The sequence below is a fragment of the Cellulomonas sp. FA1 genome, assembly GCF_000986825.1.
Taxonomy (GTDB): domain Bacteria; phylum Actinomycetota; class Actinomycetes; order Actinomycetales; family Cellulomonadaceae; genus Cellulomonas; species Cellulomonas iranensis.
Genome location: NZ_LBMY01000001.1, coordinates 3,276,381 through 3,391,723 on the forward strand (window position 1 = coordinate 3,276,381; position 115,343 = coordinate 3,391,723).

102 protein-coding genes, 3 tRNA genes and 1 pseudogene (2 of these 106 cut by a window edge) are annotated in these 115,343 nt (G+C 75.6%); 52 read left to right on the forward strand and 54 right to left on the reverse strand.

The features are described 5' to 3' along the window. The 6 genes from dnaK to GY42_RS14860 form a co-directional block, all read left to right on the forward strand. Positions 1-481, forward strand: partial view of a molecular chaperone DnaK gene (gene dnaK / locus GY42_RS14835; RefSeq protein WP_046529916.1) — the end only. It extends 1,379 nt beyond the left edge of the window; 481 of the gene's 1,860 nt are visible here — the last part of the coding sequence; the start codon falls outside the window, past its left edge; the stop codon is at positions 479-481. Beyond that, complete coding sequence (locus GY42_RS14840) at positions 478-1,113, forward strand: nucleotide exchange factor GrpE (RefSeq protein ID WP_046529917.1); 636 nt, start codon at positions 478-480, stop codon at positions 1,111-1,113. Before dnaK ends, GY42_RS14840 begins: the two co-directional genes overlap by 4 nt. 150 nt (positions 1,114-1,263) lie before the next feature. Further along, positions 1,264-2,250 (forward strand): DnaJ C-terminal domain-containing protein, encoded by a 987-nt coding sequence (locus GY42_RS14845; protein WP_046529918.1) that lies wholly within the window; start codon positions 1,264-1,266, stop codon positions 2,248-2,250. A gap of 43 nt (positions 2,251-2,293) precedes the next feature. Further along, positions 2,294-2,722, forward strand: coding sequence for a heat shock protein transcriptional repressor HspR (locus tag GY42_RS14850; protein ID WP_046529919.1), 429 nt, complete (start codon positions 2,294-2,296; stop codon positions 2,720-2,722). 219 nt (positions 2,723-2,941) lie between these two features. Further along, positions 2,942-3,907 carry an ATP-binding cassette domain-containing protein gene (locus tag GY42_RS14855; protein WP_046529920.1) on the forward strand — a complete coding sequence of 322 codons (966 nt, stop codon included), beginning with the start codon at positions 2,942-2,944 and terminating at the stop codon, positions 3,905-3,907. Continuing rightward, positions 3,904-4,734, forward strand: coding sequence for an ABC transporter permease (locus GY42_RS14860; RefSeq protein ID WP_046529921.1), 831 nt, complete (start codon positions 3,904-3,906; stop codon positions 4,732-4,734). The genes GY42_RS14855 and GY42_RS14860 overlap by 4 nt, the downstream gene beginning before the upstream one ends. Here the strand turns inward: GY42_RS14860 and GY42_RS14865 are convergent. Continuing rightward, complete coding sequence (locus GY42_RS14865; RefSeq protein WP_052748420.1) at positions 4,716-8,168, reverse strand: AfsR/SARP family transcriptional regulator; 3,453 nt, start codon at positions 8,166-8,168, stop codon at positions 4,716-4,718. The two genes, GY42_RS14860 and GY42_RS14865, sit on opposite strands and share 19 nt — an antisense overlap. A 152-nt stretch (positions 8,169-8,320) precedes the next feature. Here GY42_RS14865 and GY42_RS14870 point away from each other — a divergent pair, with 152 nt between their 5' ends. From GY42_RS14870 to GY42_RS14905, 9 genes are all read left to right on the forward strand, one after another. Beyond that, the gene (locus GY42_RS14870; protein WP_046529922.1) at positions 8,321-10,177 is read left to right on the forward strand and encodes an AAA family ATPase; all 1,857 of its coding nucleotides are present in this window, start codon (positions 8,321-8,323) and stop codon (positions 10,175-10,177) included. A gap of 130 nt (positions 10,178-10,307) precedes the next feature. Then, positions 10,308-10,529 carry a hypothetical protein gene (locus GY42_RS14875; RefSeq protein ID WP_046529923.1) on the forward strand — a complete coding sequence of 74 codons (222 nt, stop codon included), beginning with the start codon at positions 10,308-10,310 and terminating at the stop codon, positions 10,527-10,529. 409 nt (positions 10,530-10,938) lie between these two features. After that, a complete protein-coding gene (nrdH, locus tag GY42_RS14880; RefSeq protein ID WP_046529924.1) occupies positions 10,939-11,184 on the forward strand; it encodes a glutaredoxin-like protein NrdH in 246 nt (81 codons plus the stop codon). Positions 11,185-11,383: 199 nt separating this feature from the next. After that, entirely contained in the window at positions 11,384-11,800 is a 417-nt protein-coding gene (nrdI, locus tag GY42_RS14885; RefSeq protein ID WP_046529925.1) for a class Ib ribonucleoside-diphosphate reductase assembly flavoprotein NrdI, read from the forward strand. Then, on the forward strand, positions 11,770-13,917 hold the full coding sequence (nrdE, locus tag GY42_RS14890) for a class 1b ribonucleoside-diphosphate reductase subunit alpha (RefSeq protein ID WP_046529926.1): 2,148 nt from the start codon (positions 11,770-11,772) through the stop codon (positions 13,915-13,917). The genes nrdI and nrdE overlap by 31 nt, the downstream gene beginning before the upstream one ends. Before the next feature lie 49 nt (positions 13,918-13,966). After that, positions 13,967-14,947, forward strand: a complete 981-nt coding sequence (gene nrdF, locus GY42_RS14895) for a class 1b ribonucleoside-diphosphate reductase subunit beta (protein WP_046531059.1) — start codon at positions 13,967-13,969, stop codon at positions 14,945-14,947. Positions 14,948-15,114: 167 nt separating this feature from the next. Continuing rightward, complete coding sequence (locus tag GY42_RS20055) at positions 15,115-15,246, forward strand: hypothetical protein (protein ID WP_269082306.1); 132 nt, start codon at positions 15,115-15,117, stop codon at positions 15,244-15,246. Positions 15,247-15,306: 60 nt separating this feature from the next. Further along, positions 15,307-15,582 carry a type II toxin-antitoxin system Phd/YefM family antitoxin gene (locus tag GY42_RS14900; protein ID WP_046529927.1) on the forward strand — a complete coding sequence of 92 codons (276 nt, stop codon included), beginning with the start codon at positions 15,307-15,309 and terminating at the stop codon, positions 15,580-15,582. Then, positions 15,579-15,965: a PIN domain-containing protein gene (locus GY42_RS14905; protein WP_046529928.1), complete on the forward strand. Its 387-nt coding sequence runs from the start codon at positions 15,579-15,581 to the stop codon at positions 15,963-15,965. The genes GY42_RS14900 and GY42_RS14905 overlap by 4 nt, the downstream gene beginning before the upstream one ends. A 24-nt stretch (positions 15,966-15,989) precedes the next feature. Here the strand turns inward: GY42_RS14905 and GY42_RS14910 are convergent, their stop codons facing one another. The 3 genes from GY42_RS14910 to GY42_RS14920 all read right to left on the reverse strand — a co-directional run bounded on the left by GY42_RS14910 (position 15,990) and on the right by GY42_RS14920 (position 19,809). Beyond that, complete coding sequence (locus GY42_RS14910; protein ID WP_046529929.1) at positions 15,990-17,003, reverse strand: aminoglycoside phosphotransferase family protein; 1,014 nt, start codon at positions 17,001-17,003, stop codon at positions 15,990-15,992. A 94-nt stretch (positions 17,004-17,097) separates the two neighbouring features. Next, positions 17,098-19,239: an RNA polymerase recycling motor ATPase HelR gene (helR, locus tag GY42_RS14915; RefSeq protein WP_046529930.1), complete on the reverse strand. Its 2,142-nt coding sequence runs from the start codon at positions 19,237-19,239 to the stop codon at positions 17,098-17,100. A gap of 198 nt (positions 19,240-19,437) precedes the next feature. Beyond that, a complete protein-coding gene (locus GY42_RS14920) occupies positions 19,438-19,809 on the reverse strand; it encodes a carboxymuconolactone decarboxylase family protein (protein WP_046529931.1) in 372 nt (123 codons plus the stop codon). A gap of 376 nt (positions 19,810-20,185) precedes the next feature. On the opposite strand from GY42_RS14920, the gene GY42_RS14925 reads away from it, so the two are divergent. Then, positions 20,186-20,596, forward strand: coding sequence for a hypothetical protein (locus GY42_RS14925; RefSeq protein ID WP_046529932.1), 411 nt, complete (start codon positions 20,186-20,188; stop codon positions 20,594-20,596). Between the two features lie 43 nt (positions 20,597-20,639). Here GY42_RS14925 and GY42_RS14930 read toward each other — a convergent pair whose 3' ends face one another. Together GY42_RS14930 and GY42_RS14935 are read right to left on the reverse strand one after the other, a co-directional pair. Next, a complete protein-coding gene (locus GY42_RS14930; RefSeq protein ID WP_046531060.1) occupies positions 20,640-22,463 on the reverse strand; it encodes a family 43 glycosylhydrolase in 1,824 nt (607 codons plus the stop codon). After that, the gene (locus GY42_RS14935; RefSeq protein WP_046529933.1) at positions 22,460-24,166 is read right to left on the reverse strand and encodes a glycoside hydrolase family 27 protein; all 1,707 of its coding nucleotides are present in this window, start codon (positions 24,164-24,166) and stop codon (positions 22,460-22,462) included. The genes GY42_RS14930 and GY42_RS14935 overlap by 4 nt, the downstream gene beginning before the upstream one ends. 376 nt (positions 24,167-24,542) lie before the next feature. Between GY42_RS14935 and GY42_RS14940 the strand changes: the two genes are divergently transcribed. After that, positions 24,543-26,504, forward strand: a complete 1,962-nt coding sequence (locus GY42_RS14940) for a right-handed parallel beta-helix repeat-containing protein (protein WP_046529934.1) — start codon at positions 24,543-24,545, stop codon at positions 26,502-26,504. A gap of 133 nt (positions 26,505-26,637) precedes the next feature. Here GY42_RS14940 and GY42_RS14945 read toward each other — a convergent pair whose 3' ends face one another. The 4 genes from GY42_RS14945 to GY42_RS14960 form a co-directional block, all read right to left on the reverse strand. After that, positions 26,638-27,438 carry an anti-sigma factor gene (locus tag GY42_RS14945; RefSeq protein WP_236686809.1) on the reverse strand — a complete coding sequence of 267 codons (801 nt, stop codon included), beginning with the start codon at positions 27,436-27,438 and terminating at the stop codon, positions 26,638-26,640. A gap of 7 nt (positions 27,439-27,445) precedes the next feature. Next, the gene (locus GY42_RS14950) at positions 27,446-28,012 is read right to left on the reverse strand and encodes an RNA polymerase sigma factor (RefSeq protein ID WP_052748558.1); all 567 of its coding nucleotides are present in this window, start codon (positions 28,010-28,012) and stop codon (positions 27,446-27,448) included. 62 nt (positions 28,013-28,074) lie between these two features. Next, positions 28,075-28,716 (reverse strand): class F sortase, encoded by a 642-nt coding sequence (locus GY42_RS14955; protein ID WP_236686810.1) that lies wholly within the window; start codon positions 28,714-28,716, stop codon positions 28,075-28,077. A 112-nt stretch (positions 28,717-28,828) separates the two neighbouring features. Further along, a complete protein-coding gene (locus tag GY42_RS14960; RefSeq protein WP_046529936.1) occupies positions 28,829-29,677 on the reverse strand; it encodes a DUF4397 domain-containing protein in 849 nt (282 codons plus the stop codon). A gap of 329 nt (positions 29,678-30,006) precedes the next feature. Here GY42_RS14960 and GY42_RS14965 point away from each other — a divergent pair, with 329 nt between their 5' ends. Beyond that, on the forward strand, positions 30,007-30,303 hold the full coding sequence (locus tag GY42_RS14965) for a DUF1540 domain-containing protein (protein ID WP_046529937.1): 297 nt from the start codon (positions 30,007-30,009) through the stop codon (positions 30,301-30,303). 189 nt (positions 30,304-30,492) lie between these two features. Here the strand turns inward: GY42_RS14965 and GY42_RS14970 are convergent, their stop codons facing one another. Together GY42_RS14970 and GY42_RS14975 are read right to left on the reverse strand one after the other, a co-directional pair. Continuing rightward, on the reverse strand, positions 30,493-31,242 hold the full coding sequence (locus tag GY42_RS14970) for a phosphotransferase (protein WP_046529938.1): 750 nt from the start codon (positions 31,240-31,242) through the stop codon (positions 30,493-30,495). Between the two features lie 111 nt (positions 31,243-31,353). After that, positions 31,354-32,391, reverse strand: a complete 1,038-nt coding sequence (locus tag GY42_RS14975) for a GGDEF domain-containing protein (RefSeq protein ID WP_175578565.1) — start codon at positions 32,389-32,391, stop codon at positions 31,354-31,356. Between the two features lie 217 nt (positions 32,392-32,608). Between GY42_RS14975 and GY42_RS14980 the strand changes: the two genes are divergently transcribed. After that, positions 32,609-36,682 (forward strand): sigma-70 family RNA polymerase sigma factor, encoded by a 4,074-nt coding sequence (locus GY42_RS14980; RefSeq protein WP_046529939.1) that lies wholly within the window; start codon positions 32,609-32,611, stop codon positions 36,680-36,682. Positions 36,683-36,850: 168 nt separating this feature from the next. Here GY42_RS14980 and GY42_RS14985 read toward each other — a convergent pair whose 3' ends face one another. Next, entirely contained in the window at positions 36,851-37,183 is a 333-nt protein-coding gene (locus GY42_RS14985) for a hypothetical protein (RefSeq protein WP_046529940.1), read from the reverse strand. Positions 37,184-37,569: 386 nt separating this feature from the next. Next, positions 37,570-38,205, reverse strand: coding sequence for a uracil phosphoribosyltransferase (gene upp / locus GY42_RS14990; RefSeq protein WP_046529941.1), 636 nt, complete (start codon positions 38,203-38,205; stop codon positions 37,570-37,572). Between the two features lie 303 nt (positions 38,206-38,508). On the opposite strand from upp, the gene GY42_RS14995 reads away from it, so the two are divergent. Then, the gene (locus tag GY42_RS14995; RefSeq protein WP_046531064.1) at positions 38,509-38,931 is read left to right on the forward strand and encodes a nucleoside deaminase; all 423 of its coding nucleotides are present in this window, start codon (positions 38,509-38,511) and stop codon (positions 38,929-38,931) included. A 121-nt stretch (positions 38,932-39,052) separates the two neighbouring features. On the opposite strand, the gene GY42_RS15000 is transcribed toward GY42_RS14995, so the two are convergent. Continuing rightward, positions 39,053-39,922 (reverse strand): Sir2 family NAD-dependent protein deacetylase, encoded by an 870-nt coding sequence (locus GY42_RS15000; protein ID WP_046529942.1) that lies wholly within the window; start codon positions 39,920-39,922, stop codon positions 39,053-39,055. Positions 39,923-40,039: 117 nt separating this feature from the next. Here GY42_RS15000 and GY42_RS15005 point away from each other — a divergent pair. Beyond that, a tRNA-Ser gene (locus GY42_RS15005) sits at positions 40,040-40,129 on the forward strand. Positions 40,130-40,224: 95 nt separating this feature from the next. On the opposite strand, the gene GY42_RS15010 is transcribed toward GY42_RS15005, so the two are convergent. The 6 genes from GY42_RS15010 to GY42_RS15035 form a co-directional block, all read right to left on the reverse strand. Beyond that, complete coding sequence (locus GY42_RS15010) at positions 40,225-41,748, reverse strand: FAD-dependent oxidoreductase (RefSeq protein WP_052748421.1); 1,524 nt, start codon at positions 41,746-41,748, stop codon at positions 40,225-40,227. 100 nt (positions 41,749-41,848) lie between these two features. Then, the gene (locus GY42_RS15015; protein ID WP_046529943.1) at positions 41,849-43,147 is read right to left on the reverse strand and encodes an ABC transporter substrate-binding protein; all 1,299 of its coding nucleotides are present in this window, start codon (positions 43,145-43,147) and stop codon (positions 41,849-41,851) included. A gap of 86 nt (positions 43,148-43,233) precedes the next feature. Then, a complete protein-coding gene (locus GY42_RS15020; RefSeq protein WP_152667346.1) occupies positions 43,234-44,130 on the reverse strand; it encodes a carbohydrate ABC transporter permease in 897 nt (298 codons plus the stop codon). After that, complete coding sequence (locus tag GY42_RS15025) at positions 44,123-45,064, reverse strand: carbohydrate ABC transporter permease (protein WP_046531067.1); 942 nt, start codon at positions 45,062-45,064, stop codon at positions 44,123-44,125. Before GY42_RS15025 ends, GY42_RS15020 begins: the two co-directional genes overlap by 8 nt. Positions 45,065-45,085: 21 nt before the next feature. Further along, positions 45,086-45,952, reverse strand: coding sequence for a dihydrodipicolinate synthase family protein (locus GY42_RS15030; protein ID WP_052748424.1), 867 nt, complete (start codon positions 45,950-45,952; stop codon positions 45,086-45,088). Continuing rightward, positions 45,949-46,656, reverse strand: coding sequence for a GntR family transcriptional regulator (locus GY42_RS15035; RefSeq protein WP_046529944.1), 708 nt, complete (start codon positions 46,654-46,656; stop codon positions 45,949-45,951). Before GY42_RS15035 ends, GY42_RS15030 begins: the two co-directional genes overlap by 4 nt. Before the next feature lie 168 nt (positions 46,657-46,824). Between GY42_RS15035 and GY42_RS15040 the strand changes: the two genes are divergently transcribed. Both GY42_RS15040 and GY42_RS15045 read left to right on the forward strand, forming a co-directional pair. Continuing rightward, entirely contained in the window at positions 46,825-47,862 is a 1,038-nt protein-coding gene (locus GY42_RS15040; protein ID WP_046529945.1) for a LacI family DNA-binding transcriptional regulator, read from the forward strand. A 155-nt stretch (positions 47,863-48,017) separates the two neighbouring features. Continuing rightward, positions 48,018-49,655: a fucose isomerase gene (locus GY42_RS15045; protein WP_046529946.1), complete on the forward strand. Its 1,638-nt coding sequence runs from the start codon at positions 48,018-48,020 to the stop codon at positions 49,653-49,655. A 10-nt stretch (positions 49,656-49,665) separates the two neighbouring features. On the opposite strand, the gene GY42_RS15050 is transcribed toward GY42_RS15045, so the two are convergent. Beyond that, on the reverse strand, positions 49,666-50,658 hold the full coding sequence (locus GY42_RS15050; RefSeq protein ID WP_236686811.1) for a LacI family DNA-binding transcriptional regulator: 993 nt from the start codon (positions 50,656-50,658) through the stop codon (positions 49,666-49,668). A 121-nt stretch (positions 50,659-50,779) separates the two neighbouring features. Between GY42_RS15050 and GY42_RS15055 the strand changes: the two genes are divergently transcribed. From GY42_RS15055 to GY42_RS18375, 7 genes are all read left to right on the forward strand, one after another. After that, positions 50,780-52,003: a Gfo/Idh/MocA family protein gene (locus GY42_RS15055; protein WP_082131586.1), complete on the forward strand. Its 1,224-nt coding sequence runs from the start codon at positions 50,780-50,782 to the stop codon at positions 52,001-52,003. Continuing rightward, complete coding sequence (locus GY42_RS15060) at positions 52,000-52,692, forward strand: ThuA domain-containing protein (RefSeq protein WP_046529948.1); 693 nt, start codon at positions 52,000-52,002, stop codon at positions 52,690-52,692. Before GY42_RS15055 ends, GY42_RS15060 begins: the two co-directional genes overlap by 4 nt. Next, on the forward strand, positions 52,689-53,822 hold the full coding sequence (locus tag GY42_RS15065; RefSeq protein ID WP_046529949.1) for a Gfo/Idh/MocA family protein: 1,134 nt from the start codon (positions 52,689-52,691) through the stop codon (positions 53,820-53,822). The genes GY42_RS15060 and GY42_RS15065 overlap by 4 nt, the downstream gene beginning before the upstream one ends. A gap of 315 nt (positions 53,823-54,137) precedes the next feature. Beyond that, positions 54,138-55,814 (forward strand): ABC transporter substrate-binding protein, encoded by a 1,677-nt coding sequence (locus tag GY42_RS15070; protein WP_046529950.1) that lies wholly within the window; start codon positions 54,138-54,140, stop codon positions 55,812-55,814. An 83-nt stretch (positions 55,815-55,897) separates the two neighbouring features. Next, positions 55,898-56,926 carry an ABC transporter permease gene (locus tag GY42_RS15075; RefSeq protein WP_082131587.1) on the forward strand — a complete coding sequence of 343 codons (1,029 nt, stop codon included), beginning with the start codon at positions 55,898-55,900 and terminating at the stop codon, positions 56,924-56,926. Then, positions 56,920-57,855 (forward strand): carbohydrate ABC transporter permease, encoded by a 936-nt coding sequence (locus tag GY42_RS15080; protein WP_370297504.1) that lies wholly within the window; start codon positions 56,920-56,922, stop codon positions 57,853-57,855. The genes GY42_RS15075 and GY42_RS15080 overlap by 7 nt, the downstream gene beginning before the upstream one ends. A 226-nt stretch (positions 57,856-58,081) precedes the next feature. Beyond that, positions 58,082-62,434 (forward strand): Ig-like domain-containing protein, encoded by a 4,353-nt coding sequence (locus GY42_RS18375; RefSeq protein ID WP_152667347.1) that lies wholly within the window; start codon positions 58,082-58,084, stop codon positions 62,432-62,434. Positions 62,435-62,551: 117 nt separating this feature from the next. Here the strand turns inward: GY42_RS18375 and GY42_RS15090 are convergent, their stop codons facing one another. Further along, positions 62,552-63,547, reverse strand: a complete 996-nt coding sequence (locus GY42_RS15090; RefSeq protein WP_046529951.1) for a pirin family protein — start codon at positions 63,545-63,547, stop codon at positions 62,552-62,554. Between the two features lie 82 nt (positions 63,548-63,629). Here GY42_RS15090 and GY42_RS15095 point away from each other — a divergent pair, with 82 nt between their 5' ends. Continuing rightward, entirely contained in the window at positions 63,630-63,851 is a 222-nt protein-coding gene (locus tag GY42_RS15095) for an SCO4848 family membrane protein (RefSeq protein ID WP_046529952.1), read from the forward strand. On the opposite strand, the gene nrdG is transcribed toward GY42_RS15095, so the two are convergent. After that, on the reverse strand, positions 63,835-64,440 hold the full coding sequence (gene nrdG / locus GY42_RS15100) for an anaerobic ribonucleoside-triphosphate reductase activating protein (RefSeq protein WP_046529953.1): 606 nt from the start codon (positions 64,438-64,440) through the stop codon (positions 63,835-63,837). The genes GY42_RS15095 and nrdG overlap by 17 nt on opposite strands. 8 nt (positions 64,441-64,448) lie before the next feature. Further along, the gene (gene nrdD, locus GY42_RS15105; protein WP_236686812.1) at positions 64,449-66,734 is read right to left on the reverse strand and encodes an anaerobic ribonucleoside-triphosphate reductase; all 2,286 of its coding nucleotides are present in this window, start codon (positions 66,732-66,734) and stop codon (positions 64,449-64,451) included. Between the two features lie 397 nt (positions 66,735-67,131). Here nrdD and GY42_RS15110 point away from each other — a divergent pair, with 397 nt between their 5' ends. Beyond that, entirely contained in the window at positions 67,132-67,737 is a 606-nt protein-coding gene (locus GY42_RS15110; protein ID WP_046529954.1) for a dihydrofolate reductase family protein, read from the forward strand. Between the two features lie 267 nt (positions 67,738-68,004). Further along, positions 68,005-68,274: a hypothetical protein gene (locus GY42_RS15115; RefSeq protein WP_143320413.1), complete on the forward strand. Its 270-nt coding sequence runs from the start codon at positions 68,005-68,007 to the stop codon at positions 68,272-68,274. A gap of 453 nt (positions 68,275-68,727) precedes the next feature. Here GY42_RS15115 and GY42_RS15120 read toward each other — a convergent pair whose 3' ends face one another. The 3 genes from GY42_RS15120 to GY42_RS15130 are packed head-to-tail and all read right to left on the reverse strand — an operon-like array spanning position 68,728 to position 71,947. Continuing rightward, entirely contained in the window at positions 68,728-69,492 is a 765-nt protein-coding gene (locus GY42_RS15120) for a glycosyltransferase (protein WP_236686813.1), read from the reverse strand. Beyond that, positions 69,489-70,922 carry a PIG-L family deacetylase gene (locus GY42_RS15125; protein ID WP_052748426.1) on the reverse strand — a complete coding sequence of 478 codons (1,434 nt, stop codon included), beginning with the start codon at positions 70,920-70,922 and terminating at the stop codon, positions 69,489-69,491. The genes GY42_RS15120 and GY42_RS15125 overlap by 4 nt, the downstream gene beginning before the upstream one ends. Continuing rightward, positions 70,916-71,947 carry an acyl-CoA dehydrogenase gene (locus GY42_RS15130; protein ID WP_046529956.1) on the reverse strand — a complete coding sequence of 344 codons (1,032 nt, stop codon included), beginning with the start codon at positions 71,945-71,947 and terminating at the stop codon, positions 70,916-70,918. Before GY42_RS15130 ends, GY42_RS15125 begins: the two co-directional genes overlap by 7 nt. A 121-nt stretch (positions 71,948-72,068) precedes the next feature. Between GY42_RS15130 and GY42_RS15135 the strand changes: the two genes are divergently transcribed. After that, on the forward strand, positions 72,069-72,491 hold the full coding sequence (locus GY42_RS15135) for an NUDIX hydrolase (protein ID WP_046529957.1): 423 nt from the start codon (positions 72,069-72,071) through the stop codon (positions 72,489-72,491). A 71-nt stretch (positions 72,492-72,562) separates the two neighbouring features. On the opposite strand, the gene GY42_RS15140 is transcribed toward GY42_RS15135, so the two are convergent. Beyond that, positions 72,563-73,114: a TetR/AcrR family transcriptional regulator gene (locus tag GY42_RS15140; RefSeq protein WP_046529958.1), complete on the reverse strand. Its 552-nt coding sequence runs from the start codon at positions 73,112-73,114 to the stop codon at positions 72,563-72,565. A gap of 98 nt (positions 73,115-73,212) precedes the next feature. On the opposite strand from GY42_RS15140, the gene GY42_RS15145 reads away from it, so the two are divergent. The 4 genes from GY42_RS15145 to GY42_RS15160 all read left to right on the forward strand — a co-directional run bounded on the left by GY42_RS15145 (position 73,213) and on the right by GY42_RS15160 (position 76,699). Further along, positions 73,213-73,656: a DoxX family protein gene (locus tag GY42_RS15145; RefSeq protein WP_046529959.1), complete on the forward strand. Its 444-nt coding sequence runs from the start codon at positions 73,213-73,215 to the stop codon at positions 73,654-73,656. A 121-nt stretch (positions 73,657-73,777) separates the two neighbouring features. After that, positions 73,778-74,086: a hypothetical protein gene (locus GY42_RS15150; protein WP_046529960.1), complete on the forward strand. Its 309-nt coding sequence runs from the start codon at positions 73,778-73,780 to the stop codon at positions 74,084-74,086. 59 nt (positions 74,087-74,145) lie between these two features. Next, positions 74,146-75,228: a hypothetical protein gene (locus GY42_RS18380; RefSeq protein ID WP_052748427.1), complete on the forward strand. Its 1,083-nt coding sequence runs from the start codon at positions 74,146-74,148 to the stop codon at positions 75,226-75,228. A 193-nt stretch (positions 75,229-75,421) separates the two neighbouring features. Further along, positions 75,422-76,699, forward strand: a complete 1,278-nt coding sequence (locus GY42_RS15160; protein WP_370297509.1) for a threonine/serine ThrE exporter family protein — start codon at positions 75,422-75,424, stop codon at positions 76,697-76,699. A 10-nt stretch (positions 76,700-76,709) separates the two neighbouring features. Here GY42_RS15160 and GY42_RS15165 read toward each other — a convergent pair whose 3' ends face one another. Then, a complete protein-coding gene (locus GY42_RS15165) occupies positions 76,710-77,468 on the reverse strand; it encodes a TetR/AcrR family transcriptional regulator (RefSeq protein WP_160309426.1) in 759 nt (252 codons plus the stop codon). A gap of 266 nt (positions 77,469-77,734) precedes the next feature. On the opposite strand from GY42_RS15165, the gene GY42_RS15170 reads away from it, so the two are divergent. Both GY42_RS15170 and GY42_RS18385 read left to right on the forward strand, forming a co-directional pair. Continuing rightward, positions 77,735-77,827, forward strand: a tRNA-Ser gene (locus tag GY42_RS15170). 199 nt (positions 77,828-78,026) lie between these two features. Continuing rightward, a complete protein-coding gene (locus tag GY42_RS18385) occupies positions 78,027-78,755 on the forward strand; it encodes a M15 family metallopeptidase (protein ID WP_052748429.1) in 729 nt (242 codons plus the stop codon). Between the two features lie 45 nt (positions 78,756-78,800). On the opposite strand, the gene GY42_RS15180 is transcribed toward GY42_RS18385, so the two are convergent. From GY42_RS15180 to GY42_RS15205, 6 genes are all read right to left on the reverse strand, one after another. Then, a complete protein-coding gene (locus GY42_RS15180) occupies positions 78,801-79,307 on the reverse strand; it encodes a hypothetical protein (RefSeq protein WP_046529961.1) in 507 nt (168 codons plus the stop codon). Beyond that, positions 79,304-79,570 (reverse strand): helix-turn-helix transcriptional regulator, encoded by a 267-nt coding sequence (locus tag GY42_RS15185; protein ID WP_046531080.1) that lies wholly within the window; start codon positions 79,568-79,570, stop codon positions 79,304-79,306. Before GY42_RS15185 ends, GY42_RS15180 begins: the two co-directional genes overlap by 4 nt. Positions 79,571-79,630: 60 nt before the next feature. Further along, complete coding sequence (locus GY42_RS15190; RefSeq protein ID WP_052748430.1) at positions 79,631-80,716, reverse strand: 5'-3' exonuclease; 1,086 nt, start codon at positions 80,714-80,716, stop codon at positions 79,631-79,633. Positions 80,717-80,761: 45 nt separating this feature from the next. After that, positions 80,762-84,127 carry a hypothetical protein gene (locus GY42_RS15195; RefSeq protein WP_046529962.1) on the reverse strand — a complete coding sequence of 1,122 codons (3,366 nt, stop codon included), beginning with the start codon at positions 84,125-84,127 and terminating at the stop codon, positions 80,762-80,764. Beyond that, a complete protein-coding gene (locus tag GY42_RS15200) occupies positions 84,124-85,449 on the reverse strand; it encodes an SWIM zinc finger family protein (protein WP_046529963.1) in 1,326 nt (441 codons plus the stop codon). The genes GY42_RS15195 and GY42_RS15200 overlap by 4 nt, the downstream gene beginning before the upstream one ends. Positions 85,450-85,545: 96 nt before the next feature. Next, a complete protein-coding gene (locus tag GY42_RS15205; protein WP_046529964.1) occupies positions 85,546-86,121 on the reverse strand; it encodes a hypothetical protein in 576 nt (191 codons plus the stop codon). A gap of 367 nt (positions 86,122-86,488) precedes the next feature. On the opposite strand from GY42_RS15205, the gene GY42_RS15210 reads away from it, so the two are divergent. Together GY42_RS15210 and GY42_RS19510 are read left to right on the forward strand one after the other, a co-directional pair. Continuing rightward, positions 86,489-86,561 (forward strand) — tRNA-Arg (locus GY42_RS15210). Positions 86,562-86,807: 246 nt separating this feature from the next. After that, a complete protein-coding gene (locus GY42_RS19510) occupies positions 86,808-87,140 on the forward strand; it encodes a transcriptional regulator (protein ID WP_046529965.1) in 333 nt (110 codons plus the stop codon). 12 nt (positions 87,141-87,152) lie between these two features. Here GY42_RS19510 and GY42_RS15220 read toward each other — a convergent pair whose 3' ends face one another. From GY42_RS15220 to GY42_RS15255, 8 genes are all read right to left on the reverse strand, one after another. Then, positions 87,153-88,106, reverse strand: a complete 954-nt coding sequence (locus GY42_RS15220) for a hypothetical protein (protein WP_046529966.1) — start codon at positions 88,104-88,106, stop codon at positions 87,153-87,155. A 49-nt stretch (positions 88,107-88,155) separates the two neighbouring features. Continuing rightward, positions 88,156-89,058, reverse strand: a complete 903-nt coding sequence (locus GY42_RS15225; RefSeq protein WP_046529967.1) for a CPBP family intramembrane glutamic endopeptidase — start codon at positions 89,056-89,058, stop codon at positions 88,156-88,158. Positions 89,059-89,151: 93 nt separating this feature from the next. Further along, positions 89,152-89,817 (reverse strand): response regulator, encoded by a 666-nt coding sequence (locus tag GY42_RS15230; protein WP_046529968.1) that lies wholly within the window; start codon positions 89,815-89,817, stop codon positions 89,152-89,154. Next, positions 89,814-91,046 (reverse strand): sensor histidine kinase, encoded by a 1,233-nt coding sequence (locus tag GY42_RS15235; protein WP_152667349.1) that lies wholly within the window; start codon positions 91,044-91,046, stop codon positions 89,814-89,816. The genes GY42_RS15230 and GY42_RS15235 overlap by 4 nt, the downstream gene beginning before the upstream one ends. A 47-nt stretch (positions 91,047-91,093) precedes the next feature. Next, the gene (locus tag GY42_RS15240) at positions 91,094-92,191 is read right to left on the reverse strand and encodes an acyltransferase family protein (RefSeq protein ID WP_236686814.1); all 1,098 of its coding nucleotides are present in this window, start codon (positions 92,189-92,191) and stop codon (positions 91,094-91,096) included. Continuing rightward, the gene (locus tag GY42_RS15245) at positions 92,188-93,189 is read right to left on the reverse strand and encodes a D-alanine--D-alanine ligase family protein (RefSeq protein ID WP_046529969.1); all 1,002 of its coding nucleotides are present in this window, start codon (positions 93,187-93,189) and stop codon (positions 92,188-92,190) included. The genes GY42_RS15240 and GY42_RS15245 overlap by 4 nt, the downstream gene beginning before the upstream one ends. Further along, a complete protein-coding gene (gene alr / locus GY42_RS15250; protein ID WP_201775284.1) occupies positions 93,186-94,418 on the reverse strand; it encodes an alanine racemase in 1,233 nt (410 codons plus the stop codon). Before alr ends, GY42_RS15245 begins: the two co-directional genes overlap by 4 nt. After that, on the reverse strand, positions 94,415-95,056 hold the full coding sequence (locus GY42_RS15255; protein WP_046529970.1) for a M15 family metallopeptidase: 642 nt from the start codon (positions 95,054-95,056) through the stop codon (positions 94,415-94,417). Before GY42_RS15255 ends, alr begins: the two co-directional genes overlap by 4 nt. A gap of 360 nt (positions 95,057-95,416) precedes the next feature. On the opposite strand from GY42_RS15255, the gene GY42_RS15260 reads away from it, so the two are divergent. Continuing rightward, the gene (locus GY42_RS15260; RefSeq protein ID WP_082131589.1) at positions 95,417-96,757 is read left to right on the forward strand and encodes a lectin; all 1,341 of its coding nucleotides are present in this window, start codon (positions 95,417-95,419) and stop codon (positions 96,755-96,757) included. A 97-nt stretch (positions 96,758-96,854) separates the two neighbouring features. Here GY42_RS15260 and GY42_RS15265 read toward each other — a convergent pair whose 3' ends face one another. After that, positions 96,855-97,238, reverse strand: coding sequence for a hypothetical protein (locus GY42_RS15265; protein WP_046529971.1), 384 nt, complete (start codon positions 97,236-97,238; stop codon positions 96,855-96,857). A gap of 285 nt (positions 97,239-97,523) precedes the next feature. Here GY42_RS15265 and GY42_RS15270 point away from each other — a divergent pair, with 285 nt between their 5' ends. Beyond that, the gene (locus GY42_RS15270; RefSeq protein ID WP_046529972.1) at positions 97,524-98,252 is read left to right on the forward strand and encodes a GAF and ANTAR domain-containing protein; all 729 of its coding nucleotides are present in this window, start codon (positions 97,524-97,526) and stop codon (positions 98,250-98,252) included. Positions 98,253-98,285: 33 nt separating this feature from the next. On the opposite strand, the gene GY42_RS15275 is transcribed toward GY42_RS15270, so the two are convergent. The 5 genes from GY42_RS15275 to GY42_RS15295 all read right to left on the reverse strand — a co-directional run bounded on the left by GY42_RS15275 (position 98,286) and on the right by GY42_RS15295 (position 101,427). Continuing rightward, the gene (locus GY42_RS15275) at positions 98,286-98,930 is read right to left on the reverse strand and encodes a PAS and ANTAR domain-containing protein (protein ID WP_052748432.1); all 645 of its coding nucleotides are present in this window, start codon (positions 98,928-98,930) and stop codon (positions 98,286-98,288) included. Between the two features lie 154 nt (positions 98,931-99,084). After that, the gene (locus GY42_RS15280) at positions 99,085-99,336 is read right to left on the reverse strand and encodes a CDGSH iron-sulfur domain-containing protein (RefSeq protein WP_082131761.1); all 252 of its coding nucleotides are present in this window, start codon (positions 99,334-99,336) and stop codon (positions 99,085-99,087) included. After that, the gene (locus tag GY42_RS15285; RefSeq protein ID WP_082131590.1) at positions 99,333-100,403 is read right to left on the reverse strand and encodes an iron-containing redox enzyme family protein; all 1,071 of its coding nucleotides are present in this window, start codon (positions 100,401-100,403) and stop codon (positions 99,333-99,335) included. The genes GY42_RS15280 and GY42_RS15285 overlap by 4 nt, the downstream gene beginning before the upstream one ends. Positions 100,404-100,488: 85 nt before the next feature. Further along, positions 100,489-100,869 carry a hypothetical protein gene (locus GY42_RS15290; protein WP_046529975.1) on the reverse strand — a complete coding sequence of 127 codons (381 nt, stop codon included), beginning with the start codon at positions 100,867-100,869 and terminating at the stop codon, positions 100,489-100,491. A 105-nt stretch (positions 100,870-100,974) separates the two neighbouring features. Further along, complete coding sequence (locus tag GY42_RS15295; RefSeq protein WP_046529976.1) at positions 100,975-101,427, reverse strand: MarR family winged helix-turn-helix transcriptional regulator; 453 nt, start codon at positions 101,425-101,427, stop codon at positions 100,975-100,977. A 64-nt stretch (positions 101,428-101,491) separates the two neighbouring features. On the opposite strand from GY42_RS15295, the gene GY42_RS15300 reads away from it, so the two are divergent. The 6 genes and pseudogenes from GY42_RS15300 to GY42_RS15325 all read left to right on the forward strand — a co-directional run bounded on the left by GY42_RS15300 (position 101,492) and on the right by GY42_RS15325 (position 107,519). Beyond that, complete coding sequence (locus tag GY42_RS15300) at positions 101,492-101,860, forward strand: VOC family protein (protein WP_046529977.1); 369 nt, start codon at positions 101,492-101,494, stop codon at positions 101,858-101,860. A 149-nt stretch (positions 101,861-102,009) separates the two neighbouring features. Beyond that, a complete protein-coding gene (locus GY42_RS15305) occupies positions 102,010-103,683 on the forward strand; it encodes an FAD-dependent oxidoreductase (RefSeq protein WP_046531087.1) in 1,674 nt (557 codons plus the stop codon). After that, the gene (locus GY42_RS15310) at positions 103,680-105,203 is read left to right on the forward strand and encodes an ATP-binding protein (protein WP_236686815.1); all 1,524 of its coding nucleotides are present in this window, start codon (positions 103,680-103,682) and stop codon (positions 105,201-105,203) included. The genes GY42_RS15305 and GY42_RS15310 overlap by 4 nt, the downstream gene beginning before the upstream one ends. Further along, positions 105,200-105,546: pseudogene (locus GY42_RS15315) on the forward strand (UBP-type zinc finger domain-containing protein). The gene GY42_RS15310 and the pseudogene GY42_RS15315 overlap by 4 nt, the downstream one beginning before the upstream one ends. A 254-nt stretch (positions 105,547-105,800) precedes the next feature. Beyond that, positions 105,801-106,994: an iron-containing alcohol dehydrogenase gene (locus tag GY42_RS15320; protein WP_046529978.1), complete on the forward strand. Its 1,194-nt coding sequence runs from the start codon at positions 105,801-105,803 to the stop codon at positions 106,992-106,994. Between the two features lie 72 nt (positions 106,995-107,066). Beyond that, positions 107,067-107,519: a GatB/YqeY domain-containing protein gene (locus GY42_RS15325; RefSeq protein WP_046529979.1), complete on the forward strand. Its 453-nt coding sequence runs from the start codon at positions 107,067-107,069 to the stop codon at positions 107,517-107,519. 99 nt (positions 107,520-107,618) lie between these two features. On the opposite strand, the gene GY42_RS15330 is transcribed toward GY42_RS15325, so the two are convergent. After that, a complete protein-coding gene (locus tag GY42_RS15330) occupies positions 107,619-108,845 on the reverse strand; it encodes an MFS transporter (protein ID WP_236686816.1) in 1,227 nt (408 codons plus the stop codon). A 551-nt stretch (positions 108,846-109,396) separates the two neighbouring features. Here GY42_RS15330 and GY42_RS15335 point away from each other — a divergent pair. Together GY42_RS15335 and GY42_RS15340 are read left to right on the forward strand one after the other, a co-directional pair. Then, on the forward strand, positions 109,397-110,365 hold the full coding sequence (locus tag GY42_RS15335) for an ATP-binding cassette domain-containing protein (protein WP_046529980.1): 969 nt from the start codon (positions 109,397-109,399) through the stop codon (positions 110,363-110,365). Beyond that, a complete protein-coding gene (locus GY42_RS15340; protein WP_046529981.1) occupies positions 110,362-111,165 on the forward strand; it encodes an ABC transporter permease in 804 nt (267 codons plus the stop codon). The genes GY42_RS15335 and GY42_RS15340 overlap by 4 nt, the downstream gene beginning before the upstream one ends. 13 nt (positions 111,166-111,178) lie before the next feature. Here GY42_RS15340 and GY42_RS18390 read toward each other — a convergent pair whose 3' ends face one another. The 3 genes in view from GY42_RS18390 to lysX are tightly spaced (at most 49 nt apart) and all read right to left on the reverse strand, a layout consistent with a single transcriptional unit that may run on beyond the window. Next, on the reverse strand, positions 111,179-112,279 hold the full coding sequence (locus tag GY42_RS18390; RefSeq protein ID WP_052748433.1) for an alpha/beta hydrolase: 1,101 nt from the start codon (positions 112,277-112,279) through the stop codon (positions 111,179-111,181). 49 nt (positions 112,280-112,328) lie between these two features. Next, positions 112,329-113,189 carry a hypothetical protein gene (locus GY42_RS15350; protein WP_052748434.1) on the reverse strand — a complete coding sequence of 287 codons (861 nt, stop codon included), beginning with the start codon at positions 113,187-113,189 and terminating at the stop codon, positions 112,329-112,331. A 24-nt stretch (positions 113,190-113,213) separates the two neighbouring features. Continuing rightward, positions 113,214-115,343 carry the 3' portion of a bifunctional lysylphosphatidylglycerol synthetase/lysine--tRNA ligase LysX gene (gene lysX / locus GY42_RS15355; protein ID WP_082131591.1) on the reverse strand. 1,296 nt of this gene lie beyond the right edge of the window, so 2,130 of the gene's 3,426 nt are visible here — the last part of the coding sequence; its start codon lies off the right edge, out of view; it ends in the stop codon at positions 113,214-113,216.

Genomic DNA, 115,343 nt, shown 5'->3' on the forward strand with positions numbered 1-115,343 from the left:
CATCGTGCACGTGTCCGCCAAGGACCGCGGCACGGGCAAGGAGCAGTCGATGACGATCACCGGCGGCTCGGCCCTCCCCAAGGAGGACATCGACCGCATGGTCAAGGACGCCGAGGAGCACGCCGCCGAGGACAAGAAGCGCCGCGAGGAGGCCGAGACCCGCAACTCCGCGGAGCAGCTCGTCTACCAGACGGAGAAGCTGCTGGCCGACAACGGCGACAAGCTGTCCGACGACGTCAAGGGCGAGGTCTCCGGTGCGGTGACCGCCCTCAAGACGGCGCTCGAGGGCACCGACCTCGACGACGTCAAGGCAAAGCACTCGGCCCTGCTGACCGCGAGCCAGAAGATCGGCGAGGCGCTCTACGCCCAGCAGGACGCCCCCGCCGCCGACGCCCCCGCGGGTGACGCGGCCGGCCAGGCGGCGTCCGACGAGGACGTGGTCGACGCCGAGATCGTGGACGACGAGGACGACAAGAAGTGACCGACGACAAGCACCCCTCGGGGTCGGGCGCGCCCGACCCCGAGGAGGCCCCCCGTGTGACCGACAAGCGCCGCATCGACCCGGAGACCGGGCAGCTGCGCGAGCCGACCCCCGAGGAGGCGGTCCTGGCCGAGGCCGAGCAGGCCGCGGCCGCCGCCGAGGAGGAGGTCGTGCTCGAGGGTCTCGTCGAGGCGCAGAAGCTCGCCGCCGAGCGGCTCGACGACCTGCAGCGCGCCCAGGCGGCGCACTACAACCTCGAGCAGCAGTACAACGCGTACGTGAAGCGGTCCAAGGCCGAGGCCCTGGCCTCGCACGACCGCGGCGTCGCGGCGGTCGCCGAGGCGCTCATCCCGGTGCTCGACGACATCGAGCTGGCCCGCCAGCACGGCGACCTCACGGGGCCGTTCGCGTCGATCGCCGAGAAGCTCGAGGGCACGCTGCAGCGCTTCGGCGTCGAGCGCTACGGCGCCGCCGGCGAGCCGTTCGACCCCGAGGTGCACGAGGCGCTCATGCACGCGCACTCGGCCGACGTCACGGAGCCGACGGTGCAGCAGGTGCTGCAGCCCGGCTACCGCACGCCCGACCGGATCCTGCGCGCGGCGCGCGTCGCCGTGGTGGACCCCGAGGGCTGACGGCACCATCATCGTCACCACGCCCGGGGCGGCGGCCGGTCCGCCGGCCGCCGCCCCCGCAGCACCACGACGGAGCACCACCACGCACACCGCACGCACCACGCACCGACCGCCGCACGGCGGTCCGCAGCACGTCAGGAGGGAGGCGCCGTGACCGGCCAGGACTGGCTCGAGAAGGACTTCTACGCCGTGCTCGGCGTCCCCAAGGACGCCGACGCGGCCGCGATCAAGAAGGCGTACCGCAAGCTCGCGCGTCAGCTGCACCCCGACCAGAACCCCGGGGACGCGGCCGCCGAGGCGCGGTTCAAGGACATCGGCGAGGCGTACGCGGTCCTGTCGGACCCCGAGCAGCGCCAGCAGTACGACCAGCTGCGCGCCATGGCCGGCGGGGCCCGCTTCACCGCGGGCGGCCGCCCCGGGGCGGGCGGCGCGCAGGGCTTCGAGGACGTCTTCGGCGGCATGTTCGGCGGCGCCAACGGCCCCGGCGGTCGCGTCCGCTACTCCACCGGCGGCGGTGGCGGCGGCGGCTTCGAGGACATCCTCGGCGGCCTGTTCGGCGGCGGCGGGTTCGGCGCGCAGCGCGGCCCGCAGCCCGGCGTCGACCTCACCGCCACCACCACCCTGCCGTTCCGCACCGCGGCCGAGGGCTCGACGATCTCGCTGTCTGTCGAGGGCCGCACCGTCAACGCGCGCATCCCCGCGGGCGTGCGCGACGGGCAGAAGATCCGGCTGCGCGGCAAGGGCCGCCCCGGCGACCCGGGCGCGCCCGCCGGCGACCTCGTCATCACGGTGCACGTCGAGCCGCACCCCGTGTTCACGCTCGACGGCAGCAACCTGCGCGTCACCGTGCCCGTCGCGTTCGACGAGGCCGCGCTCGGCGCGACCATCGACGTCCCGACGCTCGATGGCTCGACCGTGCGCGTCAAGGTGCCCGCCGGCACGCCGTCGGGCCGCACGCTGCGCGTCAAGGGCAAGGGCGTCACGACGTCGTCCGGCACGGGCGACCTGCTGGTGACCGTGCAGGTCGTCGTGCCGCAGAAGCTGTCCGCCGCGGCCAAGGAGGCCGTGCAGGCGTTCGGCATCGCGACGTCCGGCGAGGACGTGCGCGCCGACCTCATGGCGCAGGCACGCCGCTGACCGCAGGAGACACCAGGGGGAGAGGAGCGAGGGGAGGAGGACGATGGACGAGGACGCCAAGGTCTACGTGATCTCGGTCGCCGCGCAGCTCGCCGGCATGCACCCGCAGACGCTGCGGCAGTACGACCGCCTCGGACTCGTCCAGCCCGCTCGCACGCGCGGCCGCGGCCGCCGGTACTCGATGCGCGACATCCAGGTGCTGCGCGAGGTGCAGCGGCTGTCGCAGGACGAGGGCGTGAACCTCGCGGGCATCAAGCGCATCCTCGAGCTCGAGGCCGAGGTGCGCGCCGCGCGCCGCCAGGTCGAGTTCCTGCGCACGCTCGTCGACCCCGGGCGCCGCGTGTTCCGCGCCGACCCCACGGGCAACGTCGTCGCCGACCGCCTCCACCCCCTCGCCGAGGCGGCCCCGAACCGTCGCACCGTGCGCTGGGCGCCCCGCCAGCTCACGCGCGGCCCGTCCCGCACCGACTGACCCTCCCGCGCCCCGCCGCGCGCCGCGCCGCCCCGCGCCGCCGCGCCGAGCGCCGTCCGTCGCCACCCAGTGCGGTCGAACGCCACCGAGTGCGCCACTCGTAGGTGGCGCACTCGGCGGCGTTCTACCCGCACTCGGCGAGCGGGCCGGGCCGGGCCGGCGGCGGCCGTGTCAGCGGCGTGTCGGCGCCGTGTCGGCGACCCCGCGCACGGTGGGGCCATGACCACAGACCTGGTGATCGAGGCCGAGGGCCTCACCAAGCGATTCGGGTCGACGCAGGCGCTCGCCGGTGTCGACCTCGTCGTGCCGCGCGGCACCGTGCACGGCGTGCTCGGGCCCAACGGCGCCGGCAAGACGACCGCCGTGCGCATCCTGTCCACCCTGCTCACGCCCGACACCGGCACGGCGCGCGTCAACGGGCTCGACGTCGTCCGCGACGCCGCGCGCGTGCGACGCAGCATCGGCCTGACCGGCCAGTACGCGTCCGTCGACGAGGACCTCACCGGCCGGCAGAACCTCGTGCTGTTCGGCACGCTGCTCGACCTGGGGCGCACCGGTGCCCGCGCCCGCGCCGCCGAGCTGCTCGCGTGGTTCGACCTGGCCGACGCCGCCGACCGTCCCGCCAAGACGTACTCGGGCGGGATGCGCCGCCGCCTCGACCTCGCGGCGTCGCTCGTCGGCCGGCCCGACGTGATCTTCCTCGACGAGCCCACGACGGGCCTCGACCCCGCCAAGCGCGAGGACATGTGGGACGTCGTGCGGCAGCTCGTGGCCGACGGCTCGACCGTGCTGCTCACGACGCAGTACCTCGAGGAGGCCGACGCGCTGGCCGACGAGATCACGGTCGTCGACCACGGGCGCGTCATCGCGCACGACACCCCCGACGGGCTCAAGCGCGTCGTCGGCGGGCAGACCCTCGAGGTGCGGCCCGCGGACCCCGCGCGACTCGCCGACACGGCCGCCGTGCTCGCGCACGTCACGACCGGCGCCCGCCCGGACGAGATCCGCAAGGGCGTGCTCGCCGTGCCCGTCGCGGACGACGCCGCGCTCACGGCGACGGTCGAGCGGCTGGCCGTCGCGGGCGTCGCCGTCACCGAGCTGTCCCTGCACCTGCCGAGCCTCGACGAGGTGTTCTTCACGCTGACCGGCCGCACCACCGCGGCCACCGAGGAGGTGGCCGCATGAGCGCCACGACCCTGACGCCCGCCCCCCGCACCGCCGGCCCCGACGCCGCCGCGGTGCCCCACCATCGGCCGTTCGCGCTGGTGCGCCACTCGGCGGCGCTCGCGAAGCGCTCGCTCATCAAGACGTGGCGCACGCCCGAGGCGCTGATCGACGTCACGCTGCAGCCGATCATCTTCCTGCTGATCTTCGTGACGATCTTCGGCAACGCGGTGGCCGGCAGCACGAGCAGCTACCTGCAGTTCCTGCTCCCCGGGATCCTCGCGCAGACCATCGCGCAGGGCGCCATCGCGATCGGCGTGAACCTCAACGTCGACATGGAGAAGGGCATCTTCGACCGCTTCAAGTCGCTGCCCGTGCCGCGCAGCGCCCCGCTCATCGGCGCCGTGGCGGGCGACGTGGTCCGGTACGTCATCGTCACCGTCGTGACGTTCGCGACCGGCTACGCGATGGGCTTCCGCATCGGCACCGACGTGTGGCACGCGCTCGCGGGCTGCCTCCTGGCGATCCTGTTCGCCGTGTGCCTGAGCTGGGTCTCGGTGTGGGTCGGCATGATGGTCCGCACGTCCGGCGCGGTGCAGGGGATCATGTTCCTCATCGTCATGCCGTTGAGCTTCGGCTCGAACGTCTTCGTGCAGACCGGTGACCTGCCGGGCTGGATGCAGGGGTTCGTCGACGTCAACCCGCTGACCCACCTGGTCGAGTCGATGCGCGGGCTGTTCCTCGGAGCGCCCCTGGGCGACCACGTGTGGTGGACGCTCGCCTGGTGCGTCGGGCTCGTCGCGGTGTTCATGCCGCTCGCGATGCGGGCCTACCGTCGCAAGGTCTGAGGCGACTCGGCGGCGGACGGCGCCGCGGCCGGCACCCAGGGAGCCGTGAGCTCCCGGAGGCGGGCCGCGGTCGCTGTCGCCGTCGCCCCGGCCAGTGCGCGCTCGCGGGCCGCGACGGCGTCGCCGTCGCCGAGCGCGCGCGCCAGGGCGGGGCTCGGCGCGCGCGGCAGCAGCATCCGTGCGCCCGCGCCGAGCCGCCGCCCGAGCGCCACCAGCTCGACGGCGGTCGCCGGGTCGCCCTCGGCGGCCGCGAGCTCGGCGCACGCGAGGCCGAACGTGCCCAGCACCGGCATGTCGGACGTCGCGCCGACGTCGTCGAACGCCTCCGCCAGCAGCACCCGCGCCCGTGCGAGGTGCGCCGCGCGGGCGTCGCCCGCCTCGGCGCTGGGGCCGTCGCCCGCGCCGGTCTGCGCACCTGCGACACCCGCGTCGGCCTCCGCACCCACGGCCCCCGCCCCCGCGACCTCGCCCGCGGCTCCCGCGTGCAGCACCACGGCCGCGAGCCGGAACAGCGCGCGCGCCTGCGGGGGCGCGACGAGCTCGGGCACGGCGGCGCGCACGGCGGCCTCGGCGTGCGCCACGGCCTCGGCGGTGCGGCCGCCCACCCACGCGACGTGCGCGAGCCCCACCGACGCCTGCGCCGCGAGGGTCGGCTCGGACTGCTCGGACCCGGCCGCGTCGGCGAGCCGCGCGAGCGCGTCGGCGTCGCCCGTGGTCGCGAGCTCGATGTCGAGCAGCAGCCGCGACGAGCGCGCGTCGAGCGTCGCGCCGACCCGCTCCAGGTGGTCGGCGCTGCGCGCGAGCCAGCGCGCGGTCTCGTCGTCGTCCTCGTCGGACGCCCACTGGCCGACGCCCTGCGCGGCGGTGCCCATGAGCCACTCGTCGCCGGCCTCCTCGAACGCGGCGTACGCGGCGCGCGCGTCGGCTTCCGAGCGGCAGCCGTCGCCCGCGTTCTCGTCGACCGCGCCGCGCAGGAACAGCCCGATGCCGCGCACGTACGGGTCGTCGTGGCCGACGAGCGCCTCGATCGCCCCGCGTGGCGGGACGGGGTTCGTGAAGAGCGCCGGCAGCACGCCGACGAGCGCGCGCATGCGCGGCGAGAGCGCGTCGGCGCGCTCGGCGGTGAGCCTCGTCGCGGCGCGCAGCGCGACGGCCGTCAGGCGCTGCGGCTCGACGACCGTGCTGGTCAGCGCCCCGAGCACCGTGACCGTCGCGGTCGCGTCGGGCGGCGGGAGCGGGCGCCCGGCGGCGTGGCCCCGCACGGCGCCCGAGCGCAGCCGTTCCGCGGGGTCGTGGACGTGCAGCACGCGCTCCGCCCAGGTGACGACCTCGAGGTGCGCGCCGCGCACCGACCACAGCCACCCGAGCGCCGCGAGCACCTCGACGGCCGCGGGCTCGTCGTCGGTGCGCAGCGCGTGCCGCAGCGCCTCGACCAGCAGGTCCTGGTCCCGCGTCAGGGCGTGCAGCGCGGCGACCTGCCCGGGTCCGACGAGGTCGGGCAGCAGGCCGCGCGCGAGCCGCGCGCCCCAGGCGACGAGACCGTGCACCGCGTCGGCGCGCCCGCCGGCCGCGTCGAGCCGAGCCTCGCCGTACTCCCGGACCGTCTCGAGCATGCGGTACCGCGGCCCGTCGGCCTGGTCGTCGAGCGCGAGCAGCGAGTGCTCGACGAGCGCCGCGAGCCCGCGCCGCACGTCGTCGACCCCCGCGACGGCGGCCGCCGCGTCGGCGCCGAACGGGCCCGGCAGCACCGCGACCCTCTCGAGCAGGTGCTGCTCGGCGGGGGCCAGCAGCGCGCGGCTCCAGTCGACCAGCGCCCACAGGCTCGCGTGCCGTTCGGGCAGGCCGCGCAGCGCGTCGTCGAGCAGCCCGAACCGGTCGTCGAGGCCCGCGAGCACGTCGGCGACCGGCATCGACCGCAGGCGCGCCGCCGCGAGCTCGAGCGCGAGCGGCAGGTGGTCGAGGCGCCGGCACAGCTCGCGCGCGACCGCGTCGTCCCACGCCAGGCCGGGCCGCGCCGCGTGCGCGCGGGCGTGCAGCAGCGCGACGGCGTCGTCCTCGGCGAGCGTGTCGATCCGGTGCACGACCTCGCCCACGAGGCCCAGCGGCGCCCGGCTCGTCGCGAGCACCGTGACGTCGTCGGGTGCGGCCTGCAGCAGGTCGGCCACAGTCTGCGCGGCGGCGTCGAGCACGTGCTCGCAGTTGTCGAGCACGAGCAGGCCCTCGAGGTCCTGGCCCGCGACGCGCAGCCGGTCGACGGGGTCGAGCGCGCGCCGCTCGGTGGTCACCTCGACGCCCGACGGCGCGAGGTCCGCGCCGCCGACGGCGTGCAGGACGGCGGGCAGCACCTCGTCGGGTGCGCGCAGGCCCGCGAGCTCGACGACGCGCACCGTGCGGCCCTCGGCCTCGGCGCGCGCGACCTCGGCGGCCAGCCGCGTCTTGCCGCTGCCGCCGGGTGCGACGAGCGTGACGACGGGCGCGGTGCGCAGCGCGGCCCGGACGGCGGCGACGTCGTCGTCGCGACCCAGCAGGGGGGTGGTGGCGCGGCGCCACGACGCCGGCAGGGCGACGCTACGGGGCGGGGCGGTGCGCGGCGTGCCGCCCGGGGCTGCGGGCGACGTCGTGGCGTCCGGTCCCGCGGACGGGTCGGTGGGCGACGCGACCCCGGCGGTCGTGCCGCTCGCGGCGCGGGCCGGGGTCGCCGACGGCGCCGTGCCGCCCGGTGCGGGGGTCGGGGGCGTGTCCGCCGGTGCGGGCCGCAGCTCGCCCCGCAGCAGCGCGAGGTGCGCGGCGGCGACGACGGGCGACGGGTCGGCGCCGTACCGGTCCGCGAGCTCGGCCCGCAGGTCCTCGACGAGCGCGAGGGCCTCGGCGTCGCGGCCCTGCGCCGCGAGCACGCGCACGAGCAGCGCGGCGGCCGGCTCGTCGGGCGGCACGCGCGCGGCGAGCAGCCGCAGGTCGGCGGTGTCGAGCGGACCGCCGCCCGCGAGCGCCGCCTCGGCCGCGGTGCGCGCGACCTCCGACAGCAGGCGCGCCGTGGTCGGGTCGGCGACGTCGGGCGCGGCGGGCAGCAGCGCGCGGGCGGCCGCGGCGGCGGCCCGCGCGTCGTCGGGGCGCCCGGCGGCCAGCGCGGCGGCCGCGGCGGCCGCGAGGTCGTGCGCGCGGGCGGTGTCGACCTCGAGGTCGTCGAGGGGCAGGCGGTACCCCCCGGTCGTGCCCTGCACGGGCAGCCCGGTGCGCCGCAGCCGTGACACGAGGGCCTGGACGGCACCCGTCGCGTCGGCGGGCGGCGCGTCCTGCCACACGGCGTCGACGAGCGCGGCGACGGACACGGCGCGCCCGCGCGCGTCGAGGAGCTCGCGCAGCAGCGTCGCGAGCCGCTCGCCGCGGACGGGGCGCCCGTCCACCGCGAGCTCGCCCAGCGTCGTGATCCGCACGGCCCCAGCATCCCGCATCCGCGCCGCTGGGCCGGACGGGTGACAGCGCGTCCCTGCCGTTGTCCGATTCGGACAATCCGGACGACGATGGGCGGACCACCGCGGCCGCGGCGGTCGCCTGCGCGGCCGTCGCCCGACGAAGGGGACCGCCCGTGACCGACGCACCCGCCGCCGCCCGTCCGCTTGCCGGCCACGACATCGCGGTCGACCGCGAGCGCGTGCGCCGCCGTCGCGTGGTCCGCCTGTGCCTCGTCGTGCTCGCGCTCGAGGCGTACGTGGTGTGGGCCGCGGTGACCGGGCGGCCGCTCGTGGTGCTGCCGTCGGTCGACCCGATGGTCGTCGCGCCCGTGCTGTTCTTCGTCGCGCTCATCGCGCTGCTCGTCGGCACGCAGGTGGGCGCGGGGCGCTCGCCGCACGTCACGTACCGACCCGAGCAGGTCGACGTGACGCTCGACGACGTGGTCGGCATCGACCCGATCGTCGACGACGTGCGCCGCTCGATCGACCTGTTCCAGACGCACCGGCGGTTCGCCGACCAGATGGGCGGCACGCCGCGCCGCGGCCTGCTGTTCGAGGGTCCGCCGGGGACGGGCAAGACGCTCACGGCCAAGGCGATGGCGGCCGAGGCGGGCGTGCCGTTCCTGTTCGTGTCGGCGACGAGCTTCCAGTCGATGTACTACGGCGCGACGGCCCGCAAGATCCGCACGTACTTCCGTGCGCTGCGCACCGCGGCCCGCAAGGAGGGCGGCGCGATCGGCTTCATCGAGGAGATCGACGCGATCGCGCTGCGCCGCGGCGGGCTGCTCGCGGCGGAGCCGACGGCCGCGTTCGTCGGGCTGCCGTCGCCGTCCGCGGTGCTCGCGGGGCAGGGCGCCGGGGTGGTGCGCAACGCGATGATCTCGGAGGGCACGGGTGGCGTCGTCAACGAGCTGCTGGTGCAGATGCAGTCGTTCGACGAGCCCGTGGGCGGCGACCGGCTGTACAACCGGCTCGTCGCGGCGGTGAACCTGCTGCTGCCCGCGCACCGGCAGCTCAAGCAGCGGCGCCCCACGCGTGCGCCGATCCTGCTGATCGCCGCGACCAACCGCGCCGACCACCTCGACCCGGCGCTGCTGCGCCCGGGCCGGTTCGACCGCCGTCTCACGTTCAACCCGCCGGACGCGCACGGGCGGCGCGCGCTCGTCGACCACTTCCTCGCGCGGCGCGCGCACCACGCCGAGCTCGACGAGCCCGCGACGCGGGACCGGCTCGCGGCCGCGACCAGCGGGTGGACGCCCGTGATGGTCGAGCACCTGCTCGACGAGGCGCTGGTCAACGCGCTGCGCCGCGGCGACGACGCGATGCGGTACGTCGACGTCGAGCAGGCGCGCATCACCGAGCTCGTCGGCATCGGCCACCCCGTGACGTACACGCGGACCGAGCGGACGCTCATCGCGACGCACGAGGCGGGTCACGCGGTGACCGCGTGGCTGGTCGCGCCCAACCGCACGCTCGAGGTGCTGACGATCGTCAAGCGCGGCTCGGCGCTGGGGCTGCTCGCGCACGGCGACTGCGAGGAGGTCTACACGCACACGAGCGGCGACCTGCGCGCGCTCGTGCAGATCGCGATGGGCGGCTGGGTCGCCGAGGAGCTGTTCTTCGGCCAGACGACGACGGGGCCGGCCTCCGACCTCGCGGCCGCGACGCGCACGGCCGCGCAGATGGTCGGCGCGGCGGGCATGGCGGGGTCGCTGGTGTCGTTCGCGGCCACCGACAAGGACCTGGTCTCGGCGGTGATCGCCGACCCGCGGGCGCGCGTGCAGCTCGAGGACGTGCTGGACAGCGCGCGGGCGACCGTGCGGCGGCTGCTCGCGAGCAACCGGGACCTCGTCGAGGCGCTGCGCGACGCGCTGCTCGACCGGCACGAGCTCGTGGGCGAGGAGATCACGTCGGTGCTGGAGAAGGCCGTCGCGCAGCGGCCCGACGGCGCGCGGCCCGAGCCGCCGGCGGAGCACCTGCGCATCGCGTGACCCGCGCGGGCGGCGCTCGTGGTCAGCCGCGTCGGCGGGGCCCTTGGTCCCCGTCCGAGCATCCACATCGTGAGACGATGGTGGGGCCGGAGACCCCGGCCGCATCGCCGTCACCCGCAGGAGCGTCCCCGTGTCCGCCGTCACCTACCACCGTCCCGCCGTCGCCCTCCCCGCCCGCGCACGTCTGCGCCACGTGGTCCACGCCGTGCGCTGGGCGCCCGCCCCGTACTTCGAGGGAACCGCACGTCAGCGCCTCGGCTACGTGGCCTACGTGCTGGGCTCGATGCTCGCCTGGACGGCCGTGAGCCTCGGCGTGCTGGCGCTCGTCGGGCGCGCGCTGGCCGCCGTCTGACCCTCGGCCCCGCGGCCTGCCGGCCGGGTGCGTGACGACGCGCACCCGGCCGTCGTCGTGCCCGGGGCCGGACATCCCGCGCAAAGGGTCTGTGGACGACCTGGGGACGGCGCGGCGCGCCCTGTGCACGGACGTGTGGGCGACCGCCTCCGGTGCCGCCCGGGCCGCGCATCGCTGCACGTCAGGGGGGCCGAGGGGTGTCCACAGGCGGGGGACGGGCGGGTCCCCAGGGTGAAGAACGACACACCTGTAACACAACACTTAGTGGTGGGTTGCGTTGTCAGACCCCAGGTGTAGTGTCTTCCCGGACGGCTCGCCCCGACTTGCTCGGGTGCCTCGACGGCACCCGCCCCCGGGTGTCTCGGCCGTCCAGGGGATACACGAACCACGAGCTCGGGGGAGCAGACGAATGACCATCACGGTGTACAGCAAGCCGGCCTGCGTGCAGTGCACGGCGACGTACCGCGCCCTCGACAAGCTCGGCCACGACTACACCGTGGTCGACATCTCCGAGGACGCCGACGCGCGCGACTACGTCATGTCGCTCGGCCACCTGCAGGCGCCGGTCGTCGTCGCCGGCGGTGAGAACTGGTCGGGCTACCGCCCCGACCGCATCAAGGCCCTGGCCGAGAAGCTGGCGACGCAGGTCGCCTGACCCACGGGTGGGCCGCGTCCCGCCCCGCACACGCCCCGGGTCGGCGCCGGCACCGACCGCTCCGACCCGGCGGGCACTCGAGAACACAGGCCGACCGGCATCCGCGGGTGCCGGTCGGCCTGCACCCGGCACCGGAGGCCGGGCCTCGGCATGCCCGGGGTCCGGTGCGGCACGCGACACGAGGAGGAGGGGGTCGACGGTGGCTGGCCTCGTCTACTTCTCCTCGGTCTCGGGCAACACCCACCGGTTCGTCCAGAAGCTCGGCCTGCCGGCGCAGCGCATCCCGCTGCGCGCGACCGACGAGCCCCTGCACGTGACCGAGCCGTACGTGCTCGTGCTGCCGACCTACGGCGGCGGCAACGAGGGCGGCGCGGTGCCCAAGCAGGTCATCCGGTTCCTCAACGACGAGACCAACCGGTCGCACGTCCGCGGCGTCATCGCCGCGGGGAACACGAACTTCAACGAGGCGTACTGCATCGCGGGCGACATCGTGGCGCTCAAGTGCCGCGTACCGCTGCTGTACCGCTTCGAGCTCATGGGAACCAACGAGGACGTCACGCGCGTGCGTGAGGGATTGGGGCAGTTTTGGCAGCGACGGTCGCAGATACCCGCGTAGAGTTGACGGGGCTGGACTACCACGCCCTGAACGCGATGCTCAACCTGTACGACGCCGACGGGAAGATCCAGTTCGACGCCGACCGGCAGGCCGCGCGCGAGTACTTCCTGCAGCACGTGAACCAGAACACGGTGTTCTTCCACGACCTCGACGAGAAGCTCGACTACCTCGTCGAGAACAAGTACTACGACCCGGCGGTGCTCGCGCAGTACGACCGCGCGTTCATCAAGTCGCTGTTCCAGTACGCGTACTCGAAGAAGTTCCGGTTCCAGACGTTCCTGGGCGCGTTCAAGTACTACACGTCGTACACGCTCAAGACGTTCGACGGCAAGCGGTACCTGGAGCGCTTCGAGGACCGCGTGTGCATGGTCGCGCTCGCGCTCGCCGAGGGCGACCAGGACTTCGCCATGAGCCTGGTCGACGAGATCGTGTCGGGGCGCTTCCAGCCCGCGACGCCCACGTTCCTCAACCTCGGCAAGGCGCAGCGCGGCGAGCCCGTGTCCTGCTTCCTGCTGCGCATCGAGGACAACATGGAGTCCATCGCGCGCGGCATCAACTCGGCGCTGCAGCTGTCGAAGCGCGGCGGCGGCGTGGCCCTGCTGCTGTCGAACATCCGCGAGCACGGCGCGCCCATCAAGCACATCGAGAACCAGAGCTCGGGCGTCATCCCCGTCATGAAGCTCCTCGAGGACTCGTTCAGCTACGCCAACCAGCTCGGCGCGCGCCAGGGCGCCGGCGCCGTGTACCTGCACGCGCACCACCCCGACATCTACCGGTTCCTCGACACCAAGCGCGAGAACGCGGACGAGAAGATCCGCATCAAGACGTTGTCGCTGGGCGTGGTCATCCCCGACATCACGTTCGAGCTCGCCAAGAAGAACGAGCCGATGTACCTCTTCTCGCCGTACGACGTCGAGCGCGTCTACGGTGTGCCGTTCGCCGACGTGAACGTCACCGAGAAGTACTACGAGATGGTCGACGACAAGCGCATCCGCAAGACGAAGATCAGCGCGCGCGAGTTCTTCCAGACCCTCGCCGAGATCCAGTTCGAGTCCGGGTACCCGTACGTCATGTTCGAGGACACGGTGAACCGGGCCAACCCGATCGAGGGCAAGATCACGCACTCGAACCTGTGCTCGGAGATCCTGCAGGTCTCGACGCCGTCGACGTTCAACGAGGACCTGTCGTACGCCGAGGTCGGCCGCGACATCTCCTGCAACCTCGGGTCGATGAACATCGCGCTGTCGATGGACTCGCCCGACCTGGGCAAGACCGTCGAGACCGCGATCCGCGCCCTGACGGCTGTCTCCGACCAGACGAGCATCGAGTCGGTGCCGTCGATCAAGAAGGCCAACGCCGGCGGGCACGCGATCGGCCTGGGGCAGATGAACCTGCACGGGTACCTGGCGCGCGAGCGGATCTTCTACGGCTCCGACGAGGGCCTCGACTTCACGAACATGTACTTCTACACGGTCGCGTACCACGCGATCCGTGCGTCGAACCTGCTCGCGCAGGAGCGCAAGGCGTCGTTCTACGGCTTCGAGCGCTCGACCTACGCGACGGGCGAGTACTTCACGAAGTACGTCGAGAAGGAGTGGAAGCCGCGCACCGAGCGCGTCGCCGCGCTGTTCGCCGACGCGGGCGTGCACATCCCCACGCAGGACGACTGGCGCGAGCTGGCCGCCCTGGTGGCCGAGCACGGCCTGTACAACCAGAACCTGCAGGCGGTCCCGCCGACCGGCTCGATCTCGTACATCAACCACTCGACGAGCTCGATCCACCCGATCGCGTCGAAGATCGAGATCCGCAAGGAGGGCAAGATCGGGCGCGTCTACTACCCGGCGCCCTTCATGACGAACGACAACCTGGAGTACTACCAGGACGCGTACGAGATCGGCTTCGAGAAGATCATCGACACGTACGCCGAGGCGACGCAGCACGTCGACCAGGGCCTGTCGCTCACGCTCTTCTTCAAGGACACCGCGACGACGCGTGACCTCAACCGCGCGCAGATCTACGCGTGGAAGAAGGGCATCAAGACGATCTACTACATCCGCCTGCGGCAGATGGCGCTCGAGGGCACCGAGGTCGAGGGCTGCGTCAGCTGCATGCTGTGACGCCCCGACACCGCGACGCCCTCCGACGAGACCAAGGACGAACGACATGATGAGCCCCACGGGCAAGCTGAAGCTGGTCGACCGCGTGTCGGCGATCAACTGGAACCGGCTCCAGGACGAGAAGGACCTCGAGGTCTGGGACCGCCTGGTCGGCAACTTCTGGCTGCCGGAGAAGGTGCCGGTCTCCAACGACATCCAGTCCTGGGCGACCCTCACCGACGCCGAGAAGCTCATGACGAGCCGCGTGTTCACCGGCCTCACGCTCCTGGACACCATCCAGGGCACGGTCGGCGCGGTCAGCCTCATCCCCGACGCGCTGACCCCGCACGAGGAGGCCGTCTACACGAACATCGCGTTCATGGAGTCGGTGCACGCCAAGTCGTACTCCTCGATCTTCTCGACGCTCATGTCGACCAAGGAGATCGACGAGGCGTTCCGCTGGTCGGAGGAGAACCCGAACCTGCAGCGCAAGGCCGAGATCGTCCTCAACTACTACCGGGGCGACGAGCCGCTCAAGCGCAAGGTCGCCTCGACGATGCTCGAGTCGTTCCTGTTCTACTCGGGCTTCTACGCGCCCATGTACTGGGCGTCGCGCGCCAAGCTCACCAACACGGCCGACCTGATCCGCCTCATCATCCGCGACGAGGCCGTGCACGGGTACTACATCGGCTACAAGTTCCAGAAGGGCCTCGAGCTGGTGTCCCCGGCCGAGCGCGCCGAGCTCAAGGACTACACGTTCGAGCTGCTCTTCGAGCTGTACGACAACGAGGTGGAGTACACGCAGGACCTGTACGACGAGCTCGGCCTCACCGAGGACGTCAAGAAGTTCCTGCGCTACAACGCCAACAAGGCGCTCATGAACCTCGGCTACGAGGCCCTGTTCCCGCGCGACGAGACGGACGTCAACCCGGCGATCCTCTCGGCGCTGAGCCCCAACGCCGACGAGAACCACGACTTCTTCTCGGGGTCGGGCTCGTCGTACGTCATCGGCAAGGCCGTCAACACCGAGGACGAGGACTGGGACTTCTGATCCGGTCCGGCACGGCGTGACCACGGCCCCGGCGGGTTCCCCGCCGGGGCCCTGGTCGTCCGCGGGTGTCCGCAGGCGCGGGGCAGGCCGAGGTGAGCCCGCCCGCGTGCGGGCCCGGGTCCCCGGTGCGAGGGTGGGGCGGACCCGCCGCGCACCCCGGAGGACCCATGAGCGAGCAGCACCCCGAGCCCGTCGACGGCACGCCGGACGTGTTCGAGCGCCTCACCGACCCGGACCCCGAGCCCACCGACGGCGAGGACAGCCGCCCGGACGACGCGGGCGACGCGGTCGTCCCCTGAGCGGCGGCGACCCCAAGGGGGGTGTAGACGTGCGTCTACACCGCGTCCTAGGCTGGACCCATGACCACGGTCGGGACCCGGGACCTCAAGCAGAACCCCCAGGCGGTCCTGCGCCAGGTCCTCGCCTCCGGTGAGCCGGTGGAGGTTACGAGTCATGGCCACCCGACCGGCGTCGCCCTCGTCCCCCTGGCCACGGGCCCGCGGCCGTGGGTGCGCGGGGCGGAGCTGGCGGCGATCACACCCCTGATGGACGACGCGGCGCAGCGGCTGCACGACGACCTGGCCGCGGTCGACCACGGCGACGCGCCGGCCGACCCCTGGGCGGCGGGCGCGTGATCCTCCTCGACACGAACGTGCTCGTCGACCTGCACCTCTACCGGCTCGACCCCGACGAGCAGTTCGCCGCGAGCATCCTGTCGCGCGCCGAGCTCGAGTTCGGAGTGCGTGCTGCCCGCACCGCGCACGACACGGCTGTGCGCACGGCGCGCCTCAACGAGCTCGACGCGCTGTTCGACTGGTTGCCGTTCGACGTCGCGTGCACGCGCTCGTACGGCGTGGTGGCGTCCACCGCACGGGCATCGGGAGCCAAGGTGCGCGGGAAGGACGCCCTCATCGCGGCCCAGGCCCACCGGCACGGCGCCACCGTCCTGACGGCGAACCTCGACGACTTCCTGCCGTTCGCGCACGTCGTCCAGGTCGCGGCCCCGGTCCGCCGCTGACGCGGTCGCGGTCGCCGGCGCGCGTCAGCCCAACGACGCCCGGAGCGTCTTCAGCTCGCGCTTGAGCTTCCTGCGCACGTACACCGCGGTGGCGACGGCCTCGGCGCCGCTGTAGCCGCGGGGCGCGGCCTCGATCGTCATGATCAGGTACAGGTAGGTGCGGTAGAGCGCGAGCCGCAGCCGTGCCCGGTCGTCGAGCACGAGCGGCTCGCCCGCGGCCTGCGCGTACCCGTCGAGGAAGTCGAAGTCCTTGGCGGGGTTCGCGAACAGCGCGGTCGACGCGAGCTCGGCCAGCGGGTCGCCCCAGAACGCGCGCTCGCCGTCGATGAGCGCCTCCAGGCGCGCGGTGCCGCTCGACCGTGCGACGAACACGTTGCCCGCCCACAGGTCGAAGTGCGTGAGCACGGGCACCTCGACGGTGTCGAGCTCGGGCGCGGCCGCCGCGACCCGCTCCGACAGCCCGACCGCCGAGCGCGGCAGGCGCACGCCGTACCGGTCGGCGTCGGCCAGCAGCGCGTCGACCATCGCCGCGAACGCCGCCGACCAGCGGTCGGCCGACAGCGCGCCGTCGGGCCGGTCGTACCCGAACCGCGTGCCCGTGACCGTGCGCAGCCGCGCGACCGCGCCGCCGAGCTCGCGCCGCACGGCGGCCGTCTGCTCGGGGCTCAGGTCGCGGCGCAGGTTGTGCAGCGGCGCCCCGTCGAGGTGCTGCAGCACCAGCACGTCGCGATCCACGTGCCGGCGGGTCAGGTCGACGCCCAGCACCTGCGGCACCGGCACGACGCCCGCCGCGCGGCGGAAGAAGTCGACCTCCGCAGGCATGAGGTCCTGCTCGTACGTGAGCAGCGGCGTGCCCGCGGGCGGCGCGACCTTGACGACCGCGCGCGACCCGTCCGCCAGCGTGACCGCGTACGCGGCGTTGAACATGCCGTCGGTCAGCGGCCGCACGTCCGCGACCGGTGACTCCGTGCCCAGGACCTCACGCACGAGCGTCTCGAGGGTGGGGCGGTCGACCTCGACCTTGGTGGCGCTGCGCATCGGGGGGAGTCCTCGCGTCGGTCCTGGGCCGGGGGGCGGCCACGTGTCCTCGTCACCCTAGCCAGCGTCACGGCCGCCCCCGGCACGCGGGTGCTCACGCCGCACCCAGCACCACGAGCTCGGACGTCGCGCGCGTCATCGCGACGTACCGGTCGACCGTCGCCGCGACGTCGTCGCCCCACGCGCCCGGGTCGACGAGCACGGCGAGGTCGAACTCCAGGCCCTTCGCGAGCGTCGGCGTGAGCGACCGCACGCGGTCCCGCTCGACGGTCGCGTCCGCCCCGATGACGCACGCGACGCCCGCGGTGTGCGCCGCGAGCCACGTGTCGAGCACCGCGTCGAGGTCCGCCACGGCTCCGTGCCGCACGGGCGTGCCGGTCGCGCGGATCGACGTCGGCACGTTCGCGTCCGGCACGGCCGCGCGGATCACGGGCTCGGCGGCGGCCATGACCTCGGCGGGCGTCCGGTAGTTGACCGTGAGCGTCGCGACGTCGACGTCCCGCAGGCCCACGCGCGTCAGCCGCTCGGTCCACGGCTCGACGAACCCCGCGCGCGCCTGCGCACGGTCGCCCACCACGGTGAACGACCGCGACGGGCACCGCGCGAGCAGCATCTGCCACTGCGCGTCGGTGAGCTCCTGCGCCTCGTCGACCACGACGTGCGCGAACGGCCCCGCGAGCCGGTCGGGCGCCGGCCGCTCGACCGTCTCGTGGTCGACGAGCGCCTCGCGCAGGTCGCCCTGCGCGAGCGACTTCATGAGTCCCAGCTCCGAGTCGTCGTTCGACGCGAGGTAGTCCACGACGTCCGCCATGTACTCGCGGTCGGCGGCCTCCGCGGCGTCCCGCTCGCGCGCGCGGCGCGGTGCCTCGGGGTCGCCCACGCGGCGGCGCGCGGCGTCGAGCAGCGGCAGGTCGGCGTCGGTCCACGCGTGCGGGTCGTCGCGCTGCAGCGCGCGCACCTCGTCCGGGGTCAGCCAGGGCGCGCACAGCCGCAGGTAGGCGGGCACCGACCACAGGTCGGCGACGACGTCCGGGCCGTCCAGCAGCGGCCAGTGCCGCCCGAACGTGCGCGTCAGCTCGCGGTCCCGGGTCAGCGCGCGGCGCAGCTCGGCGGTCGGCACGTCGGCGTCGTGCCGCTCGACCACGAGCGCGGCGAGCGTCTCCCACACCTGGTCGCGCGCCTCGTCGTGCGGCGTGCCCGGCTCGACCGACGCGAACGCGTCCGCCCAGTCGGCCGCGGTCAGCACGACGTCCGCCCACGGCGTCCCGACGACCAGGTCGGCCGTCGGCGGGCGCTCCGAGAACGCGACCGCGGGCTCGATCGCGCCGACCATCGCGACCGTCGACTTCAGCGCCGCGACGCGCGGGTCCGGCTCGGGCCGCGCGTCCGCGCCCTCGGGCACGAGGTCGCGCAGCGTGCACGTCACCACGCCGTCCTCGCCGAGGCTCGGCAGCACGTCCGCCACGTAGTCGAGGTACGGCCGGTGCGGGCCGACCACCAGCACGCCGCCGCGCCGCGCGAGGTGCGGGTCGGCGTGCAGCAGGTACGCCGCGCGGTGCAGCGCGACGACGGTCTTGCCGGTGCCCGGCCCGCCGTCGACCACGAGCGTGCCGCGCGCGTCGGCGCGGATCGCGGCGTCCTGGTCCGCCGCGATCGTCGTGAGCACGTCCCGCATGCGGTCCGAGCGGTCCTCGCCGAGGCTCGCGAGGAACGCCGACTGGTCGTCGGGCGCGACGCCGTCGGCGTGCGCGTCGGGCGTCAGCACCTCGTCCCAGTAGTCGACGACCCGCCCGCCCGACCAGCGGTACCGGCGCCGGCTCACCAGGCCGAGGGGGTGCGCGACCGTGGCCGCGAAGAACGGCGCCGCGAGCGGCGAGCGCCAGTCCATGAGCAGGCGCCTGCCGTCGACGTCGGTGAGGCCGATGCGCCCGACGTACGTGCGCGTGCCGTCGGCCGCGACCGTGCGCCCGAGGCAGACGTCGGGCCCGAACCGGCGCAGCAGCCGCACCCGCGCGGTGAGCCGGTGCACCTCCTGGTCGCGCTCGAGCGCGGCCGTGCCCGTGCGGGTCGGCGTGCGGCGCGCGGCGTCGAGGCGTGCGCTCGCGTCGGCGAGCTGCGCGCGCAGCGCGTCGGCCACCGCGGCGAGGTGCGCCGCGTCCTGCGCGACGAGCGCGGGGTCGGCCTTGGCGGACAGGGTCGCGGGCAGCGCGAAAGGGCTGGTCACGGGCGTGTTCACGGCATCGTCTCCGCAGGGTCGGCCGCTCCGCGCGCGGGTCGGGGCGCGGGCACGGGCGGACGATCCTGCGCCCTGCAGGGGGCCTTGCCGCAAGCCCCCCACCCGGACGTATGGTGGACGTGGCGGGGAGCTCGACGAGCACGGCACGGGTCGGTGCCGCAGCCGCCGGTCGTTGGGTCCCGGGCGGGTGTGCGGGCCTCAGGCGGGCGTGGGCTCCGTGGTTCCGTCGGGTCCCGTCGTGTCGTCCGACCGCGCGGCGTCGTCGCGCGCGGGGCACGCGGCCAGCACGTGCGGCAGCGCCGACGTCACGCGGTTGCCCGCCGCGGGCAGCCCGACGAGCACCGCCGACAGCACCTCGTCCCGGCTCGCGCCGAGCTCGAGCGCGCGCCGCGTGTGGAAGTCCAGCCCGGAGTGCAGGCCCGTCGCCGCGAGCACCGCCAGGTAGGCGAGCTCCTGCGTGCGCTGGTCGAGCGCGCTCGCGTCGCCGAGCTCGCCGACCGCGCGCACCCACACGCCGAACTGCTCGGGCGTCTCGCGCGCGAACGCCTGGAAAGCCTCGGACACGCTCATGACGCCGTCCCTCCGTGGTGCCGGGCGGCGTGCTGCCGGCCCGCTGCACCGCGAACGTACGACCGGCCGCCCGCAGCGGCGGCGGACGTAGGTCCCCGGCGACCGCGGCGTCACGTCGCGACGCGCGACGTCGTGTGGCCCCGCGGCTCCGACGAGGCCGGCGAGAGAGCACGCCGTCCGGGGCGCGGCCGATCGGGTGAGCTGCTCGCCCCGCGGCACACGACAGACCGCGGCCTCGCTAGCGTCTGCAGCACGGGGTGGAGGCGGTTCTGCGTGCCCGCGCCGCCCTGGCTCGACGGCGTCGAAGGGAGCGTGTGGTGCCACGTGCGCGAACCAGGACCGCCGCGCCGCCCACCCGGGCGCTGACCGCCCTCCCGTGACCGCGCACCCCGCCACCGCGACGACGTCCGGCCCGGCACGCCGCTACCTGTGGTGGCCGCTGCTGCTGTGCGCCGCATGGCTGGTCGCCGTCGCGGTCGGGATGCCCTGGCCGGCGGTCCTCTTGATGCCTCCGTGCGTCCTCACCCCCGCGCTGGTGGGGATGCGCGGCCCGTTCGTGCGCGGCTCGCTGGCGCAGACCCTTCGGATGTCCACGGCGTTGGTGCCGATGATCGTCGTTGCCACGTACAACCCGCAGTACGACCGGTTCGGGCTCAACCAGGGCCAACCCGGCGTGATCACGCCGGCCGAGTTCTGGTCGCACGTCGCCCGGGCCGAGATCGTCGCGCTCGTCGTCGTCGAGCTCCTGCTGTTCACCCTCGCGTCCGCCCGCCGCCGACGGGCCTGACGACGGGCGGACTTAGGGGCGTGCCGTCACGCCGGCCCCACGTTCACGACGCGCGGCTCCACTGGAACGTCGCGGCCGACGTGCACGTGCGCTGCTCGAGCGCCGCGCCGTCCGCGGTCGACGCGCCGACGACGCTGACGCACCGGCCGCTCGCCCGGTTGACGAGCTGGTCGTACCCGTCGCCCGTCGACCGCCAGGAGAACTGCTGGTTGGTGCGGCCGTGGCACGTGTACTGGATGAGCCGGGCGCCGTCGGCGGTCGACGCGCCGGTCACGTCGAGGCACTTGCCGCTGTGCACGGACCGCAGCGACACGTACCCGCCGCCGGCGTCCACCACCTGCCAGCGCTGCCACGGCTGCCCGTTGCTCGCCCACTGGCCGACCACCGCGGCGTCGTCGCGGTTGGGCTGCTGCACGTCCATGACCTTGCCGCTTGCGCGGTTGACGACCCGCACGTCACCGGCCCCGGGCGTGGGCGTCGGGGTGGGGGTCGGCGTCGTGCCCCCGCCGCGCGTGAACTGCCAGCTCCCCACGTTGAACAGCTCGCCGCTGCCGCCCGCGAACCGCAGCACGAGGTCGCGCGTGCCGGTCGCGCCGCTGACCGGGCACGTGACGGTCGTCCACGTCTGCCACCCGCCCGTGCCGGGCACCGTGCACGTGCCCACCACCGGCCCCGACGCGCCGTCGAGCCGCACCTCGATGCGTCCGCCGCTCGTGGCCGACGCGACGCGTGCGCTGAACGACGCCGCGCCGGACCCGAACGCGACGCCCTTGACGCGGACCCAGTCGCCGTCGCCGATGAACGCGAGGTTGAGGCCGCCCTCGGTCGCGCGCTCGGTCTCGACGCCGCTCGCCCAGGCCACGGTCTCGGCCTGCTGCGTGACGTACGGGTCGAGCGGCTCGATCTGCGGCGGTCCAGCGGTGGTCATGTTCATGAGCGGGATCGACCCGTCGGCGCCGTACGTGAACTGCTCGACCGCGACGGACCGCGTGAACCCGCCCCCGCCCGGCAGCGCGCCGTTGTGGTAGAAGAAGTACGACCTGCCGCGGTAGTCCACGACCCCCGGGTGGTTGGTGAAGCTGCTGCCCTGCTTCGGCATGACGGTGCCGCGGTACGTCCACGGGCCGGTGGGCCCGGGCGCCGTCGAGTAGCCGATGAACTCGCTGCAGCACTCGGCCGCGAACACGTTGTAGTAGGTGCCGTCGCGCTTGTAGACCCACGGCCCCTCCTCGTAGAGCGTGGGCCGGCTGGCGACGTTCCCCGGACGGGTGCCGAACCCGGCCGTCGTGAGCGGGATCCGGGTGGGGCTGCCGGAGTACGACACCATGTCGCGGTTGAGCTTGACGTACCAGAGGTTCGGGTTGCCCCAGTAGAGGTAGGCCTGCCCGTCGTCGTCGATCATCACGGTCGGGTCGATCTCGCCGTTGCCGACCAGGGGCCGGCCGATCGCGTCCCGGAACGGCCCCGTCGGGCTGTCCGAGACGCCGACGCCGATGACCATGCCGCCGCCGCGCTGCTTGACCGGCACGTAGAAGAAGAACTTCCCGTCGCGCTCGACGACCTGGCCGGCCCACGCGTCGGCCTCGGCCCACGCGAACGTCGCCAGCCCCATGGGGGAGCCGTGGTCGGTCCAGTTGGCCATGTCGGTCGTCGAGAAGACGCGCCAGTCCTTCATCGTGAAGTACGTCGAGCCGTCCTCGTCGTGGCTCGTGTAGACGTACAGGCGCCCGTCGTGGACGAGCGGCGCGGGGTCGGCCGTGTACATCGTCTGGACGATCGGGTTGTCGGCCGCCGCCGGTGACGTGAGGGCCACGGGCAGCAGCAGCGCGACCGCGGCCAGCGCCGCGACCCGCCAGCGGCGCGTCACCGCCGGCTCCACACCTGGTTGGCCGCGCCGGTGCACGTCCACAGCAGCACGCCCGTGCCGTTGGCGGTGAGGTTGCGGTCGACGTCGAGGCAGAGCCCCGACGCGACGCCGCGGATCGTGCCGTTCGCCTGCGTGGTCCACTGCTGGTTGGTGCCGCCGTGGCAGTCGTACAGCTGCACGGCCGTCCCGGCGGTCGCGCCCGTCGGGGCGTCGAGGCAGCGGCCCAGCACGCGCAGCGTCGCGCCGTCGGCCGTCCACCGCTGGTTGGTGCCGCCGTTGCAGTCCCAGATCACCGGGCGCGTGCCGTTGGCGGTCGCGCCGTTGGGGGCGTCGAGGCAGCGGCCCGACGCGGCGCTGACCAGGGTCGTCGTCGACGTGCCGGGCGACGTCGTGCCGGGCGTGACGCGGTAGAGCGCGACGCCGTGCGCGGGGACCGTCGCGGTGATGCGGTCGGACGTCTGGCCCGTCGCGCCCGTCCACAGCTCGCGGTAGGACGCGCTGCCCGCGCCCAGGCCCGCCTCGGCGAGCGTCGCCGAGATCGACCGCTGGCCGTTGCCGCGGTTGAGCAGCGCGACGGCGGCCGAGCCGTCGGCCAGCGGCTTGACCCACACCTCGGCGTCGCCGTCGTCGCGCACGCGGTCGGCCTGCCGCACGAGCGGGTCCTGGTCGATCGCGAGCACGTCGCGGTTGGTGAGGACCGACCGCACGTCCGCGGTCATGTTCCGGATGTCGTTGCCGGCGATGAGCGGCGCCGAGAGCATCGCCCACATGCTCATGTGCGCGCGGTTCTCGGTGGCGTCGAGGCTGTTGCGCACGCCGACCATGAGCATGTCGGGGTCGTTGTACTGCCCCGGCTTCGTCCACTCGCGCATCGGCTCGATGATGTCGAGCGCCTCGGTGATGCCGACGAAGCACCACTGGTCCGACGGCGGGCAGCCGGTCGACCACGCGTCCTTGAGGTCCTCGGACGTGCGCCACATGTCGGCGAACGCGCCCCAGCCGGAGTAGGTCGGTGCGGTGTTGTCGTGCGCGCTGTTGGGGTTGATCGAGTAGACGATGGGCCGCCCGGTGGCCTTGAGCGCGTCGCCGAACTTCTTGAACAGCGCCGCCTGCTCCTGCACGGTGCCGCGCGGGTCGCACCAGTCGTGCTTGACGTAGTCGACGCCCCACGACGCGAACAGCTGCGCGTCGCGCGTCTCGTTGCCGTTGGAGGACGTGCCGGGGCGGTTGTTGAAGTACTGGTCGCACGTCTTCTCGCGCGGGGCGTGGTAGAGGCCGAACTTCAGGCCCTTGGAGTGGATGTAGTCGCCGAGCGCCTTCATGCCGGACGGGAACCGCGTGGTGTTGGGTCGCAGGTTGCCGTCGGGGCCGCGCGTGTCCTGCATCCAGCAGTCGTCGACCACGACGTACTGGTAGCCCGCGGCGGCCATGCCCGAGCTGACCATCGCGTCGGCCGCCTGGCGGATCATCTGCTCGTTGATGTTGCAGTAGAACGTGTTCCACGAGTTCCACCCGAGCGGCGGCAGCGGGGCCGGCTCGTCGACGGTGGGCGCGGGTGCCGCCGCGAGGGCGGCGGACGCCGCGGGGGACGCGGCCGCGGGGCCGGTCGGCGCCGCGAGGCCCGCGAGGGGCGCCGCGAGCAGCGCGAGCGTGAGGACGAGCGCGCGGGTGCGCGAGCGCGGGCGTGGGCGGGTGCGGTGCACGGGCGTCTCCTGGGCGGACGGGGCCCGCGGGCGGGCCGGACCGACCCGGCGGACGTCGGTGTCCGTCGGGCGTCACGGCGGCGACGGGTGCCCGGGCTCCGTCGCCCGGGACGCCGCTCACCGACCGTGAACGTTCACAACCACGCCTGACGATGCTGCTCCGGCGGGGCGCCGTCGAGGGGTTGAAACGCTTCGAGCGGCGTCGGACGCGTGGCCGGCGGGGTGTGCGGGCAGCGCCGTGGCGGGCCGCGCGTGGGTGCCCGGGCCGGACGCGCCGCGCGGGTCCCGGGTCGCACGGCGCGCGCGTCGCTACAGTGGTGAAGCGGTTCGCCGACGACCTCTGGGAAGTGGCCGTGCGCGCAGGTAGTGTCAGCGCATGGCAAACGTTCTCCACGTCTCCATCGACGGCTCCGACGACGCAGCCGGCACGCACGACGCGCCGCTGCGGACCATCGACCGCGCCGCGCAGCTCGCGCGGCCCGGCGACACGGTGACGGTCCACGCCGGCACGTACCGCGAGTGGGTCCGCCCGCGCCGCGGCGGCACCGGCGAGCACCGTCGCATCACCTACCAGGCCGCACCCGGCGAGCACGTGCGCATCACCGGCGCCGAGCAGGTCACCGGCTGGCAGCCGCTCGGCGGCGGCGTGTGGCGGGTCGAGATCCCGAACGCCCTGTTCGGCGACCTCAACCCGTTCGCCGTCGAGATCGACGGCGACTGGATCGTGCGCCCCGGGCGCGACGACCCCAAGCAGCACCTGGGCGCCGTCTACCTCGACGGCCGCCGCCTGCACGAGGTCGCGACGGCCGACGCCGTCGCGGACGCCCCGCGCCGCACCGAGCAGGTCGACGACTGGACCGGCACCGTCGTGCCCGTCCCGGACCCCGACTGGACGCCGCGCGTCTGGCACGCCGAGGTCGGCGCCGACGTCACGACCGTCACCGCGAGCTTCGGCGACGCCGACCCCAACGCCGCGCTGGTCGAGGTCAACGTGCGCCCCGCGGTGTTCTTCCCCGCCGACCACCACGTCGACTTCATCACCGTGCGCGGGTTCGAGCTGTGCCAGGCCGCGACGCAGTGGGCCCCGCCCACCGCGAACCAGCCCGGCCTCGTCGGCCCCAACTGGGCGCGCGGCTGGGTCATCGAGGACAACGACATCCACGACGCGACGTGCTCGGCGGTCTCGCTGGGCAAGGAGGCGTCCACGGGTGACAACTACGCGACCGACCGCGGCGACAAGCCCGGCTACCAGTACCAGCTCGAGTCCGTGTTCTCGGCGCGGCAGATCGGCTGGGACCGCGAGCACATCGGCTCGCACGTCGTGCGCAACAACCACATCCACCACTGCGGGCAGAACGCCGTGGTCGGGCACCTGGGCTGCGTGTTCTCGCGCATCGAGGGCAACCACATCCACGACATCGCGAACGACCGCGCGTTCTACGGGCACGAGATCGCGGGCATCAAGCTGCACGCGCCCATCGACGTCGTTATCGCCGACAACCGCATCCACGACTGCTCGCTCGGCATCTGGCTCGACTGGCAGACCCAGGGCACGCGCATCACGCGCAACGTGCTGTGGGGCAACAGCCGCGACCTGTTCGTCGAGGTCAGCCACGGCCCCTACGTCGTCGACCACAACGTGCTGACCTCGCCCGTGTCGGTCGAGAACCACAGCCAGGGCGGCGCGTACGTCAACAACCTCCTCGCGGGCACGGTCGGCCTCAAGCAGATGCTCGACCGCGCGACCCCGTACCACCGGCCGCACTCCACGCAGGTCGCGGGCTACGCCATCATCGTGTGCGGCGACGACCGCTGGGTCGGCAACGTGTTCGTCGGCGGCGACCTCGACACCGCGTACTCCGACGAGTCCTGGGGTCGCATCGGCGCCGGTGCCGGCACGGTGGCCTACGACGGCTACCCGACGTCGCTCGAGCAGTACCTCACCGAGATGGGCGACCGCTGGGACGGCGACCACACGCGCTTCACGGGCCGCGTGCAGCCGTACCTCGCGCGCGGCAACGTGTACGCGGGCGGCACGCGCCCGGCCGACGTCGAGAGCGACGCGGTCGTGCTCGACGGGCCCGCACGTCTCGAGGTCGTCACGTCGGGCGACGAGGTGTGGCTCGAGGTCGACGTGCCCGGCGCCGACGCCGCCGTGCTCGACGTCGTCACGGGCGCCGACCTGCCGCCCGTGCGGTTCGTGGGCGCCGAGTTCGAGGACCCGGACGGCTCGCCCGTCCGCCTCGGCACCGACCTCGAGGGCACCGAGGTCACCGGCCCGACGCCGGCCGGCCCGCTCGCGGGCGGTCTGAGCGGAGCGCGCGTCCGCGTGCTCTGACCGCCCCCACCCGCCCCGCCCCCCGGGGTGACGGTGCGGTCCGGCCGCCGCCGGACCGGCGGGAGTGCGACCCGGTCCCTCGATCCCGACCGGGTCGCACTCCCGTGCCCGGGCGTCCTCCGGCGCGGCGGCGTCAGACGTCGAGCGCGCCGCGGACCACCGAGACGCCCGAGTGCGCGGGGTCCCCGTCCATCGGCTCGTCGCTCACGTCGACCACCGGGAACTGCGTGAGGTCGAGGTCCGCCGGCAGCGCGAACGTGCCGCTCGTGCCGTCGAGCGTGCCCAGGCTCACCAGCCCGGACACGTCGGGTTTGAGCAGCCACACCTCCAGGTAGCCCTCGACGCCGGGCGCGTCGTCGAGGTCGACGACGAGCGAGCGCGCGCCGTCGGGCGCGGTGCGGACCTGCGCGGTGCCGGTCTCCGACCAGCCGGGCAGCGGCTCGAGCGTCGCGCTCGCGAGCACCGTCTCGGGTGCCGACGCGCGCCACCACATCGTCGCGCCGGCACCGCCCAGCACGAGGCCCGCGGCCGCCGCGACCGCGAGCCAGCGACCGCGCACGCCGCGCGACCGCGGGCGCAGCGGGACGACGACGGCCCGGCCCCCGGCCGCGGCCGGTGCTGCGTCCGGGGGGGCGGTCGCACCGGAGCGCACGGCCGCGGTCGCACCCGCGTCCGCGGCGGCGTCGGTCGCACCCGCGTGCGCCGCGGCGTGCGCGCGCTCACCGAGCCCGAGCTCGGCCGCGACGCGGTCCCAGACGTCCGGTGCGGGCGCCACGAGCTCCGCGGCCGGGCCCGCCTCGCGGGCGAGGTCGGCCACGTCGCGCAAGTCCGCGAGCTCGTGCGCGCAGCGCTCGCACGCGGTCAGGTGGGCGGCGTCGTCAGGCGTGCCGGCCTGCTCGCCGAGCGCGAGGAGGGCGAGGGTCTCGTCGTCCACGTGCAGGTCATCGGACGGCACCATCCACCTCCCATCGCGTGCGCAGGCGTGCCAGGCTACGCCGCACGTGGCTCTTCACCGTGCCCAGCGGCAGGCCCAGCCGGGCGGCGATCTGGTCGTGCGTCAGGTCGTCGAAGAACGCGAGGCGCAGGATCGTGCCCTGCGGGTCGCCGAGCCCCGCGAGCGCGTCGGCGACGACCACGCGGTCCACGACGCGCTGGTCCACGCCGGGCGCCGGGGCGGGGTCGGCCTCGGCCGTGACCGCGGGCGTCTCGGCCAGCCGCCGGTCGCGCGCGCGGCGCTCGTGCGCGTCCGCGACCGCGTGCCGCGCGATCCCGACGAGCCACGCGGGCAGCCGTGCGCGGTCGGGGTCGAACCGGTGCCGGCCGCGCCACGCCTCGACGAACACCTGCTGCGTGACGTCCTCGGCCTCGGTGCGGTCGCCCAGCGAGCGCAGCGCGACCGTGTGCACGAGCGCCGACCAGCGGCGGTACGCCTCGCCGATCGCCGCCTCGTCGCCCGCGGCGAACGCGCGACCCACGGCGTCGACGTCGTCAGGCGCGGCGGTGGGCACGCTCACCCCGTCTCCCTCCGACGTCGCGGCGACGCCGGTCGGCCTCGCCTGCAGCACGACGCTCACCCACCCGGTGCGGGCACGGCGGTGACGGCGACGTTGTCGGAATAGTGCCCCACTTCCCGGTCGAACGCCCCTCCGCACGTCACGAGCACCAGGCGGGGGGAGCCGCCGCGGTCGAACCACTGCTCGACCGGTGCGTCGCCCTTGGGCACCTGCGCGACGTCCTGCACGACGTACGCGTGCACCGTGCCGTCCGCCGTCGTGACCTCGACGCGCGCGCCGACCGCGACGTCCCGCAGCCGCGAGAACGGGCCGACGCCGGTGGTCCACGAGTCGACGTGCGCCGCGACGACCGTCGCGCCCGCGGGGTCGGCGGGCGCCGGGCCGAACCGGTACCAGCCCGCGCGGTCCGCGTCGTCGGGGATCTCCATGGTGCCGTCGTCCTCGACCCCGACCGGGTCGACCGGCATGTCGATCGTGAGGTCCGGCACCGCGACGCGCGTGGGCGCCGGGGCCTGGACCGGGGCGGGCTGCGCACCGAGCGCGGCGTCCTGCACGGGGACCGTCGGCCCGGGTGCCGGGGTCGGCTCGGGGGCCGGGGTCGGTGCGGAGACCGACGGGGTCGCGGCGGACGTCGCCGCCGCGCCCGCGTCGGCCGGGCCGCCGCACCCCGCCATGACGGCGACCGTGACCAGCGCCACCGCGTGCCGGGGGAGCACGCGGCGGCGCCGGCGGGCCGCCGCCCCGGCGCCCGGCCGGCGGGGGCGGGCCGGGCGCCGAGGACGTCGGTGGTCACGGTGCGCGTCGCCCGGGTCAGCGGTGCGTGGCCGCGCGGCGCGCGACCACCTGACGACCCGCGAGCGCCGCACCGGCGACGCCGAGCGCGACGAGCATCGTCAGCGCGACCGGCACGGCCGGTGACGGCCGGTCCGCGGCGAGGCCGACCTGACCCGCCTGCACGCCCGACGGACCGGAGTGCAGCCCGCCGATGGTCTGCGTCGCGAGCGCGAGGTTGCCCGCCTCGGCCGAGCCCCACGCGTAGACGATCGTGCTCGTGCCCTCGGTCACCGGGACGTCGGCCGGGCCGAGCAGCGCGGGCTCGGTGGTGCCGGTCGCGACGACCGACGCCGAGACCGTGCCGGCCGGCAGGTCGAGCGACTTCTCGTTCGGGTTGGTGAGGTTCGAGATCACGGCCTGACCGCCCGCGAGGACGTCGACGCCGGGCGCGGCGGCGACGTGGCGGACCGTGAGGCGGCCCTGCCCGGCGGCCGTGGCCGACGTGTCGTTGGTGAACAGGGTCGCGGTGGGCTGGCCCGACGCGTCGAGGTGCGCGACGGCCGTGTAGTTCTTGCCGCCCTCCAGCGGGAGGTCCACGGGGCCGATCGCGGGCGCGGACGCGTCGGCCGCGTCGGCTGCCGTGATCGCGACGCTGTACGTGCCCGCGGGCAGGTCGAGCGGGCCCGCGAGCGTGCCGGGCGTGAAGTCGTCGAGCGTGCGCTCGCCGTTGACCCACACGTCGACCGTGAGGTCGGGGACGCCGTGCAGCACCGAGAGCTTCGCGGTGCTGCCAGTCGCGGCGCTCGCGGGCAGGGCGGTCAGGGTCGCGGTCAGGCCGAGGGCCAGCGCGCCGGCAGCGGTGCCGGCGAGGAGTCGTGCGCGCATCGGTGGGGTCCTTCCGTTCGGCCCGCCAGGGCGGGCGAGGACGTGCTGACACGACTACTTCCCCCGGGGGTGCGCGCGCGGATGCACCTCGTGCGGACCTTTTTCCCGGACCGTCCGCGCGCGGGGGCGTCGCGGGTCGGCCGCGCCGTCCGCCCGACCTGCGGCGACGTGCTTTCCGCAACACGCTCCTTGCGTAAAAAGGGCCTCTGACCTGCGGCTTAGCCAGGCCTGGCTTGGTGGCGGAATGCCGTGGGCGGGTCTAGCGTCGAGACGAGGGCGCAGCCGCCAGGTCGTGCCCGACAGGTTGTCCCGACCTACCGGAGGTACCGATGAGCACGCTCGCAGAGCTCCCCGCCGTGGCCGAGTGCTCGGTCGCTGGCTGCTCGTACAACGACCACTCGTCCTGCCACGCCGCGGCCGTCACCATCGGCGGCGCCGGCGACGCGCAGTGCGCGACGTTCATCCCCCTGAGCGTCAAGGGCGGTCTCGACCGCGTCGTGTCGCACGTCGGCGCGTGCCAGCGGCAGGACTGCACCCACAACGAGCACCTCGAGTGCGGCGCCCCCGCGGTGCGGATCGGCGCCGGGCACGACGTCGCCGACTGCCTCACCTTCGCCGCGCGCTGAGGCGCCGGCCCCCGGGCCCGACGGCCGCACCCCGACTCGCCGGGGTGCGGCCGTCGTCGTGCGGGGGGCCGCGGGCGCGCGGGTCGTGGCTCGGCCGTGCTGTCGGCGGTGCCGGTGCCGGTGCTGTCGACGTCGGCGTGCGTCGTTCCGGCCGCTGGGCAGCCGGAATGCCGCACGGGCCGCCCCGGGTCAGCCAGCCGTGAGCTCCAGCAGCGTGCGCACCAGCCCCGCGGCGTCGGGCACCAGCTCGCGCTCGCCCGGGACGAGCGCCGGGTCGACCGCACGCATCGCCGACGCGTCGTCGAGCGCCGCCAGCGGCGACACGTCGGATGCGTGCAGGAACGCCGCCAGCAGCGCGCGCGCCGCCTGCGAGTAGTCGCCACCCGCGTCGACCGCGACCTCCGCGAGCATCACCGCCGTCACCGCGACGTCGAGCTCGGGCGTCCCGGAGCGTGCCGTCGCCCAGTCGACCAGCGCGGGGCCGGGCTCGGCGAGGATGACGTTGCCCGGGTGCAGCCCCAGGTGCACGACGACGGGCCCGCCGGCCAGCACCGGCCAGTCGCGGTCCGACGGCGCGACCCACGCGGGCGGCGCGGGGATCGCGTGCAGCCGCGCGTGCAGGTCCGCCAGCACGCGCGCCGCGTCGGAGATCGACACCTCGCCCGCACCGAGCGCCTGCAGCAGCGTCGGCCCGTGCACGCGCTCCATGACGATGTCCGAGCCGGACGCGCCGAGCACCGCCGGCGCCGGGAAGCCGTGCGCGGTCACGTGCTGCAGCAGCGCGACCTCGGGGGTCGCGTCGCGGCCCTCGCGGTACCGGCGCAGCACGCGGGCGTCGTCGAGCGCGTAGACGTCCGCCGACGTCCCGGACGTCAGCAGCGGTCCGGGGTCGTCCGCGGGCACCTCCGACTCGGGCGGGAGCACGTCGGCGGGAGGCATACCGTCGACCGTAGCGCCGCGCCCGGGCACTGTCGCGGCGACGGCCGCGGTTCGACGGCAGGCCCTCCGACGCGCGCGCGACGCGGTGCCGGCCGCGGTCCGGGGCCGCCGTCAGTCGGTCGTCGCGGCCGGGTCGTCGTGCGCCCCGCCGTCGGCCGGGTCGTCGTCCGGGGCCGCGGGTGCGGACGGCCCCGGGGTGTCGCGCACGGGCGGCCCGTCGGGCCACAGCGCCGCGAGCAGGCCCGCTGGCAGCCCCGAGCCAGGGCCGCCGAGGTCGAACCCGTCGGGGCGGTGCGGCGGCCCGTCGTGCGGCGCGTCGCCGTGCGCGCTCGGCACGGACGGCGGCGCGGGCCGGGGGATGCCCACCCACGGCTCGGGGCGCGCGAGCTGCGCGAGCCGCTGCACGGCGGCCGCGTGCGTCGCGGGCAGCGGCTCGACCCACACCCGCACGGGCTGGCGCGTCGACACCCGGACGTCGACGTCCTCGCAGCGCCGCGCGACCTCCGCCCGCAGCACCGCGATGCGTGCGTCGGTGTCGTCGCCCGCCCGCGTCAGCACCGCGAACACGCCGCCGCCGAGCGTCGCCGCGGGGTGCCCGGCGCCGAACGCGTCGCGCAGCGCGGCGCCCACCGCCGCCGACCGCGCCGCCCGCAGCAGGCCCGTGACGTGGCCCGCCGCGACGTCGACCAGCACGAGGCCGTGCGCGGCGGCCGGGTCGAGGCCGAGCCGCACGGCGTCCAGGTACGCCTCCTCGAGCCGGACGGCGAGGTACTGCCGCGTCGGCAGGCCCGTCTCGGGGTCGGTGCACGCACCCGTCACGAGCAGCGCGGCCTGCGCGTCCGACCAGCCCTCGGTCAGCGCGCGCACCGCGTCGACCGGCGGCGCGGGGACGCCCGTCGAGCGGTACAGGCACACGAGGTCGTCGAGCGCCTCGCCCACGCCCACGCCGTGCTCGCCGCGCGCCCGCCCCAGGTCCCACGCGGCGGCCGTCGGGTCGCCGTGGTCGAGCACCGCCGCGGCGAGCGCGTCCACCGCGGGGTGGTACCAGTCGGACGGTCGACGCCAGACCGACGTGACGCTCTCGTGGCGCCACCGCTCGCGCAGCCCTGCGGGGAGGGCGCGCCCGTCGTTGCCGAAGTCGGTCGTCACACCGGGTGAGAGTGCGTTGCACACGGGTCATGACGGCGGTCCGGGTGGTTTTCACCCACTCGTTCGTGGCGGTGCCCGGAAGGTCGCGTGCGTCCCGACCTGGGCGGAGACGTCCCGACTGCGATTCCTGGGGCCCGACGCACCGTTCATCCCTTCGGTCTGATATGGCACCCTGTCGAGGCGAGATCGTGCGGACGAGGACCTGACGGGAAGACGCGTGGCTGCAGGCACGGAGGTCGACGGGGTCATCGAGGATGACGCCGCGCTGCTGCGCGCCACCCGGGCGGGGGACGCGCAGGCGTTCGGGCACCTGTACGAGCGGCACGCGGGCGCCGCGCTCGTGGTCGCGCGGCAGTACACGGACGGCCCGGCGGACGCCGAGGACGTGGTGGCCGACGCGTTCGCGAACGTGCACCGCGCGCTCCTGCGCGGCGGCGGGCCCGAGGTCGCGTTCCGTGCCTACCTCTTCACGGTCGTGCGTCGCGTCGCGGCGGTGCACCGCACGGCGGGCCGGCGCACGCAGCCGACCGACGACGTCGCGACGCTCGAGACCGCCTCGACCCCCGTGGAGGCCGCCGAGGAGCCGACGCTCGCCGGGTTCGAGCGCGGCGTCGTCGCGCGCGCGTTCCGCTCGCTGCCCGAGCGCTGGCAGGCCGTGCTGTGGCACAGCGAGGTCGAGGGCCTGACGCCCGCGCAGATCGCGCCGCTGCTCGGCCTGACCGCCAACAGCGCGGCCGCGCTGGCCTACCGGGCACGCGAGGGCCTGCGCCAGGCGTACCTGCAGATGCACCTGCAGGACCCGCTCGACGACGGCTGCCGCGGCGCGTCCGGCAAGCTCGGCGCGTACGTGCGCGGCGGCCTCGGTGCGCGCGACACGCGCACGGTCGAGCAGCACCTCGACGCGTGCGGCGAGTGCCGTGCGCTCGTCCTCGAGCTCGGGGACGTGAACCACGGCATGCGCGCCGTCGTGGCGCCGCTCGTGCTGGGGCTCCTGGGCCTTGGTGCGCTCGCGCACCCGTTCCCGGTCGGCGGCGGCCTGGCCGCGGGTGCGGCGGCGCTGGGGCAGGGCGCGGGCGCCGGGGCGACGGGCGGGACGGCGGCCGGCGGGTCCTCCGCCGGGACGTCCTCGGCGGGCGGTGCCGGCGGTGCGGGCGGCACGGGTGCGGCGGCCGGGGGCTCGGCGGTCGGCGGGACGGGCGTCGGCGGCGCCGCGGCGGCGGGCAGCGCGGCCGCGGTCACGGCGGCCGGCGGCACCGCCGCCGTCTCGACCGCGGGTGCGGCCTCGGCGGGCGGCGTGGCGGCGACCACGGGACTGGCCGGGCTGCTGGCCGGTGCGTCGACCACGGCGATCGCGGCCGTCGCCGCGGCCGTGGTGGTCGTCGCGGTGGCCGTGGTGGGGGCGACGCAGCTGCTCCAGGGGCGGGACGAGGCGGGGGCCCCGGGCGCGCAAGTGTCGGGCGCGACCGGTGACGCGACGCCCCGGGCGACGCCGCGCGCCACGGGCGCGGCGACGCCGACCGACGTCCCCTCCGCGACCCCGTCGGACGTGCCCACGGCCACGCCGACCCCGGACGCGTCGCCCACGCCCGGCCCGAGCACGCCCGACCCGGCGACGGCCGACCCGCGCCCCGTCCCGACGGGCGTCCCCGTGGTCGACCCGGGGCCCGACCCCGACCCGACGGCCGACCCGCCGCCCACGCCCGAGCCGACCTCCGAGCCCACACCCGAGCCGACCGCCGGGCCGACCCCCGGGCCGACGCCGACCCCCACGCCGCCGGGCCCCGCCCAGGTCGTGGTCGGCGGCCCGACCGGTGGCTTCTCGCTCGCGGCCGGCGCCGACGGGCAGGAGCTGTCGTTCACGGTCGAGAACACGGGCGGTGTGCCCACGGCGGGTCTGACCGCGCAGGTGGACGTGCCCGCGGGGGTGTCGCTCGTCGTGGGCGGCGGGCCCGGCGCGGTGGCCTTCGGGTTCGGGCCGGCGACGGGGTGGCTGTGCGTGGTCGGCGACGCCGAGACCACGGCGACGTGCACGCTCGAGGGCCTCGCGCCGGGCGCGTCCGCGACGCTCGGCATGGGCGTGCGGATCGACGAGGCGTTCCGGCCGTCCCCGGGCGACGCGGTGCGCGTCGCGGTGACCGGCGACGGCGGTGCGTGGGACCCGGTCGCGATCCCGCTGGTCGTCGCGGCGTCGCCCGCGCGCGTCGTCCCCGGCGCCGGCATGCCGACGGCCGTGCAGCTCGTGGCCGGTCGCACGACGACGCTCGACGTGCCCGTGCGCAACGCGGGGGGCACGGGCGTGACGGGTGACGCCCCGGCGACGGTGACGCTCGCGCTGCCCGCCGGTGTGACGGCCACGGGCGCCGCGCCCTGGTCGTGCGACCCGCCGCGGTCCGGCTCGACGACGTGCCGTCACGGTGCGCTCGGCGCGTTCGACGCCACGACGCTCGCGCTGACCCTGGCCACGGCGCGCGACACCGCCCCGGGGGCGGGGACGGTGGCCCTGCGGTTCGGCCCGTCCGCGTCGCGACCCGTCGCGACGGCCTCCGTCGCGACGACGGTCGTGCGCCCCGCGACGCTCGTGCTCGACGCGCCCGCCGCGGTCGACGTCGCACCCGGCACCGCCGCTCCCGTCACGGTCCGCGTCACCAACGCCGGCGACCTGCCCGCCACCGGTGCGGCGCTGCGGTGGCAGGTGCCGCCCGGCGTCACCGTCGCGGACGGTTACGCCCCGGGCTGGCGGTGCGACCAGGCGGAGGGCGTGACCGCGTGCGTCGGCGACCTCGCGGCCGGTGCGCACGTCGACCTGACCGCGCGCCTGTCGGCCGCGCCCGGCGCCGTCGGCGACGTCGGCGGTCTCGCGCTCACGCTCGACGGGCGGGCGGCCGACGCCGACGTCCCCGCGCCGCGCGCCGTCGTCGCCGTGACCGTCGTGCCGCCGCAGCTCACGGTGGGCGACGCCGCCGCCGTGGTCGACCTCAAGGGCGGCGGCGTCGCGTTCGTCGTCCGCGTCGCGGGGGAGCGGTCCGACGGCCGACCCGCCGCGGCGGCGGCGGACGTGACCGCCACCGTGACCCTGCCGCCGGGCGTCACGGCGGACCGCGCGGGTGTCACGTCCGCGGGGTGCGCCGGGACCGGGCGGGTGGTCACGTGCGCGCTGGGCGACCTGGCCGCGGGCGCGTCGGTGCCGGTGCAGGTGGGTGCGCGCGCCGCGGCCGCCGTGCGCGGCACGGTCGACGTGCGCGTCACCGCCACGGGAGTGCCGCCGGTCACGACGTCGGCCCCGGTCGTCGTCTCGTCGGCGAACCTCACGCCCGTGTGGTCGGGCGTCGGCGACCTCGACGTCGTGGAGGTCGGTGCGCCGCTGCTCGTGTGCCACGACCCCTACGCCGGCCAGCCGTGCGCGGCCGTGCGCCAGGACCGCGACAACAACGGGCTCGACATGCGACCCGTCGACCAGGCCCCGCCGCCCGGCGAGCGGCCCGGCGCGCCCGTGTCCTCCGAGACGCGCGTCGACGTGCCCGACGGGCGCCCCGTGGTCTTCGCGGGGCTCTACTGGTCGGGCGTGCGCGGGCCCTCCGACGCGTGGAGCACGGCGCTCGGCACGGCGCGGCTGCGCGGCCCCGACGGCACGTGGACGACCGTGACGGCCGACCCGGACGACGTCGTGCGCGTGACCGACAACAAGGACCGCCGGTACTACCAGTCGGCCGTCGACGTCACCGACCTCGTCGCCGCCCAGGGCGCGGGCACGTGGGCGCTCGCGGACGCCGCGGTCAGCCAGACGCGCACCGACCGCGAGCCGACGTACTACGCCGGCTGGGCGCTCGTCGTCGTGCACGGCACGGTCGGCGCCGACACCGCCGCCGGCCGCTCCGCCGTGACCGTGCACCAGGGCGGCTCGTGGGTCGGCACGTCGAGCGCCGCGCCCGCGTTCCTGTTCACCGGTGCGCCGGGCACGCGCACGCGCATCGGCGTCGTCGGGTGGGAGGGCGACCGCGCGACCACCGGCGACCGGCTGACCCTGTCCGGCGTCGGCGCGCTCACGCCACGACGCTGGAACGGCGCCGCGGTCGTGGGCGGCGGGTCGGCGGCCAACGCGTTCGACTCGACCGCGACCGGCTGGCGGTACCCGAACGCGCTCGGCGTCGACGCGAAGGGCTTCGAGGAGGTCACGATGCCCACGTCGGGCGTCGGGACGCTCACCGCCTCGACGGGCGGCGACCAGTACCTGCTCGGCGTGGTGACGGTCCGCACGGGTGCGCCCGCGGCGGCGCCGGCGCCGCTCGGCTGACGGTCCGCCGGGCCGGGGACCAGCCGCTCGACGGGCGCCCGCGCGGCGCGCGCTGCTGCCGCTGCGCACGACGAAGGGTGCGCTGCCGGGCCGGGGCGGAGTCCCCCGACCCGGTGCCGGCCCGGCAGCGCGTGTCCTCGCCCGGCGTCCCCCGAGCCGGCGAGGACGTCAGGGGGTGCCCGGTGCGTCGTCCTCCACGGGCTCCAGCAGGCGCAGGTGCGAGATCCGCTCGCCGATGCTGCGGACGTCGCCGGTCGTGCCGGGCACGAGCGACAGCGCCGCGAACGACTCGGCACCGGGCAGCGCCTCGGACGCGAGCTCGCGCAGCAGGTCGGCGGTCTCGGCGATGTCGGCGGCCGACGCGCGGGGCGTGCCGTCCTCGGCGTCGCCCTCGGGCAGGCTCACGTACAGGACGAACCCGGCGCGGGGCCCGCGCGGCGCGGGCGCTGCGGCGGCGGGCCGCGGGGCGGGGGTGCGGGGGAGCCGTGCGGGTGTGGTCATGGGAGGTCTCCGTGAGGCGAGGGTGACCGGCGGCGGTGCCAGCGGCGGTCGGTGGGTGGTCCGGCGGGGTCGGCGTCAGACGCGACAGCGGTGCGGATACCACCCGGACGTGGGTACGCCGGACGTGCGCGTGCAGGGATGCACGCGCACGGGCGTCGTCACGGGACTCACCGGACGATCGTGGCACGGTGCGCACGGTCGACCAAGGGATATCGGAGGCCGTCTCAGGGCGTGGGACTCGCGTGTCGCATCGCGGACGGCGTGGTCGTGCCCCCAGCGACCGACGGACTCATCATCCGTCGGTAAGCAAGGCCGTGGTCGAGTCCCCGAGCGCGCGGCGGTGGCGGGGCGAGGTGGCGCGCAGGCGCCGGGGCGGGCGCCCTGCGTCAGACGATGCCGTAGAGGCGGTCGCCCGCGTCGCCCAGGCCCGGGACGATGTACCCGTGCTCGTCGAGCCGCTCGTCGACCGCCGCGACCACGACCTGCACGTCCGCGCGGTCGCCCACGAACTCCTCGACGACCTTGATGCCCTCGGGCGCCGCGATCAGGCAGACGGCCGTCACGTCGCGCGCGCCGCGCTGCAGCAGGTAGTCGATCGACGCGACGAGCGTGCCGCCCGTCGCGAGCATCGGGTCGAGCAGGAAGCACTGGCGGCCCGTGAGGTCGTCGGGCAGGCGGTTCGCGTACGTGATGGCCTCGAGGGTCTCCTCGTCGCGCTGCAGGCCGAGGAACCCGACCTCCGCGGTCGGCAGGAGGCGCGTCATGCCGTCGAGCATGCCGAGGCCGGCGCGCAGGATCGGCACGACGATCGGGCTCGGGTCCGCCAGCTTGATGCCGGTGGTCGTCGCGACGGGCGTCGTCACCTCGACCTGCGTCGTGCGGACGTCGCGCGTCGCCTCGTACGCCAGGAGCGTCACCAGCTCGTCGACGAGCTGACGGAACGTCGGGCTCGGGGTGGTGACGTCCCGCAGGACCGAGAGCTTGTGGGCGACGAGCGGGTGGTCCGCGACGTGCAGGCGCATGACCGTCAGACTAGTGCGCGCACGCCCCCGCCCGCCGGGACGGCGGTCGGAGGCGGCGGTGTCGTTCGTCGCACCGCCTCCGGGTGGGGCGGGGCGTGCAGGATCGAGGCGAGGTGGGCGCGGGCCCGCCGGGCCGAGCGGGACCGGGGCGTGCGGGACGGGCGAGCCCGGGCCGGGGACCATGTGACAGGCGCACGACGGGTGCGCGGGGACGACGACGATCGGGAGGTGCGGGTGGACGGGACGCCGGACGTCGTCGTCGGGCCCGCGTCGCCGTACGCGACCGCCGCCGACCGTGCCGCGATGGACCTCGCGCTGGCCGAGGCGCGTGCCGCGCTCGCGACGGCCGACGTGCCGGTCGGGGCCGTCGTGCTGGGGCCCGACGGTGCGGTCGTGGGCCGCGGGCGCAACGTGCGCGAGGCCGTCGCCGACCCGACCGGGCACGCCGAGGTCGTCGCGCTGCGGCAGGCCGCGGCCGCGCTGGGCCGGTGGCGGCTCGACGGCTGCACGCTCGTCGTGACGCTCGAGCCCTGCCTCATGTGCGCGGGCGCCGTGCTGCAGGCGCGCGTGCCGCGCCTCGTGTTCGGCGCGTGGGACGACAAGGCCGGCGCGTGCGGGTCGCAGTGGGACGTCGTGCGGGACCGCCGCGCACTGCACCGCCCCGAGGTCGTCGCGGGCGTGGCCGCCGCCGAGGCGGCCGACCTGCTGCGCAGGTTCTTCCGCTGACGGACGTCCGGCCCACTCCCACCGCCGAGTGCGCCAGAACGCCACCGAGTGCGCCTGTTGCTTCGGCCGCACTCGGTCGCGTTCCGGCGCGCTCGGCGGTCTTCGCCGGCGCGGGCGCGGGTCAGAGGGTGGCGGCCAGGGACTCGAGGGTCTCGGTGGTGCCGGCGTGCAGCACGACGTCGGCGTACCGGTCGCCGCGCGTCTCGCCCCGGTTGACCACGACGACGGGCTTGCCCGCGTCGGCCGCGTGCTTGACGAACCGGCGCCCCGACAGGACGGTCAGCGACGACCCCGCGACGAGCAGCGCGTCCGCGGCGTCGACCAGCGCGAACGCCCGCGCCACGCGCTCCGGGGGCACGTTCTCGCCGAAGTAGACGATCTCCGGCTTGAGCACGCCGCCGCACTCACCCGGGCCGCCGTCGGGGTCGGGCTGCCAGCAGGCCTGCACACGGAAGTCGGCGGTCTGCTCGACCACCGCGTCGGCGTCGGGCGCGATCTCGACGTCCCCGACCACGCCCACGCGCTCCGCGAACCCCGGGTTCAACGCCTCGAGCCGTTCGGCGAGCGCCGCGCGCGGCACGACGCGCCCGCACCGCAGGCAGATCACGCGGTCGTACCGGCCGTGCAGGTCGATCACGTTCCGCGACCCCGCGGCCTCGTGCAGCAGGTCGACGTTCTGCGTGATGACGCCCAGCACCACGCCACGCGCCTCGAGCGCGGCCAGGGCGCGGTGCCCCCCGTTCGGCTGCGTGCGGTGCACGTGACGCCAGCCCACGTGGTTGCGGGCCCAGTAGTGCCGGCGGAACGCCTCGTCGCCCACGAACTGCTGGAACGTCATGGGGGTGCGCGGCGGCGAGTCCGGCCCGCGGTAGTCGGGGATCCCCGAGTCCGTCGAGACGCCCGCCCCCGTCAGCACCGCGAGGCGCCGCCCCGCGAGCGTGGCCACCACGTCCGCGAGCGTGCCCGCGCGTGCCGTGCCGGTGGTGCTCACGTCACCACGGTACGACGCGGGCGGGCGGTGCCCGCAGCGGGGTGGGCCGGCCGGCGCGAGGTCGGTGGTGGAGCGGATTGGGTGCTGGGGCTCCGAGCGGGTACTCTCAGTCGCCGAGGTAGCGTGTCCGAGCGGCCTAAGGAGCACGCCTCGAAAGCGTGTGTGGGTGAAAGTCCACCGTGGGTTCAAATCCCACCGCTACCGCCACGGCCGAGGCCCCGAGTCTCTGACCAGCGTCAACGCTGGCAAGAGACCCGGGGCCTCGCTGTTTCCTCGTGCCTCGGCGCCGAGGGCGCCCGATCTCAGAGTCGCGGCGCCCGCCCGCTGAACGTCTCGGCCTCGGCGAGGTACGCGGGCGAGATCTCCCCGGCGGCGAGCGCCGACGAGACGGCGTCCACGGCGAGCTGCCGCTCGCGCTCGACGGCGGCGGGGTCGCGGCGCAGGGACGCGCCCTGGTCGAGGAGCTTCGCCTGCACGTCGCGGTGGTCGACGTCGCGCGGCATGGTGCCGGTCCGCGCGGCGAGGGCGGCGAGCGTGCCGGCGGCGTGGCCGATGGCCATGACGCCGCCCTGCGTGCGGAACGAGCCGTGCGCGGCCTGGTCGGCGGAGATCGCGCGGCCGGCCATGACGAGGCCGTCGAGCTCGACGGGCACGAGCGCGCGCTTCGGCACGTCGTACGTGTCCTCGAGGTCCTGCCAGGTGCCGCCGCCCGTGTACCCGGACTTGCCCTTGAGGTTGTGGATGTCGATCGGGAAGTACCCGCGCGACACGACGTCGTCGAACTTGCGGCCCGCGACCACGTCCTCGCCCGTCAGCACGTACTCACCGGTGACGTGCCGGCTCTCGCGGATGCCGAGCTGCGTGCCGGTGCCCGCGAGCTGCGCGTGCTCGAACCCGGGGACCTTGCGGACCAGGAAGTCGGACAGCGACATCACCTGGCGGCGTGCGTCGATCTCGGCGCGCGTGAGGGACTCGGCGTCGGTCGCGTCGACGCCCGCGACGCGCGTCGAGTTGAAGTGCAGCACGCCGCGGTGCGTCGTGGTGAGGAACAGGATCGAGTCGCGACCCAGGTACAGGTCGTCGTCGGCCATGGCCTTGCCGACCATCTCGACGAACCCCTGCCCCACGAAGTGCTCGCTGGGCCGCGGCAGACGCGGCGAGTAGTCGGACACGGCGACGAACTCCGACGCCCACTCGAAGTCCTCGGGGTGCTCGTCCATGTACCGCTTCACGGCGACCGTGTCGACGCCCTCCATGTCGAACATCAGCGTGGCCGGCTGCGACAGGCCCGACCCGTTGCCGACCGTGTGCTCGGCGCCGGCCCGCGCGGCGACGTCGCCGTCGCCCGTCGCGTCGACGACCACCTTGGCGCGGATCTCGCTGCGGCCGCCCTTGTTCTCGACGACCACGCCGCGCACGGCGCCGTCCTCGACGATCGTGCCCGCGATCCACGTGTGCAGCAGCGGCGTGCCGCCGGCCTCGAGGAACAGCGACATGGCCGACCACTTGTACGTCTCGCGGTCGTAGAAGCACAGGTAGCTGCCGCTGCCGTGCGGGTTGGTGCAGCGGATGTGCCCGGTGCTGCCGCCCGCCGCGACCATGTGCTTCACGAAGTCGTACGGGATGCCCGCGATGACGCGCTCGTCCTTGAAGTAGAACGGCGAGATCGGGCCCAGCCAGCCGGACGTCGCCATACCGCCGAGGAACCCGTACCGCTCCACGAGCAGGGTCTTCGCGCCCGTGCGGGCCGCGGCGATCGCGGCGACGAACCCGGACGGCCCGCCGCCGCAGACGATGACGTCGAAGTCGGTCGAGGTGGTGCGCATGGGTGCTGCTCCTTCGCAGGTGGTGCGGTGGTGGTGGTGGGAGAGGGGCCGCGGGACGCGGGCGCCCGGGCCGGCGGTGCACCGGCCCGGGCGCCCGGCGTCAGCCGCCGTACGCGGACGCGGCGGCCGTGAGCGCGGCGAGCGGGTCCTCGCCCTGGAAGACGGCCTTCTGCCCGGCCGAGACCAGCGCCGAGCTCAGCTCGTTGAACCGCGTCGAGGTGACCTCGGCGCGGCCGTGCTCGGCGATGTACTCGCGCCAGCCGCGCAGCTCGTCGGCGTTGCCCAGCGCGGAGAACGCGTCGGTGTCGTACACCGACGACCGCGAGGGCAGCACGCCCGCCTCGGCGAACGCCGTCGCCGACTCGACCGACGTGTAGTACTCGATGAACTTCCACGCGCCCTCGGGGTCGGCCGAGTTCGCACCGATGCCCGTGGTCTGGCCGGCCACCGCGGTGGGCAGCGGGCCCGACGCGTCGAACGGTGCGGGCGCGACCTGCAGGTTGTCACCGATGCCGTCGCCGGCGCGGGCGGCGCCCACGCGCTGCGTGCCCTCGATGGCCATCGCGATGGTGCCCGCGGCGACGCCCTGCACGACGTCGTCGGCGGTCATGGACAGCGCCTCGTCGCCGAACGCGCCCGCGTCGTGCAGGTCGGCCATCATGCCGAGCGCCGCGACGCCCGCGTCGTCGGCGAACACGGGCTCGCCCGCGCCGTCGAGGACCTCGCCGCCGTTGGCCCACGTGAACGGGATGAACTTCTCCACGAAGTCCGCGCCCAGGCCCTGGTCGGAGAACCCGATCGCGAGCCCCGTGGTCACATCCGTCTCGGCGACGAGCCGCGCGGCGACGTCGACCAGCTCGGCGCTCGTCGTCGGCAGCGACGCCCCGATCTGGTCGAGCAGGTCCTGCCGGTACCAGAGCATCCACGCCCGCACCTCCCACGGCACGGACATCACCTCGCCGTCGAACGTGACGCCGTCGAACGGGAAGATCGAGTCGTCCTTCAGGGTGTCGAGGTCGGCGCCCGCGACGTCCGCGAGCGGCTGCAGCGTGCCCGCGTCGACGTGCGTCGCGAGCTGCGTGGAGTACACGTTGAGGATGTCGGGGCCCTGCCCCGAGCTGGTGGCGCGGATGACCTCGGCGTCGATCTGCGCGTAGTTGATGGACCGGACGGTCACCTCGACGTCGTCCTGGCTCGCGTTGAAGCCCTCGACGACCTGCTTGAGGGCCTTGCCGCGCGCGTCGTCCGACGCGGGGTCGAGGAACGTCCACAGCTCGAGCTGCGACGTGCCGCCGGGCTCGGCGCCGCTGCTGGTGCCGCACGCGGCGAGGGGGACGGTGAGGGCGACGGCCGCCGCAAGGGCGACGGCGGCACGCCGCGCGGTGAGGTGGGTGCGCATGAGTTCCTTCTCCTTTGAAGTGAGTTCTGCGACGAGGTGCGTGCGGTGCCGGTGCGACGGACCGGGGACGGCGGGGCCGCCCCGGTTCACCCCTTGGTCGCGCCGGCGGAGAGCCCGGAGACGATGCGCTTCTCCATGAGGACGAAGAGCAGGATCATCGGGACGACGGTGACCACGACGGCGGCGGTGAGCTGGCCCCACTCGATTCCGTACTGGGACAGGTAGTTGTAGAGCCCCACCGAGACCAGGCGCTTGTGGTCGGAGCTGACCATGGTCGAGGCGATGAGGAAGTCGTTCCAGACGGCGACGAACGCGACGACGGACGCGGCGGCGATGCCGGGCTTCGCGAGCGGCAGCACGAGCTGCACCATGATCCGCAGGTCGCCCGCGCCGTCGATGCGGCCGGCCTCCTCGAGCGACGCGGGGATCGACTGCAGGAAGCCCCGCAGCATCCACAGCACGGTCGGCACCTGCCACGCGGTGTAGACGACGATCATGCCGAGGTACGTGTCGTACAGGCCTGTGCGCACCGCCAGGAAGTACAGCGGCACGAGGATCGCGATGCCCGGGATCATCGACGTCATGAGGATGAGGAACAGGCTCGCGTCGCGGCCGCGGAACTGGAACCGCGCGGTCGCGTAGGCGCCGAGCAGCGCGAGCACGATCGTCAGGGCCACCGACCCGCCCGCGACCACGATGCTGTTGAGCAGGTACCGCGGCACCTGCGAGTCGAACAGCACGGTGGCGTAGTTCTGCAGGGTCGGCGCGGCCGGGACCCAGCCGCCGTCGGACAGCACGGCGCCCTTGCTCTTGAGCGACGTCGACACCGCCCACAGCAGCGGCAGCACCGCGAACGCCGACGCGGCGACGAGGCCGACGTACGCGAGCGGGCCGGCGGGCTTGTGGCGGCCGCGCCCCGGCACCCGGCGCGCGGCCGGGCGGGCGACGGGCGCGACGACGCGGGCCGTGGTGGTCTCAGACATCGCGGTCACCTCGCAGCATCCTGATGTAGGCCAGGCCGAAGACGACGTTGAAGACGAACAGGATCACGCTGTACGCCGCGCCCAGGCCGAGGTTGAAGTAGCTGAAGGACTGCTGGTACGCCTCGAGGCTCACGAGCTGCGTCGCGCTGAACGGGCCGCCGCCGGTGAAGGTCAGCACGAGCGTGACCATGTTGAAGTACAGGAGCGTGAGCATGATCGCGACGACGAACACGGTGGGCGCGATCATCGGCAGCGTCACGGACCGGAACCGGCGGAACGCGGTGGCGCCGTCGACCTCGGCGGCCTCGTGCAGCTCGGCGGGGACGCCCTGCAGCGCCGCGAGCACGAGGATCGTCGCGAGCGGGTAGCTGAGCCACACGTTGACGAGCACGAGCGCGACCATCGCGAGCACGGGGTCGGCGAGCACGTCGACCCGCTGGCCGCCGAGGCTCCCGAGCCCGAGCGGCCCGTAGTCGGGGTTGAGCAGCCAGCGCCACAGCAGCGCGGCGACGGTCTGCGAGATCACCCAGGGCATGAGGATGAGGACGCGGAACACGCGGCGCAGCCGGGCGGGCCGGTCCAGCAGGTGCGCGAGCCCGACCGCCAGCGGCAGCGCCAGCACGAGCGAGCCGACGACGTAGACCATCGACCGGCCGATCATGGCCCAGCCCTGCGCGGTGGCCAGCACGCTGAGGTAGTGCTGCAGCCCGACGAGGTCGCCGACCTGCGTGTACCGGGTCTCGTGCACGGACAGGTTGAGCGCGAACAGGATCGGGAACACGGACACGAGCGCGACGAGCGCGACGGCCGGCGCGAGCAGCGCGAGCGGCAGGCGCGAGGACCGCAGCGACCGGCGCCGGGTGGCGGGGACGGCCGCGGGAGGCCGCGGCGCGCGGGACGGCGGCGGTGCCGTCGGCGGCGTGGTGAGGCTCATGGTCATCATCGACCTCCGGGGTCAGACCTGCGCGACGGCGGGTGCGACGGGGGCGGGACGCGGGTGGCGTGCGGCGGGGACTCGGACGACGGCGGTCCGGAACAGCCCCGCGTCGACGAGCCGCTGCTTGGTGGCGCGCAGGCTGGGCCCGACGGCGGCGACGAGCGGGTCGACGTCGGCGCGCGCCGCGAGGGCGGCGGCGCGGTCGCCCGCGCGCAGCGCCTGTGCCTGCCGCAGGAACGGCGCGGGCCCGACCTGCATGACGCCCGAGACGACGCCCGCGCCGCCCGCGTCGAGCACCTCGGGCAGCAGCGCGTCGTTGCCCGAGTAGACGGGCACGTCGTCGGGCAGGGACGCGACGAGGTCGGCGACGTACCGGGTGCCGGGAACCGACACCTTGACGCCGTCGAGCCCGGCGGCGACGACGACGTCGGCGAGCCGCTCGGGGTCGACGTCGACGCCGGTGCGCGCGGGGAACACGTACGCGAACAGCTCGTCGTCGCCGTCGAGCACGTCGCGCAGGCGCACGTAGTAGTCGAGCAGCGCGTCGCCCGGCACGTCGGTGTAGTAGGGCGTGACGGCCGCGAACCGCGTGGCGCCGACGTCGCGCGCGCGGTGCGCGAGCGTCACGGCCTGGTGCGTGGACGCGGCGCCGACGTGCGCGAACACGTGCGCGGTGCCGATCTCCTCGACCGCGGCCTCGAGGACGGCGATCCGCTCGTCGTCGGACAGCGCGACGAACTCGCCGGTGGTGCCGGCGACGAAGTGCGCCTCGACGTCGAGGTCGGCGACGTGCGCGAACAGCCGGCGGCAGGACGCGACGTCGAGCGTCCCGTCGTGCGCGAACGCGGTCGCGAGGGCGGGCAGCAGGTGGGGGCGGGTGCTCATGCGGTCTCTCCGTCCGGTGGGGTCGCGGCGCGACCGGTGTCGAGGCGGCTCAGCGCGTGCACCATGCGGGTGCGCGCGCCGAGCAGGTGTCCCTGCAGCTCGACCACGGCCTCGTCGACGCGCCCGGCGCGGGCGGTCTCGAGGATCGCGACGTGCGACGCGAGCGACGGGCCCAGGTCGACGTCCTCGGCGTTGGTGATCTCCAGCAGGACGGCGAACGTCGGTTCGTACTGGCGCCAGATGTCGAGCAGCCGGCGGCTGCCGGACAGCGCGTAGAACGACGTGTGGAACGCGAGGTCGGCGTGCGCGTAGTCGGTGTAGCGCGCCGCCTCGGCGGCCCGGCGCATGGTGGCGAGCGCGTCGAGCGCCTCGCCCCAGTCGGCGTCGGCCGCGCGGTCGTGCGCGAGGCGCAGCGCGAGCGTCTCGACGGCCTCGCGGATGGCGTAGAGCTCGACGACGTCGTCGGTGGTGAGCCCGGCGGCGAACATCTTGCGACGCCGCACGACGACGAGCCCCTCGGACTCGAGGCGGCGCAGCGCGTCGCGCACGGGGCCGCGGCTGACGTCGAACGACTCCGCGAGGCGGGGCTCGGCCAGGTGGGCGCCCGCCGGGACGTCGCCGGCGATGATCATGCGGCGCAGCCGCTCGGTGATGACGTCGCCGAGGGCGGTGGCAGGCACCGGTTCGAGCGAGGACCAGGTCATGCGACGTTCTCCCTTGAACGTTGCGTCAACTGTTAACAGGTGACTGTAATCGATTACTGGACGATCGGCCAAGGCCCCCGAACCCGCCCGGGCGGGTGAAGTCCGGACCTACGATGTGGCGGGCCCGCCCCGCGTCCCGCGCGCCCGCGGCCCCGACCGAGGAGGACCGTGCCCCGCATCGTCGACGTCGCCCGCCGCGCGGGCGTGTCCACCGCGACGGTCTCGCGCGCGCTCAACGGCAAGCCCGTGCGCCCCGAGCTGCTCGCCGCCGTCACGGCCGCCGCGGCCGAGCTCGGCTACACGCCCGACCGCACCGCGCGGTCCCTGCGGCGCCGGTCGAGCGACGTCGTCGCGCTCGTGCTGCCCGACGTCGAGAACCCGTTCTTCACGGCCGTCGCGCGCGGCGTCGAGGACGTCGCGCAGGCGCACGGCGTGTCCGTGGTGCTGTGCAACACCGACGACGACGCCGCCAAGGAGGCGCGCTACCTGGCCGTCGCGCAGGACGAGAACATGGCCGGCGTCGTCATCGCCGCCGCCTCCGGGCGCCCCGCGCTCGCGCCGCTGCTCGCGCGCGACCGAGCCGTGGTGGCGGTCGACCGCGCGGTGGCCGACGACGTGGACCTCGTGACGTTCGACAACGTCGCGCTCGGTCGGGCCGCCACGCAGGGTCTGCTCGCGCGCGGGTTCCGGCGCATCGCGTGCGTCACGGGCCCGGCCGCCACGAGCACCGCGGTCGAGCGTGCGCAGGGGTGGCGCGACGCGCTCGCCGACGCCGGGCTGCCCGCGCCCGACGGCCTGCTGGTGCGCAGCGACTTCCGCGTGGCGGGCGCGCACGACGCGGCGGTCGCCCTGCTCGACCGCGAGCCGCGACCCGACGCCGTGGTCGCGACCAACAACCTCGGCGGCGTCGGCGTGCTGCGCGCGCTGGCCGAGCGCGGCGTGGCCGTCGCGGCGTCGGCGCGGGCGGCGGGTGAGGTGTCTGCCGGGGCGGCTGCGGCGGGGGCCGGGGGCGGCGACGTCGCGGGGTGCGGCGTCGCGATCGTCGGCGACCTGCCGTTCGCGACGTCGAGCACCGACGGTGTGGTGCTCGTGCCGCTCGATCCGCGCGACCTGGGTGCCGCGGCGGCGCGCATGCTCATGGAGCGCATCCGCGGGCTCGACGTGCCCCCTCGGCGTGTGGTGCAGCAGGTCGCGACGCCGAGGTAGCCGGTCCCGCGGCGGTCCGGCGCGGGCGAGGCATTGCGCCTGTAATCGATTACTGCGACAGTGGCGCCACGGTCCGCGGACGCCGACGACGGCGCACGGACCGCGCGAGCGGGACACCGAGGTCCCGCCGCTGCGTCGCGCCCCGAGGAGTCGCCATGCCCACGTACGTCCTTCCTGAGGTCACCCCTGAGCCCGTTGCTCCGCCGCGGACGGCGTTCCTGGTGGCGTCGGGTGATCTGCGGGAGTCGGCGAACTCGGCGGGGTGGGCGACGCAGGTCGAGCTGGAGCGGGTGGTGACTGACGCGTTCGCGGAGCAGGGGTGGGATCTGGTGCGGGCGAACGGGGTGGATCCGGTGACGGGGCATGGGTTCATCAGCTCGCAGCGGATGGGTCTGGAGGTGTTCGCGAGCGTTCCGCCGGATGCGCCTCTGGTGGTGGCTGAGGCGGTGTGGCAGTACTCGCACCATGTGCTGGCGGGGTTGCGGTCGCATCGGGGTCCGGTGTTGACGGTGGCGAACTTCGCGGGGGACTGGCCGGGTCTGGTGGGTCTGCTGGGGTTGAACGCGGGCATGACGAAGATGGGTCGGGAGTACTCGACGATCTGGACGGTCGACGGCACGGACGCGTGGTTCCGTGCGGGGGTCGCGGCGTGGTTGACCGAGTGGCGGATCGTGCACGACGCGTCGCACGTGCGCCCGTTGCCGGTGCTGCCGGAGGGGCCCGAGCAGGCCCTGGGGGAGGCGCTCGCGGCGCAGCTCCTGCGCGAGAAGGCGATCGTCGGGGTGTTCGACGAGGGTTGCATGGGCATGTACAACGCGATCTTCGACGACGAGCTGCTGAACCCGACGGGGATCTACAAGGAGCGGTTGTCGCAGTCGGCGTTGTGGGCGCAGATGCAGCAGGTCCCCGACGAGGTCGCGAACGGTGTCCACCAGTGGCTCCTGGACGCGGGGATGACGTTCCGTCTGGGCACCGATGAGGCGACGGAGCTGACGCGTGAGCAGCTGCAGTGGCAGTACAAGATGTACGTGGCGGCGTTGTGGATCGCTGAGGACTTCGGTCTGGACGCGGTGGGGATCCAGTATCAGCAGGGGTTGAAGGACGTGTGCCCGGCCTCGGACCTGGCCGAGGGGTTGTTGAACAACGTGGCGCGTCCGCCGGTGCGTTCGCGTGACGGGTCGCGGGTGCTGTGGGACGGGCGGGCGTTGCCGCACTTCAACGAGGCCGACGAGGGTGTCGCGGTCGACGCGCTGGTGACCAACCGGGTGTGGTCGGCGATGGGTCTGGACCCGGCGACCACGTTGCACGACGTGCGCTGGGGCGAGGAGCACGACGGCCGGTTCGTGTGGGTGTGGGAGATCTCGGGGTCCGTGCCGGCCTCCCACCTGGACGGCGGGTACGCCGGGGCCGAGGGGTGGCGGCAGGACCCGGTGTTCTTCCCCGCCGGCGGGTCCACCCTCAACGGCGTCTGCAAGGCCGGGGAAGTGGTCTGGTCCCGGGTCTACATCGCCGACGGCCGGTTGCACGCCGACCTGGGCCGCGCCACCGCCGTGACCCTGCCCGCCGCCGAGACCCAGCGGCGCAAGGAGGCCACGAACCCCGAGTGGCCGATCCTGCACGCCGTGCTGCACGGCGTGACCCGCGACCAGTTCATGGCCCGCCACAAGGCCAACCACCTCAACGTCGCCTACGCCCCCGACGCGACCACCGCCGACAACGCCCTGACCGCCAAGGCCGCCATGCTCCACGGCATGGGCATCCAGGTCCACCTCTGCGGCGACATCCAGATCTGACCACCCGCCGTCACCCCGCGCGCGTCGACCCCCGCACCACGAGCGACACCGGGTTGACGACGTGCTCGGGCGGCGCGTCGTCGCCGGACATGCGCTGCTCGAGCAGTCGCATGGCGGTGGCGGCGAGCTCGCGCGAGTGGGGGTCGACCGACGTGAGGCGGGGGACCAGGAAGTCGGAGAACAGCAGGTCGTCGAACCCGACGACCTGCACGTCCTGCGGGACGCGCAGCCCGTGCTCGGCGAGCGCGGACATCGCGCCGAGGGCGACCATGTCGGTCACGGCGAAGACGGCGTCGAACGGCACGCCGTCCGCGATCAGGGCCGTGAGCGCGGCGCGTGCGTGGCGGACGTCGTAGTCCTGCACGGGCACGACGAGCCGCGGGTCGGTGGGGACGCCGGCCGCGTCGTGCGCCTGCCGCCACCCGGCGAGGCGCGAGTGCGAGATGCCGAACTCGGCGGCGAGCGAGCCGCCGAGCACGACGACGCGGCGGGCGCCGTGCTCCAGCAGGTGCGCGGTCGCGAGCCGCCCGCCCTCCTCGTTGGCCAGGCTCACGTGGTCGACCGTGCTCGGCATGGGCCGCTCGCCCAGCACGACGAGCGGCACGCGGCGGCGGGCCCGCTCGACGTCGGCGTGGTCGAGGCCGACGGCGGACAGCAGCACGCCGTCGAACATGCGCAGCCGCTGCAACGTGATCGCGGCGCGCTCCGACTCGGTGAGGGCCGACGTGCGCTCGAGCACGAGGTGGCGCCCGGTGGCCTCGGCGAGCACGGCGAGCTTGTCGGCGATCTCGCCGAAGTAGTCGTGCACCGACGGCACGATGAGCGCGATCGTGTCCGAGCGGCCCATGCGCAGGTGGCGCGCGGTGAGATTGACCTCGTAGCCCAGCTCGTCCGCGACCGCGAGGATCCGTGACCGCGTGGCGTCCGAGACGCGCCCGCGGTCCGTCAGCGCGTTGGACACGGTCGTCACGGTGACGCCGGTCCGCTGCGCGATGTCGCTCATGGTGACCATCGCAACCTCCGCTGGGGATCATGGCAGACGCCTCCCGGGTGGTTGACGGGACCCGGGGGCCGTGGCAGCCTGCTGGGACCAGATTGATCGATAAACCAACGCGGGAGTCCCATTGTCGCGACCCTCCACGTCCGAGCTGCGCGTCGCCCTGATCGGCACCGGCTTCATGGGCCGGGCCCACTCGCACGCGTGGCGCACCGCCCGCGCCTTCTTCGACCTGCCCCGCCGCCCGCGCCTGCAGGTCGTGGTCGGCCGCGACGCCGGCCGCACGCGCGACCTGGCCGACCGCTTCGGCTGGCACGAGGCGCAGACCGACTGGCGCGCCGTCGTCGAGCGCGACGACGTCGACGTCGTCGACATCTGCACGCCGGGCGACACGCACGAGCCGATCGCCCTCGCCGCGCTCGCCGCCGGCAAGCACGTGCTGTGCGAGAAGCCGCTCGCCAACTCGGTGCCCGAGGCCGAGCGCATGGCCGCCGCCGCGCGCGACGCCCGCACGCGCGGCGTGCTGGCCATGTGCGGGTTCAGCTACCGCCGCACACCGGCCCTCGCGCTCGCGCGCCGGCTCGTCGCCGAGGGCTTCACGGGCGAGATCCGGCACGTGCGGGCCCAGTACCTGCAGGACTGGCTCTCCGACCCCGACGCGCCCCTGACGTGGCGGCTCGACGCGACCCGCGCGGGCAGCGGCACGCTCGGCGACATCGCCGCGCACTCGGTCGACACCGCGCAGTGGCTCACCGGCAGCCGCGTCACCGACGTCTCGGCCGTGCTCCGCACGTTCGTCACCGACCGTCCGGTGGGGGGCGAGCACGTCGGCCTCGGCGGACGCGGCGACGGCGGCGAGCGCGGCCCCGTCACCGTCGACGACGCCGCGGCGTTCACCGCCTCGTTCGACGGCGGCGCGCTCGGCGTCTTCGAGGCCACGCGCCTGGCGACGGGCCGTCGCAACGCCAACCGCATCGAGATCGACGGCGAGCTCGGCTCGATCGCGTTCGACTACGAGCGCAGCAACGAGCTCGAGGTCTACGACGCGCGCGACGACGCCCGCACGCAGGGCTTCCGCCGCGTGCAGGTCACCGAACCCGTCCACCCCTACATGTCGGCGTGGTGGCCCGCCGGGCACGGCATCGGCTACGAGCACGGCTTCACGCACCAGGTCGTCGACCTGGTACGGGCGATCGCCGACGGCACCGACCCGTCCCCGACCTTCGACGACGCGCTCGACGTGCAGCGCGTCCTCGACGCCGTCGCCGTCAGCGCGGCCGACCGCTCGGCCCGCACGCCCGTCGCGCGCCCCGACGTCGCGCGCCCCACGAACGAGGAGGTGGGTGCGTGAGGCGCGCCCTGGTCGTCCGCGGCGGATGGGACGGGCACCAGCCCGTCGCCGCCACCGAGCTGTTCCTGCCGTTCCTGCGCGAGCAGGGCTTCGAGGTCGACGTCCACGAGACCAACGAGGTCTACGCGGACGCCGAGGTCATGGCCGCCACCGACCTGGTGGTGCAGAGCGTGACGATGTCGAGCATCGGCCACGACGAGCTCTGGGGCCTGCGCGGCGCCGTCGAGGCGGGCACGGGCCTGGTCGGCTGGCACGGCGGCATCGCCGACTCCTACCGGAACAGCTCGGACTACCTGCAGCTGGTCGGCGGGCAGTTCGCGACCCACCCCGGCAAGGAGCCGTCGCTGCGCGTCGGCGACGAGACCGACAACTACCTGCCGTACACGGTCGAGATCACCGACCTGGGCCGCGAGCACCCGATCACCGCGGGGCTCGACGACTTCGAGCTCGAGTCCGAGCAGTACTGGGTGCTGCACGACGACCTCGTCGACGTCCTCGCCACCACGACCCACCCGACGCAGCCGTACCACCCGTGGCACCGGCCGATCACGTCGCCCGCGGTGTGGACGCGGCACTGGGGGAAGGGTCGGATCGTCGTCGCGACGCCCGGCCACACGCCCGAGGTGCTGCAGCACCCGTCGGTGCGCGCGATCGTGGAGCGCGGCATGCTCTGGGCGGCGCGCGCGTGAGCCGCGTCGGCGTCGGCGTCGTGGGCGTCGGGGTCATCTCGCGGACGTACCTCGAGACGCTCACGGCGCACGGCGGCGTCGACGTGGTCGCCGTCGCGGACCTCGACCTGGACCGCGCCCGGCACGTCGCGGACCAGCACCCCGGCACGCGCGCGGTCGACGTCGCGACCCTGCTGGCGGACCCCGCGGTCGACGTGGTCCTCAACCTCACGGTGCCGCTCGCGCACGAGGAGGTCGCGCTCGCCGCGATCGGTGCGGGCAAGCACGTGTTCGGGGAGAAGCCGCTCACGGCCACGCCGGAGGGCGCGCGACGCGTGCTCGCGGCCGCCGACGCCGCCGGCGTCCGCGTCGGGTGCGCACCGGACACGGTGCTCGGCACGGGCGTGCAGACGGCGCGCGCCGTCGTCGAGGCGGGCACGATCGGGCGGCCGTCGAGCGCGCTCGCCACGTGGGTGTCGCCCGGGCACGAGGGCTGGCACCCGCAGCCCGACTTCTACTACCGCGCGGGCGGCGGGCCGCTGCTCGACATGGGGCCGTACTACCTGACGGCCCTCGTGCACCTGCTCGGGCCCGTGACGCACGTGCAGGGCGCCGCGGGGCGGGCGCGCGACGAGCGCGTGATCGGGTCCGGCCCGCGGGCCGGCGAGCGCGTGCCTGTCGAGGTCGCGACGCACGTGACGGGTCTGCTGGAGCACGCGGGCGGCGCGATCTCGACAGTGACGGTGAGCTTCGACGGCGGGCGCTCGCGCGCGCGGCCGATCGAGGTGCACGGCGAGCGCGGCTCGGTGTCGGTGCCTGACCCCAACGCGTTCGACGGCGAGGTCGAGGTGTGGACCCCCGACGCGGGCTGGCACGCGGTCCCGCCGGGCGCGGGGTACGCGGGGTCGGCCCGCGGGATCGGCCTGCTCGACATGGTCGACGCCGTCGGGCCCGGCGGCGGGGCGCACCGGGCGAGCGGCGAGCTCGCGGCGCACGTGCTCGAGGTGATGACGTCGCTCCTGGCGTCCGCCGAGGGTGCGGGCCGCGTGCCGGTCGCGTCGCGGCCCGTCGTGCCGCCGCTCGTGCCCCTCACGGCGCGCGACGCGTGGTGCGCGCCGCAGCCGCGGGGGGTGGTCGCCGCCGAGCGCTGACGTCCGGTCGGCGCCCGCGCGGCGGTCGACGCACCGCTGTCGAAACTATCGACAGCGACGTCGTCGCGACCCCGACCTGGGCGTCCGTCCACTGTCGCTTAATCGTTACTTCACAGGGGCTTCGTGGGTCTTGACGGGGTGAATGTCGGGACCTAGCCTCCTGAAACTATCGGTCCCCGGTCGCGTCAACCTGTTTTTCGTGCATCGACCGGGGTCCCGCACGAGGACCTGCACCACCGCCCGACGGCGGACGGTGGCGGCCGGTCCGCGGCCCGGTCGGCGTAGCCCGGGCCTGGACTCGATGAGGAGACCTACATGCTCAACGGCGGGACGTACACGGGACGCACGGCGCGACGCCGGCGCGCCGGGGCCATCGGGGCGGCCGCGCTCGCGGCGACCCTCGGGCTCGCGGCCTGCGGCAGCGGCGACAGCGGCGGCGGCGGGGGCACGGCGAGCGGCGAGGACCTCGAGTGCTCGGTCGACGCGGTCGCGGACCAGCCCTGGAAGGCCTCCGAGCCGCGCGAGTTCTCGGTCCTGTGGACCGACTGGCCCGACTACCCGGTCACCGACTCGTGGCAGTTCTTCGACGAGATCGAGAAGCGCACCAACGTCAAGCTCAACCTGACGAACATCCCGTTCAGCGACGCGACCGAGAAGCGCAGCCTCCTCATCAGCGCGGGCGACGCGCCGCAGATCATCCCGCTCACCTACACGGGCGACGAGCGGCAGTTCGCCGCGTCGGGCGCCGTGGTCCCCATGAGCGACTACGTCGACTACATGCCCAACTTCCAGAAGTACGTGGAGGAGTGGGACCTGGGCGACATGATCGACAACCTCCGCCAGGCCGACGGCAAGTACTACATGGTGCCGGGCCTGCAGGAGGTCTCGGTCCCCGTCTTCACGCTCATCATCCGCCAGGACGTCTTCGACGAGGTCGGCGCGCCCGCGCCCGAGACGTGGGAGGACCTGCAGACCGGCCTCGAGATGATCAAGGCCAAGTACCCCGACAGCAAGCCGCTCGCGGACGGCTTCGAGGGCCAGTCGATGATCAACTACGCCGCCCACTCGTTCGGCACGGTCGGCGGCTGGGGCTTCGGCACCGGCGCCTGGTACGACGAGGACGCCGACGAGTTCGTCTACGCGCCCACCACCGAGGGCTACAAGCAGATGGTCGAGTACTTCAACGGCCTCACCGAGGCCGGGCTGCTCGACACCGAGTCGTTCACCGACTCGAACGACGGCGGCGGCACCGTCACCGAGAAGATCGCCGCCGAGACGGTGTTCGCCGCGTCCGGCGCGTCCGGCACCGTCCAGGAGTTCGCGACCGCGCTCGACGCCGCGGGCGTCACGGACTACGAGCTCAAGCAGATCGCGCCCCCGGGCGGCCCCGCCGGCATGGTCGTCGAGCCCCGCAACTTCTGGAACGGCTTCATGCTGACCCAGGACGCGGTCAACGACCCGAACTTCTGCGACCTGCTGCAGTTCACCGACTGGCTGTACTACAACCCCGAGGCCCGCGACATGATCCAGTGGGGCGTCGAGGGCGAGACGTACACCAGGGACGGCGACACCTACACGCTGAACCCCGAGTACACGCACAAGCAGCTCAACCTCAACCCGAGCGGCACGATCGACATCAAGAAGGACCTCGGCTTCGCCAACGACGTGTTCGCCGGGTCCACCGAGTCGCGGGCGCTCAAGGAGTCGTACAACGTCCCCGCGTTCGTCGAGTACATCGACTCGGTGCTCTCGACCCGCACGCCGCGCGACCCGTTCCCGCGCGCACCCCTGGACGAGGCCGAGCTCGAGCAGTCGTCGCTCCTGGCGACGCCGCTCAAGGACTCGGTCGACACCGCGACGCTCGAGTTCATCCTCGGGCAGCGTGACCTGTCGCAGTGGGACTCCTTCCTGAGCCAGCTCGAGGGCCAGGGTCTCCAGCAGTACATGGACCTGATCAACGGTGCGCGCGAGCGCGCCGCCGAGAAGGGCTGACCCCGCCCTCCCCGCCCGGTGGGCCGGCCCCGACGTCGCGGGGCCGGCCCACCGGGCACCACCTGCTCACGAAGGAGTGAGACATGAGCGCAGCTCAAGTGACGGGCGACGCACTCGTGACCGAGGACCCGCGGGACCGGCGCGTGCCCGCGCCCGGCGGCGCAGGGGGCCGCCCGGCCGGCCGTCCCCGCCGGGGCAGGGCCGCGGGCAAGGTGCCGTGGCGCGCGGCGCTGCGGCGCGACTGGCCGCTGTACGCGATGGCGCTGGTCCCCGTCCTGTTCCTGCTGGTGTTCCGGTACGCGCCGATGTTCGGCAACGTCATCGCGTTCCGCCGGTTCCGTCCCGGCGGCAGCATCATCGGTGACGAGTGGGTCGGCCTGCGGTACATCGAGATGTTCCTGTCCGACCCCAACTTCTGGAACGTCTTCGCCAACACGGCGATCCTCGGCGGCCTCACGCTGCTGTTCTGCTTCCCGCTGCCGATCGTGCTCGCGCTGTCCCTCAACGAGGTCCGCAAGCGCGCGTTCAAGCGCACGGTGCAGTCGATCTCCTACCTGCCGCACTTCCTGTCGGTCGTGATCGTCGTCGGCATGACCATGCAGCTGCTGTCGCTGCAGGGCACCGTCAACCAGGTCATCGAAGGGTTCGGCGGCGAGGCGATCCCGTTCCTGCAGCGGGCCGAGTGGTTCCGCACCATCTACGTCGGGTCCGAGATCTGGCAGACCGTCGGCTGGGGCACGATCCTCTACCTCGCGGCGCTCACCACGGTCGACGCGTCGCTCTACGAGGCGGCGCGCATCGACGGCGCCAACCGCTGGCGCCAGACCTGGCACGTGACGCTGCCGGGCATCCGCCCGACCATGGTCACGCTGCTCATCCTCAACATCGGTACGTTCCTCAACGTCGGGTTCGAGAAGGTCCTGCTGCTGTACAACCCGCTGACCTACTCGACCGCCGACGTCGTCTCGACCTACCTGTACCGGGTCGGCCTGGTGTCGAACAACTTCAGCTACGCGACCGCGATCGGCCTGTTCCAGGCCCTCATCGGCCTCGTGATGGTGCTGACCGCGAACTTCGTGTCGCGCCGAGTGGTGGGAGCAAGCCTGTGGTGACGCAGTCCGCCCTGACGTCCTCGACGAGCCCCGCCGGGGGCACGTCCGTCGGCCCGCGCGACTCGCGCGGGTACCGGGTCTTCACGTGGGTCAACGGCGCGTTCCTCGTGCTGCTGTGCGCCTTCATGCTGTACCCGTTCATCACGGTGATCGCGCAGTCGTTCTCGAGCCCCGGCGCCGTCAAGGCGGGCCTGGTCAACGTGTGGCCCGTCGGCTTCAACCTCGACACGTACGAGGCCGTGTGGCAGAACAAGATGTTCTGGCGCTCGTACCGCAACACCGTGGTCTACACGGTCGTCGGCACGACCATCGCGATGGTGCTCACCACGCTGCTGGCCTTCGTGCTGTCGAAGCGGCACCTGCGCGGGCGCACGGGCCTCATCTGGGTCGCGATGTTCACGATGTTCTTCAACGGCGGCCTGATCCCGAACTACGTGCTGATCCAGACCCTCGGGCTGAAGAACACGATGTGGGCGGTCGTGCTGCCGGGCGCGATCTCGATCTTCAACCTGCTGGTCATGAAGTCGTTCTTCGAGAACCTGCCGGCGGAGATGGAGGAGGCCGCGCAGATCGACGGCCTCGGGTGGTTCGGCATCTTCGGCCGCATCGTCATCCCGCTGTCCAAGGCGGTGATCGCGACCATGATCCTGTTCTACTCGGTGGCCATCTGGAACGACTGGTTCGCGGCGTTCCTGTACATCGACAAGCAGGAGCTGTTCCCGGTCACGCTGTTCCTGCGCAACCTCATCGCCGGGGCGTCGTCCGCGGCGTCCGAGGGGGCCGCTGTCGCGGGCACGACGTCCGCGGCGATCGCCGCCAACATCCAGTCGGTCACGATGATCCTCACGATCATCCCGATCCTCTGCGTGTACCCGTTCGTGCAGCGGTACTTCGTGTCCGGCGTCATGCTCGGCTCCGTCAAGGGCTGACACCCGCAGGGGTGGTGGCACCCACGGTGCCGCCGTCCGGGGGTACCCGCAGCGCCGCGGCCTGGGTCCTGGTACCCAGGCCGCGGCGCTGACCTGTTTCTTCACCCGGTCCGGTGCGTCGCATTCGCCCTGCGCCGTCACCAACGGCCCCTTGCGGCTCTCCCTACGTTGCGTGCTGGACGGGCGTCTAGAACGCGCGTCCGTCCACCAAGGCGGGGAGAGGGTCGTGACGAGGACGCAGGAGGCGCGCGGGGCGCGCAGGGGGACGGGTGCGCGCGCGGTGCGTCGAGGACGGCGCTGGTCGGCCGCGCTCGCGGCGGCGGTGGTGACGGCGCTCGTGGCGCCGCTCGCCGTCCTGGGGCTGGCGTCACCGGCGACGGCCGCGGAGTACCGCCCCTTCGGTGCGGTCTTCTCGACCAACACCAATGGTGACATCCTGCTGGCCGCGAACACGCTGATGACCTGCAACGCGGCGCTCGACGCCACCACGGGCACGTGCGCCGCGCAGCGCGCCGGCACGGGCTCGAACCTCAACAACAACGACGTGACGGGCATGCGGTTCGTCGACGTGGACGGCGCGGCCTTCCCGACGTTCAACTCCTCCTCCGCGAGCATCACGATCCCCGAGGGCGGCGGCGTCCTGTGGGCGCGGCTGTACTGGGGCGGGCGCACGACGGACACGGCGCAGACGAACGCCGACCCCGCGCTCCGCGGTCGCGCGTCGCTGCGCGTGCCCGGCGCCGCGGCCTACACGAGCCTCACGGCCGACCGCGTCGACCTCGCGTCGTCGGACAGCTCGGGCCGCGCCTACCAGGCGTACCGCGACGTCACGGACCTCGTCGCGGCGGCGGGCAGCGGGAGCTACACCGTCGGTGACGTGCAGTCGTCGAACGGCGGCAGCAACCAGTTCGCCGGGTGGTCGCTCGTCGTCGCGATCTCCGACCCGGCCGCACCCGCGCGCAACCTCACCATCTTCGACGGCTTCGGCTCGGTCGCCACCGGGGACCCGCTGCCCACCTTCACCGTCAGCGGCTTCATCACGCCGCCCAACGGTGACATCCGCACGTCGGTCGGCGTCGTCACCTACGAGGGCGACCGCGGGTACACGGGCGACCAGCTGCGTCTCAACGGGACGAACCTCAGCGACGCGGCGAACCCCGTCGGCAACTCGTTCAACTCCTCGATCAGCCGCAACGGCGCCAACGTGACGACCCGTGATCCCGCGTACGTGAACCAGCTCGGGTTCGATGCGGACGTCTTCAGCGTCGGCAAGCCCGTGATCAACAACAGCGACACCAGCGCGACGTTCACGCTGACGACCTCGCAGGACCAGTTCTTCCCCGGCGTCGTCACGTTCGCCACCGAGCTGTACGACCCCACCCTCCTGGGCCACAAGGAGGCCGTCGACCTCGACGGGGGCGCGCTCGAGCGCGGCGACGTCATCCGCTACACCGTCCCGGTGCGCAACATCGGCCTCGACGTCGCGTCCGACAGCCGGTTCTTCGACGCGATCCCCACGGGGACGACGTACGTGCCGGGTTCGCTGACCGTCGACGGGCAGACCCTCACGGACGCGCCCGGTGACGACGTCGGCTACTTCTCCCAGGAGCCGCGCGGGCACGTCGTGGTGCACCTCGGTACGGGTGCCACGGCCGCCGCGGGCGGGGACGTCCCGATCACCGCGACGGACGACCCGCCGGCGCACGTCGTCACGTTCGACGTGCGCGTCGAGGACGGGGCGCCCGGCGGTGCCCCGCTCGTCAACGGTGCCGCCATGACGTACCGCGGCAAGACCACGCGTGCGTCGGCGTCGTCCGCGTCGAACATCGTGACCGACGTCGTGTCGGAGGCCGTGGCACCGGGGGCGAACCCGCCGGTCGCGACGCCGCACGTCGTCACGTTCACGCCGCGGCCCGACGCGCGCTCCGTGACCGTCGACGTCCTCGCGGGCGACCACGACCCGGACGGCGACCCGATCGAGGTCGTCGCCGTGACCGACGCCGCGGGCGGTGAGCTCGTGATCGACCCCGCCGGGACCGTGACATACACGCCGCGGCCGGACTTCGCGGGCCGCGACGTGTTCACGTACACGATCCAGGACCCGGGGGGTCTGCGCTCCACCGCGGCCGTGCAGGTCGTCGTCGTCAACGAGGCGCCGGTCGTCGGCGACGACACCGCGACCTCCACGGGCGGCCCGGTGACGATCGCCGCGCTCGCGAACGACTCGGACCCCAACGGCGACGCGATCGCCTACCGCTCGGTGCCCACGACCACGCCGCACGGCACCGTGACCGTCGACGACCAGCAGCGGCTGGTGTACACGCCGGCCCCCGGGTTCCGCGGCACGGACGCGTTCGACTACACGGTCGAGGACTCGCGCGGCGCCGCGACGACCGGCCGCGTGACCGTCACGGTCGGCAACGGCGCGCCGGTCGCGCAGGGCGAGACGCTACGGGTCAACCCCGGCAGCAGCACGCCGATCGCGCTGCTCGCCAACGACTCCGACCCCAACGGCGACCCCGTGCGCGTCGAGGTCGTCACGCCGTTCACGCAGGGCACGGCCACGGTCGACCCCGCCACGGGCGTCGCGACGTACGTCGCACCCGCGAACCCCACGGGCCCCGCGACCATGACGTACCGCGTGGCCGACGACCAGACGCCCGCCGGGCGCTCGGACGTCGTGACCGTCACCGTCACGTTCAACGGCGCACCGCTCGCGGGCGACCGCACGGTCGACGTCCCCGAGGGCGACGCGGACGTGGTCGTCGACGTGGCGGGCGCCGCGAGCGACCCCGACGGCGACGCGCTGACGTTCGCGGTCGGCACCGCGCCCGCGCACGGGTCCGCCGTCGTGACGGGTGCGGGCGGCGTCCGCTACACGCCCGCGGCCGGCTGGGCGGGCACTGACACGTTCACGTACACCGCGACCGACCCGATGGGCCTGACGGCGACCGGCACGGTCACCGTCACGACGCCCAACGTCGCGCCGACCGTCACGACGTCGGGCGCGTCGGTCGCGACCGACGGCCTGCTCGCGGGCGTCGACGTGCTGCAGCACGCGTCCGACGTCAACGTCGGGCCCACCGACCAGGTGCTGCGCGTCACGGGCGCCACGGCCGACCACGGCGCGCAGGTCACCGTGAACCCCGACGGCACGCTCGACGTGCGGCCGGCCACGGGCTACCGCGGGACCGTCACGGTCACGTTCACGGTGTCCGACGGCGCGGGTGGCAGCGTCGACGGCACGCTCGTCGTCACGGTCGCCAACGCCGCACCGCGCGTGCTGCCCGACACCGCCGCGACGGACACGGACACGGCCGTGCTCGTCGACGTGCTCGGCAACGACGACGACGCGAACGGCGACGTCCTCACGGTCGTGCCCGCGTCGCTCACCGTGCCCGTCGACGCGGCGGGCACGCCCCGCGGCGGCGTCGAGGTCGTCGACGGTCAGGTCCGGTACACGCCGCCGGCCGGCTGGGCGGGCGTCGTGACGTTCTCCTACGACGCGACCGACGGCCTCGCGGCCGGCACCGCGTCGGTCACGGTGACGGTCCGCAACGCCGCACCGGTCACGCACGCCGCACGCGTGACGACCCCGGCGGGCGTGCCCGCGACGGTCGACCTCGTGGCGCGCACGACGGACGCGAACCTCGGTGCGACCGACCAGCAGCTGGTCGTCACCGGGGCCGCCGCCGACGCGGACGCGCAGGTCGTGCTCACCGACGACGCACGCGGCGTCGTCGTCACGGGCGCACCCGGGTTCAAGGGCGACGTCACCGTGACGTACACGGTGTCCGACGGCGCGGGCGGCACCGCGGACGGCGTCCTCGTCGTCACGGTCGCGAACGCCGCGCCGGTCGTGCCCCCGCGCGGGCCCGACGCGACGCCGTACGGCACGCCCGTGGTCGTCGACGTGCTCGACGGCGTCACCGACGCCAACGACGACGCGCTCACCGTCACCGAGGTGGGCACGGCGGTCGACGCCGACGGCACGCCGCGCGGCACGGTCACGCTGGTCGACGGCGTCGTGACGTACACGCCGCCGACCGGCTGGTCGGGCGACGTGACGTTCGAGTTCGCGGTGTCCGACGGCACCGACACGACCCGCGGGACCGTCACGGTCACGGTCGGCAACGGCGCACCCGTCGTCCCGGCGACCACGGTCACGGTCGGCAACGCCGGCCCGTCAGCGATCGACGTGCTCGCGGGCGCGAGCGACCCCGAGGGCGGTGAGCTGACGGTCGTCGACGTCGAGCAGCCCGCCGCGGGCACGGTGACGGTCGTCGACGGCAGGCTCGTCTACACGCCCGAGCCCGGGTTCGTCGGCAGCGTGACGATCACGTTCACGGTCGCGGACCCGCAGGGCGCGCGCACGGTCTCGACCGTGACGGTCCAGGTCGTCGCGGCCGCCGCGGGCGGGACGACGCCCGTCGCGGTCGAGGCGGTGCCGGCCCCGGCCGGTGACGCGCTCGCGGTCACGGGTGCGCAGGTCGCCGGTGTCGGCGCGGCGGCGGTCCTGGTGCTGCTGGTCGGCGCGGGGCTGGTCGTCGCGCGCCGTCGCTGGACGCACGCGGGCTGACGCACCTCACGGGCCCACCCGGGCCGTGCCGCCGCGACGCCGTCGCAGCGCGCACGGACCGGGTGGGCCCTGCGCGTCCCTGCGGCGGTGCGGCGCGCTGCGGGCCGGGTGCGCGGCTCAGCGCGCGCGGTCGCGGGGGCGCAGCCGGACGTTCGGCAGCTCGGGTGCGGGCAGCGCGGGGCCGTCGTAGCCGTGCACCTCGCCGTACCGGCCCAGGCCGGCGGCGTCCCCGGCGATCGCGGCCTGCCACTGCGCGCGCGCCTCGACGACCTCGTCGTGCGTGCGGCCCACGAAGTTCCACCACATGAGCACGGGCTCCTCGAACGTCGTGCCGCCCAGCAGCACCGCGCGCACGGGCCGGTCGCCGGCCTCCAGCACCAGCACGTCGCGCCCGGGCGGCGCGTACGCGAGCCACGCCGGGTCGACGTCGTGGCCCTCGAACCGCAGATCACCGGAGTCGACCAGCACGCCGTGCTCGAAGGACGGGTCGACGGGGAGCCGCACGCGCGTCCCGGCGGGCACGTCGACCTGCGCGGCGACGAGCGGCGAGAAGGCGCGCGCCGGGGACTCGACGTCGCCCAGACGCCCCAGGAACACCTGCAGCACCGCACCGTCGACGGTCAGCCGCGGCACGTCGGCGACGTGCTCGAACGCGCGGTCGCCGTGCCGCGCCGACTCCGGCAGCGCCGTCCACAGCTGCACGCCGTGCAGCACCGGGCGGTCGGGGAACGTCGCGGGCGTCGACTCTTCGGAGTGGCAGATGCCGCGCCCCGCGGTCATGAGGTTGAGCTGCCCGGGCGTGATGGTCTGCTCCGAGCCCAGCGCGTCGCGGTGCAGCACCGCGCCCTCGAACAGCCACGTCACGGTCTGCAGCCCGGTGTGCGGGTGCGGCGGCACGTCCATGCCGCCGGTCGCCGCGACGTCGTCGGGGCCGTAGTGGTCCGCGAAGCAGAACGGCCCGATCAGCGAGCGCGCACGCGACGGCAGCGTGCGGCGCACCGTCATCGCGCGCGGGCCGCCCAGCGGCACGTCGCGCGGCTCGACGAGCTCGACGTCGGCGGCCGGGCCCGCGACGCACACCTGCTCGGTCGGTCGGGCCTCGAGGTTCGTCACGCGGTCAGGCTACGGGGCTGCCGGCGTCGGTCGACGACGGTCGGCACCGACCCGGCGCCGGCGGGTGTGCCAGCATCGGCACGTGGAGCTCCCCGTCGCCTGGTCCGTCCTGCTCGTCGTCGCCGGGCTCTGGAACCTCGTCGTGTGGCCGGCGTTCCTGCGCCGCGTCGCGAAGGACCCGCGGGCGCGCGACGCCGCCGGGCGCGCGACCCGGTTCCTCACCGTGCACGTCGTGCTCGTCGTCGTGTCGCTCGCGCTGGGCCTCGCGGTCGCGACGGCCGGCGTGCTCACGCTCGTGGGCTGACCGCCGCTGCTCCGGCGACGCTCGGCGGCACCCGCAGCCCCGCCGCGTGCCACGTCGCGCCGCCCGCCGCGAGCGACGCCCGCACGTCCAGCACGCGCTGGTTGCGGCTGCCGCGGAACGCGAGCGTCAGGTCCCGCTGCGCGAGCTCGAACCGGCCGTCGACCAGCACGTCGACCTCCGCGAGCAGCGCGCGCTGGTCGTCGTGCCCGGCCGCGAGCTCCTCGAACGTGTACCCCGTCCACGCCCACACGTCGCGCGTGGCCCCGAGCTCGGCGCGCAGCCGCCGCACGAGCCGCAGGCACACCTCCGTGTTGAGGAACGGCTCGCCGCCCAGCAGCGACAGCCCCTGCACGGCCGGGTGCGCGAGGTCCGCGAGCACGCGGTCCTCGAGCGCGGCGTCGTACGGGCGGCCGTAGCGGAAGCTCCACGCCGCCTCGTTGAAGCAGCCCTCGCACGCGAACAGGCAGCCCGACACGTACAGGCTGCACCGCACGCCCTCGCCGTCCACCATGACGAACGGCTTGTAGTCCGCGACGTACCCGTGGCTGACCTTGTCCGACACCCAGCCCGGGCCCGGGTCGCGCGCCACGGCGCGCCTCAGCCCCGGGACGTCGGCGGCGCGTCGGCCGCGTCGAGGGACGTCGCGCCCGGCAGGTGCTTGACGCGCGACGAGATCTCGACGTGCCGCCCGTGCACCATCGGCCGCTGCTGCGGGTTGCCCAGGTAGCCGCACGTCCGCTTGACGACGTCGCACGTGCGCGGGTCGGTGTTGCCGCAGCCCGGGCACGCGAACCCGCGGGCCGTCGGCGTGAAGTCGCCGCAGAACCCGCACTCGTGGCAGCGGTCGATCGGCGTGTTCGTGCCCAGGTAGCCCACGCGGTCGTACGCGTAGTCCCACACGGCCTCGAGCGCGGCGGGGTTCTGCTGCAGCACCGGGTACTCGCAGTAGTGGATGAACCCGCCCGACGCGTACTGCGGGTAGTCCATCTCGAAGTCCAGCTTCTCGAACGGCGTCGGCGCCTTGCGGACGTCGTAGTGGAAGCTGTTGGTGTAGTAGTCCTTGTCGGTGATGTCCGGCACCGCGCCGAACTTCTCCTTGTCCAGGCGGCAGAACCGGTCGGTCAGGCTCTCGCTCGGCGTCGAGTACACGCTGAAGTGGTAGCCGGTCGCGGCCTTCCACTCCCGGGCCCGCTCGGCCAGCGTCCGCAGCACGTCGAGCGTCAGCCGCTTGGCCTCCGGGTCCTGCTCCCACGCACCGCCGTAGAAGGCGGCGGCCACCTCGTACAGGCCGATGTACCCGAGCGACACCGTCGCGCGGCCGTCGCGGAACAGCACGTCCACGTCGTCGCCCGGGTTCAGGCGCTGCCCGAACGCGCCGTGCACGTACAGGATCGGCGCGTTGCCGGGCGTCGCCTCCTTGCAGCGCTCCACGCGGTACATCAGGGCGTCGCGCGCGATGTCGAGACGCTCGTCGAGCAGCGACCAGAACCGCGCCAGGTCGCCGCGCGCCTCCAGGGCGATGCGCGGCAGGTTGAGCGTCACGACGCCCAGGTTCATGCGGCCCTCGACGACGTCGTTCCCCTCGGCGTCCTGCCAGCCCTGCAGGAACGAGCGGCAGCCCATCGGCACCTTGAACGAGCCCGTGAGCTCGACGATCTTGTCGTAGCTCAGCACGTCCGGGTACATGCGCTTCGTCGAGCACTCGACCGCGAGCTGCTTGAGGTCGTAGTTCGGGTCGGACGGCTCGAGGTTCACGCCGCGGCGCAGCGTGAAGATCAGCTTGGGGAAGATCGCGGTGCGGCCCTCGCGGCCCAGGCCGCGGATGCGGATCTGGAAGATCGCGCGCTGGATCTCGCGCTCGAGCCAGCTCGTGCCCAGCCCGAACCCGACCGACGTGAACGGCGTCTGCCCGTTGGACGTGAACAGCGTGTTGATCTCGTACTCGAGGCTCTGCATCGCGTCGTAGATGTCCTTGGTGGTGCGCTCCCGCGCGTACTCCTCGTGCAGCGACGCGTCCGGGATCCACCGCGCGGCGTCCGCGAGGTGCTTGTCGAGGTTGCGCTGCGCGTACGGCGCGAGCAGCTCGTCGATCCGGTTGACCGAGCAGCCGCCGTACTGCGACGACGACACGTTCGCGATGATCTGCGAGATCTGCGCGGTCGCCGTCTGGATGGACCGCGGCGGCTCGACCTGCGCGTTGCCGATGCGGAACCCGTCCGCGAGCATCGTGCGGAAGTCGATGAGGCAGCAGTTCGTCATCGGCGCGTACGGGTGGTAGTCGAGGTCGTGGTAGTGGATGTCGCCCTTCTGGTGGGCGTTCGCGACGTGGGCGGGGAGCATCCGCAGGCCGATGGCCTTGCCGACCGTGCCGGCCGTGAGGTCGCGCTGCGTGTTGAAGACCTCGGAGTCCTTGTTGGCGTTCTCGTTGACGACCGTCTGGTCCTTGTCGATGAGCCGCACGATCGAGTGGTTGAGGTCGGTGGACCGGCTGCGCGCCAGGTCGCGCTCGACGCGGTAGTCGATGTACGCACGGGCCACGTCGTACTCGTGCGACTCGAGCAGCACGTGCTCGACGACCGACTGGATCTCGTAGATCTTCACCGTCGAGGTGAAGCGCGCCGCGAGCTCGGCGTCGACCCGCTCGACGAGTGCCGCGACCGCGTGCCGGTGCACGACGTTCGGCTCGCCGTGCACGGCCGCGTACGCCTTGGTGAGCGCCGCGCGGATGCGTGCGTCGTCGAACCGCAGCAGGCGGCCGTCGCGCTTCTCGACCTGCAGGACGCGGGTCCCGGTGGTCCCGCCGGCCTCGGCGGTCACGCCCGTCCCGACGGCCCCGTCGGTCTCGTCGTCACGCGTCTGCGGCTCCAGCTCCACGATGCTCACGGACTGCCCCTCCCACGGCTGCGCCGGCGCCGCCGTGACGGGCGGCACCGGCTGGTCTCTGCTCGGTGTCTGCGGTGCGTGCCCGGGCCCGCACGGCTCGCGCCGGGGTCCGCGCCGCGTCGTCCCACGGGACGGCGGCGTCCGTGGGTTTTCCACGGTCAGACACAACATGTTGTGTGAACTACACGGCCGTCACACTATTTGTGGGGGGTGCGGGTGGGTGGGTCGAAGGTCCCGGGACCGCCCGACGCACCTGATCGCGAGGCCCGCGCGACCTCGACGCCACGGCGTGTCGTGCACACCGGCGCGACCGTCGCGATGATTCCTGGTGCCGGGCCCGGTCGGCACGGGCAGGCGCCCCGCCCGCGGGGCGCACCGACCCCTGAGGGAGCACCGCGTGGCCACCATCGTCTCGACCCTGTTCATCGCGCTCGACGGCGTCGCCGAGGTCGACCCCGCCTGGCACTTCCCGTACTTCGACGACCGCATGGGCGCGGGCGTCGGCGGCGACTACGAGGACGTCGACGTGCTCGTGCTCGGCCGCGTCACGTACGACTCGTTCGCCGGCGCGTGGCCCGAGCGCGAGACCGCGGGCGGCGAGGACGCCGGGTTCGCCGCGCAGCTGGGGGACGTCCGCAAGCTCGTCGCGACCCGCGGGGAGGCCGACCTCGGCTGGCGGAACGCCGAGCGGACCTCCGACGCGGTCGCCGCGGTGCGCGCGCTGCGCGACGACCCGACCCTCGGGAAGGTGCTCGTCGCCGGGTCGCTCTCGGTGGTCCGGCAGCTGCTCGACGCCGGCCTGCTCGACGAGCTGCGGCTCTACGTGCACCCCGTCGCGGCCGGCAGCGGCGAGCGGCTCTGGGACGACGGACCGGTGCGCCCGCTGCGCCTCGTCGCCTCGGAGGCCTACCCCACGGGCGTGCTGCGGCTCGTCTACGCGCCCTCCGAGCTGCCCGGCACCGCCGGGTACGACGACGCCAAGGAGCACCTGCCCGCGTCCTGACGCCGCATCCCGCGACCACGGAACGCGAACGCGACCGCCGGTGCCGCGCGGTGCGCGCCACGCGAGCCGGTGCACGCCACGCGAGCGCTGCACACGCCACGCGAGCGCTGCACACGCCACGCGAGCGCTGCACACGTTGGTACCGCGCTCGGTGCACGAGTACCGCGCTCGGTGGGGAGGATCGGGGAGGGTGCGAGTGCTGCGCTCGGCGGAGACGTGCGGCGCGAACCGGCCCGGGCGTAGACCGACGCGGCTAGGGTCGGGCGCATGAGCGACGTGGCGGCGGTGGCACGGGTAGCAGGGCGGGGACGACGGTTCGCGCGGTTCGCCGCCGTCGTGGCGGTGCTCCTCGCGGGCGGCAACCTCATCGCCTGGGGCAACCGGTGGTACATCTCGACGTGGCACGCCGGCACGGCGTACGGCTACGACATCCTCCACGCGGCGCACACGGCGCTCGTCACCGGGCTCGTCTGCCTCGTCGTCGCGGCCGTCGCGGCGGCCGTCGGCTGGCGCCTGCGCGTCGTCCGCGCCGACTGACGCCGGTCCGCTCCCTGCGCGGTCCGGCCCGGACGCCGTTCGGCCGTGCGTGCTCGGGCCGGACGTGATGGCGACCCGACCCGACCCGACCTGGTCGGCACCGAGCCGCTCCGGCCGTCCCCGGCGAGCGCCCTGTCCCGGTCGACCGTCGCCCGCCGGGGGCGGACGCCCGCCGACGCACCCGCGGCGCGGCCTGCCGCGCGCCGGTGAGCGATGCACCTGGTGTGCCGAGCGCGGTACTCCCGGTGCGAGCGCGGTACGTGTTCGTGCCGCGCTCGGCACGCCAGTACCGCGCTCGTCGCACGGGTACCGCGCTCGGCGAGGGGCCGGGGCGTGGGGAGGGGGGTGAGGGACCGGCGTCGCGGGGCGGTGCGTCCGGTGGGTCGGCTTCGGTGGGTCGGCTCCCGCGGGTCGGCTCTGGCGGGTCGGTCCCGGTGGGCGTGGGACGCCCGGTCAGGTGCGCAGCAGGGTCGTGCGGAGGTGGCCCGCGTAGCCGCCCGGGGTGCGGCCCACCGCGCGGCCCGACGTCAGCACGTCCACCGCGTCGGACGCGACGACCCGCGCGCCGGTGGCCCGCAGGCGCGCCACGAGGTCGACGTCCTCGTGCTCGGGCGCCGGGGCGAACCCGCCCGCCGCGAGGTACGCCGACGCGCGCACGCCCAGGTTCGCGCCGTGCACGTGCCCGTTGGGGCGCCCGGGCTCGTGGGTCGCGCGCCAGGTGTCCCACTGGGACGCCGTGAGGTCGGCGGGGTCCGGGTGGACGGTCCCGACGACCACGTCGGCGCCCGCGTCCGCGAGCCGCACGTGCTCGAGCAGCCAGTCCGGCTCGACGGCGGAGTCCGCGTCGGTGCACGTCAGCCACGTGCGCTCGGCCGCCACGGGCCGGACCGCGAGCGCCGAACGGACCCCGGCGGCGCGCGCCGCACCCACGTCGCCGGCCGCGGTCTCCAGCACCCGCACGCTGCCGAACCGCGCGACGACGTCGGCGCTCGCGTCCCGGCACGCGTCGAGCACGACGACCACGTCGACCGTGCACCCGCCGCGCTCCAGCAGCGCGCGCCGCGCGGTGCGCACCGAGGCCAGGCAGCGCGCGAGCAGCAGCTCCTCGTCGCGGACCGGCACGACGACGGCCACGTGCGCGACCGGTGCCGGCACGGTCGTGCGGCGCGCCACCACGCTCTCGCCCGCGGCGGCCGCGACGCCGAGCTCGGCCCTCACCGCAGCCCCGTCCGCTCGGCGACCGACCGCGGGTCGCGGCTCCACACGTCCAGCAGCAGGTCGGCCTCGTGGTGCTCGACGAGCCGCGTGAGCCCCGCGGCGCCGGCCGCGCGCGCGAGCGCCCGGTGCACGGCGTCGCCCGGCAGCGGGTAGTCCTCGACGGGGTGCCGCCAGTGGCACGCGAGCAGGGTGCCGCCGCGCGCGAGCCGTGTGAGCAGGTCCGGCAGCGCGGCCGCCAGGTCGGGCGCCGACAGGTAGTAGCCGACCTCGGACAGCACGACGAGGTCGAACGGGCCGCCCGGCAGCGCGTCGTCCCCGGCGCCGCCGAGCGCACCGCGGACGAGCCGCACGTGCGGTGCGTCGTCCCCGAGGCGCGCACGGGCCCGGTCGAGCGCGGCGTCGGCCACGTCGGTGGCGGTCAGGGCGTCGGCGCGCCGCGCGAGCTCGGCCGTGAGGACGCCGATCGAGCAGCCCACCTCCAGCACGCGCGCGTACCGCTCGTCGGGCAGCGCCGCGAGCGTCAGCGCGCGCTTGCGGGTCTCGTACCAGCGGTCCGTGAAGCCCCACGGGTCGTCGTGCCGCGCGTACGTCGCGTCGAAGTACGACGCGGGCAGGGTCGTCGCGCCCGCGCCCGCGCCCGCGTCGGCCCCGGGCGCGTCGTCGGGTGCGGCCGACCGGGCGGGCGCGTGCACGACGAACGGCTCGACGTCCCGCGTCAGGCCGCGCACGAACCGCGGGTGCAGCACGGGCGCGTCGGCGGGGTGGTCGGACAGCGGCTCGACCTGCGTCTCGTGCGCCGCGACCGCGCGCTGCTTGAGCACCACCGCGTGGTCGGACAGCGGCAGCCCGCGCAGCGCGTCCCACGGCACGGCCGGGTCGTCGGGCGTCGCCCAGTGCCACAGCCACAGCGGCGCCTCGGCGAGCGTGCAGCCCAGGTCCGCGGCGAGCTCGGCGCACACCTCGGCGACCACGCGGTGGTCGCGGTGGCCGTCGCCGCGCCACGTCGTGACGAGGGTGGCGACGCGCGGCCCGGCGGACAGCACGCGGCGCAGGTCGGCCGCGACCTCGTCGCGCGCCTCGCGCAGCGCCCCGTCCGGGTGGCCCAGCAGCGTGACCGACGACGCGGGCGACAGGACCTCGACCGCGCGGCGCACCTCGTCGACGCGGCGTCGCACGAGGTCGGCGGGCCCGAGCGTCGGCGACCCCGGGTGCGAGCCCGCGCCGTCCGAGACCACGACGACCTCGGCGGGCCGGCCGACGGCCGCGAGCTCGGCGAGCAGCCCGCCCGCCGTGAGCGTCTCGTCGTCGGGGTGCGCCGCCACGACGACCGTGCGTCCCGTGCGCGGCAGCGGCCACGTCGGCAGGGCCGCGAGGCGCTCGTCCCACACGTGCGGCGGCGTGCCCGGGGCGCGGCCGTCGAAGGTCACCACGGCGCGCGCTCGCGGGCGGCCACGGTGGTCCCGAGCGACGCGTCGTCACGCTCGGCGTGCTGCTGACGCACGTACACCTGCAGGTCGGCGACGCGCTTGGCGTGCTCGGCGTCGAGCGCGAGCGGTGCGGGCCCGAGCGCGTGCCCGACGCGCGTCAGCACGTCCTCGCACGTGCGGGCCACCGTCGCGCGCACGCGCTTGGCCAGGAGCGTGCCCGGGAGCCCGAGGTCCAGCGTGCCGTCGACGACGCGCGCGGCCTCGGCGAGCGCGCGGCGCGCGTCGGCGAGCGCGACGTCGACCGCGCCGAGGTGCATCGCGACGAGCCGGTCGTCGGTCGTCGTCGCGTGCCGCCACAGCGTGCGACCCAGCGCGACCGCACCGCCGTACCAGCATGCCGCGACCCCGATGCCTCCCCACCAGAACCCCGGCCGCTCGAGGTACCAGCCCGGTGCGCCCACGGCCGTGGCGGGCACGTCGTCGAACGCGACGGGCGTCGACGGGATCTCGCTGAGCCCGCGCGCCGCCCACGGCTGGTCGACGAGCGTCACGCCCGCGTCGGCGAGGTCGACCGCGAAGAGGCGGCGCGTGCCGTCGGGCAGGTGCGCCGTCACGAGCGCGGCGTCCAGGCGGTCGGCCAGCGAGCACCACGGCTTGGTGCCGGTGAGCCGCCACGCGTGCTCGCCGTCGTCCTCCGCCGGGCCGTCGGGGTGCCGCGTCGCGTCGAGGCGCACGCCCGGGCCCTCGGCGGCGAACACGCCCCACGTGCGCTCGTCGCCCGCGGGCGACCACGCCTGCTCGAGGATCGCGAGCGCGTCGAGGTGCGGCTCGACCGCGCGCGCCACGGCGAGGTCGTGCGCCGCGAGGGTCGCGAGCGTCGACCACAGCGCGGCCGTCGCGCCCGCGCCGGGCCGCAGGTGGTCCGGCCAGGTGCGGACGGCGGCGAGCGCGGCGTCGACGTCGGCGGGCAGCGGGTCCGGCAGCCACGGGTCGGCGGTGCCGACACGGACCGGGGCGGTGCTGGTCACGGGCCTCCTTCAGCGGGACGACGGTCCGATCATCGCCGCGCGCGCCGCGCGCGGCGACCGGAGACGTGGGACGTGTCCGCGGCCCGGCGCGGCCGGTGGCGCGGGGGTAGCGTGCACGTCCGTGGACACCCGGGTCGCCGCGTACGCCGTCGTCGTGCGGGACGCGCGCCTGCTGCTCGCGCACTGGTCGGAGGGCGGGCGCACCGGCTGGTCGATGCCCGGTGGCGGCATCGAGGGCGGCGAGCACCCCGAGCAGACGGTCGTGCGCGAGGTCCGCGAGGAGACCGGGTACGACGTCGTGGTCGACGAGCTGCTGGGGATCGACTCGCTCGTCGTGCCCGGCGCCGACCGCATCGAGCCGGGGCCCGACCTGCACGCGCTCCGCATCCTGTACCGCGCGCACGTCGTGGGCGGTGCGCTCGCGCACGAGGTCGACGGGTCCACCGACGAGGCCGCGTGGGTGCCCCTCGCCGACGTCGACGCGCTGGACCGCGTCGGGCTCGTCGACGTCGCGCGCCGGCTCGCGGGTCTGCTGCCGGGCTGAGCGGGCGGCGGTGGCGCGGTGCGCCGCGGGTCGCGAGGCCGCGGCGCGCGCCGGGACCGGTGGGGGGTCGGTCAGCCGAAGAGCTGCCGGGCCGCGCGTCGCGTGAACGCCTCGAGGTCGGCCTCCGGGGTCGAGTCCTCGGCGGCGAGCGTCGCGATGCCGTGCACGAGCGCCCACGCGGCACGGCGGGCGTCGTCCTCCGAGAGGCCGCGGTGGGCCCCCGGGGGCAGCGACGCCACGCCGGCGGCGAGCTGCTCGGACGCCGCCGCCCGGGCCGCGACGAGCTCGGGGGCGTCCGGGGCGACGAGGTCGGGGCGGTGCATGACCGCGTAGTGGCCGGGGTGGGTGCGGGCGAACCGCACGTAGGCGACGGCGACCTCGTCGAACCCGGCGGGTGCGGCTGCCGCGAGCGCGTCGGCGAGCAGCCGCTGGCCCTCGGCCGCGAGCGCGGTGAGCAGGCCACGGCGGTCACGGAAGTGGTGCGCGGGGGCGGCGTGCGAGACGCCCGCGCGGCGGGCGAGGTCGCGCAGCGACAGCGACGCGGGGCCGGACTCGGTGATGACGGCGGCGGCGGTGGTCTGCAGCGTGCGACGCAGGTCGCCGTGGTGGTACCCGTCGCTCATGCCGTCACCCTAGGGCTGCATCTAGGCGCTGCCAAGTTCGGGTGCTACGGTCCATCTGGTCATCGACAAGATTCGGTCGTGGACGCGAGGGAAGACCCGTGGCGCCGTTCGTCGTGCTCGTCGTCGTGACGCTGCTCGCGCGTACCGCCGGTGCCGCGGGTGCCACACCCCTCGCGGACTGGCCCGCCGCGCTCGCGGCCGGGCTCGCGGCCATGTTCGTGCTCACGGGCGTCGCGCACTTCACGCCGCGACGCCGGGCCGGCCTCGTCGCGATCGTGCCCCCCGCGGTACCGCGTGCCGCCCTCGCCGTGACGATCACCGGGGCGCTGGAGCTCGCCGGTGCCGTGGGGCTGCTCGTGCCCGCGTCGCGGCCCCTCGCCGCCGTGTGCCTCGCGGTCCTGCTCGTCGCGCTCTACCCGGCGAACGTCCACGCGGCCGCCGCGCGGCGCGCCCCCGACGCGCCGCACACGCCCCTGGGCCGCCGGACCGCGCTGCAGCTCGTCTACCTCGCCGCGGCCGTCGGGGTCGCGCTCGGCGCCTGACGCCCCCGGGCGGGGTCGAGGGCTGGCGGCTGCGCACGCGCGACCGACCGGGTCCGGGCGCGATCGACCCGACGGGGCGGGGCGGTCCTCGGCACGACGCGCGGGCGGCTAGCGTCGTCGCGTGCCGTCCTACCGCGTGACCGCGAACGTCGGGCTGCTGCGCCCCGGGACGTCGGCGCCGGCCGTGCTGCCCGCGGCCGTCGAGGCCGCCCGGGCGCTCGCGACCGTCGAGGCGCACGACGTCGGCGTGGTCCGCGGGCAGGCGCGTGTGACCGTGCGGTTCGAGTCGCCCGGCGACGGTCAGGCGCGCCGCGTCGCGTGGGCCGTGCTCGAACGCCTCGACGAGCTCGCCGAGATCAGCGACGGCAGGCTCGTCCGCCGCTACGGCAACCGGTGGTACCCGCCGCGCCGCCGCGAGCCCGGGACCTGACGACCGGTCGGCCCTCCCCGGGGGTGGTGGGGGTTCGCGCGGACGTGCACGCTGGGGCGGTGGTGAGCCTGGACGACGTCGTCGACGACCTGTACGGCGGGCCGCTCGACGACTTCGTGGCGCGCCGTGACGCCGCCGTGCGCGCGGCGCGCGCCGCGCAGGACCGGGACCTCGCGCGGCGCATCGGCGCGCTGCGCAAACCCACCCTCGCCGCGGGCGCCGTGAACCTGCTGGTCCGGGACGACCCCACGCTCGCGGGCACGCTGCGCGACCTCGGCGAGAGCCTGCGCGACGCGGAGCAGTCGCTCGACGGCCCCGCGCTGCGGGACCTGGGCAGGCAGCGTCGCGCGCTCGTCGCCGGCTGGGCCGCGCAGGCGCGCAGGCTCGCGGCCGCGGCCGGGCAGCCGGTCTCGGCGGCCGCCGCCCAGGAGGTCGAGCGGACGCTCACCGCCGCGCTCGCGGACCCGCGCGTCGCCGCCGCGGTCGCCGCCGGGACGCTCACGCACGGCACCCAGCACGTCGGGTTCGGCGGCGTCGGGTCCGGGGGCGACGACGACGCGGGCGCGGACGGCGGGGGTGCCGACGGCGGGGCTACCGACGGGGTCGGGCTCGCCGGCGACGCGCGGACCGCTCGTGCTGCGAGTGCGGACGGCGGTGAGCGGCGCCGCGCATCGACGGCGCCCGGACGGGACGCCGACGCGCCCGACCGTGCGCGGGCGGCGCGGGACCGTGAGCGTGACCGCCGCGAGCGGGAGGCCACCCGCGCGCGGGAGCGCCACGAGCGTGCGGTCGCGGCCGTGGCGGCGGCCGAGCGCGACCTCGAACGCGTCACCGAGCGGCACGACGCCGCCGCGACGGCCGAGCGGGACGCGACGACGGCGCTCGAGGACGCCGAGCGGGAGTCGGCGCAGGCGTACGCGGCCGAGGAGGAGCTGGTGCGCGCGCTGGCCGACGTCCGGCGTCGGCTCGCCGAGGCGCGTGCTCGGCTGCCGCGCGTCGACGAGCAGCTCGTGGCGGCGCGCACGCGTGCACGTGAGCGGGAGAAGGCGCTGCGCGCCGCGGGGCGCGAGCTCGACCGGGCGTCGTCGGCCGCCGAGCGCGCCCGCGACCAGGAGCGCCGCGCGGCGGCCGACCTGCCCTGACGCGCTCCCGGTCGCGCGGAGCACGCGAGCGGTCCGGGCGACCCCGTGATCGGTGACGCGTCGGTGTGCTCGGACGCGACGGAGGGCGGGCTCGGCGGGGGTGGGGCGGGTGCGGCGCCGTGGCGGGCGGGCGGGTCGGACGGGTGTCCGCGTAGGGCTGACGTCCCGCCGCGTGCCGACCGTCCCCGTCATGATGGGGGCCGTGCCCACCGAACCTGACGACGCCGAGCTCGAGCTGATCCGCCGCTCGGGCGTCGTGCTGCGCGTCGGACGCCTCAGCCTGTCCGCCGGCACCGGCTCGTACCGCGTCAAGGCGTCGATGGGACGGATCGCGCACGCGCTGGGGATCGAGCGCCACCACGCGCACGTCACGCTCACCGAGATCACCACGACGTCCCACCGGGGTCGCACGTTCCGCACCGAGGTCACCGAGGTGCGGACCGTCGGCGTCAACACCGACCGGCTCGCCGAGCTCGAGCTGCTGGCCCAGCGGGTCGAGGCGCGCGCACCCGTCACGGTCGAGGACGTCGGTGCCGAGATCGACCGCATCACCGCCAAGCCGCCGCTGTACCCGGTGGCGCTCAACGCGCTGTGGGCGGCGATCGCGTGCGCCGCGTTCGCGTTCCTCAACAACGGCGGGCCGGTCGAGGTCCTCGGCGCGTTCCTCGGCGCGTTCCTGGGCCAGGGCCTGCGGCGCGTCATGCTGCACCGCGGCTTCAACCAGTTCGGCGTCACGATGCTCGCGGGTGCGCTGTCGAGCCTCGGGTACCTCGGGTTCGTGCAGGCCCTGCACGCGCTCGGCGTCACCGGCCCCGTCCACGAGGCCGGGTACGTGGCCGCCGCGCTGTTCCTGGTCCCCGGGTTCCCGCTGGTCACGGGTGCGCTCGACCTCGCCAAGCTCGACTTCTCGGCGGGCGTCGCGCGGCTGACGTGGGCGGTCATGATCTTCGTGTCCGCGGCCTTCGCGGTGTGGGTCGTGTCGATCGCCGTCGGTCTGAGCCCCGACCCGCCCACCGCGCTGACGCTCGACCCGGCGCTCATGACGACGCTGCGGCTCGTCGCGTCGTTCGTCGGCGTGCTCGGCTTCGCGCTGATGTTCAACAGCCCGTGGCGCATGGCGCTCGCGGCGGCGAGCGTCGCCGCGGTGCCGAACCTGCTGCGCGTCGAGGCGGTGCTGCTGCTCGAGTGGCCGCCGCAGGCCGCCGCCGCGATCGCCGCGTTCCTCGTCGGGCTCGGTGCCGCGTGGGTCGCGCCGCGGCTCAACATCCCGCGCATCACGGTGTACGTGCCGGCCGTGACGATCATGGTCCCCGGCGTGCCCGCCTACCGGGCCATGTACTACCTCAACAACGGCGACGTCCCGCAGGCCCTCACGTACGGCGTCTCGGCGGCGCTGGTCGTGACAGCGCTCGCGGTCGGCCTGGCCGTCGCGCGCATGGTGACCGACCGCGAGTGGGGCTTCGAGCACTGAGCCGCACGGCTCAGACGGCGGGCGCCGCCGGGTCCTCGGGGGCCGGGACGGCCGGGGCGACGGGCCCGTCGACGTCCACGGGCGGGCCCGGGACGACCGTGCCGGACGCGACGTCGGGCTCCGCGGCGACCGGCTCCCCGGTGACGGGCTCGGCCGCGGCCTCCTGCGGCGCGGCGGGCGTCGCGAGGCTCGCGAGCATCCGCGCGTGCAGCTCGATCGTGGTGCGGGCCGCGAGCGTGTCGCCGTCGGCCAGCCACGTGGTCGTCAGACCGTCGACCGTCACGACGAGGAGGCGCGCGACCTGCTCGACGGGCAGCGTCCACGTGCACCCGCACGACGTGGCCGCGTCGGTGAGCACGTCGGCGGCCATGGCGTAGTACGTGCGGTACAGCGGCAGGGTGCCGCGACCGTCGGAGCGGCGCATGCTCCACAGGAACAGGTCGAGCAGCGCGGTCTCGCGCGAGGGCTCGGCGCACAGCAGGTCGAGGTAGCGGCCGAGCCCGGTGACGACGTGCGCGCGCAGCAGGTCGGTGCCGGGCGCGCCCGTGGGGAAGCCGGCGCGCTCGATCGCCTTGAGCTCGCCCTCGAGGGTGTGCGCGAGGACCGCGTCGAGCAGGGCCTCGCGCGACCCGAACGCGTAGTGCAGCGAGCCGAGCGGGATGCCGGCCTCGGCCGTGACCGCACGCGTCGACGCTCCGGCCACGCCGTCGCGCGCGACGACCCGGACCGCGGCGGCGACGAGCTGGCGGCGGCGGTCCTCGATGCTCATGCGCTCGCTCACGCCGCGGCCGCCCGGGGGTGGTCGGGGCGGCGCCCGCCGCGCGCGGCGGCGGACCGGCAGGTGGCTGCGGGCACGGCTTCCCCTCGTCCGGTCGCACTTGGTCGATCGACCAAGTGAGCACACCGTGGCGGACGGAAGGGTGTCCTGACAAGGGGGGACGCCCCACCGTCGCCCGGACGCACGGCGTGGCGGGCCCGGCGTGTCGGGGGTCGCTTTGGTGGCGGGGCAGCAGGCCGGTAACCTGTGCTCGTCCTGGAGACGTCGCATAGCCAGGTCTAGTGCGCGGCCCTGCTAAGGCCGTGAAGGGGTCAACCCTTCCGTGGGTTCAAATCCCACCGTCTCCGCCAGATGGTGTCGACAGACGCCGACGAACGGGCCGGACCCCTCGGGGCCGGCCCGTTCGTGCGTCCGCAGGGTGGGTGCCCGGTTCGGCACGCGGAGGCGAGCGGCCGATCCGCCGGACCGGTCGAGAGTCGTAGGGGTGGGCGGGCGAGGTCCACCCACGAACCGACGCCGCCGCTCCACCCGGGGCCCTAGCGTCGACGCATGTCGAACCGGCAGGCGGCAGGGCGGGCGGACGACGCGCGGGTGCGCACGGCCGTGACGACGGTGCTCCCGGCGGCGGCCTCGCGCCGTCCCGTGCCGCCGGGTGGTCCGCGGGTGCCGTCCCCGCCGCCGGGCCGTCCGGTGCCCGCGTGGGCGGTCACGGCGGGCGTGCTGGTGGTCGTCGTCGCGATGCTCGTCGGTCTCGGGTTCGCGCTGCGCGACGCGGCCGACGTCCCCGCCGACGGGCCCGTGGCGGGGCTCGCCGCGGCCGACGCGGACGGCCCGGTGTCGCAGAACGGCTGGCCCGTGATCCTCGACCCGTACGACGAGCGGCTCGTGGCGCTGCCGGGCGTGACCGGAGGCGTGCGCGCGGGCGACGTCGCGACCGTGCTGGGTCACGTCGTCGCGCGGATCGACGCCGAGATCGCCCCCGTGGAGGAGACGAGCTCGTGGGGCTGGGCGCACCGCGAGGTGCGCGGGGGCGGCGACGTGTCGAACCACGCGTCGGGCACGGCGGTGGACGTCGACGCGCCGCAGCACCCGATGGGGGAGGAGGGCACGTTCGCGCCGGACGAGCTCGCGACGCTCCGGTCGATCCTCGAGGACGTCGCGCCGGCGGTCGTGTGGGGCGGCGACTTCGACGGGCGGAAGGACGAGATGCACTTCGAGGTCGTCGGCGGGCCCGACGTCGTCGCGGAGGTCGCGGCGCGGCTCACCGCGGGCGGGTGAGCCGCGCGCAGGCGCCCCGGGCCCGGCCGCGGGCGGCGCGACGTGTCAGACGTCCTCGCCGAGGGCCGTGACGACCGCCGGCAGCATGAGCGCGAGCTGGACCGTCAGCACGCCGACCAGCAGCGGCACGGCGCGCGGCGCGTCCCACCACGACGACGTCGCGGCGAGCAGCACGCTCACGGCGACCACCGCGAGCCACCCGAGGAGCGCGTACGAGCGGCGGTACGCCGTGCCGCGCACCTGCAGCTGGCGCTCGTCGAGCGTGCCGGGGTCGCGCTCCTCGACGCCGCGGGTCGCCGCCTTGAGCGTGCCGATCACGGTGACGAACCCGACGACCAGCGCGACCAGCAGGCCCAGCGCGACGGCTGTCGGCAGGTGGTCGACCACGAGGACGGCCGCCGACTCGACGACGAGCAGCCCGGCGAGCGCGCCCACGAGCAGGCGGCGCGCCCGCCGCGTGCGGAACCGCTCGAACGCGGGGTCGTCGAGCGTCGCGGCGCGGCGCTCGTGGCGGTCGGCGCGGGCGACGGGACGGGCGGGGGCGGACGTCATGACTGCTCCTTGTACAGCTGGTCGACCATGGGCGGGAACGGGGTGAGCGCGAACAGGGCCGGCAGGGGCGCGTCGAGCTCCTCGGCGATGCGCAGCGCGAGCACGAGGCTCGGGCTGTACTCGCCGCGCTCGAGGTACGCGATGGTCTGGTAGTGCACTCCGACGCGCTCCGCGAGCTCCTTGCGGCTGAGGCCGCGCTCGGTGCGCACGACCGTCAGCCGTGAGTACAACCGCGGCTTGCCGGAGTCCGAACCCTCTCGCATGGAGCAAATGTACTCACTCTGAGAGTGCGTGGGTGCCATCCGGTGCGCAGCGCGCACCCGTCAGAAGAGGGTGAGGACGTCGTCCTCCGCGGCCACCGCCGGGGCCGGCACACGGGCCGGCGCCGCCGCGACGGGTCCGAGCGCGGCAGGGGGTGCCGCCGGGGCGGGGCCGACGCCCGGGGCCCCGCGCGCACCCGACGTGCGCCACGGCGGCTCGGCGTCCCACGACACGAGCGTGCGGTGCGCGAGCCACTGCAGCGAGTCGAGCTCGGCGCCCGCGAGCGCACGGTGCAGCGTCGTCGCGTCGAGCGGCAGCACGCCCGGGCACCGCGACGCCGCGAGGTCGAGCCGCAGGTCGAGGTCGGTGCGCATGGTCATGAGCTCGACGTTGCGCCGGTAAGCCGCGCGGCCCTCGGGGTCCGCGAGCTTGCGGACGACGGCCTTGCCGACCTCGGCGGCCACGCGCGCGCCGTCGTGCTCGTCGACGTCGGCGAACGCGGCCTCGACCGTGCCGAACGCCGCCAGCAGCGCGACGCCCGTCTTCTCGCCGATGCCGCGGATGCCCGCCAGGTTGTCGGAGGCGTCGCCGCGCATCGCCGCGAACTGCCGGTACTGCGCGGGGTCGATGCCGATCATGAGCCGCAGCCGCTCGGGCGTCAGCACGGGCGAGGCCTCGACGCCGCCGTTGATCAGCCGCAGCACCGACGTCGTGGGCGTGATGAGCGCGAACGCGTCGCGGTCGGACGTGCACACGACCGTGCGCCACCCCGCCGCGTCGGCGTGCGCGGCGGCCGACGCGAGCACGTCGTCGGCCTCGTGCCCCGGCGGCGTGACGACGTGCAGGCCCGCGTCGCGGAACACGTCGGCCGCGAGCGCGAGCTGCTCCACCAGGTCGGCCGGTTTCTCGGCGCGGTGCGACTTGTACTCGGGGTGCACGGTCTTGCGGACGTTGTGCGTCGCGTCGTCGAACCCGACGACGACCGCGTCGGCGGACACCCGGTCGCACGCGCCCAGCACCTGCGACAGCGCACCCCGCACGGCCCACGTCGGGCGGCCGTCGCGCGTGCGCGTCCCCGACGCGGCCCCCGCGTGGTACGCGCGGTGGATCAGCGAGTTGCCGTCGACGGCCAGCAGGGTCTTCGTCATGGCGGGCGGTCGCCGGTCCTCTCGTGCGGGGGCGGTGCCGCCGCGTCAGCCGGGCAGCACCTGCTCGACGAGGGTACGTGCCTTGCGGCGCACGGTCGGCGAGCCGCCGCGCTCCGCGAGGTCCCGCAGCCCCGGCCACGCCGCGGCGTCGGCGGGCAGGAGCCCGCGGTCGGCGGCCTCGCGCAGCAGCGGCGCGTGCAGCAGCGCGACGTCGAGCACGCGGTTGAGCCACCGCGGCGCGGGCCCGTCCAGGCCGGCCGCGTGCCGCACGGGCTCGACCAGCACGGGCCACAGCACGGGCAGCGTCGTCGGGTCGGACTCGAGCAGCTTCATCATGCGCGCGGGCGTCACGTCGGGGTGCGGCAGCAGCGCGCGCACGGCGACCGTGACCGCCGCGGACCCGAGCAGCCCCTCGCGGACCACCGTCTGCACGGACCACACCGCCGCGTCGTCGTGGCACAGCGACGCGAGCACGACCGCCGCCATCGACGTCGTGAGCGGCGGCACGTCGCCGCCGGTGAGCGGGCCGTCGGCGCCCGTGCGCCAGTTGCGGTGCGGCGAGACGACCAGGCGCCCGGCGGCCGCGTCCCAGTGCAGCCACGCGTCGTGCCCGTGGTGGTTCGCGCCCGCGGCCCGCGCCGCGGCCGACCGCGCGGCGCACTGCCCCTCGCGCTCGAGGTCGTAGAACCAGCCCTTGGTCACGCGGAACGGCCCGCCGGCCTCCCCGGGGACGTCGAGGTCGACCGCGAGCATGCGCGACGACGCGTCGGGGTCGTCCCACACCGCGGTGATCGCGGCGCCGTCCACGACGGCCGGCAGCGTCCCGGCGCCGTCCGGCCAGACCTCGGCGAACGCGCGTGTGGGGCGCGTCGTCGCGGACGCGGGTGCGGTGGCGGCGGGCTCCCCGGCCGCAGCCGCGGGCGTCTCCGCCTCGGGGGCGGTCACCGGTTCCGGCAGCCGCGCCACGACCGCCCGCGCCGCGACGACCGCACGCGACGACCCGCCGCGCCCGGCCAGCGCGCGCACGCCCGGCAGCGCGAGCACGCCCGCGTCGGCGACGCCCGCCGCGACCGCGGCCTCGACCTCGGGCAGCAGCGCCTGCACGGCCTCGGCGACGTCGGCCGTGCCCGCGAGCATGCGCGGTGCGCGCAGCGACGCCGCGACCACGTCGTCGAGCACGGGCCACACCACCGCGAGCAGACCCTCGTCGGCGAGCTCGCGCAGCGCGCGGGCCAGCGCCGCGAGGTTCGACGGCGTCTCGGCCCAGTCCAGCAGGCGCACGTCGGGCACGCCGGGGCGCAGCAGCCCGCGCTCCCAGGCCTCCATGACGGCCGTCGTGCCGTCGGGCGCCGCGACCGCGTGGAACCCGCGCTGCGCGCCCAGCAGGTTGACGGCCGTGCCGGGCGGCAGCGGCGTCGCGCGCCGCACGGCCTGCCGCAGCACGAGCCCGGACGCCGCGTCCTCGGCCGCCCCCACGGCACGCCCCGCGGCGTCACCCCAGGTCGGGAAGGTCTCGAACCCCGGGTGGGAGTGCCGGTTGGCGGCGACGCGGCGCGGGAACGCGTCGAGCGACGCGGGCACGGCCGGCGTCGCGGGCGTCCAGCGTCGCCACTGCGGGTCGATCTCGAGCGCGGGCTCGCGCACCGGGTCGGTGAGGTGGCGGCGCAGCGCGGGACCCGCGGTGACGCCCGCGTCGGTGCCGTCCTGCAGCACCACCGGCACGGGCAGCGCGTCGAGCGCCGCGAGCACGTCGTCCGTCACGAGCGCGCCGTCGGCGCGCAGCATCGCGAGGAAGAGGTCCGCCTCGGCCGCGGCGGCCCCGGCGTCCGCGTAGGCGCGCAGCCGCACCACGAGGTCAGCGGGGTCGATGCGCAGGTCCACCCACGTGGGCGTCGACAGCAGCACGGGCGCCGCGCCCAGGCGCGCGACGACCGACGCCTCCCGCGCGTGCAGCACGTCCCAGATCAGCGGGGAGGCGTTCCACCGCTCGGGGTCGGCGGGCCGGTCGGCCAGCGGGGACGGCTCGCCCGCGACCCACGACGGCACGCACCGCAGGCCCGCGACCCAGGACGTGCGGACCCCGCCCAGCGCGGTGCGCGCCGCGGCGACGTCGGCGTGCGCGACCGCGTTCGCGAGCGCGAGGAACCGTTCGACCTCGACGTCGACCACGCCGTCGGGCCGCCCCGTGAGCGTCGCGGCCGCGGCCGTGAGCGCGGCGGCGGACGGCTCGCCGACGTCGAGCCGCGGCACGTCCCACACGGGCGGCGGGTCCTGCCACAGGCCGCCGACGGGGGCGTCGCCCGCGGCGTGGTCCGGGTCGGCCACGACGCCCCACGCGTCGACCAGCGCGGTGGCCGCGCGCGCGAGCGTGCGGTCGGTGCCGCACGCGTGCGGCAGCACGAGCGGTGCGACGGCCGCGACCACGTCGTCCGACGGCCGGGGGCGCCGTGCCGCCTCGGCGAGCAGCAGGCGCAGCACCTTCTTGGTCCGCACCAGCAGGCTCACGGTCAGCACGTCGGCCAGCAGGTCGTCGGTGACGCCCGCGACGAGCGCGGGGGCGATCGCCTCGACGACCGCCGAGTCGCCGTGCGCGAGCGCCGGCACCAGCGCGTCCGCGTGGGGCACGAGCGCGTCACCCGTGACGCCGAGGGGACCGGTGAGCACCTGCGCCCACGCCTTGCGGTCGCCGGGTCGCTGCGCGGAGTCCAGCGCCGCGAGCACGAGCGTCACCGCCTCGTCGTGGTCCAGCAGCCCCTGCTCGACCGCCGCGGGCACCACGGCGCCGAACGGTCCGGTCGCGGGCACGCCGAGCGCGACGGCCTGCCGCACGTGCTCGGGCAGGCGCCGCGTGACGACCCGCGGCGGGCACCAGCCGCGCTCGCGTGGGAACAGCTCGCCCTCGCCCGTCAGCGCGCCCTGCGCGTAGACGGCCCAGTCCCGCAGGTACTCGACCGACGCCGGGACGGGCAGGTCGTGCAGGTCCACGAGGCGCACGACAGCGCCCGCGTGCACGCTCGTCGAGTGCTCCCACAGCCGCCGGTCCGCGCGGCACGCGGCCTCGACGAACTGCTCGGCGAACCGCGGACCGCGCGCCGCGAGCAGCCGCGTGGCCCGCTCGTCGTCGACCGCCTGCGTGCCCGGCAGCAGCGCCGCCGACCTCCGCGCGTCGACCCCGACGCGCACGGCGAGCACCGCGAGCATCGTCCGGTCGACGTCGATCTCGCTGATCCAGCCGTACGTGTTCCCGTCGAGGTGGCCCCACGCGCCCCACTCGCCCTTCGCGAGCCCGTCGCGCGCGACGCGCTGCTGCTCGGGCGTCCCCAGCGGCAGGGTCTCGACGTCGTCGAGGGTCGCGCGGTCCCAGCCGAGCGTGCGGAACACGTCGACGGCGGCGGCGAGCGCGGGGTTCATGCGGGGTCCTCCGTGAGGATCTGGACGGCCAGGACGTGCGCGCACGGGCCGCGACCCGTGCCGTGCGCGAGGAACCACGGGCACGTGCAGCGCGCGACGCCGGCGTCCCGCGCGACGTGGTGGTCGGGCGACCCGGGCGTGCGGCTGCGCACGGCCCAGCCGTCGGCGACGCGCACGACGGCGCCGTCGGCGACCAGGCGCCGGGCGCCGACGAGGCGCGGGTTGTCCTTCTCGACGCGTGCGGGGTCGTGCGGCAGCTCGCGGTGGAACCAGGCGGCGTCGTGCAGGTCCCAGCCGATGCGGCCGTCGGCCGCGAGCACGGCCAGCGCGGCCCGCACGCGCGCGTCGTCGAGCGCGGCCTCGCGGGCCAGGCGCGGCACGTCGACCACGGGCTCGAACGCGAGCAGCGCCGCGACCAGGTCGGCGTCCTCGACGACCGACGCGCCCGCGAGCGCCGCCAGCAGCGACCCCTCGCCCGAGTGGCCCCGCCACGCCTCGTACGTGAGCCCGAGCACGAGGCGCGCCCCGGGCAGCGCGAGCTCGACGGCGGCCGGCCCGGGCTCGGCACCGCCGTGCACGGTCATGCCGGTGACGTGCGTGAGCAGCCGCTTGGCCGCGCTCAGGCGGTGCAGCCCGGCCACGTGCACGCCGCCGCGCGTCGGTCGCGCCGCCACGCGCACGCCGGTCGGCCCGGCGACGAGCCAGCCCGTGCGACCCGTGCCGGTCGCGGCGGGCAGCGCGGCGACGAACGCGCGCGCGTGCGCGGCGCCGACCGTGAACGCGGGCGCGAGCCCGTGGTGCAGCTCGGCGACGTTCCCGAGCGCGCGCACCCAGCGCCCGGGCATCTCGACCGGCCGCTCGACGACCGTCTCCTGCGGGCTCGACACGCTCAGGCCGCCGCTGCCGACGTCGAGGTGCAGCAGCCGCTCGCGGCCCACGCGGGACAGCGCCGTGCGCGTCGCCAGGCCGATGTCGACGTTCGTCGTGCCGTGCGACGCCTCGCCCGAGTCGAACGCGTCCGGCAGCAGGTCGAGCCGTGCGTACACGCTGTTGCACGCCGAGAAGCACTCGGCGCGCAGCCGGTCCCCGTGCGCCGTCAGCACGGGGTCGCGCTGCGTGGTGGGCGTGTACTGGAAGTACCGGGTCGCGGTGACGTCGGCCAGCGTCAGCAGACCCCGCGCGAGCACCTGCGGGTGCGCCGCGAACCCGTGGAAGAAGCTGGGGTCGGCGACCAGCCCGGCGGGCGTCAGCGCGGGGGCCAGGCCGAGGGTCAGACCGTCCTCGCCCAGGTGGGAGGCCTGCGCGAACGTGCGGGTGGTCACGGCCGCGAGTCTAGGGAGCGGTGCCGACACGGCCCAGGGCGGGGCCCGGCGTTCACCCGCGTGACGAGGCCGCCGCCGCCACGTGGGGCGCCGCTGTCACGTGAGGTCCTGCCGGTGCGCGTGCGGCACCGCCGGCAGGTGCGTGAGGTCGACGTCCCACGTGCCGTCGCGCGCGACGCGCCACGTGCCCGTGTCGACCATCTCGTGCCAGCGCGCGACGCGCTGCGCGAGCGTCGAGCGTGCGACGTGCAGCGGGTGCGCGTGCGGGTCGTGGCGGAACGTGTCCGGGCCGGGGCGCGACCCGTCGAGCACGAGCGGCAGCGCGTGCCCGTGCACCGCGACCACCCAGTGCGCCTGCCACGTGCGGCGGTCGCCGCGCGCCTCGGCGAGCGACGCCTCGTGGTACTCCCGCGAGCGGCGCAGGCTCGCGTCGAGCGGCGCGAACTCCTGCCCGGGCGCGAGGTGCGCGGCCGGCAGCCCGGGGGTGGTGCCGTCGCGCCACGTCCAGAGCGCGGCGACGTCCTCGTCCAGCTCGTAGCCGTGCCGCGCGGCGAGGGTCGCGGCCTCGCGGTACGTCAGGCCGGGACGCAGGCGCGGGACCACCGCGGCGCCCAGCGACGCGAGCCGCGCGGCCCAGCCCTGCAGCGCGGCGTGCACCTCGGCCGCGCTCACCGCGAGCCGTCCCCGGGCGTGCCCGTGCGGCGGCGTGGGGCGTGGTGCCGACGACCCTCCACCCGGGCACTCCTTCGCGCGCGTTCGTGACGTGCGGGACGTCGTCGGCCGCGCAGCGGGACGACACCGTGGCACACGGGCCGACCCGCGCGGAGCCGGTTCGCGGGGGAGCCACCCGGACGGGGCACGTGCGGGGGTGCCAGCGCCTACCCGAACGGTCTCTTTCTGGACGGTCAGCACGCTGCGCGGCCCGTCCGCGCGCCCGGTGGCCGACGTGGCCCGACGTGATCCGGGCCACGTCGGGCCTGATCGGTTTGGGCTCCCGGCCGGTGGGCCTGTACAGTTCTCGACGGCTCCTCGGGGCCGTGCGCCCGTAGCTCAATGGATAGAGCATCTGACTACGGATCAGAAGGTTGGGGGTTCGAGTCCCTCCGGGCGCGCAGTTCGGATGCGGGCCCGGCACCGATGGTGCCGGGCTCGTGTCACGTCCAGCAGGCTCTCCACGGTCCGCGCCACCGGCGCGACCGGTCCGCCCCCGACGTCGGGTGCGCGGTGAACCGCCTGCGACCGGCCGCGACCCGCGCGCACCCCTGCGCGCCGTGGCCACGCCCGCGGCGCCCCGCCGCCGGGCACGCACAGCACCGCGCGCCGCCACGGCGAGCGCGCGCAGGAACGGAACCACCCCCATGAGCACGACCGTGGCGCGACCGCGCCCGACCACCCCCGCACGCCCGACCACCCCCGCACGCCCGGGCCGCCGCCCGGCGTACCACCGACCCACCCTCCGTCACGTCTCGCAGGACGCGGGCGCGCGCCGCGCGCTCGTGCTGCTCGAGCTGTCCCAGCACGGCCCGTGCGACGTCCCGACGCTCGCGGAGCGCTGCGCGCTGCCCGCCGAGACCGTCGCCGCGCACCTGCGCGACCTCGCCGAGGCGGGGTTCGTCGTCGCCGACGGCCGCCGCTGGGCGGCCGTGTCCCTCGTCGAGCGCGAGCGCGCGCGGGGGCTGCCCGTCGGGTGACGGGCAGCGGGTTCAGCCGCCCAGGTCGGCGACGAGCCGCGCGAGGACGTCGGTGCTGAGGCGCACCGTGCCGTCCGGTGCCGTGCGCGTGACCGGCGTGAGCCGCCCGTCGGGCGCCCGCAGGTGCACGTGCGCCGGGTAGGGCACGTCACCGCGCGCGGCGGACGTCGTCACCCAGGCGAGCAGGCCGCGCGCCGCCGCGACCACGCTCGCGCCCGTCACCACGTGGAGCGCGAGCGCGTCGGCGTGCGCGACGGCGACCAGCGTGCCCAGCCGTGCCCGCGTCCCGATCGACGCGAGGATCCCGTCGAGCACGTGCAGCCGGCTGGGCGCGAGCCCGTCACCGGTCGTGAGCAGGTGCAGGTCGACGCCTCCCTGCAGCCCGACGCGGTGGTGCTCGGGCGGGGCCAGGAGCCGGACCGCGTCCAGGGCCGAGGCGCCGACGGCCTCCCAGCCGCCGTGCTCGGCGGGGTCGCGGACCACGCGGGCCTCGCCGTCGAGCACCACCATCAGGCAGGCCCGCAGGTGCGGCGACAGCAGCGCACCCACCTCGTCGCCCAGCAGACCGGCGGGCACGACGCCCGCGACGAACCGACGTTCGAGGGCGGCGAGCGCGTGCGGCGGGGGAGGTGCCTGCGGGACGAGACGCGCGACGAGCTGCTCCACCGCCGCAGCACGCCGCTGCGGTGCGACGCGCGCCGTGGCGCGGACGACCTCCGGCAGGTCGACGACGACGCCCGCGGCCGTCGTCACGGCGTGGGCGCTGTGCGTCACGGGCGGGTGGCCGAGCCCGGCGAGCGCACGCGTCACCTCCGTGCGCAGCGCGAGCGCGTGCATCCGGGTCAGCGGCGGCAGCCACGGGTCCGGGTCTCCGAACGCGTCCGACGGCGGGAGGTCGAGGAAGCCCGCGGCCGGTGCGGGCGGAGGTGGTGGCGTGCGGCGCGGACGGCGCCAGAAGGGCGGCACGCCAGCACGCTAGGGCCACCTCCGCCCGCCCGGCCGGGACCTCCGGCGGCTACGCGCGCGCCGCGCGCCTGGCCGCGGCGCGCAGCAGCAGGGCACCCGCCCCGCCCAGCACGGCCCACGTGACGACCTGCACCGCCCAGAACGCGCCGTCGCCCAGCTCGGACGCGGGCGTCACGAGGTTGGACGCGTAGACGAGCGTCGTGTTGAGCAGCGCGTGCGCCCACGCCGCGGGCCACACGGACCCCGACAGCGCCCGCGCCGCGCCGATCACGAGCGCGGCCACCAGCAGGTTGACCATCGAGGCCACCACGTCGCGGCCGGTCATGGCGCCGCCTGCGCGGTAGGCCAGCAGCAGCGGCAGGTGCCACAGCGCCCACAGCGCGCCGATGCCGACGGTCGCGCGCACCAGCCCGTAGCGGGCGAACGTGGTGTGCAGCGCGCCGCGCCACGCGATCTCCTCGCCCGTGACGGTGAGCATCGCGACGAGCGCGAACGGCAGCACGAGCGGTGCGAGGGCCGCGGCGTCGTCGGTCGGGCGCCACGCGACGAGCCCCGTCGCGACCCCGACGGCCGTGGTCACGGCCGGCACCGCGACGAACACCGCGACCAGCAGCCCCGCGGTGCGCAGCACGTGGCCGGTGCGCAGCGGGCGGACCGCCGCCCACCGCCAGAACGGCGTGCGACGCCTCGTGCCGAGGTGCGCGACGAACGCCGCGAGCGTGGGTGCCCACGACAGCAGCGGCACGGTCGCGTTGAACGCGTCGGCGTCCGCACCGGCCACGGCCAGCGGCACGAGGACGGCCGCCGTGATCGCCGTGAGGGTGCCGACGAACCACGTGAGCACGCGCCGCGGGTCGCGGTCCGGTGTCGGGGTCGCGCCGGGCGCGGAGTCGCGCAGGTCGTCGGGGACGGGCGCGGTGCCCTCGGGTGCGCGGGTGTCCCGTGCGGTCATGGTGCTGCTCTCCTCGCCGGGCCGCGGCGGCCCTCGGGTCGACGCTCCCAGCCGCGCACCGGCCCGCACCTCACCCCGTGCGGCGGTCGGCCCTCACCCCGCGGGGTGAGCGGGCCCGGCCAGGCCGTTCTCGTACGCGTAGATCACGGCGTGCACGCGGTCGCGCAGGTCGAGCTTGGTGAGGACCGCGCGCACGTGCGTCTTCACGGTGTTCTGCGTGAGGTGCAGCGCGGCACCGATCTCGCCGTTGGACCGCCCGGCGGCGATGAGGTCGAACACCTCGCGCTCGCGGGGCGACAGCCGCGCGACCGCGTCGGGCCGGGGCGCCGGCACGCGCCGCACGTGCTCGACGAGCGACGCGGCCACGGTCGGCGCGAGCGCCGCGCTGCCGGCCGCGACGTCGCAGATCGCCTCGACGAGGGTCTCGGGGCGCGCGTCCTTGGTGAGGTAGCCGCTGGCCCCGGCGCGCAGCGCGGCCAGCACGAGCTCGTCGAGGTCGAACGTCGTGAGCGCCAGCACGCGCGTGCGCGGGCGCAGCCGCACCACCTGCGCGGTCGCCGCGATGCCGTCGAGCACGGGCATGCGCACGTCCATGAGGACGACGTCGACGTGCTCGCGCAGCACGGCGTCGACGGCGGCGCGCCCGTCCCCGACGGTCCCGACGACCTCGACGCGCGGGTCGGCGCCCAGGACGGTCGCGAGCGAGAGCCGCAGCAGCTCCTGGTCGTCGGCCAGCAGCACGCGCACCGGGCCGGTCACGCGGCACCCACCGTCGGCAGCCGCGCGCTCAGCGTCCAGCCGCTCGCGTCCGTGCCCCCGCGCTCGACGTCGAGCGTGCCGCCCGCGGCCGTGACCCGCCGCTCCGCGGCCGCGAGGCCCGAGCCCGTGCCGGCGCGCACGCCGGCGTCGTCGGCCGCGCGCGGTCCCGCGCCGCCGTCGTCGCTCACCCGCACCCGCACCGCGTCCGCGTCCCGCTCGGCGTCCCAGTCCACGTGCACCTCCACGGTCAGCGGCGGCGCGACGTGCCGCAGCGCGTTGGTCAGACCCTCCTGCACGAGCCGCACGAGGGCCGACTCGGCGTCGGCCGGGAGCGCGCGGCGCTCGCCGTGCTCGGTCAGCGTCACGCGGTGCAGCGGGGTGGCCGCGGCCGCGACGAGCGCCGGCAGCCCGTCGAGCGACGGCACGACGTCACCGGCGGCGGCGGGCGGCGCGTCGAGCACGCGCAGCATGCCGCGCAGCCCCAGCAGCGCCGAGCGCGCGGTGTCCGCGACCTGCGCGAGCGCCTGCGCGGTCGCGGGCTCGCGCGTGCCCACGCGCGCGGCCTCGGCCTGCGCGACGACGAGCGTGAGGGAGTGCGCGACGACGTCGTGCAGGTCGCGGCGGATCTCGGCGCGCTCGGACCGCCGCGCGCGCTCGAGCCGCTCCGCCGCGTCGGCGGCCGCGCGCTCGCGCTGCGCCCGGGCGGCCCGCGCGAAGCCCCACACGGCCACGACCGCGGCCAGCAGCAGCGCGGCCTCCAGCACCGGAAGCCACGCCGCCCACGTGCCGCCGCCCGCCGCACCGTCGCCCCCCGCGCCCCCGGGGGCACGGACCGCCGCGGCGCCCGCGGTCAGCGTGACGCCCGCGACGCCGACCGCGAGCACGCGGCCCACCCACGGGCGCGGCCCGGCGACGACCAGCCGCCACGCCGCCAGCAGGTAGCAGGCCGCCGACGGCAGCCACACGCCGCTCGACCAGCCCGGCATCGGCACCAGCGCGAGCACGGCCATCGCCCCCGCGGCCGCGACGAACGCGCCGACGGGCTGCCGGTCGGCGCGCCACGCCGCGACGTGCAGCACGGCCGCCGCCGCGGCCACGGCCACCACGGGCACGACGCCCGCGCCGCTGAGCGCCATCGCCACGAGCAGCGCGGCCGTCGCGCACGGCGCGACCGTCGCCGACAGCAGCACGAGCAGCCGCCACACGGGGTCCGGGGGTCGGGTGCGCACGGCACCAGTGTCGCGTGCCGCGCACCGGGCCCCGTGTGGGCGGTGCGTCAGCGCCGCGCGACCGCCGCGTCCCGGCGTCGCCCGTGCTCGCGCACCGGCCGCTCGACGAGCCACCAGCTCACGGTCGCGGCGGCCACCGACGCGACCGCACCGGCGGGGCCCGCCCACACGCCGAGCTCGGGGCGCAGCCACATCGTCAGCGGGTAGTTCCACAGGTAGGCGGCGTACGACACGGTCCCGAGCGCCACCAGCGGCGCGAGCCACCGCGGCAGGTGCACGTGCCGACGGCCCGCGTGCACCAGCACGACCGTCGCGACCGACACGGCCGGCGCCGCCACGAGGTACGTGGCCGCGTGCCCGCGCACGTCGACGACCGACAGCGCGGCCAGCAGCGCGGCCGCCGCGACGACCGCGACGCGGCCCGTCGCGGCGCGCGCCCAGCGGTCCTGCGTGACCCGCGCCAGGCCCCCGACCACGAAGCACACGAGCCACGACGTCGGCAGTGGGTACGCCGCGTCGGGCGTGTCGCGGAACCACAGCACGGTCGCGGCCGTGAGAGCGAGCGCGACGCCGCCCGCGACGACCAGGCCCGCGACCGTGCGCCGTGCGCGCACCGCGAGCAGCACGACGAACGGCCACACGAGGTAGAACTGCTCCTCGGTCGCGAGCGTCCACAGGTGGTAGATCGCCGGGCTCACGCCCACGAGCCCGACGTACGGCAGGTTCGCCGTGTAGGTCAGCGCGACCGCGACGGTGCGCGGCAGGGTGGCCCGGTCGCCGACGTCGGCCAGCGGGTCGATCGTGAGCGTCACGAGCACGAACACCGCGACGAACGCCAGGAGCGCGGGCACGAGCCGTCGCACGCGGCGCCACCAGAACCGCTTCAGGTCGACGCGGCCGGTCGCGCTGGCCTCGTCGACGAGCAGCCCCGTGATGAGGTGGCCCGACAGCGCGAAGAACATGACGACGCCGACGACGCCGGCACCGGGGAACCAGGCGGGCACCGCGTGCCGCAGGATCACGAGCCCGACGGCCACGCCGCGCAGCGCGTCCCACGCGGCGACGCGCGCACCGCCGCCGGCGCCCGTGCCGGTGCCGCGCGTCAGGACCCCGCGCGCGCCCGCCAGGTCGGCCCCCGGGCTCACGCGGCCGGTGCCCGGTGCCGCGCGAGCGCACCCGCCACGAGGTCCGCGAGCAGCTCGGCGTACGGCAGGCCCGCCGCCGCGAACATCCGCGGCACCTGCGAGTGCGCGGTCATGCCGGGCATCGTGTTGACCTCGTTGAGCACGGGCCCGTCGGCGGTGAGGAAGAAGTCCACGCGCGCCACGCCGTCGCAGCCCAGCGCGTCGGTCACGGCGAGCGCCGCGTCCGCGAGCGCGCGCGCCTCGTCGTCCGTGAGCGCCGCGGGGACCACGAACCGCGCGCTGCCGTCGTACTTGGTCGTCGTGTCGAACACGGCGCCCGCGTGCAGGATCTCCAGCGGCGGGGACGTGACGGTCGTGCCGTCGGCGCGGCGCAGCACGGCGACGTCGACCTCGCGGCCCACGACGACCTCCTCGACGAGCGCGCTCCGGTCGATCGCGAGCGCGGCCTCGACGGCGTCGGTGAGCTCGTCGCGCGTCGTCACGCACCGCACGCCGTGGCTCGACCCGGACGCGACGGGCTTGACGACCGCGGGCAGCGGCACGCCGTCGAGCGCGGGACCGGTGCCCCGCACGACGCGCCCCGCGGCGACCGCGACCCCCGCGGCGGCCGCGACGAGCTTCGTCACCGCCTTGTCCATCGCGATCGCGCCCGCGCCGACGCCGGAGCCCACGCACGCGACGCCGATGACGTCGGCCAGCGCCGCGAGCGTGCCGTCCTCGCCGTGCGGGCCGTGCACGGCGGGGAGCAGCACGTCGCACGCGGCGATCACGGCGACCGCCTCGTCGACCGGCAGGTCGACGTCGTCCACCGACCAGCGCCCGTCGCGCCCGATCGTCAGGCGGACCACGTCGTGCGTCGGCGCGAGCGCGCTCGCGGCGGCCGCGGCGCTCGCGAGCGACACGTCGTGCTCGACGTTGGCGCCGCCGCCGACCACCGCGACCCGCGTGCGCCGTGGGCCGTCCGTCACGCGTGCGGTCGGTGCGTCGGTCGTGGTCATCGGGTCTCCTCGGGGTGGGGGTCGGGGTGCGCGGCGGCGCGGCGTGCCGCGAGGGGTGCGGCGGGCACGGTGCGCCGCACGAGGCGCGGGCCGAGGCCCGTGAGCACCTCGTGCGGCAGCGAGCCGGACCAGCGCGCCCACTCGGCGAGCGTCGGGCCCGCGTCGTGGGTCGGTACGGCGCGGGGGTCGGCGTCGGGCGGTCCGGCGGCGACGACGGTCGCGACGTCCCCGGCGACGACGGGCAGGTCGCCCGCGTCGACGACGACCTGGTCCATCGAGATCCGCCCGACCAGCGGGCGGCGCCGGCCGTGCAGCAGCACCTCGGCGCGCCCGGACGCCGCCACGGGCAGGCCGTCGGCGTACCCGAGGGGCAGCAGCGCGAGGCGCGTGGGCGCGGGCGTGCGGTAGGTGTGGTCGTAGCCGACGCCCGTGCCCGCGGGCACGTCGCGCACCTGCACGACGGGCGCGGTCACGTGCGCGACGTCGCGCAGCGCCGTGGACCGCCCGCTCGGGTCGATGCCCACGAGCCCGGCGCCGACGCGCGCGAGGTCGAGCGCGGCGCCCGGCACGCCGAGCACGCCGGCGGTCGCGGCGAGGTGCCGCAGGGTCGGTCGCAGGCCCGCGGCGCGGGCCTGCGCGAGGCCGTGCACGAACCGGGTCACGGCGGCGGCGTTCTCGGGGTCCTCGGGGTGGGCGGCGCACGCGAGGTGCCCCATGACGGCGACGACGTGCACGGTGCCCTCGCGCTCGGCGGCGGCCGCGGCGGCGCACAGCGCGGGCCACCGCTCGGGCGGGCAGCCGTCGCGGGCGGTCCCGCAGTCCAGGTAGAGGTGCACGACGACCGCCCGGCCCAGCCGACGCGCGGTCGCGCGCACGGCGTCGAGGTGCGCGACGTCGGGCACCGCGAGGTCCACCGTGTGGAGCACGGCGGCGTCGAGGTCGGCGTCGGCCGCGTCGAGCCAGCTGAGCACGGGCGCCGTGATCCCGGCCGCGCGCAGCGCCGCGGCCTCCGCGAGCGTCGTGACGCCGAGGGAGCGGGCGCCGTGCGCGAGCGCGGTGCGTGCCAGGTCGACCGCGCCGAGCCCGAACCCGTCGGCCTTGACGACGGCCATGAGGTGCGGCACGCGCGCGGCGAGCACGCGCGTGTTGTGCGCGACGGCGTCGAGCCGCACGGTCAGCACGGGGCGCCCGGTGACCGGCGGCGCGGCGGCCGGTGGGTCGGCGATCACGGGCCGACCGGGCCGTGGAGCGCGGCGGGCGCGCCCGTGACGAGGGCCCAGTAGCGGTCGCCGTGGCTCCAGTGCCACCACTCGGTGGGGTAGTTGACGAAGCCGGCGCCGGTCAGCACGGCGGCGAGCGTGTCGCGCAGCGCGCGCGACGTGGGCGGGACGTGCGCCGCGGTGAAGCAGCGGCCGTCGCTGTCCTCGGGCGTCGCGTCGAGCGGGCAGCCGAGGTCGAGCTCGACGCCGTCGTCGTCGACGAGGGTCACGTCGACCGCGGCGCCGGCGACGTGCGGCGCGACCTCGACGGGGGACACGTAGCGGCTCGTGAGCCGCGCGACCTCGGCGGCGTCGGCGCCGGGGTGCGCGGCCTCGACCGTGGTGGCGTACCTGGCGACGATCGCCGCCTGGGCCGTGGGGCTGCGCCAGCCCTCCGAGAGCGCGAGGTGCAGGCCGGCGGGCAGCGCGCGCTGGGCGGCGGCGAGCCGCCGGGCGACGTCCGCGCGCACGCGCAGCGCCGACGCGGGCGTGCCGGGGCGCAGTGCGCGGATCCCGGCGGGGACGAGCGGCTCGCCGCGGTCGGCCACGGGGACGGCGGCGACGCGGGGGTCGCTCAGCAGGAGGGGGTGGTCGCTGACCAGGGGCATGGTGACGACGCTAGGGAGCCGGGGCCGCGCGAGGATCCGCCCGCGGTCGCGTGCTGGACGCGGGTCCGGGAGGACGCGGCGGGGGTGCGGTCCGCCCCTGCGGCGAGGGCCACGGGTGGCGGATCCGCCCCCGGGTGGACGCGCCGCGGCGCCGTCCGACGCCGTGGCGGAGACCCGTGTCAGCAGTCATGCGACGCCTTGACTCGCCGCGCCGGGCATCGGTAGCGTCGAAACGCTGACAGATCGGTCAGCATCGGGTGGCGTCGACGGCGACGTCGGGCCGGGGGAGCGCGAGGGCCCGCGCGCACGGCACCACCGTCGCCCTGCCGGCCCGCGGGCCGGCCGTCACCGGAGGTCGCCGTGCACCCACCCGCCCGTCCCGCCCACGCCGCAGCACCCGCCCCGACGTCCCGGCCGGCGCCGCGCGTCCGACCGGCCGGGCGGCGCGTCGCCCGGCCCGCTGCGCTGCTCGCGGCCCTCGCCCTCGCCGTCGCGGGCGCGGCGACCACGACGCCCGCCGCCGCGCGCGGGCCCGCACCCGCCGCCGTCGGGGACGTGCTGTGGTCGCAGGAGTTCGACGGACCCGCAGGTGCGGCCCCCGACCCCGCCGTGTGGTCGTACGACACGGGGGCGAACGGGTGGGGCAACGCCGAGCTCCAGAACTACACGACGTCGCGCGCCAACTCGGCCCTCGACGGTGACGGGAACCTCGTCCTCACCGCGCGCCGCGAGGCCGACGGCTCGTACACCTCGGCCCGCCTGCACACGAACGACAAGGTCGAGCTGCGCTACGGGCGCGTCGAGGCGCGCATCCAGATCCCGCGCGGGCAGGGCATCTGGCCGGCGTTCTGGATGCTGGGCGCGTCCTTCCCGCAGACCCCGTGGCCCGGCTCGGGCGAGATCGACGTCATGGAGAACGTCGGCAAGGAGCCGCACCTCGTGCACGGCACCGTGCACGGACCCGGGTACTCGGGCGGTGCCGGCATCACCGGGTCCGCGATGCACCCCCAGGGGTGGTCGTACGCCGACGACTTCCACACGTTCGCGGTCGACTGGAAGCCCGGCGAGATCACGTGGTTCGTCGACGGGCAGCAGTTCCACCGCGTGACGCGCGCGAGCGTCGGGTCGAACGCCTGGGTGTTCGACCAGCCCTTCTTCCTCATCCTCAACGTCGCGGTCGGCGGCCAGTGGCCCGGGTACCCCGACGCCACCACGACCTTCCCGCAGCAGATGAAGGTCGACTGGATCCGCGTGACCGACAACGGCGCCACGAGCGGCGGCGACCCCGGCACGCCCGGCGGCGGGACGCTCCCGACGGGCACGGGCACGATCCGCGCCGACGGTCGCCTCTGCCTCGACGTGCCCTGGGGGCAGACGCACGACGGCAACCCCGCGCAGATCGCCACCTGCAACGGCGGCGCCGCGCAGCAGTGGACCCGCGGCGCCGACGGCACGATCCGCGCGCTCGGCAGGTGCCTCGACGTCGCGGGCGGCGGCACCGCCGACGGCACGCGCGTGCAGCTGTGGACCTGCAACGGCACGGCCGCCCAGCGCTGGACCTACGACGCGGCGACGCAGACCCTGCGCAACCCGCAGTCCGGCCGGTGCCTCGACGCCGACGGCGGCAACCCGATCCACGACGGGCAGAAGCTCGTCGTGTGGTCGTGCCACGGCGCCGCCAACCAGCGCTGGGTGCTCTGACGCGCGGCGACGTGCTGCGTCGCGACGGTCACGGGTGGTCGCGATGAGCGGCGGTCGTCCGTGACCGTCGCGCACCGCGCCCCTGGCCGGGGACGGCTCAGCGGCGCCCGGTGAGCGCGGGCTGGCGCTGCGCGGCGGTGCGCTGCGACGGCCACGCGAGCATGACGAACATGGTCCGCTCGCCGCGCGGGCCCACGAGGGACGCGCGCACGACCGGGGTGACGCCCTCGCGCGCGCAGCGCCGCAGCTCGTCCTGCAGCAGGCGCGGCCACGGGCCGCCGACGTGCCCGATGCGCCGCCCCTCGAGGTCGAGCAGGTCGAGCGTGCCGTCACCCGCGGCCACCTGGACGCGCAGGCGCCCCAGGCCGTCGGGCTTGACGAACGTGCCGGTGCCCTCGACGTACCCCTCGACGCGGACGGTCACGTGGCCGCCGTCGCTCGGCACGACGCGCCACGGCTCGGGCAGGTAGCGGCGCGTCATCGCGCGGCCCCCGACGGCGGGGTGGCGGGCACCGCGGGCGGTGCGGGGCGGGCGGGTGAGGCGAGCGAGTGCGGCAGCACGGTGTCCTCCGTCGCGAGAGCGGAGGGCCGCTGCCTGACCCGTCTTCTCACGTTACCCGCGGACCCCGTCGAGCGCGCGGCGGGACGCCGGGTGCGCGCCGTCGGGCCCGGACGTGGCTCCCGCGGTCGCGGGTGCCACGCGCCCGGCCTACGGTTTTCCGGCGAGCACCCCCGTAGGCCCCGGGGTGCGGGGAGGGGCGCTGACATGCTGGACCAGCCGCTCGGCGACACGCTGGGCCGTCTGCACGACGCCGTGCGCGAGGCCACCGACGTGCAGGCCGTGGTCGACACCGTCGCCGCGTCCGCGCGTGCGACGCTTCCGGGCGTGGCCGAGGTGAGCGTCACGCTGCGGCGCGACGGCGACGCGCGCACGGTCGGCGCCACGGGCGAGCGCGCGCGGCGCTGCGACGAGGTCGAGTACGCGGGCGACGCGGGCCCCTGCCTCACGGCCGCCGACGAGGGGCGCACCGTGCTGGTCCGCGACGTCGAGACCGACGGCCGGTGGCCCGCGTGGGCGCTCGCCGCCCGCGCCGAAGGGTTCGTCGGGGCCGCCGCGTTCCCCGTCACGACGCGCGCCGACGTGTCCGTGTCGCTCAACGTGTACAGCGAGCGGCACCTCGAGTGGCAGGACTCCGCCGTCGTGCTGGGCGAGCGCTACGCGGCGGGCGTCGCGCACGTGCTCGGGTGGTCCGTGCGCCTGGTCGACCTCGCGCAGACCACGGCCGACCTGCGGGCCTCCCTCGAGTCCCGCGCCGTCATCGACCAGGCCATCGGCATCGTCATGGCGCAGAACCGGGTCGGGCCCGACGAGGCGCTCCGACTCCTGCGGCAGGCGTCGCAGGGCCGCAACGTCAAGCTCCGCGACCTCGCGCGTGACGTCGTGGTCGCCGTGGGCGGGAGCGAACCGGAGAGCGTGTTCGTCCCACGACGCTGAGGCACCAGCCCTCCGGACCCGACGCGCGTCCCGTCACGAGTCGGCGACCGCCTCGTCCGTGCCGACCGACGACGGCGCGAGCACCTGCCCGAGCTCGTCCGCGAGCTCGGCCACCGGGCGGCCGCGCGCGGCCGCCCGCTCGACGACGAGCTCCGCGAGCCGCCGCAGCGTGACGTTGTGCTGCATCGACGCGCGGCGCAGCATCTCGAACCCCTCCTCGGGGTTCACGGCGAACGCGCTCGCGAGCATGCCCTTCGCCTGCTCGATCGTCGCGCGCGACGTCGTGGCCGCCGCGATCTGCTCGGTCGCGACGCGCGCGCCCTCCGAGCGCACGACCGCGCTCACGTCGACCAGCGCGGCCTCGACCACGTCGTCCTCGCGGTGCACGAGCCCGAGCACGTGCCGCGTGCGGCCCTGCGCGTCCCGCAGCCGCACGTGCGAGTACGTGCCGGCCCGCGTCGTGCCCAGCAGCGCGCTGCGCCAGCCCTGCCGGTCGTCGGGGTGGACGTGCGCGAGCACGAGCTCGGTCGTCGGGACGACCTCGCCGACGTCGAAGCCGTGCAGCTCGTACGTCGCGTCGGACCACCACCAGGTGCCGTCGCGCAGGCCGTGGCGCAGCAGCGCGGTGCCCGGGGGAAGGGGGAAGGTGTGGCGCGTCTCGCGCGAGGGGGCGGACACGGGGGGATCCTCCGAGTGTGACGACCGGAGGGCCGTGTCCTGACCCGAGACGGAAACCTAAGTGCCTTTCGCGGACGAAGCAAACGACGACCGTCGATACGGACCCGTCCGGACCCGTGCGGGTGCGTCCGGACGGGTCCCGGCGTGCGTGACGTCACCCGGGCGCGCGGAACCCGTTGACCTTGTGCGTGCCGTCGCACCACGGCGGGGTCGCCGTGCCGCCGCAGCGGCACAGCGCCACGGTCCGACGTCGCACCGGGACGGGCACGCCGTCGGGCCCGACCAGCTCGAGCGGGCCGCGCACCAGCAGCGGCCCGTCGGGGCACGGCGTGACCCGGACCGGGCCGCGGCTTCGTGGCGCGTCGGTGCCGGCGTCCGCGTGCGTCCCCTCGTCGGCTCCCGTCATCGCACCGGCCGGCGCAGCGACGACGCGCCCGCGTCCCACGCCGCCAGCACGTGCCGGGCCCACCAGCCGTCGAGCGCGAGGCACACGGCAGCGCCCCACATGACGTCGGGCCCGAGCGCGGGCTGCTGCTCGACCAGGCGTCCGGCCATGTCGCGCGCGGCGATCTGCTCGTGCACGGCGTCGGCCTCGACGTGCTCGTCGAAGTACTCCGTGACGTAGTCGCCGAAGCCCAGGCGGCGCAGCCCGTTGCCGTACAGCCGGTTGGGCACCGACGACGTCATCTCGAACGCCGCGAGGTGCCCCACGATCGCGCCGCGCAGCCGCCGGTTGAGGCCGAGCATCGCCATGACGTTGGGGTGCGCGAGCGTGATCGCGGGGACGTGGTCGACGTACCGGCCGTACGTGTCGTCCAGGCCGACGCCACGCATCGCCGCCGCGAACAGGGCCGCGTGCTGACGTGCCGGGTCGCCCGCGCCGTACTCGTCGGACTGGATCTCCACGAGCGCGACCTTCGGCGCCCCCGTGAGGCGCGGCACCGCCCACGTGTGCGGGTCGGCCTCCTTGAGCTGGTACACCGACCGGTGCACCAGGAACTCCTCGACCTGCGGCTGGGTCGCGCGGCGCGCGAGGTGCCGCGACACGCTCGGCGCGTCGTCCGCGGCGGCCGTGGCGAACAGGGTCGCCGCCGTGTCCGCGGCCGTCGCGCCCGGCGCGGGCGCGGTCACGCGTTCGCGCAGCTCGGCCTCGACGCGCCGCTCCAGCAGCGACCGTGCGACCAGCACGTCCGGGTGCCACTCCCAGTCGTCGTCGACGCCCTCGAGGCCCTGGTGGTGCAGCTCGTACATGCAGGTCAGGGCGATCTGCAGGTCGTCGTGGTCGAGCCACGAGCGGGTCGGTCCCGGCACGGCCGCGGCGACCGCGGCGTGCAGCGGCGCGGGGTCGAGCGTCGCGCCGGTGAGCAGCCGCAGCAGCGCCTCGCCGATCCGTCCCCGGGGCGTCGGCAGGGGCATGGGGGACGCCTGCAGCGGTGCGGGGCCCGTCGTCCTCGACGGTGTGGCGGTGGTCATGGGCGTTCTTCCTCGCGACGAGCCACGCCGCTGCTGGACGTGGCCCCATGGTCACCCTGCGCCGGTGGCGTCGCCACCGGAGCGCTCACGCGTCCGTGGCCCCGGGCGCCAGCGGCACCTCGACGGCGTCCGCGACCGTGCGCACCGCGTGCGGCACGGCGCCCAGCACGCGGCCGCCCGGTCCGCCCGTCCCCGCGCCGTCCAGCGCCGCGAGCACGAGCCGCAGGCCGCGCGCGTCGAGGAAGGTCACGCGCGACAGGTCCACGTCGGCACCGGCGGGGGCCGCCGCTGCGACGGCCGCGATGACCTCGGGGCCCACGAGCGCCGCGTCGACCTCGCCCGTCACCTCGAGGCGTGGGCGCGCGCCGGGGCGCAGCACGACGCTGCCGCCCGGCGACGACCAGCGTGCGGGCGTGCCGTCGTGGCGGGTGTCGGGCCGTGGCGCAGCGGGGCGCGGCCGGGGCATCGAGCCGGACCTCTCGGACGTGCGACGGGCCGTGGCTTGACCCGTTCGCAACGTAGGAGAGGTCGGTGGGCTGCGCAAACGCTGGCGTGCGTGACGCGCCCGGGGTCAGCGGGGGGTGTCGCGCAGCGCGCGGACCATCGCGCGCAGCACCCGGAGGGCGTCCGCGCGCTCGGTCGTGGTGAGCCCGGACAGCATCCGGTCCTCGACCGTCCGGACGGCGGCGCTCGCCTGCGCGAGCCGTCGCCTGCCGTGCGCCGTGAGCTGCACGGGCAGGACGCGCCCCGTCGGCGCCGCCGTCGGGCGGACCACCTCGCCGTCGCGCTCGAGCGCCTGGAGCAGCACGTGCATGGTCTGCCGCGTCACGAAGGTGCCGCGCGCGAGGTCGGCGCTCGACGCGCCGGGCCGCTGGGCGAGGAGCTCGAGGCACGCGTAGTGCGTGACGCTCATGCCGAGCGGGCGCAGCACGTCGTCCATCGCGGTGCGGAGCGCGCTGGACGCCTCCTTGAGGAGGTAGCCGAGCGAGGTGTCGAGGTCGATGCCGGCGCCGTCTTGACCCATGTCAGCATCCTGACATACGGTCGTCATGTCAGAAAACTGACAACCTCTCGCCAAGGAGTGCACCGTGCCCGTCACCGGCCCCGACTTCCTCTCCCTGCAGGTCAGCGACCTCGACGCGGCCCGCGCGTTCTACGAGCGCTACCTCGGCCTCGTCCGCTCGCCCGCCGGCCCGCCGCACGCGGCCGTGTTCGCCACGTCGCCCGTCGCGTTCGCGCTGCGCGAGACGCTGCCGGGCCTCGACCTGGCCGCCGTCGACCAGCCCGGCCTCGGCGTGGCCCTGTGGCTGCACGCCACCGACGTCCAGGCGGTCCACGACGCGCTCGTCGCCGACGGCCACCGGATCGTCACCGCGCCGTTCGACGGCCCGTTCGGCCGGACGTTCACGTTCGCCGACCCCGACGGCTACCACGTGACCCTCCACGACCGCGCCTGAGCACCCGCGCCGCGGGGGCGTCCCGCGGCGCGCTCCGCCGGACGGACCGGGTGACACGCGCGGCCCACGGGCGCACACTGTGGCCGTCGAGCCGGCCGACCGACCGGCCGTCGACGTGGCCGTCGATCCCGCCCGGCACGGAGGTCCGTGTGGCACCAGACGCAGCAGCCCGTCCCGCCCTCGTCACCGTCGACGACGACGCCGCGGTGTCGCGCGCCGTCGCGCGCGACCTGCGCCGCCGCTACGGCGAGCAGTACCGCGTGGTACGGGCCGAGTCCGGGGCCGAGGCGCTCGACGTGTGCCGCGAGCTCAAGCTGCGCGGCGAGCAGGTCGCCGTGCTGCTCGCCGACCACCGCATGCCCGGCATGAGCGGCATCGAGTTCCTCGAGCAGGCGATGGACCTGTTCCCCGCCGCGCGGCGCGTGCTGCTCACCGCGTACGCCGACACCGACGCGGCGATCGACGCCGTCAACGTCGTCGACCTCGACCACTACCTGCTCAAGCCGTGGGACCCGCCCGAGGAGAAGCTCTACCCGGTGCTCGACGCGCAGCTCGACGCGTGGCGGGCGGCGGCGCCGTCGGCCGTGCACGGCCCCAAGGTCGTGGGGCACCGGTGGTCGGCGCGGTCGTCGCAGCTGCGCGAGTTCCTCGCCCGCAACCAGGTGCCGTACCGCTGGTTCGCGTCCGACTCGCCCGAGGGCGTCCGGCTGCTCGAGGCCGCGGGCGTCGACGACGCGCGGCTGCCGGTCGTCGTCACGTCCGACGGCGACGTGCTCGTCGAGCCGGACGACGCGACCGTCGCCGCGCGCGTCGGCCTCGAGGTCCAGCCCGCCGAGGACTTCTACGACCTCGTGGTCGTCGGCGGCGGGCCCGCCGGGCTGAGCGCCGCGCTGTACGGCGCGTCGGAAGGCCTGCGCACCGCGCTCGTCGAGCGCACCGCGACCGGCGGGCAGGCCGGGCAGAGCTCACGCATCGAGAACTACCTGGGCTTCCCCGACGGGGTCTCGGGCGCGCAGCTCACCGAGCGCGCGCGGCGCCAGGCGCAGCGGTTCGGCGCCGAGATCGTCATGACGCGCGACGTGTGCGGGCTCGACGTCAACGGGTCGGCCCGCGCGGTGCGGTTCGCCGACGGCAGCACGCTCGCGGCGCACTGCGTGATCCTCGCCAACGGCGTGTCCTACCGCGAGCTCACCGGCCCGGGCCTGGGCACGCTCACGGGCCGCGGCGTGTTCTACGGTTCGGCGCTCACCGAGGCGCCCGGCTGCCGCGACCAGGACGTGTACGTCGTCGGCGGCGCCAACTCGGCCGGGCAGGCCGCGATGTACCTCGCGCGCGACGCGCGGTCCGTGACCCTCGTGGTGCGCGCGGGCGACCTGCGCGCGTCGATGTCGCACTACCTCGTCGAGCAGGTCGAGGCGCACCCCCGCATCCGGGTGCGCACCGGCACCGAGGTCGTCGAGGCGATCGGCGACGAGCACCTCGAGCAGGTCGTGCTGCGCGACGCCGCGACGGGCGACAAGCAGACCGTCGACACCGGCTACCTGTTCGTGTTCATCGGCGCGGCGCCCCTCACCGCGTGGCTCGACGGCACGCTCGACCGCGACCCGCGCGGGTTCGTCCGCTCGGGCCCCGACCTCCTCGTCGACGGGCGCCCCCCGGCCGGCTGGCCGCTGGACCGCCCGCCCTACCACCTCGAGACCAGCGTCCCGGGGGTGTTCGCGGCCGGCGACGTGCGCGCCGAGTCCGCCAAGCGCGTCGCGTCCGCCGTGGGCGAGGGCGCGATGGCCGTCATGCTCGTCCACCGGTACCTGGAGCAGCTGTGAGCGCACCCGCCGACGACCTGCGCGCGTCCCCGCCCGACGGCGCGCTGCCCTGCGACGTCGAGGAGCTGCGGACCCTCTTCCTGTTCGAGGCGCTCGACGACGACCAGCTGCGCTGGCTGTGCCGGCACGGGCACGTCGAGCACCGCGAGCCCGGACCGCTGTACGCCGAGGGCGAGCCCGCGCGCTGGTTCTACGTGCTGCTTGAGGGGACGGTCGCGATGTCGCGGCGCGTCGGCACCGACGACGTCGAGGTGTCCCGCACGTCGCAGCGCGGCGTGTACGGCGGTGCGACCGCCGCCTACCTGGGCGACCGGACGCCGCAGCGCTACTCGCAGACCATGCGGGTGCTCGCGCCGTCGCGGTTCTACGCGCTGCCCGCCCCGGACTTCGCCCAGCTCATGACGTCGTGGTTCCCGATGGCCGTGCACCTGCTGGAGGGGCTGTTCGTCGGGCAGCGGACCACGCAGCAGGCGGTGGGGCAGCGCGAGCGGCTGCTCGCGCTCGGTGCGTTGTCGGCGGGCCTCACGCACGAGCTCAACAACCCCGCGGCGGCCGCGAACCGCGCGACCGCGGCGCTGCGCGAGCGCGTCGCGGGCATGCGGCACAAGCTCGCGATGATCGCCGACGGGCCCTACGACGCGACGACGCTCGGCACGCTCGTCGACCTGCAGGAGCAGGCCGTCGAGGCGCTCGCGAAGTCCCGCGCGCCCGGGGCCCCGCCGCCGCCGACGGCGCTGCAGCGCACCGACGCCGAGGACGCGGTCGCCGACTGGCTCGACGCGCACGGCATCGCCGGCGGGTGGGACCTCGCGCCGACGTTCGTCACCGCGCGGCTCGACCCGCCGTGGCTCGACCGCGTCGCCGACGCCGTCGCGCCGGGCATCCTCGAGGGCGCCGTGCGGTGGCTGTCCTACGCGCTCGAGACCGAGCAGCTCATGAACGACGTCGAGGACGCCACCTCACGCATCTCCTCGCTGGTCGGCGCCGCCAAGCAGTACTCGCAGATCGGCCGGGCGCCCGACCAGACGCTCGACGTGCACGAGCTGCTCGACTCGACGCTCACGATGCTCGAGCGGCGGCTCGACGGCGTCGACGTCGTGCGCGACTACGACCGCACGCTCCCGCCCGTGCACGTCTACGGCGCCGAGCTCAACCAGGTGTGGACCAACCTCATCGACAACGCCGCGCAGGCCATGGACGGCCACGGCACCCTGACGCTCACGACGCGCCGCGTCGACGACTGGCTCGAGGTCGAGATCGCCGACACCGGCCCGGGCATCCCGCCCGAGATCGCCGACCGCGTGTTCGAGCCGTTCTTCACGACCAAGCCCGTCGGGTCCGGCACCGGCCTGGGCCTCGACATCGCGTGGCGCATCGTCGTGACCAAGCACCACGGCGACCTGTCGGTGCGCTCGACACCGGGCGACACACGGTTCGTCGTGCGCCTGCCCTACGCCCCGGCCGACGCGCCGGGTGACGACGCGGCCGTGCCCGGCCCCGACCCGGAGGTGACCGCATGAGCGAGACCGCCATCGACCCGACCGTGCCGCCCAGCGGGCCCGGCTGCGTCGACTGCGACGCGTCCGGCGGCTGGTGGTTCCACCTGCGCCGGTGCGCCGCGTGCGGCCACGTCGGCTGCTGCGACTCGTCGCCCGCGCAGCACGCGACCGCCCACTGGCGCGACACCGGGCACCCGCTGGTGCGCAGCTACGAGCCCGGCGAGGACTGGTGGTGGGACTACTCGGCCGACGCGTACGGCCGGGGCCCCGACCTGGCCCCGCCGCAGGCGCACCCCGCCGACCAGCCGGCCCCGGCCCGGCGGACCGCGTCCCCCCGGACTGGCGGTCCCGCCTGCACGCCTGACCCCGCCGCCGCGCCGACCACTGGTCACTTCGGCGCCGATCCAGGGTCCAAGCTGCACCCGTTCAGACCACTGGTCGCCGGGCGGGCTGCCGTTGTGACCAGTGGTCAGTTCGGTGCTGGTTCTGGGCGTGCGCCGCTGTCGTTCTGACCAGTGGTCGCCGGGCGGGCTGCCGTTGTGACCAGTGGTCGCCGGGTGGGGTGCCGTTGTGACCAGTGGGCGGCGTGGGCGGGTCGGTCGGGCCTAGCCTCGGGGGATGAGCACGTTCGCGACCGCCGGCCGGATCGTCGTGGGGGCGGGGACCTCTGCGCAGGTGGGTGGGCTCGTCGACGAGCTCGGCGGTGCGGCGGGCGAGCTCGCCGGTGCGGCGGGCGGGGTCGGCGGCGGGTCGCGGCGCCCCCGCCTGCTCGTCGTCGCGGGCGGCTCGGCCGACGTCGACGCGCTCACCGCCGGGCGTGACGCGCACGTGTGGCGGCACCGCGGCGAGCCCGACGTCGAGGCGGTGCGCGCGGCGGTCGCGCACGCGCGCGAGGTCCGGCCGGACGTCGTCGTCGGCTGGGGCGGCGGGTCGGTGCTCGACCTCGCCAAGTGCGTGGCCGTGCTCGTGCCGGGCGACTCCGACGTGCTGGACCACCTGGAGGTCGTCGGCCGCGGGCTGCCGCTGCCGGACGGTGCGCTGCCCGTCGTCGCGGTGCCGACGACGGCCGGGACGGGTGCCGAGGTCACGGCCAACGCACCGGTGCGCGTGCCCGAGCGCGGCGTCAAGGCGAGCCTGCGGGGCCGCGCGATGCTGCCCGCCGTCGCGGTGGTCGACCCGGAGCTGACGTTCGGCTGCCCGCCCGCGCTGACGGCGTCGTCGGGTGCGGACGCGCTCACGCAGTGCCTCGAGGCGTATACGACCCCGCAGGCCACGCCCCTGACCGACCCGCTCGCGCGCGACGGGCTCGTGCGTGCCGGGCGCAGCCTGGTCCGCGCCGTCCACCACGGCGACGACGCCGGCGCGCGCACCGACCTGGCGATCGCGGCCCTGCTCTCGGGCATGGCCCTCGCCAACGCGAAGCTGGGTGCCGTGCACGGGCTCGCCGCCGCGCTCGGCGGGCGCCTCGGCGCGCCGCACGGGCAGGTGTGCGCCGCGGTGCTGGCCGCGACGACGGCCGCCAACGTCGCGGCGCTGCGCCGGCTCGGCGACGCGGGTGCGGCCGGGCTCGCGCGGTACGACGACGCCGCCGCCGCGCTGACCGGGCGCCCCGCCGCGCGCGCGGCCGACGCGGTCGCGTGGCTCGCCGAGACCGTGACGGCGCTCGACGTGCCCGGGCTCGGCGCGCTCGGGCTGGCCGAGGAGGACGTGGCGGCCGTCGTCGCGGACGCGCTCGCGGCGTCCAGCACGCGCGGCAACCCCGTGACGCTCACCGTGGAGGAGATGACGGACGTCGTCACGGCGTCCTGGTGACGGTGCGACCTCGGGCCGCCGTCCGCCGCGAATCATGAGGCGACGCCGCGCACGCACCGCGAGGATGGGGGCATGAGCACCCTCGACCGACTGACCGCCGACCTCACGACCGCCCTCAAGGCCCGCGACGCGCTGCGCACCAGCACGCTGCGCCAGCTCATCGGCGCCGTGCGCCACGAGGCGAAGGCCGGGCCCGTCGAGCGCGAGCTCACCGAGGACGACGTGCTCGCGGTCCTGGCGCGCGAGGCCAAGAAGCGCCGCGAGTCCGCGCAGATCTACGCCGACGCGGGCGCAGCCGACCGTGCCGCGACCGAGACCGCCGAGGCCGACGTCGTCGACGAGTACCTGCCGACCCGGCTCACGCAGGACGAGCTCGTGGCCCTCGTGGACGCCGTCGTCGCCGACACGAGGGCGTCGAGCATGAAGGACATGGGCGCCGTCATGAAGGAGGCGACGGCCCGCGCGCAGGGCCGTGCCGACGGCAAGGCCCTCAGCGCGCTCGTGCGCGCCCGCCTCGCCGGCTGACGCCCCGCCGGGCCGGAGCCCCGGCCGGCTGCCCCGGCTGACGCCGCGTGCGGTGCGACCCCCTCGGGGCCGCACCGCACGGGGCGCTCCCGCGCCCGGTCAGCGCTGCGACGCGGACGCGTCGGCCGGCGTCCCCTCCGCGCCGGTCCCGTCGGGGGCGGGCCGTGCGGCGCCGTCGGACGCGTCGGCCGCGGCCATCGCGCGCCGGCCCGACGGCAGCGCGACGCTGACGACGACCACCACGAGCAGCGCGACGCCCGCGGCGACCAGGAGCGACTCGACGGAGTGCCGGTCCGCGAGCGGCCCGAACACCGCCATGCCCAGCGGCATCGCGACGGCCATGACGACGCCGACGAACCCGAACACGCGGCCCTGCCGCTCGGGCTCGACCGTCTCCTGCAGCACGGTCATCGTGGGCGTCGAGAAGAACGGCACGCCCAGGCCGATGAGGAACATGAAGCCGAAGAACACCCACATGTTCGTCGACAGGCCGAGGCCCACGTTGAGGACGGCGAACAGCAGGGTCGTCAGCACGACCATGTGCACGCGGTTGCGCAGACCGCCCCACCACGCGACCGCGACGCCGCCGAGCGTCATGCCGACGCTGAACGCCAGCTCGTTGGCGGTGAGCTTCCAGACCTCGTCGCCGAACGACCGCACGACCATGAGCGGCGTGAGGAACGACGGCGCGACGATCAGCACGAACACGACGCCCCACAGCAGCAGCACCCACCGCACGAACGCGTGCGTGACGACGTACCGGACCCCGCCCACGAGGTCGGCGACGTAGCCGCGGACCCCGGCCTCCTGGTCGGTGCGCACCAGACGCGGCACCGGCACGAGCAGCAGCAGCCCGATGCCGACGAGCGCGGTGACGACGTCGACGAAGAAGATCGCCTCGATCGACGCCCACGCGTACAGACCGGCCGCGACCGCGGGCGCGAGCAGCATCATGGCCGACTGGATGGTGCCGTTGACCCCGTTGACGCGCATGAGCTTGTCGGTCGGCACGATCTGCGGCAGCAGCGAGCTGACGGCCGGGGTCTGGATCCCGGCGCCGGCGGAGCGGATCGCGGCGGCGACGTACAGCAGCCACAGCTGGTCGTAGCCGGACAGCATGAGCACGGCGAGCGCGAGCGTGGTCGCGGCGATCGTCGCGTCCGCGCCGATGATGAGCCGGCGCCGGTCGAGCCGGTCGGCCCACACGCCGCCGAACACCGACACGACGGCCTGCGGCAGGAACCCGACGGCGGCGTACACCGCCATGACGGTGCCCGAGCGCGTCTGCAGCGTGAGGTGCCACATGATCGCGTACTGCACGAGCATCGAGCCGAACAGCGAGAACGTCTGGCCGGTGAGGAAGACCGTGACGTCGCGGCGCCAGCGCGGGCGGGCCGCGGCCGTGAGGGGGCGTCGGTGAGCGGCGCGTCCGGTGCGACGGCCGGGGCGTCGGCGTCGGCGTCGGTCCCGGCGCCGGTGCGGGTGGGCGGTCGGTCGTCGGGCGGCGGTGCGGTCGCGGGCGTGGTCATGGGGCGTCCTCGGTCGTGGCGGTGCGGGCGCGGCTGCGTCAGGCGTGCCGGTCGTGGGGGCGGGAGGTGGTGCGCGGCGGTGCCGGTGGGTGTGCAGTGACGGACCTGCGGCGGCGCCGGGACTCACCGGGCCGTGCCACCGCGTCCGCGGCGCTTCCGTGGTGCGCCCGTGGCGGGCCGCGCCGCCGCGGGGTCGTCATCCTGACCCACCCGGGCCCGCGCTGTCAGCGCCTTTCGCCGCGTCGGTGTCGGTGGTCCGCGCGACCATCGTGCGCAGGGCCGCGGGCCCGACGAGTTCGGGGTGCGGCACCGGTCGGTACGCACGTCACGACGACCACGGGGAGAGCGATGACGGCGACCATCACCGCGCGGGGCCTGGTGAAGCGGTACGGCCAGGTCGAGGCGCTGCGCGGCCTGGACCTGGACGTGCCGCAGGGCACCGTGCTGGGCCTGCTGGGGCCCAACGGTGCGGGCAAGACGACGGCGGTGCGGATCCTCACCACGCTGCTGCGCCCCGACGCGGGGACCGCGACGGTCGCGGGCGCGGACGTGCTGCGCGACCCCGAGGAGGCGCGCCGCCGCATCGGGCTGTCGGGGCAGTACGCGGCGGTCGACGAGAACCTCACGGGTGCCGAGAACCTCGAGATGATCGGGCGCCTCTACGGCTTCCCGCGGCGCCGTGCGCGCGACCGTGCGCACGCGCTGCTCGGGCGGTTCGACCTGGCGGACGCCGGCGGACGCCCGGCCAAGACGTACTCGGGAGGCATGCGCCGCCGCCTCGACCTCGCGTGCGCGCTCGTCGCCGAGCCGCCCGTCGTGGTGCTCGACGAGCCGACCACGGGCCTGGACCCGCGCAGCCGCCTGCAGATGTGGGACGTCATCGCCGACCTCGTGCGCCAGGGCACGACGCTGCTGCTCACGACGCAGTACCTCGAGGAGGCCGACCGGCTCGCGGACGACATCGTCGTCATCGACCACGGCCGTGCGATCGCCCGCGGCACGGCCGACCAGCTCAAGGCCCAGGTCGGCGGCCAGCGCGTCGAGGTGCTGCTCGCCGACGCCGCCGACTCCGGTGCGGCCCGCGCCGCGCTCGCGGCCGTCGCGGCCGCGGACGACGACGTGCACGCCGACGGCGACGGTCGCGCGCTGTCGGTCGCGGTGGCCGACGGCACGCGCGTGCTGCGCGCCGTGCTCGACCGGCTCGACGCCGACGGCGTGGCCGTCCTCGAGGCGGGGCTGCGGCGCCCGACGCTCGACGACGTGTTCCTCACCCTCACGGGCCGCACGGCCGACGACGTCCAGGAGGAGACGCGATGAGCTCGCTCGCCCGCACGGTGACCGACACGCACGTCGTCGCCAAGCGCAACCTCATCAAGATCCTGCGCGTGCCCGAGATCCTCGTGGCGGTGCTGATCTCGCCCATCATGTTCGTGCTGCTGTTCGCGTACGTGTTCGGCGGTGCGATCGACCCCGGTGACGGCGTGAACTACCGCGAGTTCCTCATTCCCGGGATCTTCGCGCAGACCGTCGTCTTCGGGGCGACGTTCACGGGTGCGGGCATCGCGGAGGACATGCAGAAGGGCATCATCGACCGGTTCCGCTCGCTGCCGATGTCGCAGTCGGCCGTGCTCGCGGGGCGCACGCTGTCCGACGTCGTCTACAACGTGCTGTCGCTCGCGATCATGGCGCTCACGGGCCTGCTCGTCGGGTGGCGCGTGCGGGGGTCGTTCGTCGACGCGGTCGCCGCGTTCGCGCTGCTGCTCGTGTTCGCGTACGCGGTGAGCTGGATCATGGCGCTTGTCGGCGTCCTCGTGCCCAGCGTCGAGGTCATCAACAACGCGTCGTTCATCGTCATCATGCCGCTCACGTTCGTGTCGAACGCGTTCGTGCCGCTCGAGTCCTTCCCGGCCCCGCTGCAACGGGTCGTGGAGTGGAACCCGGTCTCGACGCTCACGCAGGCGTGCCGCGAGCTGTTCGGCAACACCAACCCGAACGCTGCCGTGCCCGACGCGTGGTCCATGCAGCACCCGGCGCTCTACACGCTGCTGTGCGTCGTGGTGATCCTCGTGGTGTTCGCGCCGCTCGCGATCGCGCGGTACCGCCGCACGTCGCGCTGACCGGCCACCCGCGTCAGCCCGGGGCGGGGGCCCGCCAGCCGAGCTGGCCCACGAGCCACGTGAGGGCGTCGGGGGTCATCGTCGTCACGGCAGCCCAGTCGTGCCCGGCGGGGTACTCACGCTCGGTCTCGGGCACGCCGACCTGGTCGAGCGCGGCCGCGATCCGCCGGCCGTCGTCGACGGGGTCGGCCGTGGGGACGCCCAGGAAGACGGGCAGCGGTGCGATGTACGTCGTGCGACCGATGACCTCGAGCGGCGAGTTCGCGGCGAGCGCGGACGCGTTCGCGTGCAGCTCGGGCGACTCCGGCTCGAGGTACGGCATGAGCGAGACGACCCCCGCGAACGTCGACTGGTGGCGCATCCCCACGAGCAGCGCACCCAGACCGCCCGCGCTCATGCCGGCGATCGCGCGGTCGGCGCGGTCCGGGGTCGTGCGCAGGTGCTGGTCGGCCCACGGCACGACGTCGTCGACCAGGAGCGTCTCGCGCAGCGGGCCGGGTGCGGGCAGGTCGACGGGCTCGTCCACGGGGCCCAGCGACAGGTCCGGCGACACGACGAGGACCGGTGGGATCGCCCCGGACGCGATGAGCTGGTCGAGCAGCGTGTCCAGGTGCCCGGCGGTGAACCAGTCGGAGCCCGTGCCCGGTGCGCCGTGCAGCGTGTACAGCACGGGGTAGTGCTCGTCGGGGTGCTGGGAGTACCCCGGCGGCGCGTACACCCAGGCCTCGGTCTGGGTGAACCCGCGCGCCGTCGCCGGCACCGTGACCGCCCACTCGGTGCCGGTGGTCGCGGTCGTGGGTCGTGGCGGGACGGCGGGCTGCCCGGTCGGCAGCACCGTGGGCGCGTCTGTCGTGGCGTCCTCGCCCGCCGTCAGCATGCTGCGCCAGTCGCTGAGGTACCCGGTCCCGACCCCCACGCCCAGCCCGGCCGTGACGGCCAGCAGGAGCACGCACGCGCACGCGCCGGTCGCCAGCAGCAGACCGGACGGGTGGTGGCGCCGGCGCCGGCGTCGCACCGCGAGGGCGAGCAGCACGGCGCACGCCACGGTGACGCACGCGGCGACGCCCACGACCGTCCAGCCCTGCCACGAACGGTCGAGGATCGCGACGTGCACAGCCACCTCCGTGTCTCGGGCGCTCGGGGACGCGCGCCGGGAGCACGGGTCAGCGTGCACCCGTGGGCTGGGAGCCACCTGGGCGCCGGCCGGGAGCCGGCGGTGACTCCGGGGCCTCGGCCGCGACGCTCGCGGGGCTCGTCGCGAGGACGACGCACGCCGCGATCGCGAGGACCAGCGCGGCGACCACGGGCACGGCCCACCCGGCGCGCACGGTGTCGCCCAGCACGGCGACGCCCACGGCGCCGGGCACGACGACCTCGGTGACCGACAGCACGGCGGCCATGGACCCGGCGGAGCCGCGCTCGAGCGCCCGCAGGTACGCGAGCACGCCGACCGCTCCGCACGCGACGATCGCGATCGCGAGGGGCTGCAGCACGGTGTCGAGCAGCCCGCCGGACGCGTGCGCGCCGCGCGCCGCGATCGCGGCCCCCGAGTACCCGAGCCCGCCGAGCGTCGCGAGCAGCAGCGCGCCCCCGCGCGCGTACGCGGCGACGGTCGCGGCGACCAGCACGCCCGAGGCCACGAGCATCCCGGTGGTGAAACCGGACGGCGGCGTCACGGCGGGCTGCTCGCCGGAGCCCGCCGCGAGCACGACGAGCGCACCGACCACGGCGACGATCGCGCCGACGTCCCGGCCGCGCGTCGGTGCACCCAGCACGGTGCGCGCGAGCAGCACCACCACGACGACCGACGACGCCAGCAGGGCCTGCACGACGAACAGCGGCAGCCGGTCGAGCGCGACGAGCGACAGCAGCCACGCCGCCCCGTCGATGACGAGGGCGCCGACCACGAGCGGCTGGCGAAGCGCCGTCAGACCCTGCGCGCGGCGCGTCGCGACGGCCTGCATGACCGTGCTGACGCCGTAGCCGACGGCCGCGACGGTCGCGGCGAGCAGTGCGAGCACCACGGGGTCCTCCTCCCGTCCGCCGCGTCAGCGCCGGCCGGACGGCCGGACGAAGGGGAACGCGAGCGTGTCGCGGATCGACCCGCCCACGAGCATCATGACGACCCGGTCGACGCCGATCCCGACGCCGCCCGTGGGGGGCATCGCGAACTCGAGCGCCGACAGGAACTCGTCGTCGACCTCCATCGCCTCGGGGTCGCCCGCGGCCGCGAGGATCGACTGCTCGGTGAGCCGGCGGCGCTGCTCGACCGGGTCGACGAGCTCGGAGTACGCGGTGCCGAGCTCGGCCCCGAACGCGACGAGGTCCCAGCGCTCCGCGAGCCGCGGGTCGTCACGGTGCCGCCGCGTCAGCGGCGACGTCTCCACCGGGAAGTCGGTGTAGAACGTCGGCTCGACGGTCTGCCCCTCGACGAACCGGTCGTACAGCTCCTCGACGAGGGCGCCGTGCGTCTCGTCGTCGTCGAACGCGACGTCGTGCGCGCGGCACAGCTCGCGCAGGTCGGCGAGCGGCAGGTCGGGCGTCACGGGCGTGCCGAGCGCGCGGGACACGGCGTCGTGCACGGTGAGCACGGGCCACTCGCCGTCGAGGCGGACGACCGTGCCGTCGGGCCGGTGCGCGACCGGTTCGCCGTGCACCGCGACCGCCGCCGCGACGACCAGCTCGCGCGTGAGGTGCCGCATCGTCGTGTAGTCGCCGTACGCCTGGTACGCCTCCATCGACGTGAACTCGGGGTTGTGGGTCGCGTCGACGCCCTCGTTGCGGAAGTTGCGGCCCAGCTCGAACACGCGCCCGACGCCGCCGACCATGAGCCGCTTGAGGAACAGCTCGGGGGCGATGCGCAGGTACAGGTCGAGGTCGTAGGCGTTGATGTGCGTCGTGAACGGCCGCGCGTTCGCGCCGCCGTGGATGCGCTGCAGGATCGGTGTCTCGACCTCGATGAACCCGCGCTCGACCAGCGAGGACCGGAGGGACCACACGGCGGCGGCGCGTGCCCGCAGCAGGTGCTCGGCGCGGTCGTTCATCGCGAGGTCCATGTGCCGCAGCCGCACGCGCGCCTCGGGGTCGGCGAGGCCGCGGTGCTTGTCGGGCGGGGGCGTCAGCGCCTTCGCGGCCATGCACCACGAGCGCGCCAGCAGGGTCGGCTCGCCCGACCGGCTGCGCACCGGGACGCCCGTGACGGACACCTGGTCGCCGAGGTCGACGGCCCGGCGCCACAGCGGCAGGTCGGCCGACCCGGAGGCGGTGAGCATGACCTGCAGCTCGGCCCCGCCCTCGCGCAGCACCGCGAACACGACGCCCCCGAGGTCGCGCAGCCGCACCACCCGGCCGACGACCGCGAGCTCGTCGGCACCCGCGGCGGGGCTCGTCGTGCCGGGCGGCACGGCGTCGAGCACGGCGCGCGCCGCGGCGACCGCGGCCGTGCGGGGCACGGTCACGGGGTACGGGTCCATGCCGGCGGCGTGCAGCACGTCGAGCTTCGCGTGGCGCGTGCGCTGCTGCTCGGTGAGGCGGCGCGGCGGCGCGGTCACCGCGAGGGCCTCGTCCTCCTGCGCGACGACCGCCGCGACGAACGCGGGGTCGTGCAGCTCGGGGGAGCGGTCGGAGCGGTCGTCGGCACCGGTGAGCCAGCGCGGGTTGCGCGGCAGGAAGCCCTCGGCCTGCCCGAGCGCGAACACGACGCGCGTGAGCTGCCCGGCCGCCTCGTAGCACATGAGGCGCGGCTCCCAGTCGGGCAGGTACTTCTCGTTCGAGCGGTAGAGCTGCTCGAGCTGCCAGAACCGCGACGCGAGCAGCAGCACGCGGCGGTTGAACCGCTGCACGGGCGTCGCGCCGACGCGCTCGCCGACCTCGAACGTCGAGCGGAACATGGCGAAGTTCATCGAGACCTTCTCGATCCCGAGGTCCCGCGACGCGGCGGCGAGCTCGGCGACCATGAGCTCGGTCACGCCGGCGACGGCGTCGGGCGAGCGGCGCATGACGTCGAGCGACAGCCCGCGACGGCCCCACGGGACGAACGACAGCAGGCCGCGCACCGCACCGTCCGCGTCGTGCGCGGTCACGACGACGATGCGCGGGTCGACCGGGTCGCCGAGCCGCTCGAGCGCCATCGAGAAGCCGCGCTCCTCGCCGTGCCGCCACCGGTCGGCGTCGCGCAC

Excerpts from the sequence above, each read along its gene's own strand:
- GY42_RS14940 (WP_046529934.1), top strand. The coding sequence starts at position 24,543 with ATGGCAAACGTTCTCCACGTCTCCATCGACGGCTCCGACGACGCAGCC.
- GY42_RS15180 (WP_046529961.1), bottom strand. The coding sequence starts at position 79,307 with ATGACGTCCGCCCCCGCCCGTCCCGTCGCCCGCGCCGACCGCCACGAG.
- GY42_RS18385 (WP_052748429.1), top strand. The coding sequence starts at position 78,027 with ATGTCGAACCGGCAGGCGGCAGGGCGGGCGGACGACGCGCGGGTGCGC.
- GY42_RS15340 (WP_046529981.1), top strand. The coding sequence starts at position 110,362 with ATGAGCTCGCTCGCCCGCACGGTGACCGACACGCACGTCGTCGCCAAG.
- GY42_RS15280 (WP_082131761.1), bottom strand. The coding sequence starts at position 99,336 with ATGACGGGAGCCGACGAGGGGACGCACGCGGACGCCGGCACCGACGCG.
- GY42_RS14920 (WP_046529931.1), bottom strand. The coding sequence starts at position 19,809 with ATGAGCGTGTCCGAGGCTTTCCAGGCGTTCGCGCGCGAGACGCCCGAG.
- GY42_RS15225 (WP_046529967.1), bottom strand. The coding sequence starts at position 89,058 with ATGACCGCACGGGACACCCGCGCACCCGAGGGCACCGCGCCCGTCCCC.
- GY42_RS15140 (WP_046529958.1), bottom strand. The coding sequence starts at position 73,114 with ATGAGCGACGGGTACCACCACGGCGACCTGCGTCGCACGCTGCAGACC.
- GY42_RS14900 (WP_046529927.1), top strand. The coding sequence starts at position 15,307 with ATGACCACGGTCGGGACCCGGGACCTCAAGCAGAACCCCCAGGCGGTC.
- GY42_RS15015 (WP_046529943.1), bottom strand. The coding sequence starts at position 43,147 with ATGCGCACCCACCTCACCGCGCGGCGTGCCGCCGTCGCCCTTGCGGCG.
- GY42_RS14860 (WP_046529921.1), top strand. The coding sequence starts at position 3,904 with ATGAGCGCCACGACCCTGACGCCCGCCCCCCGCACCGCCGGCCCCGAC.
- GY42_RS20055 (WP_269082306.1), top strand. The coding sequence starts at position 15,115 with ATGAGCGAGCAGCACCCCGAGCCCGTCGACGGCACGCCGGACGTGTTC.
- nrdH (WP_046529924.1), top strand. The coding sequence starts at position 10,939 with ATGACCATCACGGTGTACAGCAAGCCGGCCTGCGTGCAGTGCACGGCG.
- GY42_RS15045 (WP_046529946.1), top strand. The coding sequence starts at position 48,018 with ATGCCCACGTACGTCCTTCCTGAGGTCACCCCTGAGCCCGTTGCTCCG.
- GY42_RS15330 (WP_236686816.1), bottom strand. The coding sequence starts at position 108,845 with ATGCTCGTGCAGTACGCGATCATGTGGCACCTCACGCTGCAGACGCGC.
- GY42_RS19510 (WP_046529965.1), top strand. The coding sequence starts at position 86,808 with ATGAGCACGACCGTGGCGCGACCGCGCCCGACCACCCCCGCACGCCCG.
- GY42_RS14985 (WP_046529940.1), bottom strand. The coding sequence starts at position 37,183 with ATGACCACACCCGCACGGCTCCCCCGCACCCCCGCCCCGCGGCCCGCC.
- GY42_RS15245 (WP_046529969.1), bottom strand. The coding sequence starts at position 93,189 with ATGACCACGACCGACGCACCGACCGCACGCGTGACGGACGGCCCACGG.
- GY42_RS15320 (WP_046529978.1), top strand. The coding sequence starts at position 105,801 with ATGAGCACGTTCGCGACCGCCGGCCGGATCGTCGTGGGGGCGGGGACC.
- GY42_RS14995 (WP_046531064.1), top strand. The coding sequence starts at position 38,509 with ATGGACCTCGCGCTGGCCGAGGCGCGTGCCGCGCTCGCGACGGCCGAC.
- GY42_RS15070 (WP_046529950.1), top strand. The coding sequence starts at position 54,138 with ATGCTCAACGGCGGGACGTACACGGGACGCACGGCGCGACGCCGGCGC.
- GY42_RS15295 (WP_046529976.1), bottom strand. The coding sequence starts at position 101,427 with ATGGGTCAAGACGGCGCCGGCATCGACCTCGACACCTCGCTCGGCTAC.
- nrdF (WP_046531059.1), top strand. The coding sequence starts at position 13,967 with ATGAGCCCCACGGGCAAGCTGAAGCTGGTCGACCGCGTGTCGGCGATC.
- GY42_RS14965 (WP_046529937.1), top strand. The coding sequence starts at position 30,007 with ATGAGCACGCTCGCAGAGCTCCCCGCCGTGGCCGAGTGCTCGGTCGCT.
- GY42_RS14970 (WP_046529938.1), bottom strand. The coding sequence starts at position 31,242 with ATGCCTCCCGCCGACGTGCTCCCGCCCGAGTCGGAGGTGCCCGCGGAC.
- GY42_RS15270 (WP_046529972.1), top strand. The coding sequence starts at position 97,524 with ATGCTGGACCAGCCGCTCGGCGACACGCTGGGCCGTCTGCACGACGCC.
- GY42_RS15195 (WP_046529962.1), bottom strand. The coding sequence starts at position 84,127 with ATGAACCCCGCGCTCGCCGCCGCCGTCGACGTGTTCCGCACGCTCGGC.
- GY42_RS15160 (WP_370297509.1), top strand. The coding sequence starts at position 75,422 with ATGGGGGCCGTGCCCACCGAACCTGACGACGCCGAGCTCGAGCTGATC.
- upp (WP_046529941.1), bottom strand. The coding sequence starts at position 38,205 with ATGCGCCTGCACGTCGCGGACCACCCGCTCGTCGCCCACAAGCTCTCG.
- GY42_RS15115 (WP_143320413.1), top strand. The coding sequence starts at position 68,005 with ATGAGCGACGTGGCGGCGGTGGCACGGGTAGCAGGGCGGGGACGACGG.
- GY42_RS15265 (WP_046529971.1), bottom strand. The coding sequence starts at position 97,238 with ATGACGCGCCGCTACCTGCCCGAGCCGTGGCGCGTCGTGCCGAGCGAC.
- GY42_RS14855 (WP_046529920.1), top strand. The coding sequence starts at position 2,942 with ATGACCACAGACCTGGTGATCGAGGCCGAGGGCCTCACCAAGCGATTC.
- GY42_RS15335 (WP_046529980.1), top strand. The coding sequence starts at position 109,397 with ATGACGGCGACCATCACCGCGCGGGGCCTGGTGAAGCGGTACGGCCAG.
- GY42_RS15185 (WP_046531080.1), bottom strand. The coding sequence starts at position 79,570 with ATGCGAGAGGGTTCGGACTCCGGCAAGCCGCGGTTGTACTCACGGCTG.
- GY42_RS15030 (WP_052748424.1), bottom strand. The coding sequence starts at position 45,952 with ATGAGCACCCGCCCCCACCTGCTGCCCGCCCTCGCGACCGCGTTCGCG.
- GY42_RS15325 (WP_046529979.1), top strand. The coding sequence starts at position 107,067 with ATGAGCACCCTCGACCGACTGACCGCCGACCTCACGACCGCCCTCAAG.
- GY42_RS15190 (WP_052748430.1), bottom strand. The coding sequence starts at position 80,716 with ATGACGAAGACCCTGCTGGCCGTCGACGGCAACTCGCTGATCCACCGC.
- GY42_RS15025 (WP_046531067.1), bottom strand. The coding sequence starts at position 45,064 with ATGAGCCTCACCACGCCGCCGACGGCACCGCCGCCGTCCCGCGCGCCG.
- GY42_RS14850 (WP_046529919.1), top strand. The coding sequence starts at position 2,294 with ATGGACGAGGACGCCAAGGTCTACGTGATCTCGGTCGCCGCGCAGCTC.
- GY42_RS15075 (WP_082131587.1), top strand. The coding sequence starts at position 55,898 with ATGAGCGCAGCTCAAGTGACGGGCGACGCACTCGTGACCGAGGACCCG.
- GY42_RS15035 (WP_046529944.1), bottom strand. The coding sequence starts at position 46,656 with ATGACCTGGTCCTCGCTCGAACCGGTGCCTGCCACCGCCCTCGGCGAC.
- GY42_RS15165 (WP_160309426.1), bottom strand. The coding sequence starts at position 77,468 with ATGAGCATCGAGGACCGCCGCCGCCAGCTCGTCGCCGCCGCGGTCCGG.
- GY42_RS15285 (WP_082131590.1), bottom strand. The coding sequence starts at position 100,403 with ATGACCACCGCCACACCGTCGAGGACGACGGGCCCCGCACCGCTGCAG.
- GY42_RS15050 (WP_236686811.1), bottom strand. The coding sequence starts at position 50,658 with ATGAGCGACATCGCGCAGCGGACCGGCGTCACCGTGACGACCGTGTCC.
- GY42_RS15010 (WP_052748421.1), bottom strand. The coding sequence starts at position 41,748 with ATGCGCACCACCTCGACCGACTTCGACGTCATCGTCTGCGGCGGCGGG.
- GY42_RS14910 (WP_046529929.1), bottom strand. The coding sequence starts at position 17,003 with ATGCGCAGCGCCACCAAGGTCGAGGTCGACCGCCCCACCCTCGAGACG.
- GY42_RS15020 (WP_152667346.1), bottom strand. The coding sequence starts at position 44,130 with ATGTCTGAGACCACCACGGCCCGCGTCGTCGCGCCCGTCGCCCGCCCG.
- GY42_RS15255 (WP_046529970.1), bottom strand. The coding sequence starts at position 95,056 with ATGCCCCTGGTCAGCGACCACCCCCTCCTGCTGAGCGACCCCCGCGTC.
- GY42_RS15290 (WP_046529975.1), bottom strand. The coding sequence starts at position 100,869 with ATGCCCCGGCCGCGCCCCGCTGCGCCACGGCCCGACACCCGCCACGAC.
- GY42_RS14960 (WP_046529936.1), bottom strand. The coding sequence starts at position 29,677 with ATGCGCGCACGACTCCTCGCCGGCACCGCTGCCGGCGCGCTGGCCCTC.